We start from the raw sequence: 113,992 nt of genomic DNA on the forward strand, positions 1-113,992 counted from the left end.
TTGCCCTTCTCGCCGCCAATTACTGCCGCCAGATTTATGCGGATTTACTCCGCCGGCAACACTCGGCGACGACCTCCAGCAGGGCCACGTTGGGATCGTTGGCGTTCATGGCTGCAAGCGCTTTTCCAGCAGATCGATCGCCAGCGCGCGTTCGCGGGCGCTACCGCCGCGCACCGCATCGAAGAGCACCAGCAACTCGTACAGCGCCGGGTTGCGCCCGGCCGCATCCGGCACCCTCGGGTAAAGCGGATAAAAGGCCACGCCGCGCACGGTGCCGTCCTTGTGCGGCCACACCGGCAGCGGGTCGCCCCCCGGCACGATCAGGTCCTTCAGCGGCGCTGCCGCGTAGCCGGTTGGCATGCCCCGCGTCAGCCCGCCGCGGGTGGCTGGAAAGCAGTAGCGCGCGCCGTGCTGGACGAACAGCCGCAGCGCGGCAAGGATCACCGCTGCCTTGCCGCTCGTGCCCTTGTGGGCAAGCTGGGCGGCCACCGCCCGCTCCACCGCCCCATGCACCTCCGATGCCGTCATGCCCAGTTCGGCCGCCAGCGCCGCATAGGTCGGCGCCGGGCCGCGCTCCAGCGCCAGGCGCAGCAGCACCACCAGATCCTGCGGACGCAGCACGATTTGCGGATTGGACTTTGAGCCGGCCACCGAAAGCTTTCTGTATTCGCTATTCGCGAATAGCGAATATAGGCGCATGGCGCGTTGTTGGCAATGGCGACGGGGTGGCCGTGCCGAGCGGATGTCTACTAAAACACCAACAGATTAGTAGGAGTGTCACTGCCGCGGGGCGGCTTCAAGTCCCCGGCTCCAGCGCCCTCGCAGCGCCGCAGGGCGCGGCGGCCGGCGAAGCGGAAATCGCCCCGGAAAGCGAGTCGACCGCAACCCGCCCGGAGAGGAGGCGCGGAAGTAGCAGGTCGCGGGTGCGGCGGAGGTTCCGGACTGTGCGTTGTAGCGTATTCACCTGCTCGAACACGGCATCGACATTGAGAGTGAAGGCTGCGACCAAGTCGCGAGATGGTTTCGCTACCTGCATTCGGCGGAAGGTATCGACGACGATGGTGTCGAATGTCGCCCCGCCGGTATTGGTTTTCAAATACTCAACTTGTTGGAGCGTCATCAGAAATAGGAACCGTTGTGAAATCCCAGGCTTGCCGCGGAGCGCATAGCAGGATTGGTTCATCGCCATCGGCACCGACGGGAGAGCAACTTTTCCAACCGTTCCACGCGCTGTGATGAAGACAGTATCGGGTGGGTAGAGTTGGCTTGCGCACTTGGAAAGTCCGAGTTCCGAAACGTGCTTGTCAGCGTCCTCAACGTAGAAACAGTCTGGTGCGTCGCGTGGGGTGAAAAATGGGATTCCCCCGTCCCAGTATTCCTGGGTGCTGGTCTTGGGCGTACCTCCACTCAGCACGTTTGCGATTTCGGTAAAGCCGACGGCCTCCCACCCATGCGGAATCTCGCCGAGGGGGGAAGCGACGCGGGGGTGGTTTTCGTGGCCGGGGAAGCGGAAGTGGACGAACCACTCGCGGTAGAGGGCGCGGGCCATAGCCTCCAGAATCCTGATGCGCCGCTGGCTGTTCTCGATGAGTTCGTCGTACGCCGACAGGATGCCCGCGATGCGTTGCTGGACGGGGAGCGGGGGAACGGAGATCGGGAGCGATAGCAAGCGGTCAGTTTGAATGCGCGTAGTTCCGTGCCCGGCTTCGTCAACGCGACCAACGATTTCATACGTATTGGCGCGGAGCCATTGAAACAAGAACTCGTTGTCGATGAAGGGTGCAGGCTTTGCAGCCTTCAAATCCTGATTGAACGCGACGGGCGCTTGGTCATTGCCACCGGAAACTCGCGAGCCAAAATCATGCCGCGAACGACGAATGGAATCGTGTCCGCAGGAACAAGCCTCGTTCCATTTTTGGCGCCAAGTGGCGTCAGGTGGTCTTGGGCATCACGGATTATCTCGGTCTTCATGTCCTTGCAAGAAACCCAAGGAATATCACCACCCCAGAAATCATTTCTGGCCTTCGATGGTGTGCCGCCCGACAACAATGTTAAGCATTCGCCAAGATGATGCTGTTGCCATTTCATCATCCTCACGGCTCCAGGATCCCCGCCCCACTCGCGGCGATGGTCTGCTCCAGTTTCCGTACCTTCGCAACCTTCATTTCCCAATTCTTCCCGCCCAATAAGCCGGTCGGCGGCGCTGATGTGCGATGGCGAGGACAAGGATCTGCGCAGATTTCACCTGATAAATGACGTGAAACGGGAAACGCTTGAGCCCGGCTTTGCGGAGGTCGGAATCGCCGACCCTTGGGTAGAAGTCTGGCGTGGCGCAGACGCGCGCCATGGTCTTCTCGAATTCGGCAAGGTAATCCGCGCCCTAGGCCCGGAAGTCGGCTTTCATAAAACGCAACTTCATCCAGATGCTCGGCCAGAGCAGCCCGGTGGAAGCGATAATTCATCGCAACAGGGCTTGAGCAGCGGCGCGGGCGTCTTCGGCCGAAGCGGTATCGGTCTGCCCGCTGTCAATTTCTGCTGCGCGACGAGCCGCCTCGGTGTGCCATGCCTGCGCGATCTCTTCCTCGTTTTGCTCTTCGAGACTGAGCAACAACTTGTGCGCCAGTTCGGCGCGTTGATGCGTGGGCAAATGCAGTGCGGCTTGTTCTATGGTTTCGGTGTTCATGGGGCCTCCTTCATGACAGCAACGATGCGACATTTTGCGCGATACGGTCTTGCAACTCCAGTGCCTGGGCACTCAGCGATTCCAGTTCCTCGGTCAGGGTTTCGAGCTGCTCCTTGAAGTCTTCGTCGCTCACGTCCTCGCCCGGCGCGACGCCGACGTAGCGGCCGGGGTTGAGCGACCAGCCCTGGGCTTCGATCTCGACCAGCGTCGCCGCCTTGCACAGACCGGGCACGTCACGATAGGCCGGTCCGCCTTTTTCCTTCTCGCCAAAGACTTCCTTGAGCCTGGCCGCCGTCTCGTCACCGCCGACGGTGGTGTCGAGCGCCTCGCCGCGATAGAGGCGGACAAGGTTGGCGATGAAACCGATCTGCGCCGGTGTCCATTCGCGGTGGGCGCGATCCGCCTGCCGGTAGATGTGGCGGGCATCGATGAAGAGCACCGTGTCGGCGCGCTTTGTCTGGGCCTTGCCCTTGTCGAAGAACCACAGCGTGCAGGGCAGCGTGACGGTGTAGAACATGTTGGAGCCGACGGCGACCATCACATCCACCGCCCGCGCTTCGATCAGCTTCTGCCGCAGTTCCTGCTCGCTGGAGCGGGCATCGGAGGCCGAGTTGGCCATGACGAAGCCGGCGCGGCCGGTGGCGTTCAGCGCCGAGTAGAAGAGCTGAATCCACAGGTAGTTGGCGTTGTCGGTGCGCGGCAGGCCGAAGGGGAAGCGGCGAGGGTTTACCACGTGAATCATGGCCGACCATGTCCTTGAGCCGTTCCTTGTCCACCGCATTGACGTTGAAGGGCGGATTGGCGAGGACGAAGTCGAACGATCCAGTGGCGGCGTGCGGGTCGTCGTAGTAGCTGTTGATGTTGCCGCCGTGCTTGATGTCGCCTTCCAGCCCATGCACGGCGAGGTTGAGGCGGCACAGGCGGCCGGTTTCGTCGGTCTTTTCGACGCCGAAGATGGCAAGCTCAGCGGCGGGGTTCCTCCGGTGCTCGGCGACAAAGCGCGCCGACTGCACGAACATCCCGCCGGAGCCACAGGCGGGGTCGAGGATGCGGCCGTAAAAAGGTTCGATGACTTCGGCGAGCAGGCGGACGATGCCACTCGGCGTGTAGAACTCGCCGCCTTTCTGGCCTTCGGTGCGGGCGAATTCGCCGAGGAAGTATTCGTAGATGCGCCCGAAAGCGTCGTAGTCGGCCGTCGCCGGAATCTCGGAAACCTTCTTGAGCAGTTCCTTGAGCAGCGTGCTGGTGAACAGGTTGAAGGTCTTGGGCAGCACACCGGCGAGTTGTGGGTTGAGCTTCTCTATGTCGCGCATCGCCGCGTTGACCTTGGCGCCGATGTCGGCCACCTCGGGCAGCGTCAGCAAATAATCGAAGCGCGCCTCGGGGCTCAGATACAGAATGCTTTCGGCGTGATAGGCAACGGGTTCATCGACTCGGCTGCTTCGACGGGAAAATTCGCTTGATGACGCGCCGGCGGCTTTGAGCTTGCTGCGCTGAATGGCGAAGCGCACCTCGGCAAAGCGCAGGAAGAACAAGCCGAGGATCGGGCCGGGGTATTCCTGGGCCTTGAGACCGGAGTTGGCGCGGAACTGGTCGGCGGCATCCCACAGGCGCTTTTCGAGCGTGGCCGAGGCGGCGTCTTTTTCGGAGGGGGCGATCCATTGCACGGTCAATCAAGCTCGAGCAAGCAGCGAGAAGGTGAATCACCAGCCGTCAAGCAACACCTTCTCGGCCCAGAAAAGCCCGGTGATGGTTTTTGCATCGGTGATTTCGCCGCTTCTCACGGCAGCCACGGCCTCGGCGAGGGACAGACTGAGAACATCGAGGAACTCGCCACGGTCGAGGTTCGGCTCGGCTTCTCTACGCAGACCGCGGGCGAGAAGAATCTCGATCCGCTCATCGGAATAACCGACACAGGGATGCATCAGGCCGAGGTGACGCCACTCGGCTGCGCGGTAGCCGGTCTCTTCCAGCAACTCACGACTCGCCGTATCGAGGGCCTCCTCGCCGGGATCGATCTTGCCGGCCGGCAGCTCGAGGAAAGTACGATGCAGCGGATAGCGATGCTGCCGGACGAAGAGAATCCGGCCGTCGTCGAGTGACGCGATGATCACCGCCGCTCCCTGGTGGCGCACGTACTCCCGCAGGCACTCGTTGCCGTCCGGCAGGCGAACCCGATCACGGCGGACGTCGAGTAGCTTGCCGCGAAAAACCTGCGTGCTCTCGAGCTGCTCTTCGAGGAGATGTTCGTACGCTGGGGCTGCGTTTTCCATGGCGGTACTCCCAATCAAAACGCCCCGACTGGCGGGGCGTTTTGATCGATCGTTGGGTGGTCAGAGTGAGCGCAGAAGCGCGAAGGCGCAAATCGACATCAGCGCCTGCGGAAAGATCCCGAGCAAGGCGACCGCCAGTCCGTTTGCCGACATGAGAATTTTCATGTCCAACGGCGCTATGATCGGCAGGCTGTTCGTCGGCTGATCGAAATACATGATCTTGACCACCCGCAAGTAGTAGAAACAACCGATCAGCGAGAAGAATACGGCGACGAGGGCCAGCCACAGGTAGCCTGCTGCAACGACCGCCTGCAACACCGAGAACTTGGCGAAGAAGCCGACGAAGAACGGTATCCCGGCCATCGAGAACATCATCATCATCATCATCGCGGCAAACCACGGGCTGCGCTTGTTGAGTCCCTTCAGGTCTTCGAGTTCATCCGATTCAAGGCCACCACGGGCCAGCAGGAGGATCATGCCAAAGGTTCCGGCACTGGTCAGCACATAGGTGACGACATAGAACATCGACGAACTGTAGGCGTTGAGTGCGAAGCGCGCGTCGCCATTGGCGACGCCGGTGACCATGCCAAGAAGCATGAAGCCCATGTGCGAGATCGCCGAATAGGCGAGCATGCGCTTCAGGTTGGTCTGGGCGATCGCGGCAATATTGCCAATGGCCATCGACAGCACGGAGAGAAGGATGAGCATCATCTGCCAGTCCGGCGCCATGACGATCAGGCCGTTGACCAGCATGCGGACGACAATGGCGAAAGCCGCCAGCTTCGGCGCGGTGGCGATGAACAGGGTGACCGCCGTCGGAGCACCATGGTAGACGTCCGGAATCCACATGTGAAAGGGGACGACGCCGAGCTTGAAGGCGATACCCGAGACCAGGAAAACCAGGCCAAAAACGAGGATCCCCCGGTCGACCTGGCCCATGTACAGACGCTCGGCAACAGCGGTGATCTCGAGCGTGCCGGTCGCCCCGTAGATCATCGACATGCCGTACAGAAGAAGACCGGAAGCCAGCGCGCCAAGAACGAAGTACTTCATTGCCGCTTCGGTCGCCGGTACCGAATCACGATTCATGGCCACCATCGCGTAAAGCGAGAGCGACAACAGTTCCAGTCCCAGATAGACGGTCAGGAAATGGTTGGCCGAGATCATCACCATCATGCCCAGGGTGGCGAAGAGCGTCAGTGCGTAATACTCGCCCCTGGCCATCTGCGGCCGTTCGAGAATGTAGCCACGCGAATAGAACAACACCACGATCACCGTCAGGTACAGCAGTAGTTTCAGCACGTCACCGAGGAGGTCACCGACGTACATGTTGCTGAAGGTATAGCCAATGTCCCCGGAGGTCGTGGCGAAGGTGACCACCGCCGCGCCGACCAGCGTCAGTTGCGTGGCCACGAAAGTCACTGTCCGCTTCCGATCCTTGACGAAGAGATCGAGCATCAGGATCAGGCAAGCCATCACCAGCATGAAGATCTCCGCACTTGCGAGGCGGAGCTCAGGCGTCTGGAACTGCATTTCGGCAAGAGTCATAGCGGCTACCAATTATTGGATCTTGCTGAGGGCGACGTGACGCAACAGCTCATTCACCGAGCTGTGCATGACTTCAGTAAAGGGCTGGGGATAGAGACCCATGCCCAGCGCGCCAGCGGCGAAGAGGAGGAAAATGAAGAACTCGCGGCCAGTGATGTCGGTGAGTTCCGCCACGTGGTGATTGGCCACCGCCCCAAAAACGACGCGCTTGTACATCCACAGCGTATAGGCGGCGCCGACGATCATTGTCGAGGCGGCTGCGAAGGCCACCCAGAAGTTATACTCGACGGCAGCGAGGATGACCATGAACTCGCCGACGAAACCCGAAGTGGCCGGCAGTCCGGCGTTGGCCATGGCAAAGAGCATGAAGAAGGCGGCAAACTTGGGCATCGTGTTGACCACACCGCCGTAATCCGCGATCTGGCGTGAATGCGCCCGGTCATACATCACGCCGATCGAGAAGAACATGGCGCCGGAGACGAAACCGTGCGAAATCATCTGCACCAGCGCACCTTCGATTCCCAGCGCGCTGAAAACGAAGAAACCCAGCGTAACAAAGCCCATGTGCGCAATCGACGAATAGGCGACGAGCTTCTTCATGTCCTCCTGGGCCAGGGCGACAAAGCCGATGTAGATGATGGCGATCAGCGATAGTCCGATGACCAGGCCGCCAAGCTGATGTGCGGCATCCGGCGCAATCGGCAGCGAGAAACGCAGGAAGCCGTAGGCGCCGAGTTTCAGGGCGATGGCCGCCAGCACTATGGAGCCACCGGTCGGCGCCTCGACGTGCGCATCGGGCAACCAGGTATGCACCGGCCACATCGGCACCTTGACGGCAAAGGCGACCAGGAAGGCCAGAAAGAGCCAGGTCTGCGGCGCCATGCCCAGCGGCATCTGCTGCCAGTCGAGAATCGAGAAGCTGCCTCCTGACTGGACGAACAGGTAGAGCAGGGCGATCAGGAACAGCAACGAACCGAGCAGGGTGAAGAGAAAGAACTTGAACGCCGCGTAAACGCGCCTGGCCCCGCCCCAGATGCCGATGATCAGGTACAGCGGAATCAGCGAAGCCTCGAAGAAGACGTAGAAGAGCAGGCCATCGAGCGACGAAAAAATGCCGTTCAACAAACCCGACATGATCAGGAAACCGGCGTTGTACTGCGCCACCTTGCTGTCGATGACCTTCCAGCCGGCGAGAACCACGGTCACCGTGATGAAGCTGTTGAGGATCACGAAGAGCATCGAGATGCCGTCAACACCGAGATGGTAATTGACATTGAAACGCGGAATCCAGCTTTTCAGCTCGACGAACTGCATCGCCGGCGTGTGCAGGTCAAAACCGGTATAGAGCGGAATGGTCACCAACAGGCCGGCAAGCGCACCAATCAAGGACAGCATTCGTGCCAGTGGTGCATTGCGATCGGAGCCGGTCGCCAGGACAACAAAACCGGCGAGGATCGGAACCCAGATGGCAAGAGAGAGAAGCGGCGTGCCTGACATATCGTTCCCAGTCTTTCTCTAGCTCAGGCGCGCGTGACCCAAAGGGTCATCAAGACGAACACGCCGATAATCATCGTAAAAGCGTAGTGGTAGATGTGACCGCTCTGGAACAGGCGAGCCACGGCGGCAAACCAGCGGACGAGGCCGACGGAACCGTTGACGATGATGCCGTCGATCAGACCGGCGTCGCCACCCTTCCACAGACCCCGGCCAAGCAGGCGCGCACCACCGGCAAAGACCACGTCGTTGAACTTGTCGAAGTAGTACTTGTTTTCGAGCAGGGTATACAGCGGTCCGCAGCGGCTCTTGATCGCTGCCGGGATATCCGGACGTTTCATGTAGAAGAACCACGACAGCGCCACCCCGAGGAGCGCCAGCCAGAACACTGCTGTGGTGACGGCGTGCGTGGCCATCGCGAAAGCGCCGTGGAAGTGATGGGCCAATTCCTCCATCACCGGATGCGCCTCGGTATCGACGAAGATCGCGCCCTTGAAGAAGTCGCCGAACAGCATCGGCTCGATGCCGATATAGCCGATGATCACCGAGGGAATCGCCAGCATGACCAGCGGCAGCGTCACCACCCAGGGCGTCTCGTGCGGCTTCTGGCCGGGAGCGAGACCGTGATGCTCTTCGGCATGCGTGTCATCGGCATGGTGCGCGGCAGCATCGCCGTGCGCCGAATGATCATCGTGTGCGTCCGTCCTGGCGTGCGCTGCATGGGCGTCATGGTCTGCCGCCTTGCCGAAACGCTCTTCGCCATGGAAGACCAGGAAATACATGCGGAACGAATAGAATGCGGTGACGAAGACACCCGCCATGACGGAAAAGTAGGCAAAGCCGGCACCGGGCAGATGCGACAGCGCCACCGACTCGATGATCGAATCCTTGGAGTAGAAGCCCGAAAAGAAGGGCGTGCCGATCAGCGCCAGCGATCCGACCAGCGAGGTGATCCAGGTGATCGGCATGTACTTGCGCAGACCGCCCATGTTGCGGATGTCCTGGTCGTGGTGCATGCCGATGATCACCGAGCCAGCACCCAGGAAGAGCAGCGCCTTGAAGAAGGCATGCGTCATCAGGTGGAAGATGGCCACCGAGTATGCTGAAACACCCAGCGCGACGGTCATGTAGCCGAGCTGCGAGAGCGTTGAATAGGCCACCACGCGCTTGATGTCATTCTGGATGATGCCCAGGAAACCCATGAACAGCGCGGTGATCGAACCGATGACGATGACGAAGGAGAGCGCGGTGTTGGACAGTTCAAACAGCGGCGACATGCGTGCGACCATGAAGATACCGGCCGTGACCATCGTTGCCGCGTGGATCAGCGCCGAGATCGGCGTCGGGCCTTCCATCGAGTCGGGCAGCCACACGTGCAGCGGCACCTGCGCCGACTTGCCCATCGCACCGATGAAGAGGAGGATGCAGATGGCGGTCATCAGTGCGACGCCCTCGCCTTCGCCAAATAGCGCCAGGGTGGTATTGCCGGCCAGTTCTGGCGCCTTGGCAAAAACAGCCGCGTAATCAAGCGTTCCGAAGTGAGCGAGGACCAGTCCGATGCCGAGAATGAAACCGAAGTCTCCCACCCGGTTCACCAGGAAGGCTTTCAGGTTGGCAAAAATCGCCGTTGGCCGCGTGTACCAGAAACCGATCAACAGATAGGAAACCAGTCCCACGGCCTCCCAGCCAAAGAATAGTTGCATGAAGTTGTTGCTCATCACGAGCATCAACATGGAGAAGGTGAATAGCGAGATATAACTGAAAAAACGGTTGTAGCCGGGGTCATCCTGCATGTAGCCGATGGTGTAGATGTGCACCATCAGCGAGACCGAGGTGACCACAAGCATCATGGTCACCGTGAGTTGATCGATCAGGAAACCGACCTCGAAATGGTAGTCGCCGGAAGTAAGCCACTGGTATACGGGCCCGTTATACGTGTTCCCGGCCATCACATCCTTGAAGATCACATACGAGGCCAGACAGGCGACGGCGACCCCGGCGATGGTCACCGTGTGCGCCAGCCAGCGAGGAATCACGCGGCAGAAAAGGCCGGCAATGGCGGCGCCGACGAGCGGTGCCAGAGGAACCAGCAAGTAGAGCTTTTGCATTTCCATGTCAACCCTTCAGGCTGTCCAGATCATCCACGTGGATGGTCTTCAGGTTGCGGAACAGCACCACGAGAATCGCCAGCCCGATGGCCGATTCGGCGGCGGCGACGGTCAGGATGAAGAAGACGAAAACCTGTCCGGCAAGATCCTGCATGTAGTGGGAAAAGGCGATGAAATTCATGTTCACCGCCAGCAGCATCAACTCGATCGACATCAGTATGATGATCAGGTTTTTGCGGTTGAGGAAGATGCCAACGACGCTGATCGCGAATAGGATCGCGCCCAGGATCAAAAAGTGGGACAGTGTAAGCAAGGTGCCTCCCTGATTCCTTCTGCACAGGGGTGGAAGATTCTCTGCCACCCCATCTTGTTCTCGGTTTTGCGCGTGGGTCGCGCGGTCAATCTCGCTTCTCGGCGGGCATCTGCAGCACGCGGACACGGTCCCTGGCTTTGACGAAGACCTGCTGCGAGGGATTGACCGACTTGTTTTTTCTCTTCTCGCGCTGCGTCAGGGCCACGGCGGCGACAATCCCGACGAGAAGGATCACCGACGCCAATTCGAACGGGTAGACGTACTCGGTAAACATCAGGCGCCCGATTGCCTGGACATTGCTCTCGTCAGCGCCTGCCTGACGGACGCTGCTCTCGAACAGGCCAAGATAATTTCCGCCGAGGACCAGTCCCATTTCGCCGACCATGAGCAGCGCAATGATCGCACCCATCGGCAGGTAGCCCCAGAATCCTTCGCGCAGACGGTCGAGGTTGATGTCGAGCATCATGACCACGAACAGGAAGAGCACCATTACCGCGCCGACATAGACCAGAACCAGCGCCATGGCCAGAAACTCGGCCTGCAACAGCAGCCAGACGCCGCTCGCCGTAAAAAAGGCGAGGACCAGAAACAGCGCGGCGTGCACCGGATTGCGCGAGGTGATCACGCGCAGCGCGGCAAACACCAGGATCGCCGAGAGAAAATAGAAAACGAAGGTCTTGAATTCCATCGCGTCGGCCTGTCAGCGGTATTTCGAGTCGAGTTCGCGGTCTTCGGCGATCTGCGCTTCGTAGCGGTCACCATTGGCCAGCAGCATCGGCTTGGTGTAATAGAGGTCGCCACGCGTTTCCCCGTGGTACTCGTAAATCCGCGTTTCAACGATCGCATCGACCGGGCAGGCCTCTTCGCAGAAACCGCAGAAGATACATTTCGTCAGGTCGATGTCGTAGCGCGTCGTTCGCCGCGAACCGTCCTCGCGCTGATCGGATTCGATGGTGATCGCCATCGCCGGACAGACTGCCTCGCACAACTTGCAGGCAATGCATCGTTCCTCACCATTGGGATACCGTCGCAGCGCGTGCAGGCCACGAAAGCGGACGCTTTGTGGCGTTTTTTCTTCCGGGTACTGAACGGTGATCTTTCGCGCGAACATGTAGCGCCCGGTCACCGACATCCCCTTGAACAGCTCCCTGAGCAGCAGACTGTTGAAAATTTCCTTCATCGAACCCATGGCGAGCCTCTCACTTCCAGATGTTCAGCGGCGACATCATCCAGCAGCCGACGACGACCAGCCAGATCAGACACAAGGGAATGAACACTTTCCAGCCGAGACGCATGATCTGGTCGTAGCGATAGCGGGGGAAAGTGGCGCGAATCCAGAGGAAGAAGAAAAGAACCGCCGAGATCTTCACAAACAGCCACAGGATGCCATCCGGCAGAAATCCGACGGGCGACAACCAGCCGCCGAGGAAGAGGACTGAGGCCAGCGTCGACACCAGGATCATGTTGGCGTATTCGGCGAGGAAGAAGACCGCGAAGGCCATTCCCGAATATTCGACGTGGAAGCCGACGATCTCGGATTCACCTTCGGCCATGTCGAATGGCGCCCGGTTGGTCTCGGCGACGATCGACACCAGATAGACGACGAACATCGGCAGCAGTGGCAGCCAGTTCCACGACAGGATGCCGAGCCCCTTGTCAGCGAAATACCCTTGCCCCTGTCCCTGCACGATATCGCCCAGGTTGAGACTGTTCGAGACCATCAGCACGACAACCAACGCCAGGCCCATGGCCACTTCGTACGAGATCATCTGCGCTGCCGAGCGCATGCCGCCAAGGAAGGCGTATTTCGAGTTCGACGCCCATCCCGACAGGATGATTCCATAGACGCCGATCGACGTGATCGACATGATGTAGAGCAGGCTGGCATTGACGTTCGCCAGCACCAGCGTGTCGTTGAATGGAATCACCGCCCAGGCGGCAAGCGCCGGCGCAAAAGCAAACATCGGGGCGATCAGGAAGACAGCCTTGTCCGATCCGGTAGGGATCACGACTTCCTTCAACAACAGCTTCAAGCCGTCGGCGATCGGCTGGATCAACCCCCAGGGACCGACACGATTGGGCCCGATGCGTACCTGCATCCAGCCAATGACCTTGCGCTCCCAGAAAGTCAGGTAGGCCACTGCCAGCAGCAACGGCGCGATGATCAGGACGATCTTGAGCAGCGTCCACACCAGGGGGAACAGCGACCCGAAAAGACCCTGCAACAGTCCCTGCAGCGCATCAACCATCATGCACGCTCCACGTTGATCGCACCGAACATGGCGCCCAGCGCTGCCGTCGAAGGATGTCCGGCGGCGACGCGAACACAACGTGCGGGTACCGTTTCGTCAAACCTGGCAGTCAGAACGGCCTCGCCAGTGCCTTGCCTGACGCGCACCGGGACGCCGTCGGTAACCCCGATTGCCGCCAGCGTGTCGGCGTTCATGCGCGCCGTTGGCGCCACTGCGTCACGCGTTTTCTGCAGGGCCGGGGCACGACGAGCCAGCGGGTCGGAGAAGTAGATCGGTACATCGGTGACCCGCTGCAGGCCTTCACCGGCATCAGCCAGCAACCAGGCCCCTCGCTCAAGATCATTGCTCAGGCCGCCGACAAAGCCCTCACCCGCTGGCACGATTTCGGCGCGAACCTGTTCACTCGAGTCGTAATCGAAGCCGGGCAGCGCCAGCAGATTGCCGAGCACACGCAGCACCTTCCAGCCTGGACGGGCATCGCCCAGGGGACGGACGACACCATTGAAGCTCTGCACACGACCCTCGGCGTTCACGAAGGTACCCGAAGTCTCGGTAAAAGGCGTCGTCGGCAGCAGAACGTCCGCGTACTCGCGCGCCGCGCCATCGTTGAACGGCGTCAGCATGACCACCAGGGCGGCTTCCTTGAGGGCAGCCACGGCTTGCTGGGGGTTGTAGCAATCCAGCTCCGGTTCGACGCCGAGCAGGATGTAAGCCTTGCGCGGCTGGGCAAACATCTCGTCGGCGTTGAGCGCGGTCGGCAAGGCCTTGGCGACGTGACCACCGACACTGTTGGCTGCCTCGCCGATGAAGCCACAGGTAGCACCGGTCAGCCGCGCGAGTTCCAATGCCAGCGCATGCAACTGTGCCGCCTGAGGGCTCTGCTCGGCGGCGTTGCCGAGAAAGATCGCCCGCTTGTTTCGTTCGAGCAGGCTCCTGGCGATCGCCTGACTGGTCGCGTCAGCCTCGACGGAATCGAGGCCGGCGGGGATCGTTTCCCCTTGAAACTGTGCTGCGGCCTTGACCACTCGCGCCAGGGCCAGCGGCAGGTCAGCCGGCGAAACGGTCACCTGCGCGTGCAGATCGATCAGCGGATCGTCACCGCCAACCGACAGCATACTGACCTGGCCCCAATTCTTGGCGAGCTGCCGCAGACGCTGGGCAAACAGCGGGTGGTCCTTGCGCAGGAAGCTGCCGACGACCAGCGCCGCGTCGAGGTCCTTGATTTCAGAGAACCGCAGACCCAGCCAGGGAATTCCGCCGAGCTGGCCATCGTTCGAGAAATCGCGTCGCCGCGGACGGAAGTCGACGTTTCCCGAACCGAGACCGCGGGTCAGCTTCTGCAGCAAGTACAATTCTTCGAGCGTCGCCTGCGGTGACGAAAGAGCCGCAAACGATTCGCCGCCATGGGTAGCGACGATATCCTTCAGCGCGTGGGCGACGTAATCGAGCGCGCTATTCCAATCAACTTCGCGCAGGGTGCCATCGACGCGAACCATCGGTCTCGTCAGCCGCGCCGGGGAATTGAGTGCCTCGTAGGAGAAGCGCTCCTTGTCCGAAATCCAGCACTCGTTGACCTCTTCGTTCTCGCGCGGCAGAACGCGCAGGACGACGCCGTTCTTGACCTGAACCGTGAGGTTGGCGCCGATGCTGTCGTGCGGGCTGATCGACTTGCGCCGCCCCAGCTCCCAACTGCGCGCCGCATAGCGGAACGGTTTGGAAGTCAGCGCGCCGACCGGACACAGGTCGATCATGTTGCCCGACAGCTCGGAATCGATCGAGCGCCCGACAAAGGTCATGATCTCGGCGTGCATGTTCCGGTTGGCCATGCCCAGCTCCATGACCCCGGCAATTTCCTGGCCGAAGCGAACGCAACGCGTGCAGTGGATGCAACGCGCCATTTCCTGCATCGAGATCAGTGGGCCGACGTCCTTGTGGAAGACGACGCGCTTGTCTTCCTGAAAACGCGAGGCGCTGTTGCCGTAACCCACAGCCAGGTCCTGTAGCTGACACTCGCCGCCCTGATCGCAGATCGGGCAGTCGAGCGGGTGATTGATCAGCAGGAACTCCATCACGCCTTGCTGGGCCTTGACCGCCAGTTCAGAATGCGTGAACACCCTCATCCCGTTGGTCGCCGGCGTCGCGCAGGCAGGCAGGGGCTTGGGTGCCTTCTCGACCTGTACCAGACACATGCGACAGTTGGCAGCAATCGAGAGCTTCTTGTGATAGCAGAAATGCGGGATATAGGCGCCAACCTGCTGGGCAGCGTCCATGATGGTGCTGCCATCAGGCACCTGCGCCATCTTGCCGTCTATTTCGATTTCCATCGTGTCGGACCCTAAACCGTTGCCGTGAAGAAGCCACTGCCGGCACGCTGGACATCAACGGGCACCAGGCACTTCTTTTGTTCGATGTGGTACGCGAACTCGTCGCGATAATGCTTGATGAAGCTCTGTACAGGCATCGACGCCGCGTCACCGAGTGCGCAAATGGTGCGGCCCATGATGTTGCCGGTGACGCTGGCCAGCAGATCGAGATCATCTGGCCGGCCCTGTCCATGCTCGATGCGGTGCACGACCTTGTACAACCAACTGGTTCCTTCACGGCACGGCGTGCACTGACCACACGATTCTTCGTAATAGAAGAAGGAAAGACGTTCTAGCGCCTTGACCATGCAGGTCGTCTCGTCCATCACGATGACCGCTCCCGAACCGAGCATCGAGCCGGCCTTGGCTATCGAATCGTAGTCCATCGTGCAGTCCATCATCGCCGCTGCCGGTACTACCGGCGCTGACGAACCACCCGGAATGCAGCCCTTCAGCTTGCGTCCACCGCGAATTCCGCCAGCCATTTCGAGCAGCGTGGCGAAGGGCGTCCCGAGGGGGATTTCGTAGTTCCCCGGTCGGTTGACGTGACCCGAAACTGAAAAGAGCTTGGTGCCGCCGTTGTTCGCCTTCCCGGCTTCGAGATAGTGCTCGCCGCCCAGGTTGATGATGTACGGTACCGAAGCAAAGGTCTCGGTGTTGTTGATCGTCGTCGGTCTGCCGTAGAGGCCGAAGGAAGCCGGAAATGGCGGCTTGAAGCGCGGCTGCCCCTTCTTGCCTTCGATCGACTCGAGCAACGCGGTTTCCTCGCCGCAGATGTAGGCGCCGTAACCGTGATGGCCAAAGAGATCGAAGTTGAAACCCGAACCAAGAATATCGGCGCCGAGAAAACCCGCCGCCCGCGCCTCGTCGATCGCCTCTTCGAAGCGTTCGTAGATCTCCCATACTTCGCCATGGATGTAGTTATAGCCACGCACGGCGCCCATCGCAAAAGCCGCGATGGCCATTCCCTCGATTACCGAATGCGGGTTGTAACGCAGGATGTCGCGGTCCTTGAAGGTTCCTGGCTCTCCTTCGTCCGAGTTGCACACCACGTACTTGTCACCCGGAAACGAGCGCGGCATGAAACTCCATTTGAGTCCCGTCGGAAATCCGGCACCGCCGCGACCTCGCAGAACGGATTTCTTTACCTCATTGATGACGTATTCCTGCGGCAGCTTCTGTTCCAGAATCCGACGCAGGGCGACGTAACCGCCGCGCTTGACGTAGTCGGCGAGGCGCCAGGCGTTGTCGCCGTCCAGACCGACGCTGAGCATCGGGTTGATTGCACCGAGGATCGCCATTACTTGAGCTCCGCCAGCAGTTTGTCGATTTGCTCGGGGTTCATCCAGCTACACATGCGACGGTTATTGACGATCATCACTGGCGCATCGCCGCAGGCACCCATGCACTCGCCTTCCTTGAGGGTGATCAGGCCATCCGGGGTCGTCTCGTTATAGCCAATTCCGAGTTTCGTCTTGAGGTACTCGCCGGCATCGACACCTCCCGTGAGCATGCACGGCAGGTTGGTGCACACGGACACCTTGTACTTGCCCACCGGCTTCAGGTCGTACATGTTGTAGAAACTGGCCACTTCGTAGGCGGCAATCGGGGCCATGCCCAGATAGCCGGCAACGAACTCGATGGCGGCGCTGGAAAGCCAGCCCTGTTCTTCCTGCGCGATGGCGAGAGCGGCCATGACCGCCGACTGTTTCTGCTCAGCCGGGTACTTGGCAATCTCGCGATCGATTCTCTTGAGGGATTCTGAAGTGAGCATCAGCGGTCAATCTCGCCAAAAACGACGTCCTGGGAACCGATGATGGTCACCACATCGGCCAGCATGTGACCACAGACCATCTCGTTCATGGCCGACAGGTGTACGTAGCCCGGAGGGCGAATCTTCAAGCGGTAGGGCTTGTTCGCCCCGTCGGAAATCACGTAAATGCCGAACTCCCCTTTCGGGTGCTCAACCGCCGAATAGGCTTCCCCGGCGGGGACATGCATCCCTTCGGTGCACAGCTTGAAGTGGTGAATCAATTCTTCCATGTTCGACTTCATGGCTTCACGGCTCGGCGGCGCGACCTTGTGATTGTCGGAGATCACCGGGCCAGGATTGAGCCGCAGCCAGTCGATGCATTGCTTGACGATACGATTCGACTGGCGCATCTCTTCCATGCGCACCAGGTAACGATCATAGGAGTCGCCCGTCTTGCCCACCGGGATGTCGAAGTCGACCCGGTCGTACACTTCGTAGGGCTGCTTCTTGCGCAGATCCCAGGCAATGCCGGAACCGCGCAGCATCGGCCCCGTAAACCCGCGCTGCAGCGCGCGCTCAGGCGAAACGATACCGACGTCCACCAAGCGCTGCTTCCAGATCCGGTTGTCCGTCAGCAGCGTTTCGTACTCGTCGAGCAGCTTCGGAAAGCGGCTCACGAAATCATCGAGGAAATCGAGCAGGGAGCCGCTACGCGCGTCGTTGAAAGGCTTGATCTGCGCCGCACTCTTCCACTTCGATTCCTTGTACTGCCCCATATGATCGGGCAGATCACGATAAACGCCACCCGGCCGGTAGTAGGCTGCATGCATCCTGGCACCCGATACGGCTTCGTAGGCATCAACCAGATCCTCGCGCTCGCGAAAGGCGTAGAGCACCATGGTCATCGCACCGACGTCGAGGCCGTGACAGCCGATCCACAGCAGGTGATTGAGGATGCGGGTGATTTCATCGAACATCACGCGAATATACTGCGCGCGGATGGGCACCTCGATCTGCAACAAACGTTCGATCGCCATACAATATGCGTGCTCGTTGCACATCATCGACATGTAGTCGAGGCGGTCCATGTAGGGCACCGACTGAATCCAGGTCTTGGTTTCGGCCAGCTTTTCGGTCGCCCGATGCAAGAGGCCAATATGCGGATCGGCACGCATGACCACTTCGCCGTCAAGTTCGAGCACCATTCGCAGCACACCGTGGGCGGCCGGGTGCTGCGGCCCGAAATTCAGTGTGAAATTACGCAGTTCAGGCATTTTCGACGTTCCCGTAGGACGCTTCGCGAACGATCCGCGGCGTGACCTCGCGCGGCTCTATGGTCACCGGTTGATAAATCACCCGCTGCTGGTCCGGGTCGTAACGCATCTCGACATAGCCGGAAACCGGGAAATCCTTGCGGAATGGATGGCCGATGAATCCGTAGTCGGTCAGAATCCGACGCAGGTCAAGGTGACCGGGGAAGACAATACCGAAGAGGTCGAAAGCTTCGCGTTCGAACCAGTCGGCCACGTTCCATACCGCCGTCACCGACGGGACTGACGGAAAATCGTCATCGGGCGCGAAGCAGCGAACACGCAAGCGCCAGTTCCTGGCAATCGAGAGCAGGTGACTGACTGCGGCAAAGCGTTTGCCCTCTCGCGGCACATTGGCGTAGGCTGAGTAATCGACCCCGCAAAGGTCGATCAATTCTTCGAAGCACAACTCCGCCTCGTCGCGAAGCGTATTCATCACGGCAAGGTAATCGGCGACATCGACCTCGATGGTCACTTCACCGAGCGCAACTTTCAGCGACTGTACTCGATCACCGAGATGCTTCTGCAGGTTTTGGCAAAGCGCTTCCAGCGTGGCGGACATGGCTCACTCTCGGTTGGTTGTCAGCGGGCGATGGTGTTCGTGCGACGGATCTTGTTCTGCAACTGGATCAAACCATAGATCAGCGCCTCGGCAGTCGGCGGACACCCCGGCACGTAGATGTCAACGGGGACGATCCGGTCGCAGCCACGGACCACCGAATACGAATAATGGTAGTAACCACCGCCGTTGGCACACGAACCCATCGAGACCACCCAGCGCGGCTCGGCCATCTGATCGTAGACTTTGCGCATCGCCGGCGCCATCTTGTTGGTCAAGGTCCCGGCGACGACCATCACATCGGACTGCCGCGGACTGGGACGAAAGACGATGCCGAAGCGGTCGAGATCGTAGCGCGAGCAGCCGGCATGAATCATTTCGATGGCGCAACACGCGAGCCCGAAACTCATGGGCCACAGTGAACCGGTGCGGACGTAGTTGATCAGTTTGTCGGCCGTAGTGGTAACGAAGCCTTCTTGAAGAATTCCTTCAATGCCCATTACTCACTCCCAATCCAGAGCGCCCTTGGCCCAGGCGTACAAATAGCCGACGACCAGAATGGCAATAAAGACCATCATCTCGATGAAACCGAACCACCTGACTGAATCGGTGTTCGCGATCTCCTTGAAGATCGTCGCCCAGGGCAGGAGAAAGGCCACCTCGAGATCGAAGAGGATGAAGATGATGGCAATCAGGTAGTAGCGCACATCGAACTTCATGCGCGCATCTTCGAAAGCCTCGAAGCCACATTCGTAGGGAGAGAGTTTTTCGCTGTCGGGGCGATGCGGCGCCACAATCAGACCTGTCAGGACGGGCGCAAAACCAAACGCAATGCCGACCAGGATGAAGACAAAGACCGGGAAATAGCTTTCCAGCATGATCCGCCCCACAAGCCCTTCGATTCACACTACAGCCACCCGCAACGGGTGGCTCCCCTGGTGCCGACGATGAGAGTCGAACTCATACGACCGAAGTCACTACCCCCTCAAGATAGCGTGTATACCAATTTCACCACGTCGGCACTGCCCTCGTCAGCGAACGAGTCCATCGAGGAAATCTGCACTTCCCGTCGCTGCCGTCAAACCCAATTACTTTGGAATATCCCTCGCCTTCGAATCAGCATCTACGGGCACTGCAGGCTGGTCAACGCTGCCAGCCGGCGGGACTGGGACAGGGGCAGATTTTACTGCATCCTGCATCACACTGCCAGTCGTTTTTGGCTTGCTGGAGGCAAGGTAGGCCAGCGACAGGCTGGTGACAAAAAACACCGTGGCCAGCACGGCGGTGGCGCGGCTGAGAAAATTCGCTGAACCGGTGGCCCCGAAAAGGCTACCTGACGCGCCGCTACCGAAAGCGGCGCCCATGTCGGCACCTTTGCCGTGCTGCACAAGGACGAGACCTATCACACCGATGGCCGCCATGATGTGCACCACCAGAACCACAGAAAAAAGATAATCCATATCACCTCTCAGTCGACGTGGCGCCCCGCGGGAAGCCGCTCAGGAGCCCACTCACGCAACGGCGCAGCCAACGGCAACGCCCGCGCGAGGCAGCCGTGCCGAACAGACGCCAGACAGCGATGATCTGTGTCCACCGATCGCGGTCGCAGCGGCCGGCGCGCCAGAAAAACTCGTCGAGTATAGCTAGTTCGAGAGCTTCTGGTCAATTGACTTTGACCCCGAATGGCGTCGTTCGTGGTGGCACGGCGACGTGACCACAGGCTTCTCGGCCGGTAGCAAGGTTCCAGCGCGGGCTGAGTCTTGCTATAGTCCATTCTGCGCACCGCCAGCGGGTCAGCCTTCATCTTCCCGGCCGGCGGCTTTTGTTTTCCTGCTGCCGAAAGCCTTCTGATGAGCACCACCCCGAACGACACGCCGAGCGAAAGCCGGTTCCCACCCGAGATTCTGCGCGATATCGCGCAGCGGCGAACGTTTGCCATCATTTCGCACCCCGACGCAGGCAAGACCACGCTGACCGAAAAGCTCCTGCTGTTCGGAGGCGCCATCCAGCTCGCCGGGACGGTCAAAGGACGCAAGAGCGCTCGCCATGCCACTTCGGACTGGATGGAGGTCGAGAAGCAGCGTGGCATTTCGGTAACCAGCTCGGTCATGCAGTTTGAGTATCAGGGGCACACCATCAACCTCCTCGACACCCCTGGCCACGAGGATTTTTCGGAAGACACCTACCGCGTGCTGACCGCCGTCGACGCGGCGGTGATGGTCATCGATGCCGCCAAGGGAGTCGAGGCACAGACGATCAAACTGCTCAACGTCTGTCGGATGAGGCAGACGCCGATCATTACGTTTGTGAACAAGTTCGACCGCGAGGTGCGCGAACCCTTCGATCTGCTTGAGGAAATCGAGTCAGTACTGGGTATGGAATGTGCGCCGATTACCTGGCCGATCGGCATGGGAAAGACATTTCGCGGAGTGTATCACCTGCTCAATGACCGCCTGCTGCACTTTGCTGCCGGCGAGGAACGGCGGAGCGAATCGGCGCGGCTTGACGGTCTGGACAATGCACTTCTCGACGCCCAGTTTCCTGGAGAAATTGGCAAGCTGCGTGAAGATGTCGACCTCATTCAGAGCGCCAGCAGCCCGCTGGATCTGGTCGGTTTTCTCGCCGGACGGCAATCGCCGGTTTTTTTTGGCTCGGCGATCAATAACTTCGGCGTCCAGGAAATCCTTCAGGCCCTGCTCGACTGGGCGCCGCCACCGCAGGAACGCGACGGCGGCACTCGTGTGGTGCAGCCCGCCGAGGCGGCTTTCAGCGGTTTCGTCTTCAAGATTCAGGCCAACATGGACCCCCGGCATCGTGACCGGATCGCCTTCTTCCGCGTCTGCTCGGGCCGCTACACGCCGGGAATGAAGGTCAGGCACATCCGCCTGGATCGCGAGATGAAACTCGCCAACGTGCTGACCTTCATGGCCAATGAGCGTCTGCTGATGGACGACGCCGTCGCCGGCGATATTATTGGTATCCACAACCATGGCAATCTGCACATCGGCGACACCTTGAGCGAAGGTGAAACCCTTGCCTTCAAAGGGATTCCCTACTTCTCACCCGAACTGTTCCGGGTTGCGCGGCTACGCGATCCACTGAAGAGCAAGCAGTTGCTGAAAGGTCTTCAGGAACTCGGCGAAGAGGGGGCGATCCAGGTTTTCGAGAACCTTGCCAGCGGTGCACTTCTGCTCGGCGCGGTCGGCAACCTGCAGTTTGAAGTGGTCGCCCAGCGGCTGCAGACCGAGTACAAGGTCGATGCCATCTTCGAGTCGGCCGACATTTACACCGCGCGCTGGCTGACTTTCCCCGACGACGCGACAAGGCGCAATTTCGAGCGCGAGCAACTCCACCGCATGGCCAAGGATGTTGACGGCAATCCCGTTTACCTGGCCAGCACGCGCTACAACCTCGAAGTGACGAGCGAAAAGTGGTCCAGCGTCGTCTTCCTCGACTCGCGTGAGCATGGACAAGTACTCGGTTGAACGGTAGGGCCACATCGGCCAATCGGCGCAGAATGAACGGCCGCGCTGCCGAGCCTAGCAAGAAGAGATCAACAGGAACCCTGCTGAATGCCTGATAGCCAAGCGACACTGAGCTTTCTCGAAGCGCGCATCCTCGGCGTACTGATCGAGAAGGAAAGAACGACCCCTGACGCGTATCCACTGACGCTGAACAGCCTGAGCGCCGGCTGTAATCAGAAATCAGCCCGCGACCCGGTGATCAGCGCCACGGACAGCGAAGTGCAATCGGCGCTCGAGGCCCTGCGCAGCCGCGTCCTGGTGCTCGAAACCTATGGGGCATCCGGCCGCGTGCTGCGTTATGCCCAGAATTTCGGGAAGGTGTTCGGCGTACCGGCAGCGAGTGTCGCCTTGCTGGCCACCCTGATGCTGCGCGGTGCGCAAACGGTCAGCGAGCTGCGCGCCAATAGCGAACGGCTGTACCGCTTTGACGATGCCTCCTCCGTCGAAGCCTATCTCGAGGAACTGGCAGCGCGCAGTGGCGGCGCTTTGACGACCAGATTGTCCAGACAGCCGGGGTCACGCGAACATCGCTGGGCGCACCTGCTCTGCGGAACAGCCGCCCTGCCGCGAGAAGCCTCTGCTGGCGAGACCATCACTGAAAACGCGGCCTTGGCAGAAAGGGTGGCTTGCCTGGAACTCGAGGTCGCTGAACTCCGGGCAGCGATCAAGGCGCTCGCTGGCGAACCCGGCCAGTAGAAGTCCTCCAGCGGTCGTTTATTGCTTGAAGCGGCGCCCCGTCTGTGCCACATTCTGAATTTCCGCCCATCTATCTGCCCAACACCAGAAGTCAGAGGCTGTGAAAAAATTGACGCAGCCCCACCAAGCCGTCATTCCCGCCTTCGCGGGAATGACGAGACCCGGAATCGGGATTTGTTGATTTATCCACAGGCTCTCAGGAGACAACATGCAGCACGTGATCTGGATAATGTGGCCGGCATTCATCGCGGCCGGCATCGCGGAGACGATATTTTTTACGATGATTGATCCGCGGCAGTTGTACCTGTTCGGAAATCTGGTCGAATGGTCGCCGACGGCCACCTACTCGACGGGCTTTCTCCTCTTCTGGCTGGTCTGCATCGGATCAAGCCTGATGACCTATTTCATGATGCCGCGTGGTGTCAAGGATGTGCTCACCAAGGCGGCCGGCGAACGCGAGGACCTCGCCCGGCCCAAGCGCAGGGAACCGGCCGGCGGCGGCCGCTAGAGCAGGGACAACCCGGTTTGAAGGTCGTTCTGCAGGTCGATGACCGCCTCCAGACCGACGGCAATACGCAGCAATGCTTCGGTGATTCCCGCTGCTGCCCGCTGCTCCGGTGTAATGCGTCCATGCGTCGTCGAGGCAGGATGCGTCAGGGTGGTCTTGGTATCGCCAAGATTGGCGGTAATCGACAGCAGACGACAGTGGTCCACCACCTTCCAGGCTTCGGCGCGCCCTCCCTTGACGGTAAACGAGACGATTGCACCACCGCTTCTTTGCTGCCGTCTGGCGAGATCGAACTGCGGATGCGAGGGCAGGCCGGGATAGTAGACGCGCGCCACACTCGGATGCTTCTCCAGCCACGTGGCCAGTTGCAGTGCCTTGGCTGACTGCGCTTCAAGGCGGATCTGGAGAGTCTCCAGCCCTTTCAGCAACACCCAGGCGTTGAAGGCAGACAGTGTCGGCCCGGCCGTACGCAGAAACTTGAATACTTCATCGGTCAAGACTTTCCGTCCAGCGACGGCGCCTCCCAGTACCCGCCCCTGACCATCGAGGAACTTGGTCGCCGAATGGACGACCAGATCAGCTCCGAGGTCGAGCGGTCGCTGCAAAATCGGCGTACAAAAGCAGTTGTCGACCGCGACCAGGACACCCTGCCTGTGCGCGAGAGAGACCAGTGCTGCGATGTCGGCGATTTCGGTCAGCGGGTTCGACGGTGTTTCAAGAAAGAACAGCTTCGTTTCCGGCCGCATGGCAGCCTCCCAAGCGGCGACATCCGTCTGCGCGACAAAGGTGGTCTGGATGCCGAAACGCGGCATCATGGTGGCGAGCATCTGCTGCGTCGCGCCGAACAAGCCCGTCGAGCCAACGATGTGGTCGCCGCTGCTGCACAGCGCCATGACCAGCGAAAGGATGGCCGACATTCCCGATGCGGTGGCAATGCACGCCTCAGCGCCTTCGAGAGCCGCCAGGCGATCCTGAAAAGCGGCTACGGTCGGGTTGGTGAAGCGCGAGTACACATTGCCCGCTTCCTCACCTGAAAACCGTGCCGCAGCCTGCGCCGCGTTGTCGAAAACGAAACTCGAGGTCAGGTACAGCGCTTCGCTGTGCTCATTGAACTGACTACGTTCCTGGCCCGCGCGCACCGCCAGAGTTTCGAGGGAATAAGGGTAATCATGATCCATTGACTTCAGCCTTCAGACATCAGGTTCAGTTGCAACTGCTTTGCTGCCCAACGATCGTCCTTGCTCAAGGCGTGGTGACCTTCGCGGGCCAGTTCGATGGCATTCAGATAGTCGAGGCTGACATCGCCGGTGACGTAGGTGCCATCAAAGCACGACGTATCAAACGACGAGAGCGTCGGCTTCAATTCGCGAATCGAAGTCTTTAGCGCGTCCAGATCCTGATAGACCAGGGCATCGGCACCAATCTCGCACGCGATCTCCTCGCCGGTTCGTCCGGTGGCGATCAGTTCGTGGCGCGACGGCATGTCGATACCATAGACATTGGGATAACGCACGGGCGGCGACGCGGAAGCGAAGTACACCTTCAACGCACCAGCAGCCCGCGCCATCTCGACGATCTCGCGGCTCGTCGTGCCTCGGACGATCGAATCATCGACCAGCAGGACGCGCTTGCCCTTGAACTCCTGGGCCACGGTATTGAGCTTCTGGCGGACAGACCGGGTGCGCGTCGCCTGACCGGGCATGATGAACGTGCGGCCGATATAGCGATTCTTGACGAAACCTTCGCGATACGGAACACCGATGCGCTGCGCCAACTGCATGGCCGAAGGACGGCTCGAATCGGGAATCGGGATGACGACGTCGATCTGGTCGACCGGAATATACTTGACCAGTTTGTCGGCCAGATGCTCACCCATGCGCAAACGTGCTTCATAAACCGATACCCCGTCGATCACCGAGTCCGGTCGGGCCAGGTAGACGAATTCGAAAATGCAGGGTGAGAGCACCGATTTGGTGGCGCATTGACGATGGTGCAAGCGGTGCTCGAGGTCGACGAAGATCGCCTCGCCCGGATCGACATCGCGTAGGACCCGGAAACCCAGGGTATCGAGCGCCACCGACTCGGAAGAAAACAGGTACTCGATGCCCTCAGGCGTCTCATGCGTCCCAAAGACCAGCGGCCTGATTCCGAAGGGGTCGCGGAAAGCGAGCAGGCCGTAACCAGCGATCATCGCGACCACCGCATAGGCTCCGCGGCAGCGGCGATGAACGGCGGCCACCGCGGCAAAGATGGTGTCGAGATCCAGGCGACAGCCTTTGGCTGTCGCCTGCAGTTCATGGGCCAGAGCGTTGAGCAACACCTCTGAATCCGAACTGGTGTTGATGTGTCGCAGATCCTGACGGAACATCTCTTCCTTCAGTTGTTCGGTATTGGTCAGGTTGCCATTGTGTCCGAGGACGATGCCGAAGGGCGAGTTGACGTAGAAGGGCTGGGAGAGGGCAGCATCGAATGCCGAGCCGGCGGTCGGGTAGCGGCAGTGGGCAATCCCCATGTTGCCTGGCAAGGCCCGCATGTTGCGCGTGCGGAAAACATCGCGCACCAGCCCCGACCCCTTGTGCATGTGAAATGCATCATGCTCGGCGGTCGCGATACCGGCCGCGTCCTGTCCTCGATGCTGCAGGACCATCAATCCATCATAGAGCAACTGGTTTACGGCTGTTGTTGCAACGACCCCGAGAATCCCGCACATAGTCTTTTCCTACCCGAACCTGATTCGTTTAGCCACTTCCGATGGCAGCCAAGGCTTGCTGGCCAGAACTGCCGTTTCGAGCGGAGCAGCGAAATACGCCTCACTCCACCACTTTTCTCTCGGCAGGGAAGTCATGCCGCCCACAGCAACGAGGACCAGGACGATCAGCAGACCCCGAGCCACCCCGAAGATGACGCCGAGCAGACGATCGGTCAAAGTCATGCCAAGTGCCTTGAGCAGGCCACGTACGGCCAGGCGAAGAATCGCCATCGCGACCAGGACGAGAACGAATACCGTCACCCAACCAGCCGCCACGCGCAAGGCCGGATCGGCAATCGCCGCGTACCCCTGGGCAAGCCATGACCCCCATCCCTTCGCCGCAAGAAAAGCGAGCACCCAGGCGACCAAGGCGATGATCTCGCCGACCACGCCGCGCCACATGCCGAGCAAGAGAGACGCCGCGACGACCAGTATTACAAAGGAATCAAAGATGGTCATTGCCTGCCGGCGACGACTCCATTGACGCCACTTCGTTGCAGCTTCTCGAGAGCCTTCTCAGCGGCCTCGCGAGTTGGGAAAGGGCCGGCGCGCACACGCGTCTTCGTGCCGTCCGGCGAACTGAGGACCTCGGTATAGGTATTCACCCCCAGTCCACCGATCTTGCTCTGTAACTGCTTGGCGTTGTCGGGATTGGCAAAAGCCCCGATCACGATGACATGCTGCCCCCTGCCCCCTTTGGGCGGCGCTGCGGCGGCCACTGGCTTGCCGGCAGGGTGCGCATTCGTGCGCGGTGGATCATCCGCGGCCGGCTTGCCAGTCTCCTCAGCCGGTTTCTCGGCCGCCTGAGGAGTCGGCGTCTCGACCGGTTTGTCGGCCTGCTTGTCAACCGCTTTTTCGGCTGGCTTCTCGGCCGGCTGGTCAGCCTTCTTCACCGGGGCTTTATCCGGAGACTTTTCCGCGGGCTTTTCAACCTTCTTCGCCACCGGCTTCTCGGGCGCCTTTTCGACCGGCTTTTCAACCTTCTTCGCCGCCGGCTTTTCGGGCGCCTTGTCGGCGGCTTTTTCAACCTTCCTTGCCACCGGCTTCTCGGGCACCTTGTCGGCGGGCTGGGTCGGTTTCGCTTCGGCAGCTTTTTCCGGCAACTTCTCGACGGGCTTGACGATTTTCTTGTCAACAGCTTTCTCCGGCACCTTCTCGGCCGGCTTTACAAGCTTCCGTTCAGCAGTCTGGTCACCCGCTTTCTCCGTCGGCCTGGCCGCCGTGCCAACTGCCGGCTTGGCCACTGGCACGACTGCCGGCGGCTTTTGCGGAGCATCGCTCGACACGATCGCCTCCGGCGGCGGTTCGACGCTGGCCACGGGCGCAACAGGCGCGCTTGACGGCGACTTGGCGGCCAGATCCCTGGCCTTCAGCGGCGGGGGATCCTGACCCGGAATCCGTATCAGGACTTCCTGCACCGTGGGTTTCGGCTCCTCGTCCATGGCCATCGGTAGAATCACAGCCGCCAACCCGGCAAGAGCCACTGCGCCAACCAGGCGGCGCCGTGCCCTTTTCTTGAGCTGAAGTTGCGGATCGGAGGATTCAGTCATCGGTATCGTGCAGTCAACGCGCTTCGCTCAGCGGCCATTCTTTAAGCTGCGCAAGACGGCAGCGACCGTGTAGAACGATCCAAAAACGACGATTCTATCATTTTCCCTGGCCAGCTTGGCAGAACGGTCGAAGGCCAGCGCCGGGGAAGCAAGGCACTCGACCTGACCGCCGAGACCACCGGCGGTCACGGCATGGGCCAGGGTAGCAGCCGTCGCGCCCCGTGGCACGTCGAGATTGGCTACCAACCACACGTCGACCTTGCCCGCCAGCGGCGCCAGCGACCCGGCGATATCCTTGTCGGCAAGCATGCCAACAACGACGATCGTTCTGGCGAAGAAACCCATCTCACCGAGGTTGTCGACCAGGTTACCGACGGCCTCCGGATTGTGCGCCACGTCAAGGACGATTGCTGGCCTCCCTGGGAGCACCTGAAAGCGTCCGGAGAGTTCCGGTTCGATGAGTCCGCGCCGCACCGCCTGCATCGAAACCGGCAGTCTGGGCCTGAGCAACTCGACGGCAGCAAGCGCGGCGCTGGCATTGCGCAATTGACCGCGGCCACGCAGGGCGGGATTGGCCAGGCCGCCGCGGCGCAGGCCATCGCGGCCCCAGAAGGTCCACTGCAGCTGGTCTCCGAAATAGCCGAAATCACGCCCGAGCAGGTGCAGGTCGGCACCAATCGCCAAGGCGTGCTCGATCAGTGACTGCGGCGGGTCGGGATCGGCACAAAGCGCCGGTCTGCCTGCACGGTAGATGCCGGCCTTCTCGAAACCCACCGCCGCGCGCGTCGACCCCAGCCAGTCTGTGTGATCGAGGGCAATGCTGGTCACCACGGCGCAATCCGGATGGTAGGCATTGACCGCATCCAGCCGGCCACCCAAGCCGACTTCGAGAATCATCACGTCGACCTGACGGACGCGAAAGACCTCCAGTGCGGCCAGCGTACCGAACTCGAAATAGGTCAGCGCTACGTCGCCGGCCTCCTGCCTTGCCGCCTCGACCTTCGCGAAAGCCTCACCCAGCTCGGCGTCGCCCACCGGCAGCCGATCAATGCGCACTCGCTCGTTGTACTCGAGCAAATGCGGCGAAGTGTAGCAACCGACGCGGTAACCGGCGAAGGCGTAAATAGCTTCGAGATAGGCGCAGGTCGAACCCTTGCCGTTGGTCCCGGCGACGGTAAGCAGCGGACACTGCGGTTGCTGACCCAACGCATCCTTGACCAGGACAACGCGCTCCAGGCCCAGTTCGATTCCGGCCTGCCCAAGTGGATGGAGGCGTTCTAGGTGCGCCAGCCACAACGCCAGTGAGGAGGATTCCGGGGGAGCACCGGTCGTTGCCGCAGGCTGCCCCCCACCCTGCTCAGCGATCACGCCGCTCCTCACTGCAATGCAGGCCGCTTCTGCAACAGGGCCAACAGTCCGGCCACCCGGTGCTTCATTTCACGGCGGTCGACGATCATGTCGATCGCCCCCTTGTCGAGGAGGAACTCGGAGCGCTGAAAACCGTCGGGCAAGGTCTCGCGCACGGTTTGTTCGATGACCCGCGGGCCGGCAAAACCGATCAGCGCCCCCGGTTCGGCAATCACCACATCGCCGATGAAGGCAAAGGAGGCGGACACGCCGCCCATCGTCGGGTCGGTCAGGATCGAGATGAAGGGTAATCCGACTTGCGACAGTCGCGTCAATACTGCCGTCGTCTTGGCCATCTGCATCAGCGAGAACAAGCCTTCCTGCATACGCGCGCCCCCCGAAGCGGTGACGCAGACAAACGGCACATCGTGCTCGACTGCCGCCAGCACGCCCCACGCGAAGCGCTCACCAAGGACCGAGCCCATCGAACCACCCATGAAGTCGAACTCAAAAACGGCGAGAACCACTGGCACTGACGCGATCGCTCCGCGCATGACCACCAGTGCGTCAGTCTCGCCAGTGGTCGCTGTGGCGTCCTGCAGGCGCTCGGGATAAGCGCGGCTATCCTTGAAAGCGAGCGAATCGACCGGCAGCACCTCGGCACCGATTTCGCGACGTCCCTCGACATCGAGCAGCAGATCGATACGCGCCCGGGCGTCCAGGCGCTTGTGATGACCACACCTGGGGCAGACGTGGCAGTTGTTCGCCAGATCGGTGGCGTAGAGCACGGCTTCGCACGCCACGCACTTGCTCCACAAGCCTTCGGGCAGCGACGACCTGCGCGCCACACCGCTGTCGTTGCGCTTGATTTTCGGCGGCAGCGCCTTGCTCAACCAGCTCATGGCTGTTCGCGCAAAGCGCTGCTGGTGGCATCGATCCCCCGACGAAGGCCAGCAACCAGGGCCCTCACGTTCTCACACGCTTTGTCGGGTGATGACTGCTCGATTTCTTCGATGATCCGGCTGCCGATGACGACCGCGTCAGCCAGTTCGGCTACGGCAGCGGCAGTTGCAGCATCGCGGATACCGAAACCGACGCCGACCGGGACACCCGTGCGGGCCCGAATTTCCGGGATGCGAGCGGCTACGGCAGCGACGTCGAGGGTGGCCGAGCCGGTCACGCCCTTCAGGGAGACGTAATAGATGTAGCCGCTCGCTAGTGCCCCGACCTGCTCCATACGCGCCTCGCTCGACGTCGGCGCGACCAGAAAGATCGGATCGAGCGCGTGCCGGTGCAAGGTCCGGGCAAACTCGACCGCTTCCTCGGGTGGGTAGTCAACCACCAGGACGCCGTCGACGCCGGCATCGAAGGAAGCGGCGGCAAAGGCATCGAGACCCATTGACTCGATCGGATTGGCGTAGCCCATGAGGACGATCGGCGTCTCGTTGTCGTCGGCACGAAAGTTGGCCACCATGCCGAGCACCTGCCGCAGGTTGACACCCTGCGCCAGCGCTCGCTCGGAAGCCCGCTGGATGGTTGGCCCGTCGGCCATCGGATCGGAGAAAGGCACACCAAGCTCGATGATGTCGGCCCCCGCCTGGACCAACGTATGCAGAAGCGGAACGGTCAGTTCCGGATGGGGGTCACCAGCGGTGATGAACGGGATCAGCGCCTTGCGCCCTTGCGCCTGCAGGCGCTCGAATACAGCCTGTATTTTCGACATGGTCAGAATGTGATTCCCGATTTTTCGGCAACGGTGTGCATATCCTTGTCACCACGACCGGAGAGGTTGACCAACAGGATCTTGTCTTTCGGCAGGGTCGGTGCCAGCTTGCTGGCGTAAGCGAGGGCATGGCTTGATTCGAGCGCCGGAATGATGCCTTCGAGGCGGCACAGATCGTGAAACGCCTGCAGCGCCTCGGCATCGCTGACGCTGACGTATTCGGCGCGACCGCAGTCCATGAGCCAGGCATGCTCGGGGCCGACGCCCGGATAGTCGAGGCCGGCCGAGATAGAGTGCGTCTCGATGATCTGGCCATTCTCATCCTGCAGCAGATAGGTCCGGTTACCGTGCAGCACGCCTGGCCGACCAGCCGTCAAGGAGGCGGCGTGGCGCCCCGTGGCGATGCCTTCACCGGCTGCTTCGACGCCAATTAGACGCACCGCCGCGACCGGAATGTAGGGATGAAAAATGCCCATCGCGTTCGAGCCACCACCGACACAGGCGATCACGGCGTCCGGCTGGCGCCCGCACTGTTCCTGCATCTGGGCGATCGACTCGCGACCGATGACCGACTGAAAATCGCGCACCATCATCGGATAGGGGTGCGGACCGGCCACCGTCCCGATGATGTAGAAGGTGTTGGAGACATTCGTCACCCAGTCGCGCATCGCTTCATTCAAGGCGTCCTTGAGCGTTCGTGAACCACTCTCGACCGGAACGACGGTGGCGCCGAGCAACTTCATGCGGTAGACGTTGGCGGCCTGCCGCCTGATGTCTTCGGAACCCATGTAGACGACACACTCCATGCCATAGCGCGCGGCAACGGTCGCCGTGGCGACGCCATGCTGGCCGGCACCGGTCTCGGCGATGACGCGCGGCTTGCCCATGCGCCGGGCGAGCATCGACTGACCGATGCAATTGTTGATCTTATGCGCACCGGTGTGGTTCAGGTCTTCGCGTTTCAGGTAAATCTGCGCCCCGCCAAGCCCTTCCGACCAGCGTCTGGCGTGATAGAGCGGACTCGGCCGACCGACGTAATGCCTCAGGTCGTAGTCGAACTCGGCAATGAACTGCGGATCACGCTGAGCGGCGGCGTAGGCTTCCTTCAGTTCATCGAGCGCGCCGATCAGGGTTTCGGCGACGAAGACACCACCATACTGGCCGAAATGGCCACTGGCGTCGGGTAGATCGTAGTCTTGCGCATGCTGGGTCATCAACACTGTCCTTGTCGCCATCAATCGCTGTTCATCAATCGAGCAGCCCACACTGCGGCGACAAAGGCACGCATCTTGTCGGCATCCTTGATTCCCTTGCCCGCCTCGACTCCCGACGAGACATCGACCGCCGCCGGTCGCAGGCGACGTACCGCTTCGCCGACATTGTCGGCGTCCAGACCACCGGAGACGATCAGCGGTCTGTCCAGCGCCGCAGGTACCAGCGACCAGTCGAAGACCTTGCCGCCACCACCGTACCCGTCCACAAAAGCATCGAGCAGGATCGCCTGGGCCGACGGGAAGGCAGCCGCGTATTGTACCAAATCCATTCCCGGCCTGACGCGCGCTGCCTTGATGTAAGGCCGATCGAACTGCCGGCAATACGCTTCGTCTTCGTCGCCGTGCAGTTGCAACACATGGATCGGCACGGCGGCCAGCGTTGCCCGCACCACCGCCGGATCAGCATTGACGAACAAGCCGACGATACTGACGAAAGGCGGAACGGCGCGCGCCAGTCGAGCCGCCGTCTGCAGATCGACGAAGCGCGGACTCGGCGGGTAGAAGACCAGGCCGAGCGCGTCGGCGCCGGCGTGCACAGCGTGCAGCAGATCGTCGATGCGGGTCAGCCCGCAGATTTTGATACGTGTCATCAGTAAAACATCCTAAAGTGCCGAACATCGCATCGCCCGACTGATACCTGATTGCGGTCGACTCTGGCATCCGGTACGTGGTGCAATGCGCTTCGCTTATTGCACCCTACGCATTGACGCTCGTTTCAGCTATTACCATGACGGCACGAAGGGCAGAAATGGCGTCGCGTCGGCAATCGGCAAACCACTATCCGCGGGGTAGCTGACCGCGACGAGATAAAGCCCTGCGGCCGAAAAGGTCGGCGCTGCCAGACGGCGATCGCCGGCGAGCAGCAGTTCTGCGATCCATTCCGGCGGACGCTTGCCCTGCCCCACGTGCACCAGACTGCCGACCAGATTGCGCACCATATGGTGAAGGAAGGCAGACGCCTCGAAGTCGAAGACCAGCAGATCCCCGCAACGTCGTATGTCGGCCTGACGCATGAGCTTCACCGGCGAACGTGCCTGACAAGCCGCCGCTCGGAACGCGGAAAAATCGTGCTCACCGAGCAGTAACTCAGCGGCTACCTGCATCGCTTCGACATCGAGCGGATGATGGTACCAGCCGACCTTGCCGTGGCAAGCCCCCGTTCGATGCGGCCGATTGAGCAGCAGATAACGGTATCGCCGGGCGTACGCCGAAAACCGGGCATGAAAATCGTCAGCCACCACTCGCGCCCAGCGGATGGCCACCGCCGGTGGCAGAAAGGTGTTGGTACCGCGCACCCAGGAGAACAGCGAACGTTCAATCAGGGTATCGAAGTGAACGACTTGCCCCGTCGCATGCACACCGGCGTCCGTACGCCCGGCACAGACCACCTGGAGCGGCACTCCGGCGAACTTCTGCAAGGCGTCTTGCAGGGCGTCCTGCACGGTACCGCCATGCGCTTGCTTCTGCCAGCCGCGAAAGCCACTCCCATCGTACTCGACAGCCAGGGCGATTCTCATTCCTCACGCCTGCCGAAGACAGAACAGCGCCACGCAGCCGGCCACGACCACGAACACGGCGACCACATAGTCCACCCAGGAGAATTGGCAATCAGCAATTTCAAAGACTTCGTTTGTGCTGCTGGTGGGCACATCGAGCAACAGGCGCCAGTCGCGGGGACGCGGCATCGTTTCGAGGTGGCGCAGGACCAACAACAGGCGAACCAGGGCATGATCAGGGTCTAGCCCCAAGCGTCGCAGTGGTCCCAGCAAGCGGCGCGTGGCGGTCAACAAATCGGGCAGCGCCATTCGCTCGCGGAGAACCGCCACCGCCATCAACACCAGCAGCAAGCGTCCGACATGGGTCAAGGCATCAACCAGTCCCTCACCAGCAGGTGCCAGGGGGCCGCTCCAGACAGGCTCACCGGCTCCTCCCCAGGCGAGAATGACAAACAGCGACAGGAAGAACCAACGCGCGCCCGAGACCAGCCGTCCCCAGCGCCGCAGCGTCGGTCCGCCGACCAGAGGCAGCATCAGCACCACGGTCGCCAGCAGGGTGCCGTCAAGGGACTGGAGCGCGACCAGCATGAAGAGCCAGACGACCAGTCGGGTGGTGGGATGCACAGCGCGCTTGGCTGCTCTGGAGTCAAGGCATCGGCGTGGCCCGCGCGACACCGCAGGCCAACAGCCGCTAGTCGCCCTGGCTTGTCCTACTCGCGCAGGCCGGCAAGAATCGCCAGCGCCGCTTCCCGTTGCGCGGCATCACCGTCCTTGAGGACCTCCTGCAAGAGTTCGCGCGCACCTTCCAGATCACCCATTTCCTCATAGGCCTTGGCCAGGTCTAGCTTGGTGGCCAACTCTTCGCTGGAGCTGATCTCGGGTTCCGCCACCAGGTCCATGTCACCCATGTCAGAGCGGAGCGCTGCGTTCAGTTCGGCGTCTGTCTGTTCTGCGGGAAAGCCGGGATTGACCAGCGTATCCTCCTGCTCGGCATCGAAGGAGAGATCGGGCGAATCGCCCGTCACCCGTGCCGCCGCAGGACTGAGTCCATCGACATCCGCCAGATCCAGGCTGATCGACGACATATCGTATGAGGGATGCTGCATCGACTCACCCAGGATGGTCGACTCGGTCAGTGTGACGTCGAACTCCAGGGCATCGCCAGCCGCTGAACCGACGTCCACCAGTTCGTCCGGTTCGGTAGGCGCAGGTGCCCGAGCCTCCGCTGTCTCCCGCTTCTCCACTTCCGGATCGGTTGGCCACTCGGCCCCCAAGTCAAACTCGAAATCAAGCCCTGTATCATCTGACAAGGCACCTGGCAGCGAGCCGGGTGCAACGAGGATGGTGATCTCCGGCGCTTCGATGTCGCCCCTAGGTGGGAGATCATCCAGATCGTCTGCTGGCGGCACTGGCCGAATCGGCGGCGCCGACGGCAGCGGCAAAGAAGCAGCCAGGTCGAAATCCAGAGTTTCTCCGGGAGCCGGACTGGGGAACGACAGGGTCGTTTCCAGGTAGGCATCCTCAGCAGCGGCGCGTGCCACTGGCTCGGCATGGCCCAGGCCAAGATCGAAATCCAGGCCCGCCAGCTCGATCGGCTCTGCTGCTGCTGCCGCTGCCACTCGACCCTCCTCGGAAGGCCCGGAAAGAACGTTCGCCACGGCCGCGGCAGCAGCCATCTGTGACAGTTGCCCCGGCTTGCTGACCGTATCCTGCAGCGAGGCAGCGGACTCCTTGGGGACGATGATGGTCGCTTCGACATCAGGAGACGACGGCGTAATGATCTCGGTCGCGCCATACAGCCGGCTCCTCGGGTCCATCTGCAAACCCATGGCAGCCGCTTTCTCCCAATCGGCACCGACCCCGCCGGTGGCCGCAAAGAGCTCTGTAGCCAGCGTGTCAAATGGTCTGGCATCGCGGCGGCTCAAATAGATCTCGAGCAGCTTCAGATGAATGGCATAGCGTTGCGGTTCCTTCTGCTTGGCTTCGAGCAGAATCTCTTCCGCCTGTGCGTCGCGCCCGTAGGCCATATAGACGTCTGCTTCGGCCACGGGATCCACGTCATCAGTGTCGATGCTCCCCGGGCCCGCCTGGCTGAAATCGGTCTGTGCCATCGAGTGAGAGGTATCGACACTCTGCCCGCCGGTGCTGCGGAATACCGAATTGGCCACGAGCACGCTTTCACCCTGAGGCGCAAGCGTGCTGGTTGACTCAAGCGACCTCTCGCTCTCACTCCGATGGCGACGTCTGGAAAACCAGTACGCAGCAAGCAGCGCGAGGATGCCGGCAGCGCCGAGCAAGACGGGCGTTCTGGTCAGCAACTCCTCAAGGAAACCGGGTTCTTCCGGCGCCGGCGGAGGCACCACAATCTTGGCTTTTGGCACTTCGGCTGGCTTCGGAGCTTCCTCCTTGACCTCTGGCTTGGGCTCTTCCGGCTTGGGCTCGGGCTTGGCTTCGGCAGGCTTGACCTCAGGAGCCTGTTCGGCCGGCTTCTCAACAGGCGTCGCGGCGGGCAGCGGTACAGCAGGCGGCGAAGCTTCGCTTCGACCAGGCGGAGCCGCTGGCGTGGACACTGGCGCCACGATCGGCGCGACGGGCGGCGTCCGTGTGTCCTCGACCGATTTCTTTGCTTCGACGGCCGGCACACCCTTGGCAGCCGACTGTTTCTCCAGATCGGCCAGGCTCTGGCTCTTCAGCTCAACCAGCCTCTGCAACTCGGCGACATTCCGCTCAAGGCTCGCCAAGCGTTCGTTGGCATCCTTGAGCGCCTTCTCCTTGGCGATCAGGTCCTCGTCAGTGCGCTTGGCCGTGGCCACCACCGGCTTGCCACCGGGAAGCTCGGTCTTCGAGACCTTCAGTTGATCCTTGGGCTCGACCGAAGGGCTCGCCTTGTCCGCCACTCTGGCCGTGATCTTGCCGCCAGCCTGCTGCCTTGCTGCCTCGTCGACTACCGGGGCGTCGGCGGCGACGGCAGCCAGTTTTCGGCGATAGCCACCCCAGTCCGACGACTGCGCGATCACCATTCTGCTGGCTTCGTCCCGCGGAATTGCCCCCAGCGAGGCCTTGTCCGGTACCGCAAGAATTCGTCCAGCCTTCAGCCGGTTCATGTTGCCCCGGTCGAATGCGTCCTGGTTGGCCTGGAACAAACCAACCAGCATTTGGTCGAGCGATACCCCATCGGGGCGGAGCTCACTGGCAATCTTGCCCAGCGTTTCACCGCGTCTGACCTCGTAGGTGCCGCCACCATCCGCCGTTTGCGGCGCCTGTTCGCTGCCCCTGGACTTGTTGTAACGTTCCACCCTGACCGGTCTATCGCCAGCGCGCGCTTCGCCAGACGCCGGCAGCGCCGCCACTGGTCTGGCAACGGCGGGCGCCGTGGCAGCAGCGGTCTTGGCGGCAAACTCGACAGGATCGAGCAGGAAGGTGTACTCCCGAACCACGCGACCTGTTGCCCAGTTGAGTTCCAGCAGCAGATCGATGAATGGATCGTTGATCGGCTTGTCCGAACTCAGCCTGAGGATGGTCTGACCATTTGGGCGCTTGCCGACGGTGAAAGCAATGCCCAGCAAGGTCGGCGCGTACTCCACACCCGCCTGCCTGAAGGCATCCTGAGAGGCGAGTTGCGCCTTCATTCCCGCGAGTTCTTCGCGGGACGCAAAGACTTCGACCTCAGCGCGCAAGGGTTGGCCAAGAGCAGACAGGACAGTGACCTTGCCCAACCCGGCGGCATCAGCGGCCAATGGCAAAGCTGCGACCACCAGAGCCGACGCGACCGCCCAGGCAGAGGTCCGCAGTCTCGGATTTTTCGTTGTGTGATGTATTTTCTTGGCCACAGCGCCGCCCTGCGCGTCGAAATCGGAATTATTAAAGTAACATCATGAAGTTAGCCATGCAAGCTAAACTTGCCTCTGATTCGAAAGCCGCGTGCACACCAAAACCGGCAACCGGCTGCCAACACCCGGTTCTTTTTTGTCATTAAATTAGTTATCAAGCAAAATACGAAGCATACGACGGAGTGGCTCGGCGGCCCCCCACAGCAACTGGTCGCCTACCGTAAAAGCCGCAAGATATTCCGGCCCCATCGCCAGCTTGTGCAGACGGCCAACCGGGACGGTCAGAGTACCCGTGACCGCTGCGGGGGTCAGCTCCCGCTCACTGCTCTCGCGTTTATTCTCCACCACCTTCACCCAGGGGTTGGCCTGCGCGATGATGTCGTTGACCTCATCCAGCGGGACATCCCGCTTCAGCTTGATGGTCAAGCCCTGCGCATGGCAACGCATGGCACCGACGCGCACGCACAGCCCGTCGACCGGAATGCTGCCCGGCGAGCGAAAAGCGGGGCGACCGAGAATCTTGTTGCACTCGGCGCCACCCTTCCACTCTTCCTTCGACTGGCCGCCATCGACCGGGACGTCGATCCAGGGGATCAGGCTTCCCGCCAGCGCCGTAGCGCGGAAGTTGGTCGTCGGGAAACTCGGCGAGCGCATGGTTTGGGCGACCTTGCGATCGATCTCGAGGATCGCCGATGCCGGATCGGCCAGTTCGACCTTCACCGCGTCGTGCAGAGCGCCCATTTGTAGCAGCAACTCACGCATGTTCTGCGCTCCGGCACCGGAGGCCGCCTGGTAGGTCATGGCGCTGACCCACTCGACCAGGTCGTGCCGGAACAGCCCACCCACACCCATCAGCATCAGCGAAACGGTGCAGTTGCCGCCAATCCAGTTGCGGCCGCCATTCGCCAGTGCCTCCTTGATGACCGCGAGGTTCACCGGATCAAGGATGATCACCGCGTCAGCGTGCATGCGCAGCGTTGAAGCCGCGTCGATCCAGTGGCCTTGCCAACCGGTAGCGCGCAGCCTGGGGAAGACTTCCTTCGTGTAATCGCCACCTTGACACGTCATGACGATGTCCATCTGGCTGAGCGCCTCGATCGACATCGCATCCTGAAGCGTGCCGGCTTCCTTGCCGGCAAACACCGGCGCCTTGGCGCCCACGGCGGAGGTCGAAAAATAGAGCGGCTCGATGTGCTCGAAATCCTGCTCGTCGATCATCCGCTGCATCAGGACCGAGCCTACCATGCCACGCCAACCCACCAGACCAACCTTCAGCATCGCTTCACCTCGACCAGTAATCCGAATCACAACGCCGCCAGAACCGCATCACCCATCGCTCGGGTACCGACCTTCCGAGTACCCTCCTCGTAAATGTCGGCGGTGCGGTAGCCCTGCGCCAGAACCTGTTTGACCGCGCGTTCGACGCGTAGAGCGACCGCCTCCTGAGCAAACGTGTAGCGTAGCATCATCGCCACCGAAAGGATCGTCGCCAATGGATTGGCCACGCCCTGGCCAGCGATATCGGGTGCCGAACCGTGACAAGGCTCATACAGGCCCTTGTTGTTCGCATCGAGAGAGGCCGAAGGCAACATGCCGATCGAGCCAGTGAGCATCGAAGCCTCATCCGACAGAATGTCGCCGAACATGTTGCCGGTTACCATCACGTCGAACTGTTTCGGATTGCGCACCAACTGCATGGCTGCGTTATCGACCAGCATGTGGCTGAGCGCGACATCGGGGTACTCGGCGGCTGTCTCGCTGGCCACGTCGCGCCACAACTGGGTCGTTTCGAGGACGTTCATCTTGTCCACCGAACACAACTTCCGGTTCCGCCGACGCGCTGCCTCGAAAGCAACCCGCAGGATCCGGCGAATCTCGCTTTCGCTGTAGTGCATGGTATTGAAACCGAAGCGCTCCTGGCGACCATCGATAGCGCGCGTTTCGATCCCGCGCGGCTGACCGAAATAGATGTCGCCGGTCAGCTCGCGCACGATCAGGATGTCCAGACCGGCCACCACTTCGGGCTTGAGTGTCGACGCGTTGGCAAGTTCCGGGTACAGAATCGCCGGACGCAGGTTGGCGAACAGGCCGAGCTGCTTGCGAATCCCGAGCAGACCGCGCTCCGGACGCTGGGTCCGCGGAAGCTGGTCCCACTGCGGACCGCCGACCGCACCGAGCAGGACCGCATCGGCTTCCTGAGCCAGGCGTTGCGTGGCCTCCGGATAGGGGTCGCCGGTGGCATCGACCGCGCAGCCTCCGAGCAGAGCTTCCGCCAGCTCGCAATCGAGGTCGAGGGCCTGCAGGACGCGCACTGCTTCAGCCATGATTTCCGGGCCAATACCGTCGCCGGGGAGAACACAAATCTTCATCTTCTGTCTTTCAAACGAACCACCCGAGTGTCGCGACCCCAGGCTTCTCGGCGAGGGCCTCGAACCGTTGGGACATCGAATGGCGGATTATGTCACAGCGCTGTCGTCGCTGTCAGCGAAGAGTTGACCATCTGACCGCCCGCTGGTCTGCGGTGGCTGCAAGGCAGGAGCAGGCACGCGCAGAGTGGCTTTCTGACCGGCATCATCGAGGTCTGCCCTGTTCACCCATAACGCGACGAAGATCAGGCCGACGAGCGCAAAAGCAGAACTCAAGGAAAAGGTCAGCGCCGCACCCAGGTGCTCCCACGTCCACCCACTGAGCAGACCGCCGACCAGACCCCCGGCGCCAAACGACACGCTTGAATACAATGCCTGTCCGCGCGCCTGGCAGCGACCCGGGAACCAGCGATTGACGGCGGCAATCGCTGCCGCATGGTAGGCACCGAAGGTCAGCCCGTGCAGCAGTTGGGCCAGGACGATCACCGGCAGCCACTCGACACCCCAGCCGATCATCAGAAAACGCACCGCCGCAGCAGCAAAGCTGACCAGCAGAATCGTCCGCAGACCGAACCGGTGCAGCAGGCCGACCATGAAGAAGAAGACAACGATCTCGGCAAGCACACCAAGGGACCACAGGCAGCCGACCAGCAGTTTGCTGTAGTGATGATCCGACAGGTGGATCGAGTAGAAGACGTACAACGCCCCGTGTGCCGCCGACATCGCAAAACACGCGGCAAACAGTGCCTTGACGTGCACCTGACGGATAACCGTGGCGACCGGCACGGGCTCCTCTGCATAACCGTGCATTGGCGCCTCGGGAATGGCCAGCGCGTAGATCAGAATGCCAGCCAGCGTGCCGACGATCACCCACAGCAGGCTGGGCAGTGGCAGCTCATCGAGCAGCGCCCCGGTGGCCATCACGGCGAGGATGAAGCCGATCGAACCCCACAGCCGTATACGGCTGTAACGCCCCGACTGATCACGCAGATGATCGAAAGTCACCGTTTCGACCAGCGGGAGGGCAGCACTCCAGAAGAAGGCCAGCAGGGCCATGGCGAGCAGCACGGGGACGAAGCCCTGCACGGCGAAAAAGCCTGCAAAACCGATCAGGCTCAACAGGGCTGCCAGACGAACGACGGCCATCCGTTGGGCGAGATGATCCGCGAGCGCACCCCACAAAAAGGGCGCGCAGAGACGCATCAACTGCATCTGCGACATCAACAGACCAATATCCCAGGCTGAAAACGACAGCGACTGGAGATAAAGCCCAAAATAGGGCGAAAACGCGCCGACAAAGGCGAAATAGAAGAAGTAGTAGCCGGAGAGGCGCCAATACGGCAACGCATGCATCCGGCAATTATACCGGATGCATCAGATCAGAGAAGATCGGATCAGTCGCCGTTCTTGTGTGCGACCAGCATTCGGTACATCTGGTCCTTGAGTCGCACGCGGTGCTTCTTCATGGTCTCGATCGCGAAATCATCGACCGGTAGATCTTCCTCTTCCAGACGTTCGACCTCACTGGTCAGGTGCTGGTATTCATCATACAGCGTGCCGAATGGCTCACTGGCGGCTTTCAGCGCGTGAATCACATCCAGATACTCAGGGAACTCATGGTGAAGGTCGTGGTGCTCAACTTGCATGATCATAGCCTCTCACTGATCGATCCTGGTCCGCCCCATGCGCGACCGGGCCTGGCCATTATAACCATTGGCGCGCCTGCCCGTCACCCCACAGCGCGGCCTGCGATGCGCGGTGTGGCGCACACCACGTCGCCGCACTGGGCGCGATGGCGCAGCGCCTGATCGATCAACACCAGCGCCAGCATAGCCTCGGCAATCGGCGTTGCCCGGATGCCGACGCAGGGATCGTGGCGACCGTGCGTTTCGACCCGCATGGCCTGGCCCGACAGGTCCACCGAACGGCGCGGCAACCGGATGCTCGAGGTCGGCTTGATGGCCAGGTTGACCCGTAGATCCTGTCCGCTAGAGATGCCGCCGAGTACGCCACCAGCGTGGTTGGAGAGAAAGCCCTGCGGCGTCATCTCGTCGCCGTGCTCACTTCCCTTCTGGGCAATGCTGGCAAAGCCGGCGCCGATCTCGACACCCTTGACGGCATTGATGCCCATCATGGCATAGGCGATCTCGGCATCGAGACGGCCATAGACCGGCTCGCCCCAGCCTGGCGGCACGCCGGTGGCGGTCACGGTGATCTTCGCGCCGACAGAATCGCCGGACTTGCGCAATTGATCCATGTACATCTCGAGCTGCGGCACCAGTGCTGCATTCGGGGCGAAGAAAGCGTTGCCGGCGATATCGGCCGCGTCGACAAAGGGAATCTCGATCGGTCCGAGTTGGCTCATCCAGCCCAGAATCGCCACGCCGTAGCGTTCTGCCAGCCACTTGCGGGCGATTGCCCCGGCGGCCACGCGCACCGCCGTCTCGCGTGCCGAAGAGCGGCCACCGCCGCGGTAGTCGCGAAAGCCGTACTTCTGCGTGTAGACGTAATCCGCATGGCCGGGACGAAAGGTCTCGGCGATGTTGCCGTAGTCCTTGCTGCGCTGGTCCTGATTGCGGATCAAGAGGGCGATCGGCGCACCTGTCGTCCGGTCTTCGAATACTCCGGACAGGATCTCGACGGCGTCAGGCTCGCGCCGCTGCGTCACATGGCGTGAAGTGCCCGGCTTGCGGCGGTCGAGTTCAGCCTGGATGTCGGCTTCGCTGATCGCCACTCCCGGCGGACAACCGTCAACCACGCAGCCGATCGCCGGCCCGTGCGATTCGCCAAACGAAGTCACGGTAAACAGGGTACCGATGGTGTTGCCGGACATGGATTCCTCTGGCGGGTTAGAATGGCAGTAAAGTCTAGCACAGTGCCGCTGCCCACCTGGACTGACCCCGATGAGCATCAAGCCGATACGCCCCCACAAACCGCCGGCAAGACCCGGTCCAGGCCTTGCCAAGCAGCGTCATTCAGCGCCCGACGACCATGCGCAGCGTCAGCCGGATCGCCGCTGGCAGCGGACGGTTCGCTATGGCTGGGACAAGGGTGGCAGCAGAGGCGGCCGCTAGCCACAGACAGCCCGTCAGGCGCTGCCGATTTGCCCGTTGTCGACACCGCGCGCTCGGTCCTGAAGCGCGCCACCTGTGGTGATGGATGTTCCTGAGCAGTGCCGCGTCTTTCGCACAGACCCCGAAAAGCGCAAGAATCGGGTGGCCAGCAAAGCCCATCGGTACGACAATCCGATCACACCACGACTTTGACGAAGGCCTTCATGGACGCCGCCAGCATCGCCAGACTGTTCTTGCTCGCCGCCATCTGGGGAGCTTCGTTCCTCTTCATGCGCGTCAGTGTTCCCGCCTTCGGCCCGGTCGCGTTTATCCTCTTCCGCGTCGCCATTGCAGCCGGGTTCCTCTGGCTGGCGAGCCGCTGGCTGAAGCAGAAGCTGGAACTGGGCCACCATTGGCGATATTTCCTGATTCTTGGCGTGTTGAACTCGGCCTTGCCCTTCATCCTTTTTGCCTATGCCGCTCAATCGCTGCCCGCCTCGCTGCTATCAATTCGCACGGCAGCATGTGGATGGCCAGCCTGGCCGTTCTGCCGCTGTTCCTGCTCGCGCCGATCCGCCAGACACCGGACGCCGGCGACTGGGCTGCCGTCTCGCTGCTCGGTATCGTCTGTACCGGGGCAGCGTATCTGCTCTACTTTCGGCTGATCGCCGACGTGGGTCCCACACGTGCACTCTCGGTGACTTTTCTGATCCCGGTATTTGGCGTTCTCTGGGGTGCCATGTTCCTCGGCGAAGCCATCGGCTGGCATACCCTGTTCGGGGGCACGCTGGTCCTGGCCGGCATCGCACTGACTAGCGGGCTGCTCAAACTACGGAGAGAACAGGCATGAATGACGCCAGCGAACGCTGCCGGGCGTACGCCACGGTCGCCAGGGCGATCCGTTTCGTACGCCAGAACACCGCCTCGCAGCCCGACCTGCAGCAGGTCGCCGACCACGTCGGCATGAGCCCGTTTCACCTGCAGCGCACCTTCACCCTGTGGGCCGGGATTTCACCCAAGCGCTTTCTGCAATACCTGACCAAGGAGCATGCGCGGACACTCCTGCGCGCGCAGCACGACGTTCTCACGACCGCACACGCCGCCGGCCTGTCAGGGCCTGGACGACTGCACGAGTTGATGGTCACCTGCGACGCCGTCACGCCGGGAGAGGTCCGCGCGCTGGGCGATGGGCTGGCCATCACTTACGGTTTCGGCCCGACGCCATTCGGATGGGTGATCGTCGGCACGACCGAGCGCGGCCTTTGCCATTTGCATTTCACCGCGTCGGATAACGACCTTGAGGCGATCACACAACTGCAGTCCGACTGGCCACGAGCGACGCTGATGCGCGACGACGATACCCTGGCCGAGACCATCGAACGGGTTTTTCGGCTTGCCGACGGGCAGCAAGGGCTGCACCTCTTGCTCCGCGGGAGCAATTTCCAGATCAAAGTCTGGGAGGCCCTGCTCAGCATTGCGCCCGGTGATGTCGTCTCGTACCAAACGCTGGCGGCTGGCATCGGTAATTCGCGTGCTCAGCGCGCCGTCGGCTCCGCGCTGGCACGCAATCGAATCGCGTGGCTGATCCCCTGCCATCGCGTCATTTGCGAGAGCGGTGATGTCGGAGGTTATCGGTGGGGCAGCGAGCTCAAGCTCGCTCTGCTGGGATTCGAAGCGGCCTACGCTGCGAGTAGCAAATAGCGAATAGCCAGGGCCGGCGCCAGAAACTGAAAAAGCCTGGGAGCTTTTGACTCCCAGGCCTTCTGGCGGTTCAAGCCAGCCCAACGACCGCTCAGTGACCGGATGCCGAAGACGAGCCGACGCCCGTTTCTGAACGCACCTTCTGCGCCGGGTAGAGCGAACGCTCAAGTTGCGCCTGCTTGCTGTTGTCCATCTTGGAAACCAGATAGATCACCAGGAAGGCGGCCGACATCGAGAACAGGCCCGGTGAGGAGTAGGGGAACAGCGCGCTGCCTTTCGGGTTGTGCAACACGTGCTCCCACACCGAGGCCGAGAGAATGGTCAGCACCACCGAAGAAATCAGCCCAACGACACCGCCGGCAACCGCCCCCTTGGTCGTGCAGTCTTTCCAGAGGACCGACATGAAGAGCACGGGGAAGTTGGCCGAACACGCGATGGCAAAGGCCAGCATCACCATGTAGGCGACGTTCTCCTTCTCGAAGGCGATGCCGAGGAACACCGCGAGGATGCCGAGACAGATCGTGGTGATCTTGGAAACACGCAGTTCCGACGCCGAGTCGGCATTGCCATGCTTGAACACCGTCGCGTACAGGTCGTGCGACACGGCCGAAGCGCCCGACAGCGTCAGGCCCGCAACCACCGCCAGGATCGTCGCGAAGGCCACCGCCGAGATGAAACCGAGGAAGACGTTGCCGCCGACCGCGTTCGCCAAGTGGATGGCGGCCATGTTGCCCCCGCCCTTCAGGCCCTTGGCCAGGTCCCCATCGACGTAATAGAGCTCGGGGGCCTCGATCAGCAAAACCACCGCGCCGAAACCAATGATAAAGGTGAGGATATAGAAGTAGCCAATCCAGGTGGTCGCCCAACCGACGGACTTGCGTGCTTCCTTGGCGCTCGGCACAGTGAAGAAGCGCATCAGGATGTGCGGCAGACCCGCGGTCCCGAACATCAGCGTCATGCCAACCGAGATCGCGGAGATCGGGTCCTTGATCAGCGCCCCAGGGCTCATGATCGCGTCGTGCTTGCTGTGCACCTCAACCGCCTTGGCAAACAGCGCTTCCGGGTTGAAGCCGAACTTCCAGAGCACGGCCAGGGCCATGAAAGTGGCACCGGTGAGCAGCATCATGGCCTTGATGATCTGCACCCAGGTGGTCGCCGTCATGCCGCCAAACAGCACGTAGCACATCATCAGTACACCGACGATGACCACCGCGTAGGTGTACTCGAGACCGAATAACACCTTGATCAACTGACCGGCACCGACCATCTGGGCGATCATGTAGAAGGCCACGACGACCAGCGAACCGGTCGCCGCAAAGGTGCGCATAGGCGTCTGCGAGAAGCGATAGGCAGCGACATCGGCAAAAGTGAACTTGCCGAGGTTGCGCAGACGTTCAGCCATCAGGAAGGTGATCACCGGCCAGCCGACCAACCAGCCGATCGAGAAGATCAGCCCGTCAAAACCGTTGTTGAACACCAGACCTGAAATACCCAGGAAGGACGCCGCCGACATGTAGTCGCCGGCGATCGCCAGACCATTCTGGAAGCCGGTAATGCCGCCACCGGCCGTGTAGAAGTCGGCAGCGGACTTCGTTTTCGCCGCGGCCCACTTGGTGATCCCCAGGGTAATGGCGACGAAAATGGCGAACATCGCAATCGCCACCCAGTTGGTCGCCTGCTTTGTCGTGTTGCCGAGGTCGGCACCCGCGGCAACAGCGCCCGTGGCGGCCAGGAGGCCGAGCGTCAGGCCGATAATGTTGCGAGTCGATTTACTGATCATTTCCTGTTCGCCTCCTTGATGATCTCGGCGTTCAGTTCGTCGAACTCCGTGTTGGCGCGCCGAACATAAATGTTGGTCAGGATGATCGTGAATATGATCACGCCGACACCGAGCGGGATGCCGATCGACGTAACCATGCCGGCGCCGAGTTTGGTCGCCAGCCATTCCTTGTTGAAGGCGATCAACAGGATGTAGCCGTAGTACACAATGATCATCAGGATCGACAGGGTGATGCCGAATGAATTGCGCTTGTGCACCAGCTCGTGATACTTCGGATTGGCCTCAATCCGTGCAACGATGTCGTCGTTCACTTCGCTTTTCCTCCTCCAAAATGGACTTGTGTCTGGACTTGTGTCTGGACTTGTGTCGAGTCACTTAGCGTGACTAGCGACAAATCATAATAACCATTGCTTACTTCGGGCTTACGGTATGAAAAAAACCATAGGTACAGCAACGCTTTGCTGCGCCTGCTTGATGTTCCGCTTCAGGTCGTCCAGGGCATGGGCCAAACGCCAGGAAGGCAGCCGTGCATCGCGCGAACGTTGAGGAACAATTTAACGGTCACCACTCCTGTTTTCGTTAGAATCGGGAGAATCCGTTTCCACCACATCCCCCGAATGGCGCCGAAGAAATGACCGATGCAAACCTGCTGCACGATCTGATCACCCGCTCTGCAACTCACGACCCGGGCGCCATCGCGCTCACCTATGGCCAGCAGTCGATGAACTACGGCGTCCTGCAGCAGTCGATCGCGGGTTTTGTCAGTGGCCTTGTCAGCCTCGGGCTGCAACGTGGTGAGCGGGTTGGCATCTACCTCGAGAAGCGCCTCGAAACGGTCGTCGCCAGTTTTGGCAGCGCGGCCGCCGGCTGCGTCTTCGTGCCACTCAATCCCCTGCTCAAAGCTGATCAGGTGGCCTACATCCTGCGCGACTGCAATGTGCGGGCGCTGGTCACCTCCAGCGAACGCCTGTCGCTGCTCGCATCGGTTCTGCCTGCCTGCCATGATCTGCGGCACGTGCTGCTGGTCAATGCCGACCGGCATGCAGCCAGTGACGGTCCGCTCGCCTACCTGGGCTGGGCCGATCTGCTGCAGATGGGCGGGCAGACCGGCCACCGAGTGATCGATACCGACATGGCGGCGATTCTCTATACGTCGGGCAGTACCGGCAAACCAAAGGGCGTTGTTCTCTCGCACCGCAACATGGTCGCCGGCGCAAAAAGTGTCGCCGGCTACCTCGAAAACACCGCTGGCGATACTCTGCTGGCGGCTCTGCCGCTCTCTTTCGATGCTGGATTCAGCCAGTTGACCACAGCTTTCCACGTTGGAGCACGCGTGGTGCTGCTCAACTACCTGTTGCCTCAGGACGTGCTCAAGGCGCTGGCGCGCGAGAGTGTCACCGGGCTGACGGCGGTGCCACCGCTCTATATACAGCTCGCGGAACTCGAATGGCCGCTAGCCATTGGCGAGCGTCTGCGCTACTTTGCCAATACCGGCGGGCGCATGCCGCGCGAGACCCTGACCGCCTTGCGCGCCCGCCTGCCGAAGAGCCAACCGTTTCTGATGTACGGCTTGACGGAGGCCTTCCGCTCGACCTACCTGCCACCGGCGGAGGTCGACCAGCGACCCGATTCGATCGGCAAGGCCATCCCGAACGCCGAAATCCTGGTCCTGCGTGACGATGGCTCGCCCTGCGCAGCCAACGAAGCTGGCGAACTCGTCCATCGTGGCGCACTGGTCGGCATGGGCTACTGGAATGACCCCGAAAAGACCGCCGAACGCTACAAGCCACTTCCCGCCAACACACCTGGTCGCGATGCCGGACTGGTGCTGCCCGAAATCGCCGTCTTTTCCGGCGATACGGTGCGCATGGACGAACAGGGATTCCTTTATTTCATCGGTCGCCGCGACGAAATGATCAAGACCTCTGGCTATCGGGTGAGCCCCACCGAGGTCGAGGAGGTGGTCTACGCCACTCGGCTGGTCGGCGAGTGCGTCGCCTTCGGAAGTGATCACCCCAAACTCGGCCAAGCCATCCAGGTGATTGCCACGCCACCCGCCGGAGCTGGTCTGGACACCGCCGCCTTGCTCGCCGAATGTCGCCGCCGGATGCCCGCCTACATGGTGCCGGCGGATGTCGTCGTGCGACCAGGCCCTTTGCCACGCAACCCTAATGGCAAGATAGACCGCAAAGCGCTGGCCAGCGAATTCCTTGCCGACGCGTCACCCGAAAACACCGGCCTGCATGCACATGCTGACCGCAAAGAAAGCTACAAATGAGCACCCCCGAACGTACTCTTCCGCTCCATGCGCCAATGAGCCAGTTTCAGGTGAAAAACGGAGAACTCGCCGTCGGCGGCATACCCTTGTCCCGCCTCGCGGCGCGCGTTGGGCAGACGCCTTTCTACGCCTGTGACCGCCAATTGCTGACCCGCCGGGTTGCCGAATTGCGCGCCGCGTTCCCAGCTTCGCTAAAGCTGCACTTTGCGATGAAAGCGAACCCGATGCCGGCAGTGGTGTGTCACCTGGCCAAGCTGGTCGATGGCATCGACGTGGCGTCGGGCGGCGAACTGAAGGTCGCTCTCGACGCCGGCGCTGATCCGCAGGCGATCAGTTTTGCCGGCCCCGGCAAGCGACGCAGCGAGTTGGAACAGGCGGTCGCTGCCGGCATTCTGATCAACATCGAGTCCTTTCGCGAAGTCGCCGAACTGGCGGCGATCAGCCGCGAAACCGGTTGTCAGGCACGCGTGGCCGTACGGGTCAACCCCGATTTCGAACTGAAGAGCGCGGGAATGAAAATGGGCGGCGGTGCCAAGCAGTTTGGCGTGGACGCAGAGCAGGTCCCCGAACTGCTGGCTGAAATTGGCCGATCGGGATTGGCATTTGAAGGTTTCCACCTCTTTGCCGGCTCGCAGAACCTCAAGCCCGAGGCGATCGTCGAAGCACAGAACAAGAGTTTCGACCTCGCCTTGCGCCTCGCGCAGTCGGCGCCGTCTCCGGTTCGTTTCCTCAATCTCGGCGGCGGCTTCGGCATCCCCTACTTCCCGGGCGAAAAGCACCTCGATCTGACGGCCATCGGCACCAACCTCGCGCTCATCGTGAAACGTGCCGCGCGAGACTTGCCCGAAGCTGAAGTGGTCATCGAACTCGGACGCTACCTGGTCGGCGAAGCCGGCATCTACGTCACGCGCGTCGTCGATCGCAAGATCTCGCGTGGCCAAACCTTTCTGGTCACTGATGGCGGTCTGCACCACCACCTGTCGGCGTCGGGCAACTTCGGGCAAGTGATCCGCAAGAACTATCCGGTCGCCATCGGCAACAGGATGACTCCGGCCAAACGTGAGACCGTCTCGGTGGTAGGAGCTCTGTGCACGCCACTCGACCTTCTCGCTGACCGCATGGAACTGGCCACGGCTGAACCGGGCGACCTGGTGGTCATCTTCCAATCGGGGGCGTATGGCCTGACGGCAAGCCCACAAGCCTTCCTCGGCCATCCGGCCTGCCTTGAAGTGATCGTCTGAGCGGGACGCCGAGTCGGCACCACCCGGTCAGGGCCATTACCGGCCTCGTGGAGCTGCGGCGGCCCTCTCCCCTTCCGACAGCCTAGCTGTTGCCGCTATCCAGGAAGCTGCGCAACTTGTCGGAACGTGACGGGTGGCGAAGTTTGCGCAGGGCCTTGGCTTCGATCTGCCGAATACGTTCGCGAGTGACATCGAACTGCTTGCCGACTTCCTCCAGCGTGTGATCGGTATTCATTTCAATACCGAAGCGCATGCGCAGGACCTTGGCCTCGCGCGGTGTCAGCGTATCGAGAACATCCTTGGTGATGAAGCGCAGGCTTGAATAGAGAGCGGCTTCGGTCGGCGCGAGCGTCGCGTGATCCTCGATAAAGTCCCCCAGATGAGAATCATCGTCGTCGCCGATCGGCGTCTCCATCGAGATCGGTTCCTTGCTGATCTTCAGAATCTTGCGGATCTTCTCTTCCGGCATTTCCATTTTCTTGGCCAGCGTCGCGGGATCGGCTTCGAGGCCGGTCTCCTGCAATATCTGCCGGGAGATGCGGTTCATCTTGTTGATCGTCTCGATCATGTGCACCGGAATACGGATCGTCCGCGCCTGATCGGCGATCGAGCGCGTGATGGCCTGACGGATCCACCAGGTGGCATAGGTTGAAAATTTGTAGCCACGCCGGTATTCGAACTTGTCGACGGCTTTCATCAGGCCGATATTGCCCTCCTGGATCAGATCCAGGAATTGCAGACCACGGTTGGTGTACTTCTTGGCAATCGAGATCACCAGGCGCAGATTGGCCTCCGTCATTTCCCGCTTGGCGCGACGGGCCTTGGCCTCACCGGTGGACATCTGCTTGTTGATGTCCTTGAGCTCTTTCAGCGGGATGCCGATGCGGTCCTGCAGGGCAAGCAGTTTCTTCTGCTCTTCCTTGATGTTCGGCGCGTTGCGCGACAGAATCGCGCCGAAGGTCTTGCCGGCGGCAGTAATCTCGGTATCGACCCAGTCGATGTTGAGCTCGTTGCCGGGAAACACCTTGATGAAATGGACGCGCGGCATGCGCACCGTGTCGACGCAGATGCGCTGAATTTTCCGCTCGCAGGCGCGCGCCTCCTCGACCATCGCGCGCACTGAGTCACACAGCCGTTCGATGGTTTTCGAGGTGAAACGCATGCCCATCATCGCTTCCGAGATCTCCTGCTGGATCTGGAGGTAGCCGTTGTCCTGGGAGCACTTCCGAGGCAACAGGGCATGCGCTTTGGCGTACGATGTCCTGATCAGCTCCAGCCGTTCGAGGCCCTCGGTCTTGAGCTTGAGCAGCGAGGCGGCCACCGCCGCACCTTCCACCGCTTCAGCGCTTTCCTCTTCTTCGTCGCCCTCCTCCGCCTCCTCAGCCGCAACCTCCTCAGCAAGCTCCTCCAGCGAGCCGCTTGTCTCGGGGTCGATCAGTCCGTCGATCAGCTCATCGATACGCATTTCATCGCGTGCAATGCGGTCGGCACAACTGAGGATCTCGACAATGGTCGTCGGGCAGGCGGAGATCGCCTGGATCATGTGCTTGAGGCCGTCCTCGATGCGCTTGGCGATCTCGATTTCGCCTTCGCGAGTCAACAATTCAACCGAACCCATTTCGCGCATGTACATCCGCACCGGGTCAGTCGTCCTGCCGAATTCGGAGTCCACCGTCGACAGCGCCTGTTCGGCCTGCTCTTCGACATCGGCATCGTCAGCACCGGCCGCCGGTGCGGCATCCGACATGAGCAGCGTTTCAGCATCGGGCGCCTCGTCATAGACCTGGATTCCCATGTCGTTGAAGGTGCTGATGATGCTTTCGATCTGCTCGGCATCGACGACGTCATCCGGCAGATGGTCGTTGATTTCAGCGTAGGTAAGAAAGCCCCGTTCCTTGCCGAGCTTGATCAGCGTCTTGAGGCGCATCTTGCGCGTCTCGTCGTCCACCGGTACCGGTTGCGTGCCGACCTGCGCCAACAGATCTGCCGCTGCCTTGGCTTTCGCCGCCTTCGTAGTTACCGCCTTTTCCCTTGCCATGAGCATTTCCCGGATAGCGTTGAACTGGAAAACTCTAAATTATAGCACACCTTAGGTCACCTGCCGGCCTCGCCCGCGAGCGCTGAGAGCCTGCAGGTACTGGTGCTTTTCTTCACTTGACAGGCCGCTCACGCCAAGTTTTTGAATCTTGTCCTGCAGAACATTGAAAGCACGCTTGTGCTCGCCTTCGAGCAGTCGCTTGACCGCACCGTCAAATTCCGCATCGATCTCGTCTTCGGCAAAGGGCTGTTGCATTAGTTCAGCCGCCGCGGAGTGCAGCATGCTCTCGTGCTCGCTCCCTCTGAGCCTTTCAAGCAAAGCCGGATAGGCCAGCATCCGATCGCCGCCGGCAGCAATGGTTTCGCATAACAGGTGGATGGCTTGGGCTTCCGCCGAGTTGTCAGACAACAGGTCGAGCGGCAGGCTCGTGGCCAATTGCGGTTTCTGGAGCAGCAAGCACAATAATCGCTGCCGCAACAGCGATGAAGGCGCCGGTCGCGGTACGCGCGCGGGTGCCGCGCGGGCAATCGGCCGCAGCTCGCACAGCCGCTCCACCTCGACCTGCGAAAAGCCGCTGGCCCGGGCCAGGCGCTTGACCAGTTGCAAGCGCAACAGAGGCGCCTGCAGGCGGCCGAGCAGCGGTTTGGCATCGGCCACGAGTCGGGATCTCCCTTCGGCAGTGGTCAGGTCGCAATGCCCGGCCAGTTCGCGCAGCAGGAAGTCCGACAATGGCAGCGCCTCGACAATCCGCCGCTGAAATTCCGCGCAGCCCTGTTGGCGTACGAAGCTATCCGGGTCGTCGCCCTCGGGCAGAAAGGCAAAGCCAATGGTCTTCTGCTCGGGGAGTATCTCGATACTGTTCTCCAGCGCGCGCCACGCGGCCTTGCGCCCGGCGTTATCGCCGTCGAAGCAGAAAACCACGCGGTCAGCCTGGCGCAGCAACTTCTGCACATGCGTGGGCGTAGTCGCGGTGCCGAGCGTGGCGACCGCGTTGCCAACGCCATGCTGAGCCAGAGCGACGACATCCATGTAACCCTCGACGACGATGGCCGTCTCGTTCTCGCGGATGGCCGCGCGCGCCTGCGGCAGGCCAAACAATTCACGGCCTTTTTCGAACAACGGCGTCTCTGGCGAATTCAGATATTTCGGCTCGCCGTGGCCCAGTACGCGGCCACCGAAGGCGATTACGTCGCCTTTCTGGTTGACGATCGGAAACATCACCCGGTCGCGAAAGCGGTCGTAGAGACGCCCTTGCTCGTTGCTGATGACCAGCCCGGCGAGCTGCAGTTCAGGGCTGCCGTAATCGTCGAAAGCGATGCCGAGGCCCTGCCATTCTTCCGGCGCATAGCCAAGACCGAAGCGACGGGCGACTTCACCGCTGACCCCGCGTGCCTTGAGATAGGACACAGCCTTTTCCGAAACCTTGAGTTGCTCGTAGTAGAACCTGGCCGCGCGCCTCATGATCTCGGTGAGCGCCTTCGCTTTCGGGCCTGGTGGCAGCCCTTGCCCCGGGCCATCGGGAACCTGCAGGCCGACGCGGGCTGCCAGTTCCCTGAGGGCATCGACGAAGCCAAGGCCGGAGTACTCCATCAGGAAGCCGATCGCCGTGCCGTGCGCGCCGCAGCCGAAACAGTGGTAAAACTGCTTGCTCGGACTGACCGTAAACGACGGCGACTTCTCGCTGTGGAACGGGCAACACGCAGTGAAATTGGCGCCCGCCTTCTTCAGTGGGACGCAACCATCAATGAGGTCCACCACGTCGACGCGATGCAGCAGTTCCTGAATGAACGAATCCGGGATCATCTAGAGCGCCGTTTTTGGGTCATCCCCAGGATCCTTCCCGATCTGCGGCCCAGGCAACGCCGTACTCCGCACGCCACCAAGGCGGCAATTCCATAAAACGCCAACAGCCGCCTATCTGAAGACAGGCGGCTGTCCAGACGCGGGCAGTGCTAGTACAACTTGGGCGGCAGGGTCTGGCTGCGCATCCGCTTGTGGTGACGCTTGACCGCGGCGGCCAGCTTGCGCTTGCGCTCCGCGGTGGGCTTCTCGTAGAACTCGCGAGCCCTCAGCTCGGTCAGCAAACCGGTTTTCTCAACAGTACGTTTGAAACGACGAATCGCAACTTCGAACGGCTCATTTTCCTTCACACGAATTGCAGGCATCGACTCATCCCAAGGTCAAAAAAATAATCTTACAGTTTAGCCGCGCATTATAAACACAGTTTCGGCACAACTCCAAGAGTCAATTGCCGAGCAGAGGAATCGCCGAATCACGCCAGCGACGAAGCGAAGCGCACGCCGAGACGTCGGAGCGTCCTTTCTGCCGCCAGCACGCCGCGATACTGCGCCTCTTCGAACAACGAAAAACCGCTGACGTCGGCATGGGCAAAGCGCAAGCGTTCGCCATCGACGGCGAAGCGCTGCCGGGCCGCGCCCCAGATCAGGCCGGGGACTGGCCGGGCCATGGCATGCCCATTGCGAAAGACGTCCAGGCGAGTCGTCAGTTTCCTGATCTCGGGGTGTGGCCGCTCCAGTTCGGCGAGGATCTGTTCGGCCCAGACCTCGCGTGGCGTGTCCTGCAGCGCGTTCCTGCCTTGTTGCGGACTGCGGTCGTCGAACGCCCGGTAGTAGGTGAGCACCGTTGCTCCCGACCATAAGCGCATCCGTTGGTGCGTGGCCACCACGTAGCCGAGGCCGGTACTGCCGTAGAGCACGTTGTCCCAGGCCAGGGGCGCGCCGGGGCGGTGGTCGGGAACACCCGACAAGGTCAGGTTGGCAACCAGCCAGGGCGCGTAGCTGTAGTCGCGGGCAGCCTCCTTCAGCGCTTCGTGACCGACGAAGACGTGTGGAACGAGGAACAGCGGTGCCGCCCAGATCAGTTGCTCGGCCAGCAGGCGTAGCGTCCGGCCCTCGCCCGGCAACCACAGGTCGACCTCGATCTTGTGGCCGGGCGAGGCGCAGTCTGGAACAGCGACGCGAAAGGCGACAGCGTCGCCGAGCAGCCGATCGCCGGCGCGTGCGCTGATCGAGCGCAGCATTCCACGGGTCAACCAGGCGTTGCCCTCCGGCGCGGTGAGCACGGTTTCACTGCCGGCGTTCTGCGCCTCGCCGTCGCGGCAGGCAAAATAGTGGATTCCGGCCCACGCCGAGACAGCCGCGCTGCCCGTGCCATAGTCGTCGCGACAGGCATAATCGACGTACCAATGCAGATGTGGTGAATCGAGGCCCTGCGCGAGCAGCCAGTCGTGCATGCTGATTCGGTCGAGCGCGAGCAGATCGGGAGAGTCGCTCGATAGCGCCATCGGCAAGGCGAAAGCTCGTCGCCCCAGGCCATCCCAACGGCGCCTGAAGGCTGCCATGAGATCGGCAAAGTACTGGTACTGCCGGCGCTCGACAGGACCGACACCGACTTGAGGCAATATCCCTTCCTGCCAGCGGCCGTCGCGAAAAAGGCGCTCCTGCGGCGTGGCGCACAGGTAGCGCTCGTCATAGATCGGTTTGACTGCCCGCGGATCACCCTGCAGCACCTCCAGTTCGGCGAGCAACTCACGTACAGCCGTCGCCTCGCGCGTTGGCAGCGGCAGGTAATGCGCACCCCACGGATAGGCACAGACGGTATTGCTGCCGGCACGTGAATTGCCTCCTGCTTCGCGCTCAAGCTCGACCAGCAGGAACTCGGCGAAGCCCGACTTGGCAAGCTTCCAGCCGGCCGCCAGACCACCGACGCCGGCACCGACAATGACTACCGGCACCTGCCGCGTTTCACCTGGCGGCGGGAAGCGCGGGTCGCGCAGCCGATGACCAAGGTCGAGTGAAGCGCCGAGCAATTCACCGGGCGGCAAGGGAGTTCGCGCGCCGTGGCAGCCGGCCAGCGAAGCCGCCCCGGTGGCGGCGAGGGAAGACGCGAAACTGCGCAGGAACTGACGCCGATCCATCACCTTAGCGTATCACCTGTCGCCATTCACGTTCGAAGTAGCGGACCAGTACCTGACTATTGAGGCGATTGACCTCGGCGCCAACGCGCGCCATGTCTTTCGGAAACAGGAACAGCGCCGGCGTGGTTTCTGCAGTCAGGAAGCGGGTGTCGACCGCGTAAGACGTCGGCGCCTTGTAGGCCCGCCGACCAGCCAGCACGAAACCCCATTCGCCGAAGGATGGTACCAGCGCGTGGTAGGGAGTGGTCACCAGGCCGACGCTCTCCAGCGTCGTGACGACGCACCAGAAGGACTGCCGCGCATAGAGCGGCGAGGTCGACTGGATGACGGCCAGCGCTTCGCCCGTCAGGTGCTTGTTTAGCAGGCGGTAGAAAGCCGAGCTGTAAAGCTTGCCAATGGCAAAATTCGATGGATCGGGGAAATCGACGACCACGAAGTCGAACAGATCGTCATTGTCTTCCAGCCACTGCAGCGCGTCGGCATTGACCACCCTGACCTTGGGCGAAAGGAGCGCGTCCTGATTGAGTTTGCGCAAAGGCGGCGCGGTGGCAAAGAGTCGGGTCATCGCCGGATCAAGGTCGACCAGTGTCACCGACTCGATCTGTGGGTACTTTAGAATCTCGCGCAAGGCCAGCCCGTCGCCCCCGCCAAGCACCAGCACCTGCCGTGCTGCCGGCAGCGTGGATAGCCCCGGATGGACGAGCGCCTCGTGGTAGCGGTACTCATCGCGTGAACTGAACTGCAGGTTGTTGTTCAGATGCAGGCGCAGGTCATCTTTCCAGCGGGTGACGACAATCCGCTGGTAGGGTGTGTTCTCGGCATGGACGATCTCGTCGGCGTAGAGATGCGCCTCGGCCAGCGAGGTCAACTCGCCGGCAGCGGCGAAAGCGACCACCAGTACGAGCATGGCTATGCCACCCTGCACGCGCAGCCAGGCAAAGTTCTGCAACTGCTCGCGAAACAGCCCCCAGGCCCACAGCGCGACAATGACGTTGAGCAGGCCGAAGAGCAGGCCGCTGCGCATCAGTCCCAGATGCGGCACGAGCAGGACGGGAAAGAGGATCGAGACGGCCAGCGCGCCGAGATAATCGAAGGTCAGCACCTGCGAAACGAGATCCTTGAACACCAGATCTCGCTTTAGAATCCGCATGATCAACGGAATTTCAAGCCCGACCAGCACACCGATGCCGGCTACCACCAGGTAGAGCGCCAGTTTGAACGGCGCTGGCGACCAGGCGAAAACGAAAAACAGCGCCGCAGCCGAGAAACCGCCGAGGACGCCGACCATCAACTCGACCTGAATAAAGCGTGCCACCAGATGGCGTTCGACGTAGCGCGACAGCCACGAGCCGATTCCCATGGCGAACAGGTAGGTGCCGATGACCGTCGAAAACTGGGTCACCGAATCACCAAGTAGATAGCTGGCCAGCGCCCCGGCAATCAGTTCGTAGGCCAGCCCACAGGAGGCAACAATGAAAACCGAGAACAATAGCGCGTGCTTCATTTCATTCTTGACGGTAGACAAGCCAAGCATCATACGTTCCCGTCGCTGAATTGCGCTACCATGCACGCAAAAAGGGAGCCATTGTGCCCCGGCGAACCGACTATTTTGGATGGATGACGACACGTCGATGAACATGACACCGCCCGAACTGACCCGCCCCACGCTGGCAGTCCTTTTCCTCTGCGCGTTGATCGCCGCTTCGACCTGGATCCTGAGCCCGTTTCTGCCGGCGCTGATCTGGGCCACGACAGTGGTCATCGCTACCTGGCCGGTCATGCTGCGGGTGCAGCAGCGTCTCGGCAATCGGCGTGCTCCGGCGGTGCTCATCATGACGCTGCTGGTCCTGCTGGTTCTTGTCGTCCCCTTGTCTCTGGCCATCGCCACCCTGGTTGACAATGCCGACCGGATTGCCGACGCGGCGAGATATGTCGCTGCCTTCGAGGTGCCGTCGCCACCCGCATGGGTCAGTGACCTGCCTCTGCTCGGAAACCGGGTCGAGCACGCCTGGGCGCACCTGGCCAGCATCGGAACGGCCGAACTCGCCGCCAAGGCGGCTCCCTACGCCGGTAACCTGACGAAATGGTTCGTCAGGGAAGTGGGCAGTTTCGGACTGGTCTTCGTCCAGTTCCTGCTCACCGTCGCCCTGTCGGCGATTCTCTATTCGGCGGGCGAGAAAGCTGCCGTGGCCGTGCGGCGTTTCGGCTATCGCCTGGCGGGCGAACGCGGCGATAACGCCGTTGTGCTGGCCAGCCAGGCCGTTCGTGCCGTTGCCCTCGGCGTCGGCATTACCGCGCTCGCGCAGTCGATCCTTGGCGGTATCGGCCTGGCCATCGCCGGCGTCCCGTTTGTCCCCGTCCTGACTGCCCTGATGCTCATGTTCTGCATCGCCCAACTCGGGCCAGGACTCGTGCTGGTGCCTGCCGTCATCTGGCTCTACTGGAGTGACAGCACCGGCTGGGGCACTTTTCTCCTGGTCTGGACCGTCATCGTCGGCACGATGGATAACTTTCTGCGTCCGCTTCTGATTAGAAAAGGCGCTGACCTTCCCCTGCTGCTGATCCTCGCTGGCGTCATCGGCGGACTGCTGGCCTTTGGGCTGGTCGGCATCTTCGTCGGCCCGGTCGTGCTCGCCGTTGCGTATACGCTGCTACAAGCCTGGATCGACGACGTTCCGGCCTACCCAGCCGCGACTCCGGCGGTAGTCAGCCGATCACCCAACGCCACGATACGCGGTGCGGCTCCCGCTGCTCAGACAGCTTCTCATCTCCCCTCCGATTGATTTGCGCCATGTTCTCGGGAATCATCGCCGCTCTCGGCCGGATCACCAAAATATCCCCACGTCATGACGGCGCCGCGACCCTGCGCCTGACGATCGATGCCCATCAGCTCGGGCTGGACGACGTCGGTCTTGGCGATTCGATCGCCTGTAACGGCGTCTGCCTTACCGTGGTCGGCAAACAGGAACGCTGTTTCTTCGTAGATGTTTCACCGGAATCCCTGGCGTGCACCGTCGGCCTGGCAGCGCCGGGACCGGTCAATCTCGAAAAGGCGCTTCGCCTGGCTGACCGCCTTGGCGGGCACCTCGTCTCCGGTCATGTGGACGGCGTCGGCGAAGTGCTGCGTTTCGACCCGATCGGCGATAATCGCCTGCTCGCAATCCGTGCGCCGGAAGATCTCGCCCGGTACATCGCGCGCAAGGGCTCGATCACCGTCGATGGAGTCAGCCTGACGACCAACTCGGTCGATGGCGCAACGTTCACCATCAACCTGATTCCTCATACGCTGGCAGTCACCACGCTCGGGCGCCTTCAACCCGGCAGCCGGGTCAATCTCGAAATCGACCTGATCGCACGCTATTGTGAACGCCTCCTTGGTGTGTCCGATACCGTCAAATAGGCATGCAGCATGTCCTGCAAATCCTTAGCACCGACGAACGCCGACAGGCCGCTCAACTCAAGGAATTGGCACACCACCCGGACCCCGGCACCGCCCCGCAGGGTGATGGCGAAGTGCGCCGCCAAGCGCGAGGTGGCCCCGCCCCAAGCTGCTCCGCCCGCTCCAGGCGCGAGCAGCGCCTCACGACCAACCGACCATCGACAACCGCGAAGGACGCGGTGACACCGGCCTCGTGTATGGGCTATAGTCGATCCCGGCAGGACCTTCGAGCATCTTCCTTCTCCCTCGATTCCCTTTCTGTTCAGCTCCGCCTGTCCTTTAATTGTGGCGAATTCGCCATGCTTTGATCGCCCTGCCGGCGCCGGCAAAGCGATGTCGTCATCACAGCAGCTCCAATTCGTCGATCAGGCTGTCTCGCCGGGCCTGAATCTTGAGTTGTCCGAATTGGGCGCGGAAGCTATCCAGATCACCGAATACGCGCTGGTCAACAAAGCTGACCAGCCCGTACAGTTCCAGCAAGGAATTCTGGAGCGGCGTTGCCGTCAGCAAGACCTTGTGCGGCAGCCGCAGCGCATCGCGCAGGATGCGGGCTGTCTTGTTCTCTGGCTTATAGACGTTGCGCAGGCGGTGCGCTTCGTCGACGACCACCAAGTCCCACGGCACCGACTGCACGTCCTTGGCTTTGCCTGCCGCGAATTGGTAGGAGCAGATGAGTACGGTGGCGCTATTGCCTGCAACGTCGAACGGGTTGGTGGCACCATCCTTGATGGCTTGGCGGTAGGACTTGGCTTCAAGCAGACTGCTGGCGATAGCGAACTTGTCGGCCAGTTCCTGATGCCACTGCTTGCGCAAGTTAGCCGGGGTGGTGACCAGAATGCGGCGTTTGCGCCCGGCCCATTTCTGCGTGATCAGCAAGCCGGCCTCGATGGTTTTGCCGAGGCCGACCTCGTCGGCAAGGATGGCACCCTTGGACAGCGGGTTGCTCGTCGCGAACAGCGCCGCGTCGATCTGGTGCGGGTTCAAGTCGACTTGAGCATCCAGCAGCGCGCCGGCCATGCGGTCCATGGAATTGGACGCGGCACGGCGGGTCAATTGATGCGCGAAATACGCTAACGAGGCTCCGCCTCAGACCGACAAGTGGTATTGGGGAGTTGCCGGTCTGAGGCGGAGCCTCGTTTGATAGTGGCGAGTTGTCGGACGATAGGTATGAAGTGGCCCCGGTCGAGCCGGCTGGGAGTAACCCAGATGAGTCGGAGGTCAAAGCCTCAATGGGTCAGAAGACCCGTGGACGACCGGAGCCGAAGATGAAACTACCACAAAGTGTGGGCGAAGTTCTACGGGAACATGTGGTGCTTGAGAACGAGAGCATCGACCGGATGTACCTGAACGTCTATGTTCCACAATTGCAGCGGATCGGTGGCGTGGTGTGGTATCTGCGGGGGCATTTGGGGCAGCGCTTTGCCTCGACGGTTGCTATAGCGCCAAAGACCGAACAGTTCGTGGCGGCGATCGAAAAGTTTGCGAAACGCCGTGGCGTCGACGTCGTGAGTTTCAGGAAAGATCAACGCAAAGACGACGTCACGCAGGAGTATCTGGCGAAGTTCGAGGCCGATGAAGGAGTGCTGTACATCGGGCGGGCGCAAGAGAAGGCGCGCGTGGTGCGCACCGAGAAGCGGCACAGCACGATCACGGGAGGCACCTACCCATGGGTGGTGGATGGCAGCGCGTTCGTCAATTACTACTACTTTTACTGTGTGGACGAAGACTTTGGTCCCTTCTTCCTGAAGTTCTGCTCGTACTTTCCGTACAACGCCAAGCTCTGCCTCAACGGGAACGAGTACGCCAAGTGCCAATTGCGCAAACAGGGCATCGCCTTCCAGGCGCTGGACAATGGCATCTTGTCGTGCGCGGACCCCAAAGCGCTCCAACGCATCTGCGATGAACTGGACGCCACGAAGATCGACGGCCTGCTGCGCAAATGGCTGGACCGTTTGCCGCATCCGTTCGACGACAAAGATCGCGCCGCCGGTTATCGCTACGAACTGTCGATCCTGCAAGCCGAGTTTGCCTTGACCCAAGTCCTTGATCATCCGGTGACCGGCCGGGTGTTCTTCGAGCAGGTCATCCGCGAAAATCTGGATATTGGCCGTCCGGATCAAGTGCAACTGATCTTCAATCGCCGTGTAACCCGGCGGACGCCTGGGAGGTTTCGTACCCGGGTGATCACCGAAGGGGTCACCCCTTCGTTGCATGTGGACTACAAGCGTTCACGGATCAAACAGTATCACAAGGAAAGTCAGGCCTTGCGCACCGAAACCACCATCAACGACACCCGCGACTTCGGCATTGGTCGCCTCCTGCATAACCTGCCCGCACTGCGTCGCGTGGGCTTCGCCGCCAACCGGCGGTTATTGGAAGTGGAGCGGGTCAGCCATGATTGCGCATTGGGCGAGGAGGCTTTCCAGGACTTGCAACATCCTCGCCAGATAGCAGGCCAGCGGGTGCCGGCACTGCGCTTCGCCGATCCACAGGTGCAAGCTCTCCTGCATGCTCTGTTGATGTTCGTCTTTCTCCCTCAGGGGTTCACTAACAAGGAACTCCGCCAAGTATTCGCTGTGCTTCTCGGGAAATGTTCCGGTGAGATCAAGCCCGGTCGCATGAGCTATGAGCTTCGCCGCTTGCGCTTGCACGGCTTGATCGAGAGGATACCGAAATCACATCGCTATCGACTCACCGAACATGGACTGCGAACAGCCATGTTCTACACCCGCGTGTACGCGCGCGTCCTGCGTCCGGGTCTCGCCATTCTGAGTGCACACGACGACAAGACATCACCATCCCCTCTGCATCGCACTTTCCAGGCCGCCGAGAAAGCCGTCCATTCATGGTGCGACAACGCCAAAATCGCCGCATAACACAATCTTGACTCAACACAATTTGACTCAACCGCTTCAAGATTTCTCACCCAAGGAATCTAGCTGGTGCGGACTGTAATTCATCGTTCGTCACTTCTTCCCTGTATGACAAATAGTACTATGGCGTTGGCCTATCGTCCCCAATGGCCTTCAAAGTCGAAGGAAAGTTGCCGCTGATGGCGGATGGCGAGGAGGTAAATCGTTCCGCCAGTCAGCGCGTAGAGCAGCAGGTAGTCCTTGAGGACGTATTCGCGCAATGCGTCCATGTCCTGCGTCAGCGCCGATAACTTTGCGCTGAGCGTTGCCAGTGCATTGATGGTCTCGACCGAGCGCGGTTGGCGGGCCAAAAATGGCCGCCCCATTTCGGGGAAGCGCTCAAGGTTGGGAGTCACCGTTTCAAGCAGTTCATCCAACAAGCCGTCGAAGGCTTGCGGTGCTTCCTCTTCGGTCAGGAAAAGTTCAATGTCTTCGAGGTTACGCTCGAAATTCGCGGTGAATTTGACGGCAGGTTTTTTCGCCATGCTTAATGTCGTCCCTCGTCGGCATCCCACGTTGTTCGGTAAGCATAGACGTGGGACGCCGTCGCTACTGGGTCAATGTCCCAATAGTGGCGACACAGCCGACGGTAGAGGTCGAGCGCAGGCTCAAAGCAGCAAAAGCTGAGCAGGTCATCGAGGGTTTGGTCGATCTGCCGCGTGTCCTGGCTGCGGGTGCGCAAGATCCCTTCAACGAGGGGCGTGTACTCGTTCACCGCCTGTTGATGGATGACGTCGATTTCGGCGGCAAGCTGGGCGATGCTATTGACGTGCGGATCAACTCGCACGGCAACAGCCCCTGAATACGGTTCTGAGAACCCGGCGATCTCGACCAATTACGCACTACGCCGACGCTTGAGGGCGGTAATGGCGCTGCGGGCATCCTTCACTTTGCCAGCGACAATGTCGTCGAGTCCCTTGGCAGCCTCGTCGATCAGCAGCAGGTGAATTCGCTCGCGCTCCAACTGGTGGTAGTAATCCAGACGCCTGGCGTCGATCAGGGCGATGTAACTCTCGCCGTTTCTGGTGATGATTTTCTCGGCGCCGCCCCTGACCTCTTCAGCCAGTTCGGAGAAATTCGCTCGGGCGTTCGAGAGGGGAATAACGTCGCTTGCGCAAATACCCATGATGGCCTCCTGTGCCGCACAAGGTGTGCAGTATGTTGTACATAATACGCTTTGGCGGTCAGAGGTGAAAGCAGAACCTGCGCGGCTCTTCGGAGTGTTTGTCCGTGAAATGATTGAATGCAGACTGCCCGCGATAGGGCGGTCCAGCCCGGCGAAGACAACAATCAGCGGCGTGTCGTCACTGTTGCGGTTGGGTGCGGCTATTGTGAGCCACGGTTTGTGTATAGTGGTCACCAGATGTGGGAAAATACAAAACTAGCCATTAGGTTTAAGCGCGTCTTTCACCCGAAAAGTGCTGGGCGGTTTCGGCAATAGTCGATGACGGTAAGCGGTCATCAAAAAGTCTTCCGTGCTTCCGTTCCCGGTTTTCAAAGGCCTGGAGCCTTCTGAAGATCGGAGGACTTATCCGAGAGCGCTTTAAGAGGCAAAGGCTTTCCGCAATGCCATGGCGCGCCACCCCCAACCCCTGACCATGTTCCCGACCGAATTCGCACTTACCCTGCTTCGCCATCCCGCAACGCCCGCTCCGGTTGTGCGGCTGATTGAAGTCCACGCCGCACGCACCGCGGACGGTCATCTTGAGTTGGCTTACTGTCTGCGCGGCGACATGGCCCGCTTGTTGATCCCTGAGCCAGAAACAAGGGGCGATGCAGACGAGCTTTGGCAACACACTTGCTTCGAGGCATTTGTCGGTATTGCTGGCCAAGCCTCCTACCGCGAGTTCAACTTCTCGCCGGCCGGACAGTGGGCAGCCTATGCGTTCGCCGACTACCGCCAGAGGGACGCGACACTGGAGCGGGTCACCGCGCCGCGGATCAGGGCCCGGCTGACCGCAGGCCGACTCGAGCTGGAGGCGGTCATTGCTCCCTCGGCCTTGCCGCCGATGGCGACTGGGACAACGCTGCAGATCGGTATCGCAGCCGTTGTTGAAGCCACCGACACGATCGACGGTAGCCATAGCTACTGGGCGCTGCACCACCCGGCCGCGCTGCCGGATTTCCACCATCGTGACGGCTTTGCGCTCGAACTGGCGCCGCCACCAGCGCCTGCATACGAGAACGCCCGATGACCGCCCTCGAGTTCGGCCTCGACCGCCTGCTGACCGACCCCGATCTGCGCCGGCCATTGCGGGGCCGCCGTCTCGCGCTGGTCGCCCACCCGGCTTCCGTCAGCGCCGACCTGAGGCACGCCCTCGACGCCCTGAGCGCCAGACCCGACCTCCGGCCGACTGCTGCCTTTGGCCCACAGCATGGCTTGCGCGGCGACAAGCAGGACAACATGATCGAGTCGCACGACTTCGTCGATCCCGTGCACCACATCCCTGTGTTCAGTCTGTACGGCACGGTGCGTCGTCCGACGCCGGCAATGATGGCTACCTTCGACGTGTTGCTGATCGACCTGCAGGACCTCGGTTGCCGGATCTACACCTTCATCACCACGCTGCGCTACCTGCTCGAAGCCGCCGCCGAGCACGGCAAGGCCGTTTGGGTCCTCGACCGCCCGAACCCGGCCGGACGCCCAGTCGAGGGTTTGCTGCTGCATCCCGGCTGGGAGAGCTTCGTCGGCGCCGGCCCGCTACCGATGCGCCATGGCCTGACCATGGGCGAACTGGCGCGCTGGTTCATCCACACCCTCGCCCTGGACGTCGACTGTACGGTGATCGAGATGCGTGGCTGGGCACCGGATCTGGCGCCCGGCTACGGCTGGCCAGTCGGCCAGCGTAGCTGGATCAACCCGAGCCCTAACGCCGCCAACGTCTCGATGACGCGCTGCTACGCCGGCACAGTCATGCTTGAGGGAACGACGCTCTCTGAAGGCCGCGGCACGACCCGCCCGCTGGAGCTTTTCGGCGCGCCGGACATCGACGCCGGCCAGTTGATCGCCAGAATGCACGTCATCGCCCCGGACTGGCTGCTCGGCTGCCGACTGCGCGAATGCTGGTTCGAGCCGACCTTCCACAAGCACGCCGGCAAGCTGTGCAGTGGCCTTCAGATTCATGTCGACGACGTCCATTACCTGCACTCGGCATTCCGCCCGTGGCGCCTGCAGAGTCTCGCTTTCAAGGCCCTGCGTCAACTCCGTCCGGATTACCCCCTGTGGCGCGATTTCGCCTACGAATACGAAACCGATCGGCTGGCGATCGACCTGATCAATGGCTCGCCGCTCTTACGCGAGTGGGTCGATGACCCGGCAGCAACGCCCAGCGACCTTGAGGCGATCTGCCGGACAGACGAGAAGGCCTGGGAACTTGAGCGCAAGGAATTCCTGCTGTACTGAGGCAAGAAGCCGCAGCCGAGAAGCTTCTCCGGCCGCGGCTTGTTGTTGAAGAGCGCTTACAGATTGGCCGAACGCCACCAACTGTTGTGATCGCGGCGCAAAACCTCATGCGAAGGCATCCGGTAGAACACCAGATCAGAGCCGTTACCCGTATAGAAACCACTCTTGATCATCCGATACGGGAATTCGAGTGAATGCACCCGGTGCACCAACTTGCTCTGCTTGCCGGTTGGGTCCACTTCCAGCAAGGCCTCACGCAGGTGGTGCATGAACGAGTACGGGAGATCGCCGACAGCGCCATTGACGGGATCCGTCGCCAGCGCACCCAGACCCAACTCGACAAAGCACAGACCAGGAAAGCGGATGAACTTGGCCGGCTGGCTAGTGATACTGTCATAATACGTCTGCGGCTCCTGCGCGCTCACGACCAGACTGTTGATTGGCGTCAGGTCCTGGTACATGTGCAAGCCCGCATCCTTCTCCGGCAACGAGTCGGCCTGGCTCAAGCCGAGTGTCTGGCCGTAGGCGGTGCTCAGGTACAGTTTGCCCAAGGCGCTCACCGGAATGTGCTCGAGTACGCGATAGACCGAAATATAGACCGAGTTCTTCGGCGTGCCGTCCGGATGCGGAGTACAACGCTCGAACCCCTCGTCAATATTGAAGAATTCATGGCGGAAGTTGGGATCGACCTCGAAGAAGATCGCTTGCCCCTTGGACTTGTACCGGTGGCCGGTCGAGTAGTATTGCCCGAACTCCTCCGGGCCCAGCATGGAGGCGATCAACGCCTCGGGGATCAGCGAGAAGTAAAGATGTATCGTCATGGTTGCGTGCTTTCTCCAAGATGAGATTGTCGGGAAACGTACCCTCGTCGAAAAATTTGTAGGGTTCCGGTGGAGCAAAACGGCTTTTTCGGTTGCGGTCTGGATTCTATCGTTTTCGTTATGCGAGGTGTGGTTTAGTGAAGCCTGGACGTTGCGATAGCGCGCCACAGACTGCGCCGCGTTAATGAACGCATCCGGCGCAAGGCCGACATGGTCATGGGCACGACAATTGCTTTGTAGCACCCTTGACACGGATGATGCGGGCGGACTGGGCCCACTGGCGCGCGATCCGGAGAACAGCCAGGCGGGCGATCTACCATATTCGTTCCTGCAGCACCTGCGGGAAGCCTTGCTGGAACTCAGGCCAGGGTCGAAGCAGAACAAGCTCGTCCACCGCGTGCACTCGCTCGAGTTCCTCTATCGGATGGTCGAGACCGGCTTCTACCTGGGCATTGGTGGCCAACTGGTCCATTACCCGATGCTCTCGCAGGCCGTGCTGAGGAGGGATCACAGCAATTGGTGGCGCTAGGCCAATCTGTAGAACCATCGCCAACCCGTTGGGAACTCGCCCAGCCGCCCGCCCGGTCAAGGCCCGGCGGCGTGGATGGCAGCAAAGCCGGTAGCCACTGCCACCTGGGCGAGCTACCCCGACGCGCTTGTCAGCACCGCTTTGCCCTCCCAGCAGTGACGCTTTCTACCTTTCCCCTGGGCGATCGCTGCCGCGGCGACTGTGGCGGCTGTCAACCGATGACGGAAGCGAGCGTTACCTTCTCCATGTGTCGCAAACGTACTTCGACAGGAGAATAAAATGGGTAGCCTGAGCACCGAGTCATTTGACCAGTTCCTGGATTCACTTAAGCAGGCTGGTGTTGAAATCAGTAATGAGTGTGAACTGCGTGAGCGACTGGCCGAAGCTCAGCGCTGGCGCTTCGCTTTCGCCACGCTGGCGGCCAATGGGCGTCCGCTGGGAATTCGCTTCCAGGACAGCCGTAGTGGCGCGAACGAGGCCGACATCCATCTCGCCTTTACCCGCTTCCAGTTTCCTGCCAGCCTTGAATCGGCGTTTGCTGCCAGTCTGCGGGCCTCGCACTAAACACAAGGTTACCCATCGCGACTCTGGTGTATGTTCATGGCTGTTGAACGACCCCCATGGTGTGAGTCATAATGTCGCCATGAACGACTCTCCCCCCCTGGATCCGCGTCGCCGGCTCCGCGAACTTCTCACCATCCCTGAGCGTGATCGCACCGACGAGCAATGGGATGAAATCATCGAGCTTGAAATTACCCTCGCTCCGGGCAACCGTGAGTCCGAGCGTCCGTCGGACAGGCAGCCCGAACGGCAAGCAGAGAAGCGCCCTGGTACGCCTGGTATTGGCCGTCGCCCTGACCAACGCAAGACCGGACCAAGGCCAGCCCCCAGGCCCGACCCGCGGCCGCCTGCGGCCAGACCTGAAACGACGTCCGACGCGCAGCCTGATGTGCGCACTGCAAAAAGACATGTCCGTCGGCCACGGCGTCCGCCAGAGACCGGCGGAGAAGGTTGACCAGCCGCAGCCTCCAGGTTGAGGCCTGCTTCGCCGTGCCGTCAGCACCCACATCCCAGGCGATAAGGTCGCCATCCGGGATGTGCATCGCAGCGAGAACGTCCTGCGAGATGGTCGTCTGGCCCTTGGAGTTGCTATGGGAGGTAACATGCTCGGTGAGCCAGAATTCGTTACAACTGTGATCAGCAACCGGTCTCGGCTTGCAGCCACAGGCACTTGCCCTTGCTGACGTCCTCGATGGCGGTCAGCACCTGCTGGTGCTGCGCCAGCTCTTCCGGGCTGGCGCGCCTGACCTGCTGCGCTCGGCGCGGGCCTGTAGACGATACGGTTCCGGCCACATCGAGGCGCCCGCCGCTGTCGTCACCGAGGTCGATGATCAGACTTTCCTGACCGCGCGTCATCGCCAGATAGACTTCGGCGAGAATCTCCGCGTCGAGCAAGGCCCCATGCAAAGTGCGGTGCGAGTTGTCCACCCCGTAGCGCTCGCATAGCGCATTGAGGTTGTTCTTCTTGCCTGGATGCAAGTCCTTGGCCATGCGCAGCGTGTCGAGAACCCCGGGACAGACGGTGTCCATAGGCGCCATGTCGAGCAGCGCAAGTTCAGCGTTCAGGAAGCCAACGTCGAAGGCCGCGTTGTGGATCACCAGTTCGGCGCCACGGACAAACTCTAGAAACTCGGCGGCGATTTCAGCGAAGCGTGGCTTGTCGAGCAGGAACTCGCGGCTGATGCCGTGGACCGAAAGGGCACCGGCATCTATCTCCCGCTCCGGGTTCAGGTAGCGGTGGAAATGTCGGTGGGTCAAACGCCGGTTGCGCATCTCGACGCCAGCAATTTCGATGATGCGATGGCCGAATTTGTGCTCCAGGCCGGTTGTTTCAGTATCGAGAAAGATCTGGCGCACGCGCGTTTTCCCCTGGTTGAGGTTGATCCGGGCTGCGCTCAGCCCGGCTGGCTGCATCACGCACCGCTGCCCGCCAGCGCTCGCTCGCTGCGCTTGCGCTGCAGTTCGTCCATGCCACGATTGGCCAGGCCATCGGCGCGCTCGTTGCCGCTATGCCCGGCATGCCCCTTGACCCAGCACCACTTGATCTGGTGCTGCCCAGCAAGCTCATCCAGACGCTGCCAGAGGTCGGCGTTCTTCACCGGTCGCTTGTCCGAGGTGCGCCAGCCATTGCGTTTCCATTTGTGAATCCACTCGCTGATGCCTTTTTGCACGTACTGCGAATCGGTGTGCAGATGAACCGTCGCCGGCTTCTTGAGCGCCTCCAGCGCACGGATGGCGGCCGTCAGTTCCATCCTGTTGTTGGTGGTGTCGGCTTCGCCGCCCCACAGTTCCTTCTCATGCGCACCGGCCCGAAGAACAACGCCCCAGCCTCCGGGCCCGGGATTGCCACGACAGCCGCCGTCGGCATAGATGTTGACGATCGCTTCATCGTTCATGATCTTCCATTTCCTTCTGGCTGACGACTGACAAGGCCTTGCGGCGAGACGTTTGCTGCTTCCAGTTAGGCAGGATCAGGCGCATGCTATGCACCCGCTTGATCGCTCGCACCAGGTAAACGCCGCCGGCAAAGCTCCACCAGCGATCGCCAGAGGCTTCCATGAAACGCCAACGCTTCAGCCAGCGCTCATGACGGCAGGGCGGTGCGTAACAGCCGAAGCTGACGCGATCGACCTCGAAACCGAGCAGTTGCAACCAGTCCTTGAGACGGAGAAGCGACAGGTAGTGGCCGTTCCAGGGAAAGTCGCGAGGACAGTTGGGCAGGCGGCGGCGCAGGCCCCAGATCGAGAGCGGGTTGAAGCCGGTAATCAGCACTTCGCCTTCGGGAATCAAGACGCGCTCGACCTCGCGCAGGATCTGGTGCGGCTCGGCATGGAATTCAAGCACGTGCGCCATGACCACAACATCGATGCTGTGGGCCGCGAAGGGGATCTGACGCAGATCGCAGATGACATCCACATTGCCCGAATCATGCGCCACCTGGCGCAGAGGGATGCGGTTCTGGGCGAGCAGATCGCATTGCGGCAGACCAAGCTGGATCGCGTTGTAGCCGAACAGGTCGGCGACCGCGGCGTCGATCCTGGCCTGCTCCCAAGCCATGACGTAGCGCCCTTGCGGGGTTTGAAGCCAGGCGTCGAGGCCAGGGATTGACATTTTCCGCAGTTCTTCCACAATTCAACGATGTTCGACGTCATCCGGATTCCAGCCTTCAAGGATAACTACATCTGGTTGTTGCGCAAAGGCGCCACAGCCACTGTCGTTGATCCAGGCGATGCGTCTCCGGTACTCGAGGTGCTAGAACGCGAAGGCCTGTCGCTGACCGCCATTCTCATCACCCACCACCATGCCGATCATCAGGGTGGAGTGGCGAGTCTGCTGGCGCGCCATCCGGCCGAGGTGTTCGGCCCTGCGGCCGAGTCCATCACCGGCATCAGCCAGCCCTTGCGCGACGGAGCGACGGTCCGCATCACGTCCTGCGACGTCGAGTTTCAGGTGATCGAGGTTCCCGGCCACACCCGGGGACACATCGCGTATTATGGCTCAGGCTGCCTGTTCTGTGGCGATACCCTGTTCAGCGGCGGCTGTGGCCGTCTGTTCGAGGGGACCGCCGCCCAAATGGCCGCTTCGCTGGCCCGGCTGAGCGAGTTGCCGGATGAAACCGCCGTCTATTGTGCCCATGAATACACCGCGGCTAATTTGCGCTTTGCCCTGGCGGTCGAGCCTGGAAACCGCCGTCTGCAGGATCGGGTAAACGCGGTAGCGGCGGCTCGCGCCAAGGGCTGGGCGACGGTGCCGTCGACGATAGAACTCGAAAAGGCAAGCAACCCGTTCTTACGCTGTGATCAGCCGGAAGTGGCGGCGGCGGCCCGCCGCAGAGCGCCTGATGCGCGCGACGAAGTAGCCGTTTTTGCCGTGCTGCGGGAGTGGAAGAACAGCTTCTGACCCTGCGTTCAGGCCGCGTTCAGGCCTTTTCCCAGTTGTTCCGATGATGCACCCAGCGATCACCCAAGGCGGGAAGGGCATTGTCGTGCGATGTTCGTGCTAAATTCCGCCCTCCATCAGTCAGTTTGCGACCCGCTGCCATGAATGAAGCATCCGATCCTGCCAAGATCACAGCCTCCATGACGATCAGAAGACTCGCGCTTGGCGCCATACTCTTCGTGCTGGTCATCGGCGCATTCGGATTCTTTGCGCTGCCACAGATCGTCAAATCGACGCTGATTGACACGCTCTCCGAGGCTCTGCACCGGCCGGTGAGCGTCGAAAGCATCAGTATCAATCCCTACACACTATCGGCGCAGGTTGCCGGGCTCGCGATCCAGGAAAGAGGTCCTGGCGAGACAGGTGGTGGCGAGACGGTAGCCGGCTTTGACAGCCTCTTTTTTAATATCGAGTTGAGTTCGCTGTTCCATGGCGGGCCGGTGATCAGCGAACTGAAACTCGTCGGCCCGTCGTTCAGGATCGTCCGCCTGGCCGACGGGCGCTTCAACTTCTCTGATCTGATCGACGAATTCATGGCCAAGCCGGCTTCGGACGATCCGACACCGCCGTTTGCGCTCAACAACATCCAGATCAGCGGCGGCAAGATCGAATTCGACGATCGGGTGCTTGGCGAAAAACACCTCATCAGCGAGCTCAACATCGCGCTCCCGTTTGTCTCAAGCTTGCCCTCAGCAACCGAGATCTTCGTCGAGCCAGCGTTTTCAGCGTCGATCGACGGGTCGCCGCTGGTGATCAAGGGCAAGAGCAAGCCTTTCGCGAATTCACGAGAAAGCGAACTGGCATTTGATCTTCGTGATGTCCACCTGGGCAAATACCTCGACTACGCGCCGATGCGCTTGCCGGTCGAGGTGATTTCGGGCGCACTCGACACTGACTTGAAGTTAAGCTTTGGCCGGCACGAGAATCACGAGTCGGCGCTCAGTCTGTCGGGACGCGTCACGATCAGGGATCTCATGGTCAAGGACACCTCGGGCGCCCCCCTGCTCTCTTGGAAGCGCCTGGAGGTGCTTGTCGATACTCTCGATCCGCTCAGGCAAAAGGTCGTGATCGACCGGGTTGCCGTCGATTCGCCCGAGATTCATGCTCGCGTAAGCCGGCAGGGAACGATCAACTGGGTCGATTTCTTCAGCCGGGAAGCAGCTACCCGTGAGCCGTCAGCCACCGAAGTGAAAGCGAAGCCGGCGCCCGTTGATTGGTCTCTGGGCGAAGCGAAAATCAGTGGCGGTATCGTACGCTGGCTCGACGAGTCGCATGGCAAACCGTTCAATGCCAGCGTCGAAGGCATTGATCTCGATCTGAAAAAGCTTGACGGCAAGAGCGCTATTCCCGCCAAGTTCGAGGTGGCATGGCACCTGCAGGCGGGCGAATGGGCCAAGGTGGACGCTGTCTCGATCAAGGGAGGACGCCTCGACCTGGCCAGGCGCGAAGTCGCCATCGAACAGCTCACTGCACGTGCTGCGAAGCTCTTGCTCAGACGGGCTGCCAGCGGCGGCATCGAGTTTGTCGAGCCACCTGCGCTACGGATCGTCAAGGCCTCGCAGAAGGATTCTTCGCAACCCTGGAAGCTGACGGTCGCCAAATACCGTGCCGACGATGTGGGAATTCGCTTCGAGGATCACGCCGTATCACCGGCGGTGACGCACACGATTGAAGCCATGAGCGTTGAGGCGGACAATCTGTCCACTGAGCCCGGCCAGACGGCCAGGGTGTCGACTCGCTTCAGGCTCAATCGCACGGCCGACGTCGAGGTGGGAGGGAGCGTCAAGGTCTCGCCACTCGAGACCGACCTCAAGGTCGCCATCAAGTCTCTGGAGTTGCTGCCGCTGCAGCCTTACTTTACCGAGCGCCTGAACATCGAGGTGACCCGCGGGCAGCTTACGCTGAACGGCGGCGTCCAGTTGCGTCAGACGAGGCCCGGTGGCAGCGACGCCGACAAGCTGAGCGGGGGATTCTCCGGGCAAGTCACGCTTGGCGATTTTTATGCGGTCGACAAGATCAATTCTGCCGACTTCCTGAAGTGGAAATCTCTCTACCTTGGCCACCTCGACCTGCGCCTGAATCCGAATTCGGTGGCCATTGGCGAAATAGCTCTGACCGACTTCTTTGCCCGCGTGATCCTCAGTCGCGAGGGCAAGTTGAACCTGCTTCAGATTGTTCGTCAGGCCAACGCGGCGCCGGTGGCCGTGGTGCCGGCGGCCGTGGCAGCGAAGGCTCCCGAGCTGGCGGCTGTTGCCGGTGACGGCAAGTCTGTGGCACCGGTGCCTGCGGTCAGCAATCCGCTGCTGCCGGTAAACATCGGCAAGATCACCCTGCAGGGCGGCGACATCAGGTTCACGGACAACTTCGTCAAGCCGAACTATTCGGCGAATCTGAAGAAGGTCGGCGGAACCATCAGCGGGCTCTCGTCTGCGGCCGACAGCGTCGCCAGTCTTGAGCTACGCGGAAGTTACGACAACATAGCGCCGCTGAGCATCAAGGCCAGGCTTAACCCGCTGGCAGCCTCGCCCTTTCTGGACCTGGAGGCCGACATCAAGGGCATTGAATTGACTTCGCTGTCGCCGTACTCGGGCAAGTACGCCGGTTATGCAATCGAGAAAGGCAAGCTGTCGCTTTTCGTCAAGTACAAGATCGAGAACCACCAACTGACCGCCGAAAATCGAATTTTCCTCGATCAACTGACCTTTGGCGATCCGGTTGACAGCCCGGACGCCACCAAGCTGCCGGTGACCCTGGCCGTTGCCCTGCTCAGGAACCGCAATGGCGAGATCGACATCAACCTGCCGATCGCCGGTTCGCTCGACGATCCGGACTTCAGCGTCGGCGGGCTGGTCGTCAAGATGATCGTCAACCTGCTGGCCAAGGCAGTTACCGCACCCTTCGCCTTGCTGGGGTCGATGTTCGGCGGCGGCGAGGAACTGTCGAACATCGATTTCGACTTCGGGCAGGCGGTAATCACCCCGCCGGCGCAGCCGCGGCTGGAGAAGCTGGCCAAGGCCTTGCTTGACCGACCGGCGCTCAGACTCGAGATCGAGGGGCGTGCCGACCCCGAGGTCGACGCCGAGGGACTCAAGCGCGACCGCCTGGAGAGCAAGGTGCGGGCGCTGAAACGAGGGGATCTGACAAAGAAGGGCGTCGAAAACGGTGCGCTGGATGGCGAGCCCGTCGAGGTCAGCGCGAAGGAGTATCCGTCCCTGCTTGAGCGCGTCTATCGCGCCGAGAAGTTCCCGAAACCGCGCAACCTGGTGGGCATGGTCAAGGGGCTACCAGTCGAGGAAATGGAGAAACTGATCCTCGCCAATTCGGCGGTCGATGAAGAAGACCTGCGCGATCTGGCCGAGCGCCGGGGGAGAGGCGTGCGTGACTGGCTCGTCGCGCACGAGGTCCCGGGCGAGCGCCTGTTCATCCTGCCAGTGAAAGTCGGCAAGGCGGACGGCAAGTCGGAGCAGACCGAGCAGGCGAAGGGAAACCGGGTGCTTTTCTCTCTGAAATAGCGGCACCAGCCACCCGGCCGCCAGTCGGGCGGCCGTTTCCTGAAAGCAGCCACGCATGAATGAAGGCTTGTTGTACCTGCTGACCGTGCTCGGCCTGGTGACGGTGATCCTCCAGGTCGTCCTGCTCCTGCGCTCGGCGTTGGCGCGGGAGGTGGTGAGTGCGCGTTTCCGTGACCTGCAAGGCGGCATCGAGCGGCTCGAACGCGAGTTGCGTCAGGAACTGGCCTCGGGACGGCAGGAGGCGGCAAATGCTGCGCGCGGCGACCGCGACGAGCAATCGCTGTCCCTGAGCCGCCTGTCGCAGGCACTCGCTGCCCAGTTGGCCCAGCTCGGCAAGGTTCAGGCGCAGCAGCTCGAATCGTTTGCCCAACAACTGGCACGACTGACGAACAGCAATGAACAACGCTTCGAGCAGTTGCGCCTGGCACTCGAAGCACGGCTTGCTGCGATGCAGGCCGACAATGCGGCCAAGCTGGAAGAGATGCGCCGGACGGTCGATGAAAAACTGCACGCCACGCTAGAGCAGCGCCTTGGCGAGTCGTTCAAGCTGGTCAGTGACCGTCTCGAACAGGTGCATCGCGGTCTTGGCGAGATGCAGACGCTGGCCACCGGTGTCGGCGATCTGAAGAGGGTCCTGAGCAACGTCAAGATACGTGGCACCTGGGGCGAGGTCCAGTTGGCGACACTGCTCGATCAATTGCTGACCGCCGAGCAATACGCCAAGAACGTGGTGACACGGCCGAACGGGATCGAGCGCGTCGAGTTTGCCGTTCGTCTGCCCGGCCGCGAGATGGGCGACGCTGAACAGCGTCCGGTCTGGTTGCCAATTGACGCCAAGTTCCCGCTCGAAGACTATCAGCGCCTGCTCGAAGCGCAGGAACGAGCCGATCCGGCGGCGCTCGAACTGGCGGTCAAGGCGCTTGAGGGAAGGCTGCGCGATGAGGCGAGAAAGATTCACGACAAGTACGTCGAACCTCCCTACACGACAGACTTCGCGATCCTCTACCTGCCGACCGAAGGACTGTACGCCGAAGCCTTGCGTCGACCGGGGCTGGCCGACGCCTTGCAACGCGATTTCCGGATCTGCATCGCTGGACCGACGACGCTGTCAGCCCTGCTCAACAGTCTGCAGATGGGCTTCCGAACGCTGGCCATCGAGCGTCGATCGTCGGAAGTCTGGCTCGTTCTCGGCGCCATCAAGACCGAGTTCGGCAAGTTCGGTGAGGTTCTCGAGGCGACGCGCAGGAAGCTCGAGCAGGCCAGCCGGAGTATCGAATCGGCGGCCGTTCGAACGCGCCAGATCGAGCGCAAGCTGAAAAGCGTCGAAGCCCTGCCGGCGATCGAAGCCACTCGGCAACTGGGTGATCTCGGCGAGATCGCGCCGGCTGATGAGGAGGCATGAAGCACACGGCACTGGCAGACACGCTTAGAATGTTCCTTTCTGCGGGAGTAACGAAGTACGGTGAACAAACGTATTGGACGTTTCGAGATCATTCGCGAACTGGGTCGAGGGGCCCAGAGTGTCGTTTATCTCGCGCGAGATCCCCATTTGCAGAGGCAAGTGGCGATCAAGACGCTTCACTTCTCGCGACCTGACCCGCAACAGGATCGACGCTTGCTCGAAGAAGCGCGTCTGGTCAGCCAGTTGCGCCACCCGAGCATCGTGCCGATCTTCGAGGCCGGCGACGAGCAGGGCGATCTGTATCTCGTTTTCCAGTACGTGCCGGGCAAGAACCTTGCCGAATACCTGCAGCAGAGTGGTGCACTGACGCCGGCGAAAGCGATCGGCATCATGCAGCCGATCCTCGAAGCCATTTCGCACGCTCACGCCGCCGGAATCATTCATCGCGACCTCAAGCCGAGCAACATCCTGATCGACGACGATGGCGTCCCACGGGTGATGGATTTCGGCATCGCTACCCGCGCCGAGGGGGTGAGCAACGATGGCGGGCAACTGGTCGGCACGCCAGCGTACATGGCGCCGGAGTATATCTCGCAGCGCACGAGCAGCGAAAGCTCGGACGTTTTCTCCGCCGGCCTGGTTCTTTACGAGTTGCTGATCGGCCAGCGCGCGGTGCCCGGCAGTGACATCCAGCAGGTCATGCGGACGATCGCCGACGAGGACATCAGGCTGCCGCCAGAGGCCAGCCATACGCTCGACGAAAAGCTGGCTCATCTGCTCTACCAGGCGCTGGCCCGGGATCCGCAGAACCGCTACGCGTCAGCGGCGCAGATGCGCCAGGCCCTCGACGATTATCTGCAACCGGAAAGCCTGACCGCGCCCGCCGATGCGCGGCAAAGCACGATCGAGTTTCTGCTCCGGCGCATGCGGCACAAAAGCGATTTTCCGGCCCTGTCGGAGTCAGTAGGGGCGATCAACCGGATCACGGCCTCGGAGAATCAGAGTATTGCAGACGTGTCAAATACGATCCTCAAGGATTTTTCGCTGACCAACAAGATCCTGCGTATGGTCAATTCGGTTCACTACCGTCAGGCCGGTGGCGGGACCATCAGCACCGTATCGCGAGCAGTCGTGGTTCTTGGCCTCGACGCGGTGCGTAGTATTGCCATCACGGTGATGCTCTTCGAGCACCTGCAGAACAAGGACAATGCCAATCAGCTCAAGGACGAATTCCTGCGAGCCAATCTCGCCGGGGTGCTGGCCAGGGAGATCAGCAGCAAGGGCGCTACACGCGGGGACCTGGAGCAGGTGTTCATCTGTTCCATGTTTCACAATCTGGGTCGGCTGCTGAGCCAGTATTACTTCCCCGAAGAAAGCGCCGAGATCAGGCGCGTCGTGCTGCAGAAAGAATGCTCCGAAGAAGCTGCCGCGCTGCAGGTGCTTGGTCTTTCGTTCGAGGATCTGGGCATCGGCATTGCCGAGACCTGGGGTTTTCCGAAGCTGCTCGTCAATAGCATGCACAAACTGCCGGCGGGCAGTATCCGCCGCCCAGCCACTGCAGAAGATCGCCTGCGCATGGTCGCCTCGCTGTCCAACGAGCTGTGCACGGTGATCGTCGATAGCGCACCCGAACAGCAGCAGAAGGAACTGCAGCGCATCGTGACGCGTTTCGGCGACGTCATCCAGCTCGACGAGCAGGAACTGCGCAGAACCGTGGCGAGGTCGTTCGAGCAAGTGACGCAACTGGCCGGCACCATGCACATCAACCTGCAGCAGACGCGTCTCGGCAAGCAGATCAGGGTCTGGCGGGGCACGGCGACGGTCGGCGGCCCGGCCAGTGAGGCGAGAACGACGAAAGACGAGGCAGAGAACGGACTGGCAGGAACGGTCCTCTCCGATATCGCACCAGAGGCGGCAGCATGCGAACGTATCGCGGAAGGAGGCTATATCAGTCCGGTAGACGCTGAGGCAGCCAGCGAAGCGATCCTGATGGCCGGCATTCAGGACGTCAGCAATGCCCTGGTCAGTGAGTTCAAGGTCAATGACGTGCTGCGCATCATTGTGGAAACCATTTACCGCGCCAAAGGGTTCAAGCGCGTCATCCTGTGCATCCGTGACGGGCGCAGCAATACGATGCTGGGGCGTTTCGGCTTTGGTCCCGACGCCGCCGAGATCGCCAGGAGATTCAAGTTCTCACTGGTCTTCACGCCGGACATCTTTCATGCCGCCCTGACCAATGGCGTCGATATCCTGATCAGCGATACCAATGATCCAAAAATCACGACACGTATCCCGTTGTGGTTTCGCAAGGCGGTGACTGCGCAAACGTTCGTGGTCTTCCCACTGTGCATCAAGGGCAGCCCGCTGGCCATGATCTATGCCGACCGTGAACAGGCAGGCGAGATCGTGATTTCCGAAAAGGAGTTGTCGTTGCTGCGAACCTTGCGCAACCAGGCCGTACTGGCGGTCAAGCAGTCGATCTGACCGACCGCGCCAGCGGCACTGGCAGACGGCGAGTACGCCTGCCCGAGGTGGTTGTGGTCTGGACAGGCCGGGGAGCTGGTGCGCCAGGCGCTTACCAGAGCTTCCACCACGGTTCCTTGCGATCGAGTCCGCGAACGTAGTATTCACTGTCGGGATAATTCTTGCGCATGACGCGCTCGGCGTCGTCGCGCAGGTCGTCCAGGCCGAGCGCGTCGTAGGCCTTGACCATGATGAACAGAGCTTCTTCGGTCGCCGGCGCATTGGGATAGTTCTTCACCGCGTACTGGGCGCGGTTCGCTGCCGCCAGGTAGGCACCACGTTTCATGTAGTAGCGAGCGACGTGCAGTTCGAGCGAGGCCAGTGCATTGACCAGATACTTCATGCGCAGGATTGCATCGGGCGTGTATTTGCTGTTCGGGAAGCGCGTCACCAGTTCCTTGAACGAGTCAAACGATTCGCGCGCTCCCTTCGGGTCGCGTTCAGTCATGTCCTGGTTGCTGACGATGCCCATCAGCCCCAGATCCTCATTGAAGTTGATCAGCCCGCGCAGGTAATAGACGTAGTCCACATTCGGGTGGTTCGGGTGCAGCTTGATGAAGCGATCGCAGGCGGCGATTGCCGAGGCGGGCTCCAGATCCTTCCAGTAGGCATAGGCAATCTCTATCTGTGCCTGCTGGGCATAGCGGCCATAGGGATAGCGCGACTCTAGCTTCTCGAAGTACTTGATTGCCCTGGTGTAGGAGCCGTCGTTGAGAGCATCCTTGGCCTCGGCGTAGAGTTTGTTCGCCGACCAGCCGGCGGTTTCATCCTTTGCATCGGGTAAAAGGCCGCAGCCAGCGACGAGAGAGGCGACGATAAAGGCTGCGATAACCGCTAAACTACGCATGATGGAAAACCCACAGAAAAAGAAAGCACCGGCGGACGCGTCCATCGAGGACATCGGGCGCGTCGATTATAGCGCAAACCCCCGAATTGCCCTGAGCGTGCCCACCGATTGCGGCGGTCAACGTCTGGACCAGGTCCTCGCCCGCCTGCTGGAGCAGCATTCGCGTAGCCGTTTGCAGCACTGGATACGCGAGGGACGGGTGGCCGTCGAGGGTGCGATCACCGTTGAGCCACGCAGCAAGCTCTGGGGCGGCGAGACTATCGAAGTCGCCGAAGCACCCGATGAGCGGGCCGAATCGTCGGCTCCGGAAAACATCCCCTTGCAGGTCGTCTACGAGGATGACAGCCTGATCGTCATCGACAAGCCGGCCGGGCTGGTCGTCCATCCCGGTAGCGGCAACTGGCACGGGACCTTGCTCAATGCCCTCTTGTACCACGCACCACACCTCGACCGGGTGCCGCGTGCGGGAATTGTGCACCGACTCGACAAGGATACCAGCGGCCTGATGGTCGTCGCCAAGACGCTAGAGGCGCAGACCAATCTCGTGCGGCAGTTGCAGGCGCGCACCGTCAAGCGCTGTTATCAGGCGGTGGTACGGGGCATCATCGAGCGTGCGGGAACCGTCGATGCGCCGGTCGGCCGGCATCCCACCGTGCGCACCAGGATGGCCGTGGTGAACACCGGCAAACCGGCGCGCACGCACTATCGTGTGCTCGAGCATTTCGTCGCCTGCACGCTGATCGAATGCGCGCTGGAAACCGGCCGCACGCACCAGATTCGCGTGCATATGGCCTCGATCGACCATCCGCTGGTCGGCGACCCGACCTACGGTGCCGGCGTCAGCCGCGTGCCGCAGGGAGCACACTTCCCTCGCCAGGCGCTGCATGCCTGCCGCCTGGCGCTGGTACACCCGGTGACGGGTCGACCGTTGCTGTGGCGATCGGGCCTACCCGCTGACATGGCGGTGCTGATCACGACGCTGCGTGGCGAAGCCATGGCAGCGCGCTGCACTGAGGAAGAAGGCCGCAGCGAAGACGAAGACGATGACGATTGGGACGACGATCAGGAAGGTGGTCCGGAAATCATCTACGTCAGTGGCGACGATCCTGAGGATGACGATCTCGGTGAGCAGTAAGGACTGGATCAGACCCGACTGGCCCGCACCGCCAGGTGTCCGCAGCCTGATCACCACCCGTCACGGCGGCGTCAGTGGCGCGCCCTACGCCAGCCTCAATCTCGGCCTTCACGTCGGCGATGATCCGCTGGCGGTCGCCGAGAATCGTGCGCGGCTCAGGGCGCACCTGCCAGCGACGCCGCGCTGGCTGAATCAGGTGCACGGCACGACGGTGATCGATGCTGGCGATGCAGGCTTGCCACCGATCCCGGCCGCTGATGCTGCGTTTGCCAGCGGCCCCGGGGTCGTCTGTGCGGTGATGACGGCAGACTGCCTGCCGGTGCTTTTCTGCGACCGTTCGGGCAGCGTCGTCGCCGCCGCGCACGCCGGCTGGCGCGGCCTGCAGGCCGGCGTTCTCGAACGAACGGTCACCACCCTCGGTGTTCCCGGCCGAGAGGTGCTCGCCTATCTGGGGCCGGCCATCGGCGCGCAGGCCTTCGAGGTTGGCGACGACGTGCGAACGGCGTTCGTCGGCGCGCACGCGGCAGCGACAGCCGCTTTCAAACCCTTGCCCGATCCGGTACGGCCCGCCGGCCAGGACCGCCCCAACCGTCAGAGTCAGCGATCGGCGGACGGCTTCGGGAGGCCTTCGCGCAAGTGGCTGGCCGACATCACCCTGCTGGCACGGCAAGCGCTGGCCAGTGTCGGTGTTGATGCGATTTACGGCGGCGGATACTGCACGCTGCGGCAGGGGAGCCGTTTTTTCTCCTACCGCCGTGATGGGGTGACCGGACGAATGGCGTCGCTGATCTGGTTGTCGGCCGAGTAGTCAGTGGTCGGGCTTGTCCTCATCGCCAGCGACACTCGACTGCGCGGACTTGCGGGCAGCGCGACGACGGCGTCCCGGTCCGCCGAAGAGCCACAGGAGCAGCGAAATGGGCAGCAGGCCGTAGAAAAACAGGCTCAATAGCCCGGCGACGACGCTGGTCTCGGTCAGTGCCATCAACACGGTGACGTACAGCCAGGCGATGGCGACGATGTACATCAAGTAGCGAGAAGGGCGGGTCGCCAGCGAAACGCCGCTGGCGACCCGCCCCTCTCGAAGCGATTCGTTAGGTCGAGCAATCGTGGTTCCACCCCGTTTTTGGTCTTTTGCGTCTTGCTGTGATTAGCCGTATACCAACTGGCCGTACTGCCGGGTAGGCCTAGCCAATCGCGCCAACATTTTAGCCGATGTCCGGGTCACCACTCAACCCAATAAAATTGGCGTGGTTCACACCGTTGTCCGGCAGCGTTCGGGGCAGCCGCCAGCCAGTCAAATCAACGTCGCGCACGCGTGGTTGCGCTCATTCCGCGCGCAGCCACGGGGCCACACCACAGGTTTCTGCGTCGACGGGCTCGGAGGAGACACCACGGACGACGAACTTGAGATCTCGCATTTTTCTGTTGCGCTGGCGCTCAATGATTTCGCCGGCAAGGCAATTCGGTGGCGACCGCCCTCTTCCGGTGCGCACGATCGACCCTCGGCCCGCCTGTCACACACTTTTACATTGACAGCGCAGATGCTGCAATGCAGAATCGCGAGTCGGCGTGCTCAGCAAATGTTGAGATGTTGTAATCGTGGCGGTGCATGGCCGCCAAATTGTTTCAATCGTCAACGGGGAAAGGAAAGATCTATGACACAACGTGTTGCTCTGGTTACAGGTGCTATGGGTGGGATCGGTACCGCCATTTGCCAGGAACTGGCCAAGGCCGGTCACAAGGTAATTGCTGCCTACCATCCGGAGTTCGACAAACCGGACGAGTGGACAAAAGCGATGGCAGAAGCGGGTTTCAACGACTTCGTCTGTGTTGCCGGCGACGTTTCCGACTACGATGCCTGCGTCGCCCTCGTCGCAGAAGCCGAAGCCAAGACCGGTCCGATCGATATTCTGGTCAACAACGCCGGCATCACCCGTGACAAGATGTTCGGACGGATGGAACTGGCGCAGTGGAATGCCGTGATTTCAACCAACCTGGGCAGCCTTTTCAACATGACCAAGCAAGTCTCGGCGAAGATGGCCGAGCGCGGCTGGGGCCGGATCATCAACATCTCGTCGGTCAATGGCCTCAGGGGTCAGGCTGGCCAGACCAACTACTCGGCCGCCAAGGCGGGGGTCATTGGTTTCACCAAGGCTCTAGCCGCCGAACTGGCCGCCAAGAACGTGACAGTCAACGCCATCTGCCCCGGCTATGTCGCTACGCCGATGGTCATGGCGATCAAGCCGGAAATCCTGCAGGGCATCGTGGACACCGTCCCGATGAAGCGTCTGGCCAAGCCCGAAGAGATCGGTGGTGCCTGCGTGTATCTCGCTTCGGACATTGCCGGCTTCATGACCGGTTCGACGATGAACATCTGCGGTGGCCTGTACTATCAATAAGCGTATTTTTCGTTTCAGGGCAGTCCGGACAGGCTCCAGTAGGGGCCTGTTTTTTTTTGCTGGAGTATAATTGTGCTGCACCGCACCAATCAACACCAAAGAGATCTCGTCGAGTCATCCGTAAATGGAGGAATGGTCGTCATGCCCGAGCCGCTGCGACTGATCAAGAAATACCCGAATCGTCGTCTTTACGACACCAAGACCAGCGCCTACATCACCCTGAGCGATGTCAAGGATCTCGTCCTTGCGCGCGAAAACTTCAACGTGCTGGACGCCAAGACCGGCGAGGACATCACCCGCGCGATCCTTTTGCAGATCATCCTCGAGGAGGAAGCGGCCGGCGTGCCGCTGTTTACCACCGACCTGCTGGCGCAGATGATCCGCTTCTATGGTCACGCCATGCAAGGAATGCTCGGGAAGTATCTGGAGACCAACATCAAGTCGTTTGTCGACTTCCAGAAGAAGTTGCAGGATCAGTCGCAACTGCTCTACGGAGAAAGCAGCAGTCAGGCGCAGAACGACATGTGGTCCCAGTTCATGAATTTCCAGGGACCGGCGATGCAGACAATGATGAGCACCTATATGGAGCACAGCAAGAAGATGCTGCACCAGATGCAGGACCAACTGAAAACACAGACCCGCACCTTGTTCACCACCATCCAGATCCCCGGCTTTCCCACCGATCCGGTCAAGCCGCCCAAAGATGCCGAGAAGTAGGGGGGGCCACACGTAGCCCCCCCTCCGGGGCTAGCGGAGCAGCGCTATAAAAGTGGCCGCAATGATCGCCGAGGTGATCACACCACTGATGTTGGCCCCCAGCGCCTGTGGCAGGATGATCGCTCCGGCATTGGCCTCGCTGGCGATCTTCTGGACGACCTTGGCAGTGGTCGGTACGCAACTGACCCCCGCGATGCCGATCATCGGATTGTATTTGCCACCGGTCCAGAAATAGAGAATGTAACCTCCCAATATACCGCCCAAGGCAGAAATCGTCAGGGCCAGCATTCCCAGCAGGAGCAGCTTCAATACCGTCGGATCGAGCAAGGTATTGGCTTCGCAGAGAATGCCCAGCGTCAGCCCGAGAAAGAAGGTGGCGGCATAGAGGAAGACGTCGCCAAGAAGTTTGGTAAAGGCGTCGATGCCACTTTCACGCACCGCAACACCGAGAAAGAGCGAGAAGAACAGCGGGGCAGCGACCGGAAAGAGCAGGCACAGCAGCGTACAGGCGACCACCGCGAAAGTGAGCTTCTGCGATCGGCTGATCTTCGGGCCGCGATCGGCGATCATGCTGATCCCGCGAATATGTTTGGGTATCAGCCATTTGATTAGATAGGGATAAGCCCCATAGGTCAGGCCGAGATAGAGATAGCCGACGACGGTGATCGGCACGAACAGATCCCTGGCCAGCACCAACGAGGTAAACAGCACCATCGGCCCGTCAGCGCCGCCGATGGTGGCGACCGCGGCAGCCTGGCCCGGATTGAAATCCAGCCAGATGGCGATCGGGAAAACGGCGATGGTCCCCAGTTCGGCAAACAGCGCGATGAACATGCTCTGAAAGGGTCGCGCCATTACGTAACCCACGTCGAGCAGGACGCCGATGCCCATGAACACCAGACAGGCGATCAAACCGTTACTGAAGGTCAGCGTGTAGATCGGTTGCAGCCAGTCGATCTGCATGATGTTCATCAGCGCGATCGGATCGGAGATCAAGGGATCGACGAACAGCGTCCCCATCTTCTTGCCGTCGAGGAACATCACGCCGGCGTTGACCGACGACATGCCCAGCCCCATGGGGATCATCAGCAAGGGTTCAAGGACGTTCTTGGAGCCCAGATAAATCAGTAGGAAACCGAGCAACATCAGGAAGATGCGCCCGAACATGATCTTCGGCTCCGAGGCCACCAGCGTGGCGATACCCTGGAACAGATCGAGAAAATGAATGCCTTCCATACGCTTCAGTCCTCGCGCCAGGCGAGCATGTTCATTCGCCGGCGCATCGAATTGCAGACGACAGGAGCAAGCTCCCGCCTGTTGGCCCAGCTCAAGCGATGGTCACCAGTGGCTGACCACCCTCGACCGGATCTCCAGGGGCCACCAGCACACGCGTCACCTGGCCGGCGCGAGTGGCCATGACCGGGCTTTTCATCTTCATGGCTTCGAGGACCAGGAGGCGATCGCCGACCGCTACCGCCTGGCCGACCTTGACGCACACCTCGACGACGACGCCACCCATCCCGGCAAGCTCGTCACCGGCTCCGGCCGCCGCCGCAGCGGCGGGTCGCGGTGCAGCGGCGGCTGCCGCCGGGGCGGCACTGGTCGCGCTACCCGCGCTAGCCACCGCCATGGCCGCAGTGGGGGTGGGGAATTGCGCCGCCTGTCCGGCCGTGAGTTCGAGAACGCTGACGTCGTACTCGCGTCCGTTCACTGTAACCTTGAATTGTCTGGGCATCTGTTGCTCCTTTTATCTGGGGCCTCGGCCCGTGGGCCCCGGCGTATGGGAATGCTGGGAGGCGCGAGCGCCGGCTGCCCAGCCATGACTGGTTGGTGCAATGTGCAGGATGTGGTGCGCCCCGATGGCGGCGTAAATCGCCGCCGACAGCGCGGCAACGTCCTCATCGGGAACTCCGGGGCCAATCGGGCAGACCGTTCCGGTCGGCATATCGAGCGGTTTAGTCTTCTCCATCCGGCCGGTCGCCGAGACCATCACCTTGATCAGCACAGCGACCAGCACCGAGATGACGATGGCAATGCCGTAGACTTTCAGCGACATGAAAATGGCGTCAGTCACCATGGGATATGTTCCTTCCGTTGCTGATTACATGGGGATGTTGCCGTGCTTCTTCGCCGGCCTGAGCTCACGCTTGTCGAGGACCTTGCGCAGCGCGAGGGCGACCGTCCAGCGCGTGTCCTGCGGTTCGATGACGTCGGTAATGTAGAAATTGCTCGCCGACACATAAGGCGACGCGAACTCGTCACGATACTTCTGCGCCAGTTCCGCGGCCTTGGCCTGGCGATCCTCGGCCTGTTCGAGTTCCTTGCGATAGAGGATCTTGACGGCAGCCTCGGCGCCCATGACCGCGATTTCGGCGGTTGGCCAGGCGTAGACCATGTCGGCGCCCATTTCCTGGCTGCACATGGCGAGATACGAGCCACCATAGGCCTTGCGCAGGATGACTGTGATCTTCGGTGCGGTGCACGAGCCGTAAGCAAAGAGCATTTTCGCGCCATGGCGAATGATGCCGCTGCGTTCCTGCTCGACCCCGGGCAGGAAACCCGGCACATCGACCAGAGTGACCACCGGGACGTTGAAGATATTGCACGTCCGTACGAAGCGGGCCACCTTGTCGGCTGCATTGAGGTCGAGCGCGCCAGCCATCACCATCGGCTGGTTGGCGACGATGCCGACGACGACACCGCTGATGCGGGCAAAGCCGACGATTACGTTGCGCGCAAAGCCGGCATGTACCTCAAGCAGTTCGCCATGGTCTACCAGCCGACGAATGACGGCGTACATGTCGAGCGGCTCGGATGGGCTGTCGGGAATACAGTCGTTGATTCCCGGGTCTTCCATTTCCTCGATCGGGACGGCGAGATTGTGCGGCGGATCCTCGGTATTGTTGGCCGGCAGATAAGACAGGAGTTGCTTGACCAGCCCAATCGCTTGCTGGTCATCTTCGGCCACGAAGTGCGCGTTGCCGCTGACCGTCGAATGCATCTCGGCACCGCCGACTTCCGCCATCGTCGTCGCGCGACCGGTCACCGCCTTGATTACCTCCGGGCCGGTCAGGAACATGTGCGCGTTATGGCGCGTCATGATCACGAAGTCCATCAGCGCCGGCGAGTAGGCAGCACCGCCCGCACAGGGACCACAGATCACGGCGATCTGCGGGACCACACCCGAGAGCAGGACATTAGCGTAGAAGACGTCGCCGTAGCCGGAGAGCGCGTCGACTCCTTCCTGAATGCGCGCGCCACCCGAATCCTTGAAGGCCACCAGCGGTACGCCGATCTTGAGCGCGTGGCGCATGATCCGCGCGATCTTCCGAGCCTGCATCTTGCCCAGCGTGCCGGCGAGAACGCTGAAATCCTGGCTGAAAGAGGCCACCTGAGTGTTTCCCACGTAGCCATTGCCGACGATCACGCCGTCAGCGGGCAGCGAGCGCCCGGCCATGCCGAACGAGGTCGCACTGTGTGAGGCATGCAGCCCGAGCTCCTGAAAGGTACCCTCCTCGAACAGCGTGTCGAGTCGCTCTCGAGCCGACAACAGGCCCTTGGCGTGCAGCGCCTCCAGCTTCTCTGGACTGACGTTTTCAGTCAGCTTCGCGCGCTTGGCGCGCAGCTTGTCGATCAATTCCGGTCGTATCGTCATCTGGATTCCTGACAGGTGGCTTTGGTTGAACTAATTCTCATTATCGTCGCAGCGGGCGGCTGGCGACCTTCCGGCAGCGTAGTATCCATATTTTCTGGGGTGTTGGCTACTCCGTTGAGAAATTTATTTGGCAGCGCTGTAGGCGTACAATGCGCGCTTATCGGGCTTCGCCGACGCAGATTTGGGGCGCGCCGACTTGCGCATACTGAGTGAGCACGTGCCATGCACAAAAAGAAAAAGCCCTCAAGGATGAGGGCTTATCTTGGCGCTTGTTTTTATCTGGTGCCCAAGAGAGGAATCGAACCTCCACGGTGTTGCCACCACTAGGACCTGAACCTAGCGCGTCTACCAATTTCGCCACCTGGGCATTTCCAGCGAAGGCCGAATTCTATAGGAACATGAAGAAATGTCAATAAATAAGCTATCGGCCGTCAGACGCCGCGACCCCTGTCTTGAGCGTGAATTGAAGAGATACGAACAGCCGCTGCCGTCGCGCGAATACATCCTGCAAACCCTGGAGGAGCAGGGCAAGCCGGTCAGCTTCGACGCCCTGGCTAGCCTGCTGGACATCCAGAAGCCCGAGTTGGACGCTTTTCAGCGCCGCCTGCGGGCAATGGAACGTGAAGCCCAGTTGCTGCGCACGCGCAAAGACTCGTACATTCTGCCCGAACGCGCCAGCCTGATTGCCGGGCGGGTCGAGGGGCACCCCGATGGCTATGGCTTCCTGGTAGCCGATGACGGCAGCGACGATCTGTTTCTCGAAGCCCGGCAGATGTCCAAGGTCCTGCATCGTGACCGTGCCCTGGTACGCGTCGTCGGAATCGACCGCCGGGGGCGTCGTGAGGCGGTCATCGTCGAAGTTCTCGAACGGGCCAACAGCAGGGTCGTCGGCCGCGTCCTGGTCGAACATGGCATTACCCTGGTCGTACCCGAGAACCGGCGCATCAATCAGGATATCCTGGTGGCCCCGGACGGCACCAGCCATGCCAGGTCAGGTGAGGTGGTGATGGTCGAGATCATCGAGCAGCCGGACCGGCATGCGAAGCCGATCGGCCGCATCGTCGAGGTGCTCGGCAATTACGCTGACCCCGGCATGGAAATCGAGATCGCGCTGCGCAAGCACGAACTGCCTTTCGAGTTCTCGTCCGCCGCGCTGGCCGAAGCCGCAGCGCTGCCCGACACGCTGGCGCCGTCCGAATGGGAAGGCCGCACCGACTTGCGGGGCCTGCCACTGGTGACCATCGACGGCGAAACGGCGAGAGACTTCGATGACGCGGTTTTCGCCGAGAAAAAGGGGCGTGGCTGGCGACTGGTGGTGGCGATTGCCGACGTCAGTCACTATGTGCAGCCGGGAAGCGCACTCGATCGCGAGGCAGGCGAGCGCGGCAACTCGATCTATTTCCCGCGCCGGGTCATTCCCATGTTGCCGGAAAAGCTCTCCAACGGCCTGTGTTCGCTGAATCCCGACGTCGATCGCCTGGCCATGGTCTGCGACATGGACATCGATCAGAGCGGCGAAGTCACCGATTACCGTTTCTATCAGGCGGTCTTCCGCTCGCAGGCGCGTCTGACCTACGATCAGGTCTGGAACTGGCTCGCCGGCACGGCGCAGCCGGACAATGATCGGGACCTCCGCCTGCAGCCGCACCTGAAGACGCTCTACGCCCTCTTTCAGGTCTTGAGCCAGGCGCGCGACAAGCGCGGCGCCATCGATTTCGAAACGATCGAGACGATGATGGTGTTCAACGAACAGGGCAAGATCGAGAAGATCGTCCCCACCTACCGCAACGACGCGCACCGCCTGATCGAGGAGTGCATGCTGGCCGCCAATGTGTGCGCCTCGGCGTTTCTCCAGGCGAATCGGCAGCCGTGCCTGTTCCGGATTCACGAAGGCCCGACGCTGGAGAAGCTCGATGCCCTGCGCAACTTCCTCAAGGAGTTCGGCCTGGGCATGGGCGGCGGTGACGACCCGACGGCGAGCGACTATGCCGCTTTGCTGGACAGCATCAAGGACCGCCCGGATGCCCAGTTGCTGCAGACGGTGATGCTTCGCTCACTGCGCCAGGCGGTGTACAGCCCGGATAACGTCGGCCATTTCGGACTCTCGTATGAACATTACACGCACTTCACCTCGCCAATACGACGCTACCCCGACCTCCTGGTCCATCGCTCGATCAAGGCGCTGCTGACCGCGAGCCGCTACTCGCCAGGCCAATGGGACGATATCGGCCTGCACTGCTCGATGACCGAACGACGTGCCGACGAGGCGACGCGCGACGTGACCAACTGGCTGAAGTGTTACTACATGCGCGACCGAATCGGCGAGGAGTTTGCCGGCACGATTGCGGCAGTGGTCCCCTTTGGCGTCTTTGTCGCGCTCGACGACGTCTATGTCGAGGGTCTGGTGCATGTCTCGGAACTCGGCGAAGACTATTTCAAGTACGACGGCGTCAAGCACCAGATGCTGGGCGAGCGGAGCGCCAAACGCTTCCGCCTCGGCGACCGCCTGAACGTGAAACTGGTCAAGGCGGATCTCGAAACCGGACGAATCGACTTCGTCCCCGCCGAATCGACGTAAACCGGGACGCGGCTGCACGTCGAGCAGTCGCGCCGGTCAAGCGATGCGTTACGCCACAGTGACTTTCCTCTGGTAAGCTTCGGCACTCACGACCGACACCCTCCACACTCCGCAATTGGCGGAGCAACCAGAATGCACAATGCATCATGAGTGATCATCGCTATACGTCGGCGGACATTGCCGTTATCGAGCGGGTGATCCGCGAGCGGCGCGATATTCGGCACTTCGTTCCCGGACAACTGCCCGCCGGCCTGCTTGGCCGCCTGCTCGACGCGGCCCATCTCGGCCCGTCGGTGGGCTACATGCAGCCGTGGCGCTTCATACGCGTCGTCAGCAGCGAAACGCGCGAGTCCTTGTGGCGTCTCGTCGATAGTGAGCGGGAGGCAACCGCCGCCAGCCTGCCAACACGCGCGGCAGACTTCCTCAAACTGAAGATCGACGGCATTCGCGAGGCCGCCGAAGTGCTGGTGGTGGCGCTGATGCCGGGCCGCGAAGCGCACATCTTCGGCCGCCGGACGCTGCCTGAAATGGATCTGGCGTCAACCGCCTGCGCGATCCAGAATATGTGGCTGCTGGCCCGCGCCGAGGGCATTGGTCTCGGCTGGGTGTCGTTCTTCGACCCCGATGCGGTCGGCGTCTTGCTGGAGATGCCGCCTGGCAGCCGCGCAATAGCCATTCTCTGCCTCGGTCCGGTCGCCGAGTTTCCGGCCGCTCCGGTCCTCGAATCGCAGGGCTGGGGCCATCGCTTGCCGATGCACGAAGTTCTCTTCGAGGATCGCTGGCGGGCGGGCGCCGTGGGGACGCCAACCGCTTACTGACCTCGGCGGCGAAAGAACCTTGGTATGATGACAGGAGAGGCGAGGCAGGCAGCAGGCGAGGAAACCTCGCCGGAAGTCGCGGTAAGATTGCTGCGGGTGGTCACGGCAATGGTCGAGGAGACCCGGCCGGGACGCGCGGGTCGGGTGAGCCTGGCCAGCCATCTCGAGCGGGATCTGAGCCTGGACAGCCTGGCACGCGTCGAACTCCTGCTGCGTGTGGGCAGCGAGTTTGGTACTTCGCTGCCCAACGCCGCGCTCGCCGAGGCCGAAACGCCGCGCGACCTGCTGCGTTTCATCGCCCAGGCTGCCGGGCTGGAGGATTTCCCGGCGGCGCCCGTCGAGTTGGCTTCTCCCGCCGTGCTGACCAGCTTTCCTAGCCAGGCGGCGACGCTCGTCGAAGTCCTCGAATGGCATGCCGAACACCATGCCCAGCGCACGCACGTGCTGCTCTACGGCAATGCGGGCGGCGAGCAGGGCGCGTTTCGGGCCGTGGCGATCACCTACGCCGACTTGCTCGCACGGTCGCGCCGCGTCGCCACGGGACTGGTGGCGCGTGGCCTGCGACCGCGGCAAGCGGTCGCCCTGATGCTGCCCACCGGGAGCGACTATCTGACCAGCTTTTTCGGCGTGATGCTCGCTGGCGGCATTCCCGTGCCGATCTATCCGCCCGCCCGACTGGCGCAACTCGAAGACCACTTGCGCCGGCACGCGCGCATCCTGGCCAACGCCGAAGCGGTGTTCATCATCACCGTGCCGCAAGCGAAAGGAGTTGCCGCCTTGCTGCGTGCCGAGGCACCGGCGCTGAGCGATGTCGTCACCCCGGAAGAGCTCGATGGCGAAGCGATGACCCTGCTCTACCGAGCAGCCGCCGACGACATCGCTTTCCTGCAATACACCTCAGGCAGCACCGGCGACCCGAAGGGCGTGGTGCTCAGCCACGCCAATCTGCTCGCCAACCTGCGCGCCATGGGCGAGGCCATCGAGGTGACCAGCGACGATGTCTTCGTCTCATGGCTGCCGCTCTATCACGACATGGGACTGATCGGCGCCTGGTTCGGGTCGCTTTACTTCGGCATGCGACTAGTGCTGATGTCGCCGCTTGACTTTCTCGCGCGACCGGCGCGCTGGCTGCGCGCCATCTCGCATCATCGCGGCACGCTCTCGCCGGCGCCCAACTTCGCCTATGACCTGTGCGCCAGGAAGCTCGCCGACGCCGACCTGCAGGGGCTCGACCTGTCTTCCTGGCGCCTGGCGCTGAACGGCGCCGAACCGGTGAGTCCGGCAACGCTGCAAGCCTTCGCCGAGCGCTTCGCGCCCTACGGCCTGCACACCGAGGCGATGACGCCGGTCTATGGCCTGGCCGAGTGCTCGGTCGGCCTGGCCTTCCCGCCACTTCGGCGTGGCCCGCGCATCGACCGCATCCAGAGGGCAGCCCTGGTTGACCGCAAATGCGCGCTGCCCGCTGCCGGCGATGAAGCGGATGCGGTGTCCGTTCCCGCCTGCGGTCGCGTCTTGCCGCGGCACGAGATTCGCCTGGTTGATGAGCAGGGCTGCGAAGTGCCGGACCGACGCGTCGGGCGCCTGCAGTTTCGCGGCCCCTCGGCCACCGCAGGTTACTACCACAACCCGGTAGCAACACAGGCCCTGTTTCAGGAGGGATGGCTGGACTCGGGCGATTTCGCCTATACCGTCGCCGGTGAGATCTATCTGACCGGCCGCGTCAAGGATCTGATCATCCGCGGCGGGCGTAACCTCTATCCTTACGAACTCGAACAGGCGGTCGGCCAGATTCCCGGCGTACGCCGCGGCTGCGTCGCCGTGTTCGCCAGCCGCGACCCGGTCAAGGCCACCGAGCGGCTGGTGGTGATGGCCGAAACGCGCGTGGAAAACGAGGACCAGCGGGAGGCTCTGCGACAGCAGATCAACGCCGCCGCCGTCGAGGCCGTCGGCATGCCGGCCGACGAGATCGTTCTGGCACCGCTCAATTCGGTGCTCAAGACTTCCAGCGGCAAGATCCGTCGCAATGCCACGCGCAACGCTTTCGAGCGCGGTCTGATCGGCGCACGCGCGCTGCCTGCCCGGCAGCAGATGCTGCGCCTGGCCGCCGCCGCGCTGCGCGCGCGCCTGACCGAGGCGGCGCAACGGGTCGCCAGACGAATCTACGGCACCTGGTGCTGGGCCGTTTTCCTGCTCGTCAGCGTGCCGGTTGCCGGACTGGTCGTCCTGCTGCGCGCGCCAGCGATCGGCCGCTGCGTCGTCCATCACGCGGCGCGAATCTTCCTGGCACTGACCGGCATGCGCCTCTGCCCCACTCCCCTGACGGCTCTGCCGACGACGCCGCACCTGCTGCTGGTCAACCACTGCAGCTACCTCGATACTCTGGCTCTGTGCGCCACGCTCCCGCCAACGCAGGCCTACTGCTTTGTCGCCAAACGCGAGTTCGTCGCGCAGCCGGTGATGCACGCCATCCTGCGCGCGCTCGGCACGCTGTTCGTCGAACGCTTCGAGGCATCGAGAAGCGCCGAAGACGTGGACGAAATCGTCGCCGCGCTCGGGCAAGGTCAACGCGTGGCCATTTTCCCCGAGGGCACCTTCTCGCGAGAAGCCGGCCTCAAACCCTTCCGGATGGGCGCTTTCGTCGCCGCAGCGCGCGCCGGAGTGCCAATCCAGGTCGGCGGTCTGCGCGGGACGCGCAGCGTTCTGCGCGACAAGACCTGGCTGCCGAGACACGGGCACTTGGCTTTCGAACTCGGGGCAGTACTGGTCCCGGAGGGTGACGACTGGGCTGCGGCGGTCCGGCTACGTGATGCCACCCGCCGGGAGATGCTGCAACTCTGCGGGGAACACGATCTGGAACGGTGACGGCGATCAGGCGGCGCTGAGGCCTGTTTCGAGGCACTACTCCTGGTCGCTGGCACAGGTGGCGATCTGTGTGGTCAGCATAGGCTTGGCGCTGGTCAAGGTAATCTCGACCGCTATGCTGTGTTCAGTTCTTCGCGCAGCACTTTGCGCAGCGTCGCCACCGTAATTGGCTTGTCCTCGGCTTCCTTGCTCGCCGCATCGTCCACCACAGCACGTAGTGCCGTGTTGATCATTGTCTGGTATCCCGCACCCAGCGCCTCTGCCCGCGCTCGAAAGAACTCGATGACTTCGTCGTCAAGCATGATCGTGATGCGGGTCTTCCCCGTTGAGGGGATGACCGCACCCCGCTTGCCATTGCTGAAATCATATTCCTTACGCATCGTATTGCTCCGCTTCGCCTTTGCTGGCCTTACGCGCAGAGATCAGCCGGGTTCGGCTCTCGCGCGGTGAATGGACGACGACCAGGACCCGTCCGAGTGCGTCCATGCCCAGCGTTACGAAGCGCTGCTCTCCCTCTGCGTCAGGATCTTCGATGGTGACAGCCATCGGGTCACGCAGTGCTTGCTCGGCATGGGCGAAGCTGACCTTGTGTTTGGCCAGATTGGACTTGGCCTTGGCTGGGTCGAACTCAATGTCCATCGGCGTATTATGCGTATATTATGCATATAGTCAATCGCGACGAACTGCTGAATCGGTTACTGGGCTGATCGGATCGGAGGTAACCGAAGTCGCCGGCCGCTGTCCCTTCGTTGTTCGAGTTCAGACCGGATCCGTGGCACGGCCGCGGCCAATCCAGTAGGGGCGCAGCATGCTGCGCCCCTGCAAGCCTACGCGATCGTCAGCGTCCGCACGCTGCCAGTGACGGTACCGTTGCCATTGCGCACGCGGGTCCTGAGCTTCACGCTCTGCCCGACCGAGAAAGGCCCGATCGCGTTGCCGCTGGGGTCGGCGGCGATGCTGTGGGTTCGCGTCCCTCACCCCAACGAGCTTTAGCCCTCGCCTTTAGCCCTACGCAGGTGACCACCTCGCCTTTGCGGGTCATCAAGGGAACTGCAAGGGCTGCCAGTCGTATGATATGCTCGCAAGGTATCCAACAACAACGAGGAGGGATCATGTCCACGTCACACGCTACGCCCTTTCGACGCACCTTGCCCACAGGGGTACTTTGCATCAGCGCTCTACTAAGCGCATGCGCCACACCCTATAGCGAGGCGCCACTGGCGACCAACTTCGCGACCACCAAACAGCCCAAGCTACAGGCAGGGGCGCACTGGAACGTCATCGCAGGCAGCGCTGCAGAGACGCTGATCGCCTCGCTCAAGACTGGCCGTGGATGCCTCGCGCCAGCCCCCGAGTGCACACGGGTTTACGTGCAACCGCCGGCTGATCAGTCCGCTTTTGCGCAGGCCTTCCGCACCGCTTTCGTGACTGCACTGGTCAATGCCGGCATGCCTGTCGCCCGCAATCCCGCCGGCGCGACCCAGATCGATACTGACATCCAGGTGGTGAAATTCTCGCCGAAACGCCCGGACGGGCAGTTTGCCAGCGCAACCGTGCTCTACGCAGGCCTCTGGGGCCTGTCCGGTGTGTGGGAGAATGCCTCTCCCGGCGCTGCCGGCGCACTGGCTTTTGGCGTCTTGGACACCTGGCGCTGGATGACTTCCGAATTCGCGTCCGGACCCACGCCGCAGCTTGAAGTGATCGTTACCGTCTCCGCCAGCGCCGGCGGCCAATACCTCGGCCGCGCGACAAACGTCTATTACGTCGCCGATGGAGACGCTCTGCTGTACGTCCAGCCTCAGCCGCCGGCGCTCTACAGCATCGCGGTCACCGGAGGTCAATGATGATCAAGCCTTTGCTGCTTGCTGGTGCCCTGTCTATCGGTCTCCTGTCCGGCTGTGCGACCGACGCCAATCGTGTGCCGGAGATCACCTACGAAGCCGCGGCCAACAGTCCCTTTGTTGCTACCAATTACCGGGCGGCAGATGCGCTGATCAGCCAATTCCGGGCATCTCCCGATGGTGGCCCGCTGATCGTCGCTACCGTGGTCAATATCGACGCGCTCGACCAGTCGTCAACGCTCGGGCGCCTAATCTCCGAGCAAGTCTCGGCGCGATTTTCCCAGCGTGGCTGGGCGATGGTCGAGATGAAATTCCGCAGTGCCGTTTACATGAAGCGAGGTGAAGGCGAACTCATCCTGACCCGCGAAATAGGTGAGGTTGCCCGACTGAACAAAGCTCAGGCGGTCATCCTTGGAAGCTATGGTGTCAGCGGCACGGTGGTTTTCATCAACATGAAGATCGTCCAGCCCGGCAGCAACATCGTCGTTGCCGCCTACGATTACGTTCTGCCCTACAACAACGAGATACGCAGCATGCTCGTGCGTAGCACCAGGTAGCCTCCCGACCACACCAAACCTCGATTTGCAACAAGCCGCCTTCGGGCGGCTTTTTTCCGCACCCGGGGTCACAAACACACGGGGTCTTGAATCATGCATTAGGCATCGCGTTTCAGCGATCTCCGTGACGGGACGGTGTATTTCGGCGATCGTCGCATACAGATCGAGTGGCGCGCTGAGGTAGAAGAGGCAGTTGCGGGGAATTCGAAGATGACGACGAGGTGGTCCTGAGTCATGGGCGGAAGGAAATCAAAGGGCGCACCGGCCCCGAAATGGATGGACCAGAGTGCGCCCGGATCAGCAAACTCTCAGCGGGGCAAGCGCCAAACGGTCATGACTTCTCAAGACACGCCAAATCATGAAAGTCATGACCGTTTCCCTCCATTGCAGGGCGCATTCCGGCTTGCACGCCGGAATCGCTCGATGGGCGCGGAGCATGCTCCGCGAATTCCCCATCTCGCGCGACTTCCTTAGCGCGGCCGTTGGCCACAACCAAAAATGACGAAATCATTCACGCAGATGTGTCAATTCCTGCGGGGGAATTTCATAGTAGCTTCTTGGACAATCCTGTGGGAGGCGCCGGTTCAGTCAGAATTCCCGCAGGCGCGCGTCGTCGCTTGCCGGCACTCCCCGCTCGACCCTGACCGGGAGAATACCGATCGTGCGGCCGTCCTGGGTCGCGACGATGAAGCGCCAGTCGCCGGGTTGAGGATCGAGCACCCATGAATAGCCGCGAAAGCCGCGATCACGGCCGCCCGTGCTCTGAAAAGGCCTCCGGTACACCTGCCGCCAGCCGTTGGCTTCGTGGACTTCCCAGCGGTGTTCGAGGAGCGCGGTCACCCCCAGCGGCGCAAAGACCGCCGACACCCCGTACAGCCGCCCGCGGGCGGGCACGTGCACGGTGGCCGCCTGATCCCGCCAGAACTGCCACCAGGGGGCCGCCTCTACCTGCAGCGCATACTGGCCAGCCTGCTGCACGAAATTCTGTCCTGCCGCCAGGTCGCGCTTGACCAGGGGCACCGGGGCGATCATGTCGAGAAGCCAGGCCAGTATCAACACCGCCGCCAGACCCCAGGCAGGCAGAATGCGCCCCGGGCTACCCGGTGCAAGCCAGCGCAGGCCGTGCGTCAGCGTGACGCCGGCGGCGGTGGAGACATAGAACCACAGCGGCGACAGGCTTCCCAGGGCATGTGGCAGGACGAAGTTGAACAGGAGGATCGCATTGAGCGCAAACAATGCCCATGTCAGGGTGAAACGTCGGCCGTAGCGATCGCCGACAAACTCGTTGGCGACCAGGAGCGCACCCAGAAACGCCGCCATCAGCCAGGTGCCGATGTGGCCGGAGCTCTTGAAGTAGAGAATGAAGAGCGCCGAAAAGATGCCGCCGAAGAAGAACTGCAGTAGCAGATAGGGCGCTTGCCAGGCCAGCCCTACGACGCGTCCGCGCAGGGACTCGTCGACCGCCGGCGGCGCCACGGCCAGCTCCTCCCGCCGGGCCAGCCAGAGGGTCAGTATCGCGGCGCCGAACAGGAAAGCTCCCAGGCGCCAGAAGTCGATGACCCTGATTCGCTCGCCAAGCGTCAACGCATCCCAGGCGAACCCGCCGAGAAAGGCGAGCACCGGATAGAGGCGCCGCAGGACGGCCCAGATGGGCATGGTGATCAAGAAAGCAGGCGCCTGACGCGGTGGCAATACCGAAGGGTGCGTGAGGTCGGGAGTGTAATCGAATCGTCGGTCATGCGGCGGGCTTGGCCGGGCCGACGGCTGCATTTCTACGCCTGACACGCACCCTACGCCAGCGAGCAAGGCGGGAGCAGATGATCGGCGGCCTGCCCCACTAGGCGATCAAAGGCCCGGTCACCCCCCGGACCTTGTTTCTACCGTCGGTCAGCCGGCAAGAAGCCTGGTACGACACCCGGCTTTGCTCGCCAGGGATACCTACTCAGCGGCCAAGCAACGGCGCCATGTCGGTGGCGTGTTTCTCGGCTTGCTTGGCCGACTTCTTTTCCTTCGGGGTCAGCAGCGGTTGCTTCTTCTGTTCCTTGTTGCCTTGCCTGATCTTGCCCATGACCGTACTCCTGGTGAGCACCTGCAAACGCAGATGTAATTCGAGTATAGGCCGATCAGGAAGTGGAAACCGCTTGCCGGAAAATAAAAACCAGGTGCCTGGGTAATGTCCCTGGCAACGATGCTGAGCATGCCGGCACGAAGCGCGCTGGCGCAACGAACTCCGGCGTCCGTGGACAAGTCGGAAAAAAGTACGCAACGAGAAGCGCTATGTATTCCAGCCAACAGTGTTGGCGCGATGTTGTGCCTAAGCTGTCGTCTGGAATTCAAGGTGGGTGATTGCCTGAACCGTGCTTCCACGGTTGGCATGCCCGTACCGCTGAACTCCTGTTTTCAATTTCAAGAGGAGCAACACCGTGCTTGCTGTAAGCCCAGAACTGATCAACTCTACCGAGATCAACACCCATGCCTTCATGACGCTGTCGAAAATAGCATTTTCCAGCATCCAACGCCTGGCCGCCCTGAACCTGAATGCGACTCGCGTTGCGTTGGAGGACGGCACCACCGCCTTCGGCCACCTGGTGCAGCGCAAAGACGTGCAGAAAGGGCAGCAACTGCCGGGCGGTACAAGCGGGACAGCGAGCAATAACGCGCTCGCTTATCTCAAGGGCGTGCAGGACATTGCCGCCGAAACCCAGGAAGAAGTCACCAAGCTCGTCAGTTCCTACTTCACCCCGCACGGCGACGACTCCAAGCCCAGCGCCGGCTGGCTCAAAGGCTTCGAACAGTTCAAGAGCTTTGCGCAGCAGATTACCGACATGACAGCAGCCAACATTAAAGTAGTCGGCGACGCAACAGCTCGAATCGCAACCGAGGCGGTCTCACAGTCGAAGAATATTGGGATTGCATCACCGCTCAGAACCTAGTTCTAACCCAGGGTCCCCGCCAGACGGGGGTCTTTCGAGGTTTTTGTGGTATTTTGCGAAACGCCGTCAGGCCACGGACGGGCCAGAGAAACGACGACAGAAGAGCTTGCCCATGACGCGCCAGGAATGAAGCAGCCGCTCAGCGCCTTCATCCTCAAGAACGATGCTGACCTCTTCTACTTGCTCTGCAAACGACTTTTCGCGACGAGTCCGGTGCCGGCGTGCGACCTGCGGCTGGTAAAACATGGTAAGACATGACGGAACGCCATTCCGGGCACACCGGTCGGCCAGCGCTGCGCAGTGCGCCGATGACCAGCCGAGCGTGTACACTGTTCTGGTCGATGTCACTGAACGTACACAAGCTGAAACTGAACTCAGGCGCCACCGTGACCACCTCGAAGAACTCCTCGAAGCTGGACGGTTTCCAGGCGACTCGAATCATCCGCAAGCTGCCCAAGAACGAACAGCTACCGCTTGTGGCATTGACCGCCTACGCATTTGACGACGACAGTCGCTACTCACTCACCAGAAAAGGAACCTGCCATGAGCACCGCCTGCACCTCTTGCCAACGCCGCCGCCTGGCTGCCGCGTTCAGTTGCCGACTGGTCGCCGCACTGGCGCTCGCTGGCGCGATAACGTCGGCGTTCGCTGAGGGACTCGTGCCGCCGAGCAAGGGGCAGACGGTATACGTGCCGATCTACTCCGAGATTCGGCACGGCAATGTCGGCTCATCGGGCAGGTCCGAGAGCACGCTGATGGCGGTGATGGTCAGCGTCCGCAATACCGACGCGACCAACTCGATCCGGGTCGTTGCCGCACCCTACTACAACACCGACGGCGTCCTGATCCGGAACTCGGTGCCGATACCGAGAGTCATTCCGCCCTTCGGCACCTTCGAACTGTTTGTCGAACTGCGCGAGAACGCCGGTGGTTCCGGCGCGAATTATGCGATCAAGTGGGACGCCGCGACGCTGGTCTCGCCGCCGACCATCGAGGCGCTGCATTCGAAGTTTCAGGCCGGCTATTCAGTCGCCTTCATTTCGCGTAGCCGCGCCATTTCGGAACCCTGACTCGGCGCCAACCCTGATGCCCGTTACCAACCGCGTGATCAGGCTGACGACGACTCCCGAGGACCACCGTATCGCGCAGCTTGCCGCGGCGGCGATCGGCCTCTCACTGATCGACGCGGCAATCCCACTGCCCTTGCCCGGAGTCAAACCCGGACTGGCCAACATCGTGACGCTGATTGTCCTGGCGCGCCACGGCTGGGTCGCCGCCGCCTGGGTGTGCGGCCTGCGGGTCTTTGCCGGCGGCCTGCTACTGGGCTACTTTCTCGCGCCGGGTTTCTTCATGAGCCTCATCGGCGCGCTATTCAGCCTGCTCACACTCGCCGTCGCCTGTCGACTACCCGGCCGCTGGTTCGGGCCGGTGAGCTGGAGCATTCTGGCCGCCTTTGCCCATATCGGCGGGCAACTCTTGCTGGCGCGACTGTGGCTGATCCCGCATAACGGCCTTTTTCTGCTGGTGCCGTTCTTCGCGGCGGCGGCGCTTGTTTTCGGTATCATCAATGGTCTGCTCGCCGCGCGCCTGCTCGAAGAACTACCTGCCCAGGACCACAAGATCGCTAATGCCAAGGTCGAAAACGCCTGAAACCATCTGTCTGGCCTTCACCGGCGCTTCCGGTATGCCCTACGGCATCCGCTTGCTCGAATGCCTGCTGGCCGCCGGCTGCCGGGTTCAGCTCCTATACTCGCAGGTGGCGCAGGTCGTCGCCCGGCAGGAGATGGGGCTCGATCTGCCGGCACGCGCCAGCGAGGCGCAGGCCATCCTGCACCAGCGCTACCTCGCCCTGCCCGGCCGGCTGGAGGTCTACGGCCGCGAGGAATGGTTCGCACCAGTCGCCAGCGGCTCCAACCCGCCGGACGCGATGGTCGTCTGCCCCTGCTCGATGGGAACCCTGGCGGCGATTGCGCAGGGACTGGCCAGCAAGCTGATCGAGCGTGCCGCCGACGTCGTCCTCAAGGAAGGCCGCAAGCTGATCGTCGTGCCGCGCGAGACGCCACTGTCGACGATCCATCTCGAGAACATGTTGCGTCTGGCGCGGGCAGGAGCCGTGATTCTGCCGCCCAATCCAGGCTTTTATCACCATCCGCAGTGCGTCGACGACCTGGTTGACTTCATCGTGGCCCGTATACTCGATCAACTGGACATCCCCCATACGCTGATGCAGCGCTGGGGAGATCAGGACGCTGCCAGTTGAGCTGGCTTGCAACGGGGATTCCCGGCGCGCCGCTCGCGACCCGCTGGACACGTCTACCGCGGCGCAAGCCGATCGTCTCGTCGCAACGATGAGCGCCGCGCGCTCCTGGCCAATGCTGCTGGCTGTCTTCTGTAGCGCAGAAGCGGCTTCGATGGCCGGTTTTGCGCTGGTGCCGTCGCTCCTCCCCCGACTGACGCAACAATGGTCCTTGTCGGCGACCCAGGGCGGCTGGCTGAGCGGCATTTTTTTTCTCGGCTACATCGTCGCCGTGCCGGTCCTGGTCAGCCTGACCGATCACCTCGATGCGCGGCGCGTCTATCTCGCCTGCGCTGCCTTGAGCGGCCTCGCCATGGCCGGCTTTGCCAGCTTCGCCGACAGTTTCGCGGCCGCCCTGTGCTGGTGGTGGCTAGCCGGGCTGGCGCTCGCCGGCACCTACATGCCGGGCCTGAAGGCGCTAACCGATCGGCTGCCGGTGGCTGCTCAATCACGGAGCACCGCCTTCTACACCGCCACTTTCGGGGTCGGCGCCGGCCTGTCGTATCTGTGGATCGAGTGCGTCAAAGACCTCGTGCAATGGCCCCTGCTATTCGCCATTGCCGCAGCGTGTGCCGCGCTGGCGGTCCTGCTCGTCTGGTGCGCCGTCCCGCCAGGCAAGGCCCCGGAGCCAGCCAGCGCCAGGGTCGGCGATTGGCGCAGCGATTGGCAAAGCGTCTTGCGCGACCGCCGCATCCTGGCCTTCTGCGGCGGCTATTTCGGACACAACTGGGAGCTCTTCGGTTTCCGCGCCTGGCTGGTCGCTTATCTGACCTGGACGCAGACCACTGCGCCGGACCTATGGACGACCATGCCGGGACTGATTGCCGCACTGGCGACCTTCCTCGCGGTACCCGCCAGCATCCTCGGCAACGAGGGCGCGCATCGTTGGGGACGGAGCCGCTGGTTGCAAGGGGTGATGCCTTTTTCCTGCCTTCTGGGACTCGCCGTTGCCTTGTCGGGTGGCCAGTCGAGCCGCTTGCTGGTGCCCTTGCTGCTGGTTTACGCAGCGAGCATGAATCTCGATTCGGCGGCGCTGACCGCCGGACTGCTGATTGGCACCTCGACCGGAATGCGTGGCACGGCGCTCGCCTTGTACTCGTCGATCGGCTTCGCCGGTGCTTTCGTCGGTCCGGTGGCTTTTGGCATGGCGCTCGATGCCTTCGGTCGCGGCAGTCACGCCGGCTGGGCGGCGGGCTTCGTGACGCTGGCCTGCGGGGTGGCGTTCGGACGCTGGGCGATCGGCAGGATCGGCACATTGCCGTCCGAAAGCAGTTCGCCATGAGCAAACTTCCGTGTTTCGTGGGCGTCGCAAGCTTTCAAGGAGTCGTGCGGAGTGAGAGCAGAAGCTTCTTGATCGGCGCCGGCAAGGCCGCCGAGGCCACATTTTCGAACGGCAACCATTCCCACACCGCTTCCATGGCGGACGGGCCGATGATTTCGACATCGGCGTGCAGCACGTCGATGGTCAGGCGGAAATGGGTAAACGTGTGGCTGACTGGCAGCAGGGTTTCCGTCCTCAGCAGACGACAGCCGTGCTGGCGGGCGAACCCTTCAGCAGACTCACCGACCAGTGCTGGCAAGCTCAGCAGCCCACCCCAGATGCCCAGCGGTGGCCTTCGTTCGAGCAGCACGCGCCGGCCGTCGCTGAGCAACAACACCCTGCTGGCACGTTCCGGCAGCGCTTTTCTTGCCTGCTGCAGCGGCAATTCGGCCTGCCGGCCATCGCGACAGGCAACACAAATCGGCTGCAGCGGACAAGCGTCACACACCGGCCGGTGGCGCGTGCAAACGGTCGCTCCGAGATCCATCATCCCTTGCGTATAACTTTCGATGTCGCTTTCGGGCAACAGCGCTTCGGCCAAAGCCCACAGATCGCGTTCGCTCTGCGCGTTGGCAGCGCTGCTTTGAACAGCGAAGCAGCGCGCCAGCACGCGTTTGACATTGCCGTCGAGGATCGCCGCCCGGCAGCCAAAGGCGAAGACGCTGATCGCGGCGGCGGTCGATCGACCGATCCCCGGCAATGTCGCGTTATTTCCGGGATCGGCAGAAAACCTGCCTGAACGCTCGCCGACGATGGTCTGCGCACAGCGATGCAGGTTGCGCGCCCGGGCATAGTAACCGAGGCCAGACCAGAGTTCGAGGACGCTTCCCAGCGGTGCCGCGGCCAGCGCGGCGAGCGTCGGGAAACGGGCGAGAAAGCGAACGTAGTAGGGAATCACGGTCGCCACCTGTGTTTGCTGGAGCATGATTTCGGACAGCCAGATCCGGTACGCGTCGCGCGTCTGCTGCCAAGGCAGGTCGTGGCGGCCATTGGCCTTCTGCCAGGCGATCACGCGATCGGCGAATTGCGCGTGCCGCTGTGGATCATCTGGGGGCATTGTGCGAGGCAAACGTTCGAGGATCAAGAGGCTGGGCGCCGCAGTCTACTAGAATCGGCTCGACACGGAAACGCTGGCCGGCGATAATCAAGAGTCAATTCCCTGCCGACCACGGATCTCACCATGCCTGATCAAAGCCTCCTCAGCGCCTGATGCACCTACCTCTGTCCCCTCAGGAATACCTGCATACCCCGTCAGCCGCGTCAGATATGGCCGATCTGCGTTGCGCGAATGATGACCTCGGCGCCGTGCCGGCGACCAGCGAGGTCGTCTTTCGCCATTTCCGCGATGCCCTGAGCCGCTTTCCCACAGGGGTCACGGTGATTACCGCGCTGACGCCCGACGGCACGGCGATCGGCGTGACGATCAGCTCCTTCAACTCCGTTTCACTCGAGCCACCGCTGATTCTCTGGAGCCTGTCGTCGACCTCGCCCAACCTTGCTGCCTTCGCCCAAGTGAGCCATTATGCGGTCAACATCCTGGCGGCCGATCAACGCTGGATTTCGGAATGCTTCGCCGCCCGCGAAGAGGATCGCTTCACCGGGGTACGGGTACGCCAGGGGCTTGGTGGTGTGCCGCTGGTCGAGGGATGCTCGGCCTGGTTTGAGTGCAGCCACGAGGCGCAATACCCCGGCGGCGACCATCTCATTCTGGTTGGCCGCGTCCACCGCTTCACGCTGGGAGAGGTCAGTGAGCCACTGATCTTCCATGGCGGCCGCTATCGCGAATTAGGCGCTGAGGCCGACAGATGACGAAAAAAAACCCGCCGGAGGCGGGTCCCTGTTGCACTCCCGAAAAATTCAGGCGCGCGAGATATTCGATGCTTGCTTGCCCTTTGGGCCCTGCGTCACGTCGAAGGAAACTTTTTCGCCCTCTTTGAGGGTCTTGAATCCACCCATGGTGATCGCGGAGAAATGAGCGAAGAGATCCTCGCTACCATCATCCGGAGTAATGAAGCCGAAACCCTTGGCGTCATTGAACCACTTCACTGTACCAGTTGCCATAGTGCCACTTCCTTGAAAAAAGACAAAATCCGGGCGTCGCCCGACTTGCATGCTTCCGAATCCACCCCTGGTGCTACGAGATCCCAGACATAAAGAACCTCCGTCCAGCGGCGTGACTCAAAACATTCGGCCTTTTTACGCTAAGTCAGGCACACGCGTCAAGCCCTTTTGCTGATTCCTCTTCGCCACGCGGCATCGGACGCGAAAATTAGCCTTGGCCGGTATTGCGCATCCAGCAAGACTGGTTAGAATTGAGGAATGGCGACAAAGCATCAGGACAGTTCCTTACTCGAAGCAAGACGTGCGCAGATCAAGCAGCCTCCATTTTACAAGGTCCTGTTGCTGAACGACGATTTCACACCTATGGATTTCGTGATCGTCGTTCTGCAAAGGTTTTTTGGCATGGATCGAGAACAGGCGACGCGAATCATGCTCAAAGTTCATACAGAGGGGCGAGGCGTCTGCGGAGTTTTCGCGCGTGACGTTGCGGCCACGAAAGTAGACCAGGTCACAACCTTCGCACGGAGCAACCAGCACCCCCTGGCGTGCGTCATGGAGGAAAACTGAATGATTGCGCAGGAACTGGAAGTTAGCTTGCACATGGCTTTTGTCGAGGCTCGACAAAAGCGCCATGAATTCATCACCGTCGAACACCTTCTGCTCGCCCTGCTTGACAACCCGTCGGCTGCCGACGCCCTGCGCGCCTGCGGCGCAAGCATCGAACCACTGCGCAAGGATTTGGCCCGGTTCATTGGTGAACACACGCCAACGGTCGCCGGTGATGATGAAATCGACACGCAACCGACGCTGGGGTTCCAGCGGGTGATCCAGCGCGCCATCCTGCACGTCCAGTCTTCCGGCAGAAAGGAAGTCAACGGCGCCAACGTCCTCGTCGCGATTTTTGGCGAGAAGGATTCGCACGCTGTCTACTACCTGCAAAAACAGGGAGTCACCCGCCTCGACGTGGTCAATTTCATCGCCCACGGCATTAGCAAGGTGCCGCAGAACGCGCCGCGCAACGACCAGGAGGTGGAGACGGAAAGCGACCCGCAAGGTGCCAGCGGCCCGCTCGAGAGCTACACCATCAACCTCAACGCCTTGGCCTTGCAGGGCAAGATCGATCCTCTGATTGGCCGTGATCAGGAACTTGAGCGGGTCATCCAGACGCTCTGCCGTCGGCGGAAGAACAACCCCCTGCTGGTGGGCGAAGCGGGCGTCGGAAAGACGGCGATCGCTGAAGGGCTGGCGCGGCGGATCGTCGAATGTGACATCCCCGAGATCCTGGCCAAGGCCAACGTCTATTGCCTCGACATGGGCTCTTTGCTCGCCGGCACCAAGTATCGCGGTGACTTCGAACAGCGCCTGAAGGGTGTTCTCAAGCAATTGGGGGAAAACCCGCAGGCGATCCTGTTCATCGACGAAATCCACACCCTGATTGGCGCCGGATCGGCTTCGGGCGGTACGCTCGACGCGTCCAACCTGCTCAAGCCTGCGCTGTCCACCGGTCAGTTGAAGTGCATAGGCGCGACGACCTACACCGAATATCGCGGCATCTTCGAAAAGGACCACGCACTGTCACGGCGATTCCAGAAGATTGACGTGAACGAACCGTCGAGCGCCGAAGCGGTGGAAATCCTCAAGGGGCTCAAGTCACGCTTCGAGTCGCACCACGGAATCAAATACTCGGCGGCGGCATTGACCACCGCCGTCGAGTTGTCGGTACGCTTCATTACCGACCGCCACCTGCCCGACAAAGCGATTGATGTCATCGACGAGGCAGGAGCCGCGCAGCGGATCCTGCCCAAATCCCGGCAGAAAAAATTGATTGGCAAGATCGACATCGAGGAAATCGTCGCCAAAATCGCTCGCATTCCTTCGACACATGTGTCATCGGACGACCGCACCAGTCTCAGGAATCTCGATCGTGACCTGAGAGCGGTAGTTTTTGGCCAGGACGTAGCGATCGACGCGTTGGTCAGGGCGATCAAGATGGCACGTTCGGGTCTGGGTAACCCGACCAGGCCGATTGGCAGCTTCCTTTTCTCGGGCCCGACCGGCGTCGGCAAAACCGAGGTGGCCAGGCAACTGGCGTACTGCCTGGGTAACGAGCTGATTCGTTTCGACATGTCGGAATACATGGAACGACACGCCGTGTCGCGCCTGATCGGTGCTCCACCGGGCTACGTGGGCTTCGACCAGGGCGGCTTGCTGACCGAGGCAGTCACCAAGAAGCCGTACAGCGTCCTGCTGCTCGACGAGATTGAAAAGGCGCATCCCGACATCTACAACATCCTGCTCCAGGTCATGGATCACGGCACGCTGACCGACAACAACGGACGCAAAGCGGACTTCCGCAACGTGGTCATCATCATGACCACCAACGCCGGACAGGAAGCGATCCAGAAGTCGACGATGGGCTTCACGCAGACGCGGCAGTCCGGTGATGAAATGGTCGAGATCAAGCGGATCTTCACTCCCGAGTTCCGTAATCGGCTCGACGCCACCATCTCCTTCAAGGCGCTCGACCACGAGGTCATCCTGCGGGTGGTGGACAAGTTCCTGATGCAACTCGAGGCGCAACTGCACGAGAAGAAGGTGGACGCCATCTTTACCTCGTCACTGAAGGCTCATCTCGCTGCCCGCGGCTTCGACCCACTGCTGGGCGCCCGACCCATGGCCCGACTGATTCAGGACACGATTCGCTCGTCGCTGGCCGACGAACTGCTTTTCGGCCGACTGGCCAGTGGCGGCCACGTCACCGTCGACATCGACGATGACAAGAAGGTCAAGCTGGTCTTCGCGGACGAGCCAGAGACCGTCGCTTGAGGACAGCCACCAACCGTTGCCTTGCACTCACGCCGCAGGAATTTTTTTGTTCCGTTCACCTCCCACAAGTTGAGCACACGAGGCAAGCGTTATGAATTTCAAGACCCCCGACCTCCTCGACAGTCACGAAGACAGGATTGGCGATGGCCGTATGCGCGTCGTTGCGCCCATGTTCCAGCGCTACGGTGGACGGCCATCGTTCAGCGGTCAGATCGTCACACTGAAGATCTTCGAGGACAACTCTCTGGTCCGCGAAGCGCTCGCCCAGGAGGGCAAGGACAAGGTACTGGTCGTCGATGGCGGTGGCTCGATGCGCTGCGCCCTGGTCGGCGACCAGTTGGCCATCCTGGCGCACAAGAGCGGCTGGGAGGGCATCGTCGTTTACGGCTGCATCCGCGATTCAGAGGACATCGGCCACATTGACCTTGGCCTGCGCGCGCTCAATACGCATCCCATGAAGAGCGTCAAGAAAGGAATCGGTGACCGCGATCTGGCCGTAACCTTCGGCGGCGTGACTTTCCGGCCGGGTGAGTGGATCTACGTTGACTGTGACGGCGTCGTCGTCAGCGACCAACCGTTGAGCTGACATTGTGAACTCCTCCATTGACCTGCTCAAAGCGATCCGGACAGGCCGCCTTCAGGACGTCCGGGAAGTCCTGGATGCCGGCGCTCCCGTGGAACTCCATGACGGCCGCGGCGAACCGGGCCTGCCGCTTGGTGTGGCCTGCTTCATGGGGTTTGCCGACATCGTCCGTGAACTGGTCAGCCGTGGCGCCAAGTCCAATCTACCCGACAACGCACAGTCCACGTCCCCCTTGTCGATGGCCATTCGCGGTCGCCGAACCGAAGTCGTGAAGGTGCTCATCGAAATGGGTGCCGTCGTTCCGCCGGGCATGAAGACGGGACTGACCGAGCAGGAGATGATGATCGCGCGCTGGAAGGGGCAGCACTACGCGAGCGCTGCGCAGGTTGCCGAGCATGGTGCCGAGTCGCCCGTTGTCGAAGAAATCGAAATGACCCGCTGCTACGGGACAGATACGGCCGTTCTCGACGCGGACATGATCCGAGCGGCACGAGACATGGACAAAAAGTAGGGCCAGGTCAGCAGCCCCTTATAATCCAGCGTTCCGCCATGAGAAGCACAAGCCAGTGAATCCCCACCTAAGCAAATTGCAGCCCTATCCCTTCGAGAGGTTACGGCAACTCTTTGCCGGCGTCACGCCGAACCGGCAGTTGCGTGAGATCAGACTTTCGATTGGCGAGCCGCAGCACGCCACACCGGCTTTCATCACGGACGCGCTGAGCGCCAACCTCGCCGGCCTGGCCAGTTATCCCAGCACGCTCGGCAGTAGCGAATTGCGCGGCGCCATTGCCGCCTGGCTGAAACGTCGCTATGGCTTGAGCGACATCGACGCTGAAACGCAGATCATCCCGGTCAACGGGTCGCGCGAAGCCTTGTTCGCCTTTGCCCAGGCGGTCATCGACCCGTCGCGGGGCGGCACGCCGCTGGTCGTCAGCCCCAACCCCTTCTATCAGATCTACGAGGGGGCGGCCTTTCTCGCCGGCGCCGATCCGCGCTTTCTCAACACCCTGCCGAGCAACGATTACGCGTTTGACTTCGACGCACTGAGCGAGGCCGAATGGCAACGCGTGCAGCTCTTCTATGTCTGCTCGCCGGGCAACCCGACCGGCAAGGTGCTGCGCCTCGATGACTGGCGACGGCTGTTCGCGCTCGCCGACAGGTATGGCTTCGTCATTGCCTCGGACGAGTGCTACTCGGAGATCTTTTTCGACGAGGCAAAACCGCCCCTCGGCGCCTTGCAGGCCGCCCGCTTGCTCGGTCGCGGCTGCGAACGACTGGTCATGTTCTCCAGCCTGTCCAAGCGATCCAATGTTCCCGGCATGCGCTCGGGCTTCGTCGCCGGCGACGCGGCGACGCTTCAGTCATTCCTGCTCTACCGCACCTATCACGGCAGCGCGATGAGTCCGGCGGTGCAGGCGGCCAGTGTCGCGGCCTGGAGCGACGAGTCGCACGTGGTCGGTAACCGCCGCCAATACACGCAGAAATTCGCCGCGGTGACACCACGCCTGGCCGAGGTCCTGGAAACCGCGCTGCCCGATGCAGGCTTCTACCTGTGGGCGAGAACGCCGATCGACGACGGTGACTTCGCCCGCCGGCTACTCGCCGACTATAATGTGCTTGTTCTGCCGGGGAGCTTGCTGGCGCGCACTGCCCAGGGGGTCAATCCGGGCGCCGGCTTCGTCCGCATCGCGCTCGTCGCGCCACTCGCGGACTGCGTCGAAGCTGCCGAACGTATCGCTTCATTCACTTCAAAACTCTAGGAAAAGCAGCCATGCAGGCAATTCAGCGGGTCATCGAGATCATCGAAGGGGCGTGGGACAACCGGACCTCACTGCAGCCGGGCAGCGCACCAGACGCCATCCGCGAAGCCGTCGCCGAGGTCCTTGGCCGGCTCGACGAAGGCACCCTGCGCGTCGCCGAAAAGCTTGACGGCGAATGGGTCACACACCAGTGGATCAAGAAGGCCGTACTCCTGTCGTTCCGGCTGCAGGACAACACCCTGATCGATGGCGGACCGCTGCGCTATTTCGACAAGGTACCGAGCAAATTCGCCGATTACGACAGCGAGAAGTTCGCGCGTGGCGGCTTCCGCGTCGTTCCGCCGGCAACCGCCCGACGCGGCGCCTTCATTGGCCGGAACGTCGTGCTCATGCCCTCCTACGTCAACATCGGCGCCTATGTCGATGAAGGCACGATGGTCGACACCTGGGCGACGGTCGGCTCCTGTGCACAGATCGGCAAGAACGTGCACCTCTCCGGCGGCGTCGGAATCGGCGGAGTGCTCGAACCGCTGCAGGCAAACCCGACGATCATCGAGGACAACTGCTTCATTGGCGCTCGCTCTGAGGTGGTGGAAGGGGTCATCATCGGCGAAGGTTCGGTCATTTCGATGGGTGTCTATCTCGGCCAGTCCACCCGGATCTTCGACCGTGAAACGGGTACCGTGAGCTATGGCAGAATACCGCCGGGATCGGTCGTGGTGTCCGGAAACCTGCCCGCCAAGGACGGTAGCTACAGCCTCTACTGCGCGGTCATCGTCAAGAAGGTCGACGCCGGAACGCGCGCCAAGACCAGCATCAACGACCTGCTGCGCGGCGACTGACCGCTTGCCGATCGAATCCTGAACCGGCGAAGAACGAATGATCCTTGAAAAGCTCTTCCAGGTGATGGCCGACCGCCAGGCGTCGGACATCTTCATCAGTGCCGGCGCGCCGATCCACATCAAGATTCAGGGCAACACGGTCCCCGTCAATCAGCAGGTGATGGAACCGGCGATGGTCGACAAGATCGCCGCTGAACTGATGACTCCCCAGCAGCAGGACACCTTCGCAGCGACGAAGGAAATGAACCTCTCGCTGGGCGTCCCCAAGCTGGGCAATTTTCGCATCAACCTGTTCCGTCAGCGCTCGTCGATCTCGATCGTCGTCCGTTACATCCTCGGCAACATCCCGCTGCTCGATTCCCTGCAGCTGCCATCGATACTGGCTCAACTGGTCATGGAGAGGCGCGGCCTGGTGCTCATCGTCGGCTCGACGGGTGCGGGGAAATCGACCACCATCGCGTCGATGCTCGATCATCGCAACATCCATTGTGCGGGGCACATCCTGACCATCGAGGACCCGATCGAGTACTTGTTCAGGCACAAGAAGTCGATCGTCAACCAGCGCGAGATCGGCATGGATACCCTCGGCTGGAACAACGCCTTGAAGAACGCCATGCGGCAGGCGCCCGACTGCATCCTGATCGGCGAAATACGTGATCAGGAAACCATGCAGGCCGCCATCGCCTACGCCCAGACGGGGCACCTCTGTCTCGGCACGATGCACGCCAACAACAGCTACCACGCGCTCAACCGAATGATCAACTTCTTCCCGATCGACACCCGGGCTTCGCTGTATATGGACCTCTCGGTGAGCCTGAAGGCCATCGTTTCGCAGCGTCTGGTCAAGGGCAAGGACGGCAAGCAGGTGCCGGCGGCCGAAGTCCTGCTCAACAGTACACACGTGCAGGAACTCGTCGAACGCGGCGACATCCCGGCCCTCAAGGAGGCGATGGAACAGAGTCTCGCCCCCGGATCGCAGACCTTCGAGCAGGACCTCGTCCGGCTCTATCGCTCGGACGTCATCACGCTGGAGGAAGCACTCAGCAATGCCGACTCGCCAACCAACCTGTCCTGGTTGATCAACAACAGCGAAACGACCGCACACCCGAAGACGGAAGAAAAGCACAGCGAAACGGCCTCCGACTTCCTGGGTCCCGACCCTGGCGCGCCCTCCTACAAGGAGTTTACCTTGAGTCTCTATGACGACGACGGCACGTAAGCAAAAGCCCGCAGATGCCCATTGACAGAAAGCACGCGGCGACCTCGGACGCCACGCTTGAACTGGCCGAGCAACTGATCGCCTGTCGCTCGGTGACGCCGGTGGACGCCGGTTGCCTGGCGATCATCGCCAGCCGTCTCGAAGGGATCGGCTTTTGCTGCGAGTTCATGAATCGCGGCGCGGTCACCAACCTCTGGGCGCGCCGTGGCGAGCTTCACCCACTCGTCTGTCTGGCCGGCCACACCGACGTAGTCCCCAGTGGTCCGGCCGAGCAGTGGCACAGCGACCCGTTTCAGCCCGTGCAGAAGAACGGCGTGCTGTACGGACGAGGCGCGGCCGACATGAAGAGCTCCCTGGCTGCCTTCGTGACCGCCGTCGAAGGCTTCGTCGCCGCCCGACCCGAACATCGCGGCTCGATCGCTTTCCTGCTTACCTCGGATGAGGAAGGCGACGCCGTCGACGGCACCGTCGTCGTCACCGACGCCTTGCAACAACGTGGCGAGCTGATCGACTACTGCATCATCGGCGAACCGACCGCGGTCAACGCCCTCGGCGACATGGTCAAGAACGGCCGCCGCGGCTCGCTCTCGGCGAGGTTGACAGTGAAGGGAATTCAGGGCCACGTCGCCTACCCGCAGCAAGCGAGAAACCCCATTCATCTGGCCGCACCGGCGCTGGCCGAGCTGGCCCAGACGGTCTGGGATCAAGGTAACGCGTTCTTCCCGCCGACCACCTGGCAAGTCTCGAACATTCACGGTGGCACCGGGGCCGGCAACGTCATCCCGGGCAGCGTCGACATCGATTTCAATTTCCGCTTCGCGACGGCCAGCACGCCGGAACAGTTGAAGGCTCGGGTGAGCACGCTGCTCGACCGACACGGTCTGGACTACGACCTCGTCTGGAACCTCGCGGCCAGCCCCTTCCTGACCGGCGACGGCGCCTTGATCGACGCCTCTCTCGCCGCCATCCGCGCCGAGACGGGCCTCGAAGCCGAGCTATCGACGACCGGCGGCACCTCGGATGGTCGCTTCATCGCTGAAGTCTGCCCACAACTGATCGAGATCGGCCCGGTCAATGCCAGCATCCACAAAGTCAACGAATGCATCGAGGTGGCCGCCTTGCCGCAGTTGGCGGCCATCTATCGCCGGATTCTCGAACAATTGCTGCCCGCCCATGTTTGACCAGGCGGAGACCGAACTGTCGACGCTGCGCGACCTGCTGCGCTTTGCCGTCAGCCACTACAACGAAGCGCAACTATTCTTCGGTCACGGCGCCGACAACGCCTGGGACGAAGCCGCTTATCTGCTGTTGCACACCCTGCACCTGCCGCTCGACAGACTGGAACCTTTCCTCGACGCACGGCTGACGCGCGACGAACGCGCTGCCGTGCTGCACGTCGTCGAACGCCGGATTACCGAACGACTGCCGGTAGCCTATCTGACCCACGAAGCGTGGCTGGGTGAGTACCGTTTCTACGTAGACGAACGGGTGATCGTCCCGCGCTCGTTCATCGCCGAATTGCTACGCGAGCAACTGGCTCCCTGGATCGACGATCCCGGTGAAATCACCGCCGTGCTCGACCTCTGTACCGGGTCGGCCTGCCTGGCCATCGTCGCGGCGCACGCCTTCCCTGCCGCCACGATAGACGCCGTCGACCTCTCGCCGGAAGCACTCGCGGTGGCCCGACGTAACGTCGCCGACTACGACCTCGGTGAGCGCATTCGACTCGTCGAGGGAGATCTGTACGCCGGTCTGGAGGGCCAACGCTACGACCTGATCATCGCCAATCCACCCTACGTCAATTCCTCATCGATGGCCACCCTGCCCGCCGAGTACCGACGCGAACCCCAACTGGCGCTGGCCAGCGGAGAAGATGGCCTCGACCTGACGCGCGCGATCCTCACCGCGGCGCGCCAGCATCTCAGGCCACACGGCGTGCTGATCGTCGAGATCGGCCACAACCGCGTGCAACTCGAAGCAGCCTTCCCGACTACGCCCTTCACCTGGCTCGACACGACAGCCGGCGATCAGTATGTCTTCATGCTGCAGCGCGCAGATCTGCCGTAAGCCGGGGAAACTGGAGCCACTGATGAAGACCGAAACCCCGCAGATCGTCAATCGCCAGGATTACACGCCGCCGCCCTACCTGGTTGACAGTGTGGAACTGGACGTCCGCTTCCACACTGGCGAAGTCCTGGTCAACAGCCACCTCCGCCTGCGGCGCAACCCGGCCGCGGCGCCCGGCCAGGCGCTGCAACTCGACGGCCACGAACTGGAGACGATGGCCATGGCCATCGATGGCACAGCACTCGCTGAAGACCGCTACACGCGCACCGACTCGACACTGACCATCGCCAGGCTCCCGGACGCGCTGACGCTGAGCACGCAAACGCGCATCGACCCCGACCACAACACCAGCCTGGCGGGGCTCTATCGCTCGAAAGACGGCTATTT

The 113,992-nt window shown here is 61.7% G+C and carries 105 protein-coding genes, 2 tRNA genes and 4 pseudogenes (1 of these 111 cut by a window edge); 44 read left to right on the forward strand and 67 right to left on the reverse strand.

The window, feature by feature from the left end:
• Positions 1-105: 105 nt before the first annotated feature.
• The 23 genes and pseudogenes from ACCAA_RS10610 to secG all read right to left on the reverse strand — a co-directional run bounded on the left by ACCAA_RS10610 (position 106) and on the right by secG (position 20,116).
• Positions 106-699: a hypothetical protein gene (locus tag ACCAA_RS10610; RefSeq protein WP_245754539.1), complete on the reverse strand. Its 594-nt coding sequence runs from the start codon at positions 697-699 to the stop codon at positions 106-108.
• A gap of 97 nt (positions 700-796) precedes the next feature.
• Positions 797-1,801, reverse strand: a complete 1,005-nt coding sequence (locus ACCAA_RS10615; protein ID WP_186407224.1) for a restriction endonuclease subunit S — start codon at positions 1,799-1,801, stop codon at positions 797-799.
• Positions 1,798-2,091 (reverse strand): restriction endonuclease subunit S domain-containing protein, encoded by a 294-nt coding sequence (locus ACCAA_RS10620; protein ID WP_186407225.1) that lies wholly within the window; start codon positions 2,089-2,091, stop codon positions 1,798-1,800. Before ACCAA_RS10620 ends, ACCAA_RS10615 begins: the two co-directional genes overlap by 4 nt.
• 70 nt (positions 2,092-2,161) lie before the next feature.
• Positions 2,162-2,359 (reverse strand): annotated as a pseudogene (locus tag ACCAA_RS10625) (type II toxin-antitoxin system RelE/ParE family toxin); the annotation flags it as partial.
• 99 nt (positions 2,360-2,458) lie between these two features.
• Complete coding sequence (locus ACCAA_RS10630; RefSeq protein WP_186407227.1) at positions 2,459-2,683, reverse strand: addiction module protein; 225 nt, start codon at positions 2,681-2,683, stop codon at positions 2,459-2,461.
• A 10-nt stretch (positions 2,684-2,693) separates the two neighbouring features.
• Positions 2,694-4,350, reverse strand: a pseudogene (locus tag ACCAA_RS10635) (N-6 DNA methylase).
• Between the two features lie 36 nt (positions 4,351-4,386).
• On the reverse strand, positions 4,387-4,956 hold the full coding sequence (locus ACCAA_RS10640) for an NUDIX domain-containing protein (RefSeq protein WP_186407228.1): 570 nt from the start codon (positions 4,954-4,956) through the stop codon (positions 4,387-4,389).
• A 60-nt stretch (positions 4,957-5,016) separates the two neighbouring features.
• Positions 5,017-6,489: an NADH-quinone oxidoreductase subunit NuoN gene (gene nuoN / locus ACCAA_RS10645; protein ID WP_186407352.1), complete on the reverse strand. Its 1,473-nt coding sequence runs from the start codon at positions 6,487-6,489 to the stop codon at positions 5,017-5,019.
• A 27-nt stretch (positions 6,490-6,516) separates the two neighbouring features.
• A complete protein-coding gene (locus ACCAA_RS10650; protein WP_186407229.1) occupies positions 6,517-8,001 on the reverse strand; it encodes an NADH-quinone oxidoreductase subunit M in 1,485 nt (494 codons plus the stop codon).
• A 23-nt stretch (positions 8,002-8,024) separates the two neighbouring features.
• A complete protein-coding gene (gene nuoL, locus ACCAA_RS10655) occupies positions 8,025-10,112 on the reverse strand; it encodes an NADH-quinone oxidoreductase subunit L (protein WP_186407230.1) in 2,088 nt (695 codons plus the stop codon).
• A 1-nt stretch (position 10,113) separates the two neighbouring features.
• On the reverse strand, positions 10,114-10,419 hold the full coding sequence (gene nuoK, locus ACCAA_RS10660) for an NADH-quinone oxidoreductase subunit NuoK (protein WP_186407231.1): 306 nt from the start codon (positions 10,417-10,419) through the stop codon (positions 10,114-10,116).
• An 85-nt stretch (positions 10,420-10,504) separates the two neighbouring features.
• Positions 10,505-11,107, reverse strand: coding sequence for an NADH-quinone oxidoreductase subunit J (locus tag ACCAA_RS10665; protein ID WP_186407232.1), 603 nt, complete (start codon positions 11,105-11,107; stop codon positions 10,505-10,507).
• 12 nt (positions 11,108-11,119) lie between these two features.
• Positions 11,120-11,608, reverse strand: a complete 489-nt coding sequence (nuoI, locus tag ACCAA_RS10670) for an NADH-quinone oxidoreductase subunit NuoI (protein ID WP_186407233.1) — start codon at positions 11,606-11,608, stop codon at positions 11,120-11,122.
• Between the two features lie 10 nt (positions 11,609-11,618).
• Entirely contained in the window at positions 11,619-12,671 is a 1,053-nt protein-coding gene (gene nuoH / locus ACCAA_RS10675; RefSeq protein WP_186407234.1) for an NADH-quinone oxidoreductase subunit NuoH, read from the reverse strand.
• Positions 12,668-14,995 carry an NADH-quinone oxidoreductase subunit NuoG gene (nuoG, locus tag ACCAA_RS10680; protein ID WP_186407235.1) on the reverse strand — a complete coding sequence of 776 codons (2,328 nt, stop codon included), beginning with the start codon at positions 14,993-14,995 and terminating at the stop codon, positions 12,668-12,670. The genes nuoH and nuoG overlap by 4 nt, the downstream gene beginning before the upstream one ends.
• Before the next feature lie 11 nt (positions 14,996-15,006).
• Complete coding sequence (gene nuoF, locus ACCAA_RS10685; RefSeq protein ID WP_186407353.1) at positions 15,007-16,308, reverse strand: NADH-quinone oxidoreductase subunit NuoF; 1,302 nt, start codon at positions 16,306-16,308, stop codon at positions 15,007-15,009.
• Between the two features lie 26 nt (positions 16,309-16,334).
• Positions 16,335-16,808 (reverse strand): NADH-quinone oxidoreductase subunit NuoE, encoded by a 474-nt coding sequence (nuoE, locus tag ACCAA_RS10690; protein WP_186407236.1) that lies wholly within the window; start codon positions 16,806-16,808, stop codon positions 16,335-16,337.
• The gene (locus ACCAA_RS10695; RefSeq protein ID WP_186407237.1) at positions 16,808-18,061 is read right to left on the reverse strand and encodes an NADH-quinone oxidoreductase subunit D; all 1,254 of its coding nucleotides are present in this window, start codon (positions 18,059-18,061) and stop codon (positions 16,808-16,810) included. Before ACCAA_RS10695 ends, nuoE begins: the two co-directional genes overlap by 1 nt.
• Positions 18,054-18,659: an NADH-quinone oxidoreductase subunit C gene (locus tag ACCAA_RS10700; protein WP_186407238.1), complete on the reverse strand. Its 606-nt coding sequence runs from the start codon at positions 18,657-18,659 to the stop codon at positions 18,054-18,056. The genes ACCAA_RS10695 and ACCAA_RS10700 overlap by 8 nt, the downstream gene beginning before the upstream one ends.
• 20 nt (positions 18,660-18,679) lie before the next feature.
• Positions 18,680-19,156, reverse strand: a complete 477-nt coding sequence (locus ACCAA_RS10705) for a NuoB/complex I 20 kDa subunit family protein (RefSeq protein WP_186407239.1) — start codon at positions 19,154-19,156, stop codon at positions 18,680-18,682.
• A 3-nt stretch (positions 19,157-19,159) separates the two neighbouring features.
• A complete protein-coding gene (locus tag ACCAA_RS10710; RefSeq protein WP_186407240.1) occupies positions 19,160-19,534 on the reverse strand; it encodes an NADH-quinone oxidoreductase subunit A in 375 nt (124 codons plus the stop codon).
• Between the two features lie 58 nt (positions 19,535-19,592).
• Positions 19,593-19,677: transfer RNA gene (locus ACCAA_RS10715), tRNA-Leu, on the reverse strand.
• A 67-nt stretch (positions 19,678-19,744) separates the two neighbouring features.
• Positions 19,745-20,116, reverse strand: coding sequence for a preprotein translocase subunit SecG (secG, locus tag ACCAA_RS10720; RefSeq protein WP_186407241.1), 372 nt, complete (start codon positions 20,114-20,116; stop codon positions 19,745-19,747).
• Between the two features lie 390 nt (positions 20,117-20,506).
• Between secG and ACCAA_RS10725 the strand changes: the two genes are divergently transcribed.
• The 3 genes from ACCAA_RS10725 to ACCAA_RS10735 all read left to right on the forward strand — a co-directional run bounded on the left by ACCAA_RS10725 (position 20,507) and on the right by ACCAA_RS10735 (position 23,384).
• A complete protein-coding gene (locus ACCAA_RS10725; RefSeq protein ID WP_186407242.1) occupies positions 20,507-22,141 on the forward strand; it encodes a peptide chain release factor 3 in 1,635 nt (544 codons plus the stop codon).
• An 87-nt stretch (positions 22,142-22,228) separates the two neighbouring features.
• Complete coding sequence (locus ACCAA_RS10730; RefSeq protein ID WP_186407243.1) at positions 22,229-22,876, forward strand: YceH family protein; 648 nt, start codon at positions 22,229-22,231, stop codon at positions 22,874-22,876.
• 208 nt (positions 22,877-23,084) lie between these two features.
• Positions 23,085-23,384 (forward strand): hypothetical protein, encoded by a 300-nt coding sequence (locus ACCAA_RS10735; protein WP_186407244.1) that lies wholly within the window; start codon positions 23,085-23,087, stop codon positions 23,382-23,384.
• Here ACCAA_RS10735 and ACCAA_RS10740 read toward each other — a convergent pair.
• The 17 genes from ACCAA_RS10740 to aroC all read right to left on the reverse strand — a co-directional run bounded on the left by ACCAA_RS10740 (position 23,381) and on the right by aroC (position 42,552).
• On the reverse strand, positions 23,381-24,562 hold the full coding sequence (locus ACCAA_RS10740) for an O-succinylhomoserine sulfhydrylase (RefSeq protein ID WP_186407245.1): 1,182 nt from the start codon (positions 24,560-24,562) through the stop codon (positions 23,381-23,383). The two genes, ACCAA_RS10735 and ACCAA_RS10740, sit on opposite strands and share 4 nt — an antisense overlap.
• Before the next feature lie 5 nt (positions 24,563-24,567).
• Positions 24,568-26,094 carry an amidophosphoribosyltransferase gene (purF, locus tag ACCAA_RS10745; protein WP_186407246.1) on the reverse strand — a complete coding sequence of 509 codons (1,527 nt, stop codon included), beginning with the start codon at positions 26,092-26,094 and terminating at the stop codon, positions 24,568-24,570.
• 9 nt (positions 26,095-26,103) lie between these two features.
• A complete protein-coding gene (locus ACCAA_RS10750) occupies positions 26,104-26,592 on the reverse strand; it encodes a CvpA family protein (RefSeq protein ID WP_186407247.1) in 489 nt (162 codons plus the stop codon).
• Entirely contained in the window at positions 26,589-27,683 is a 1,095-nt protein-coding gene (locus ACCAA_RS10755) for an SPOR domain-containing protein (RefSeq protein WP_186407248.1), read from the reverse strand. Before ACCAA_RS10755 ends, ACCAA_RS10750 begins: the two co-directional genes overlap by 4 nt.
• A 27-nt stretch (positions 27,684-27,710) precedes the next feature.
• Complete coding sequence (gene folC / locus ACCAA_RS10760; RefSeq protein ID WP_186407249.1) at positions 27,711-29,051, reverse strand: bifunctional tetrahydrofolate synthase/dihydrofolate synthase; 1,341 nt, start codon at positions 29,049-29,051, stop codon at positions 27,711-27,713.
• Positions 29,052-29,059: 8 nt separating this feature from the next.
• Positions 29,060-29,932, reverse strand: a complete 873-nt coding sequence (gene accD / locus ACCAA_RS10765; RefSeq protein ID WP_186407250.1) for an acetyl-CoA carboxylase, carboxyltransferase subunit beta — start codon at positions 29,930-29,932, stop codon at positions 29,060-29,062.
• Entirely contained in the window at positions 29,929-30,753 is an 825-nt protein-coding gene (gene trpA / locus ACCAA_RS10770; RefSeq protein WP_186407251.1) for a tryptophan synthase subunit alpha, read from the reverse strand. The genes accD and trpA overlap by 4 nt, the downstream gene beginning before the upstream one ends.
• A 2-nt stretch (positions 30,754-30,755) precedes the next feature.
• Positions 30,756-31,967: a tryptophan synthase subunit beta gene (gene trpB / locus ACCAA_RS10775; RefSeq protein WP_186407252.1), complete on the reverse strand. Its 1,212-nt coding sequence runs from the start codon at positions 31,965-31,967 to the stop codon at positions 30,756-30,758.
• Between the two features lie 20 nt (positions 31,968-31,987).
• Positions 31,988-32,617: a phosphoribosylanthranilate isomerase gene (locus tag ACCAA_RS10780; RefSeq protein ID WP_186407253.1), complete on the reverse strand. Its 630-nt coding sequence runs from the start codon at positions 32,615-32,617 to the stop codon at positions 31,988-31,990.
• A gap of 132 nt (positions 32,618-32,749) precedes the next feature.
• Entirely contained in the window at positions 32,750-33,544 is a 795-nt protein-coding gene (truA, locus tag ACCAA_RS10785; RefSeq protein WP_186407254.1) for a tRNA pseudouridine(38-40) synthase TruA, read from the reverse strand.
• A gap of 3 nt (positions 33,545-33,547) precedes the next feature.
• Entirely contained in the window at positions 33,548-34,147 is a 600-nt protein-coding gene (locus ACCAA_RS10790; protein ID WP_186407255.1) for an energy-coupling factor transporter transmembrane component T family protein, read from the reverse strand.
• A gap of 86 nt (positions 34,148-34,233) precedes the next feature.
• On the reverse strand, positions 34,234-37,260 hold the full coding sequence (locus ACCAA_RS10795; RefSeq protein WP_186407256.1) for a motility hub landmark protein FimV: 3,027 nt from the start codon (positions 37,258-37,260) through the stop codon (positions 34,234-34,236).
• A gap of 240 nt (positions 37,261-37,500) precedes the next feature.
• Positions 37,501-38,631, reverse strand: a complete 1,131-nt coding sequence (asd, locus tag ACCAA_RS10800) for an aspartate-semialdehyde dehydrogenase (RefSeq protein WP_186407257.1) — start codon at positions 38,629-38,631, stop codon at positions 37,501-37,503.
• A 26-nt stretch (positions 38,632-38,657) separates the two neighbouring features.
• Positions 38,658-39,722, reverse strand: a complete 1,065-nt coding sequence (leuB, locus tag ACCAA_RS10805; RefSeq protein WP_186407258.1) for a 3-isopropylmalate dehydrogenase — start codon at positions 39,720-39,722, stop codon at positions 38,658-38,660.
• Positions 39,723-39,809: 87 nt separating this feature from the next.
• Positions 39,810-41,072, reverse strand: a complete 1,263-nt coding sequence (locus ACCAA_RS10810; RefSeq protein ID WP_186407259.1) for an MFS transporter — start codon at positions 41,070-41,072, stop codon at positions 39,810-39,812.
• Between the two features lie 41 nt (positions 41,073-41,113).
• Entirely contained in the window at positions 41,114-41,365 is a 252-nt protein-coding gene (locus ACCAA_RS10815; RefSeq protein ID WP_186407260.1) for an HP1242/YdcH family protein, read from the reverse strand.
• Between the two features lie 83 nt (positions 41,366-41,448).
• Positions 41,449-42,552, reverse strand: coding sequence for a chorismate synthase (gene aroC / locus ACCAA_RS10820; protein WP_186407261.1), 1,104 nt, complete (start codon positions 42,550-42,552; stop codon positions 41,449-41,451).
• 444 nt (positions 42,553-42,996) lie between these two features.
• On the opposite strand from aroC, the pseudogene ACCAA_RS10825 reads away from it, so the two are divergent.
• Positions 42,997-43,622 (forward strand): annotated as a pseudogene (locus tag ACCAA_RS10825) (DMT family transporter).
• Positions 43,619-44,473 carry a methylated-DNA--[protein]-cysteine S-methyltransferase gene (locus tag ACCAA_RS10830; protein WP_186407262.1) on the forward strand — a complete coding sequence of 285 codons (855 nt, stop codon included), beginning with the start codon at positions 43,619-43,621 and terminating at the stop codon, positions 44,471-44,473. The pseudogene ACCAA_RS10825 and the gene ACCAA_RS10830 overlap by 4 nt, the downstream one beginning before the upstream one ends.
• 91 nt (positions 44,474-44,564) lie before the next feature.
• On the opposite strand, the gene ACCAA_RS10835 is transcribed toward ACCAA_RS10830, so the two are convergent.
• Together ACCAA_RS10835 and ACCAA_RS10840 are read right to left on the reverse strand one after the other, a co-directional pair.
• The gene (locus ACCAA_RS10835) at positions 44,565-46,253 is read right to left on the reverse strand and encodes a cation acetate symporter (protein ID WP_186407263.1); all 1,689 of its coding nucleotides are present in this window, start codon (positions 46,251-46,253) and stop codon (positions 44,565-44,567) included.
• On the reverse strand, positions 46,250-46,564 hold the full coding sequence (locus ACCAA_RS10840; protein ID WP_186407264.1) for a DUF485 domain-containing protein: 315 nt from the start codon (positions 46,562-46,564) through the stop codon (positions 46,250-46,252). The genes ACCAA_RS10835 and ACCAA_RS10840 overlap by 4 nt, the downstream gene beginning before the upstream one ends.
• Before the next feature lie 320 nt (positions 46,565-46,884).
• Between ACCAA_RS10840 and ACCAA_RS10845 the strand changes: the two genes are divergently transcribed.
• Both ACCAA_RS10845 and ACCAA_RS10850 read left to right on the forward strand, forming a co-directional pair.
• Positions 46,885-48,531, forward strand: coding sequence for an acyl-CoA ligase (AMP-forming), exosortase A system-associated (locus tag ACCAA_RS10845; RefSeq protein WP_186407265.1), 1,647 nt, complete (start codon positions 46,885-46,887; stop codon positions 48,529-48,531).
• The gene (locus ACCAA_RS10850; protein WP_186407266.1) at positions 48,528-49,772 is read left to right on the forward strand and encodes a pyridoxal-dependent decarboxylase, exosortase A system-associated; all 1,245 of its coding nucleotides are present in this window, start codon (positions 48,528-48,530) and stop codon (positions 49,770-49,772) included. Before ACCAA_RS10845 ends, ACCAA_RS10850 begins: the two co-directional genes overlap by 4 nt.
• Positions 49,773-49,854: 82 nt before the next feature.
• Here the strand turns inward: ACCAA_RS10850 and rpoD are convergent, their stop codons facing one another.
• The 5 genes from rpoD to ACCAA_RS10875 form a co-directional block, all read right to left on the reverse strand.
• Positions 49,855-51,810 (reverse strand): RNA polymerase sigma factor RpoD, encoded by a 1,956-nt coding sequence (gene rpoD / locus ACCAA_RS10855; RefSeq protein ID WP_186407267.1) that lies wholly within the window; start codon positions 51,808-51,810, stop codon positions 49,855-49,857.
• Positions 51,811-51,861: 51 nt separating this feature from the next.
• Positions 51,862-53,613, reverse strand: a complete 1,752-nt coding sequence (gene dnaG, locus ACCAA_RS10860) for a DNA primase (protein ID WP_186407268.1) — start codon at positions 53,611-53,613, stop codon at positions 51,862-51,864.
• 149 nt (positions 53,614-53,762) lie between these two features.
• Entirely contained in the window at positions 53,763-53,975 is a 213-nt protein-coding gene (rpsU, locus tag ACCAA_RS10865) for a 30S ribosomal protein S21 (protein WP_012807257.1), read from the reverse strand.
• Positions 53,976-54,082: 107 nt separating this feature from the next.
• Positions 54,083-55,747, reverse strand: coding sequence for an NAD(P)-binding protein (locus ACCAA_RS10870; protein ID WP_186407354.1), 1,665 nt, complete (start codon positions 55,745-55,747; stop codon positions 54,083-54,085).
• A gap of 4 nt (positions 55,748-55,751) precedes the next feature.
• Positions 55,752-57,281 carry a polyamine aminopropyltransferase gene (locus ACCAA_RS10875; RefSeq protein ID WP_425394481.1) on the reverse strand — a complete coding sequence of 510 codons (1,530 nt, stop codon included), beginning with the start codon at positions 57,279-57,281 and terminating at the stop codon, positions 55,752-55,754.
• Positions 57,282-57,378: 97 nt separating this feature from the next.
• Here ACCAA_RS10875 and ydiK point away from each other — a divergent pair, with 97 nt between their 5' ends.
• Together ydiK and ACCAA_RS10885 are read left to right on the forward strand one after the other, a co-directional pair.
• Complete coding sequence (gene ydiK, locus ACCAA_RS10880) at positions 57,379-58,530, forward strand: AI-2E family transporter YdiK (RefSeq protein ID WP_342674050.1); 1,152 nt, start codon at positions 57,379-57,381, stop codon at positions 58,528-58,530.
• 8 nt (positions 58,531-58,538) lie between these two features.
• Positions 58,539-59,147, forward strand: a complete 609-nt coding sequence (locus tag ACCAA_RS10885; protein ID WP_186407269.1) for a riboflavin synthase — start codon at positions 58,539-58,541, stop codon at positions 59,145-59,147.
• Between the two features lie 405 nt (positions 59,148-59,552).
• On the opposite strand, the pseudogene ACCAA_RS10890 reads toward ACCAA_RS10885, so the two are convergent.
• Positions 59,553-60,239: pseudogene (locus ACCAA_RS10890) on the reverse strand (SNF2-related protein); the annotation flags it as partial.
• A 212-nt stretch (positions 60,240-60,451) separates the two neighbouring features.
• On the opposite strand from ACCAA_RS10890, the gene ACCAA_RS10895 reads away from it, so the two are divergent.
• A complete protein-coding gene (locus ACCAA_RS10895) occupies positions 60,452-62,062 on the forward strand; it encodes a hypothetical protein (RefSeq protein ID WP_186407271.1) in 1,611 nt (536 codons plus the stop codon).
• Between the two features lie 131 nt (positions 62,063-62,193).
• Here the strand turns inward: ACCAA_RS10895 and ACCAA_RS10900 are convergent, their stop codons facing one another.
• Entirely contained in the window at positions 62,194-62,583 is a 390-nt protein-coding gene (locus ACCAA_RS10900) for a type II toxin-antitoxin system RelE/ParE family toxin (RefSeq protein WP_186407272.1), read from the reverse strand.
• An 86-nt stretch (positions 62,584-62,669) separates the two neighbouring features.
• Here ACCAA_RS10900 and ACCAA_RS10905 point away from each other — a divergent pair, with 86 nt between their 5' ends.
• On the forward strand, positions 62,670-62,900 hold the full coding sequence (locus tag ACCAA_RS10905; protein ID WP_186407273.1) for a hypothetical protein: 231 nt from the start codon (positions 62,670-62,672) through the stop codon (positions 62,898-62,900).
• A gap of 33 nt (positions 62,901-62,933) precedes the next feature.
• On the opposite strand, the gene ACCAA_RS10910 is transcribed toward ACCAA_RS10905, so the two are convergent.
• The gene (locus ACCAA_RS10910; RefSeq protein WP_186407274.1) at positions 62,934-63,224 is read right to left on the reverse strand and encodes a type II toxin-antitoxin system Phd/YefM family antitoxin; all 291 of its coding nucleotides are present in this window, start codon (positions 63,222-63,224) and stop codon (positions 62,934-62,936) included.
• Positions 63,225-63,669: 445 nt separating this feature from the next.
• On the opposite strand from ACCAA_RS10910, the gene ACCAA_RS10915 reads away from it, so the two are divergent.
• Positions 63,670-64,293, forward strand: coding sequence for a DOMON-like domain-containing protein (locus tag ACCAA_RS10915; RefSeq protein ID WP_245754540.1), 624 nt, complete (start codon positions 63,670-63,672; stop codon positions 64,291-64,293).
• Positions 64,290-65,501 (forward strand): exo-beta-N-acetylmuramidase NamZ family protein, encoded by a 1,212-nt coding sequence (locus tag ACCAA_RS10920; RefSeq protein WP_186407275.1) that lies wholly within the window; start codon positions 64,290-64,292, stop codon positions 65,499-65,501. Before ACCAA_RS10915 ends, ACCAA_RS10920 begins: the two co-directional genes overlap by 4 nt.
• A 56-nt stretch (positions 65,502-65,557) precedes the next feature.
• On the opposite strand, the gene ACCAA_RS10925 is transcribed toward ACCAA_RS10920, so the two are convergent.
• The gene (locus tag ACCAA_RS10925) at positions 65,558-66,322 is read right to left on the reverse strand and encodes a hypothetical protein (protein WP_186407276.1); all 765 of its coding nucleotides are present in this window, start codon (positions 66,320-66,322) and stop codon (positions 65,558-65,560) included.
• Between the two features lie 229 nt (positions 66,323-66,551).
• Here ACCAA_RS10925 and ACCAA_RS10930 point away from each other — a divergent pair, with 229 nt between their 5' ends.
• Positions 66,552-66,851, forward strand: coding sequence for a hypothetical protein (locus tag ACCAA_RS10930; RefSeq protein WP_186407277.1), 300 nt, complete (start codon positions 66,552-66,554; stop codon positions 66,849-66,851).
• 279 nt (positions 66,852-67,130) lie between these two features.
• Positions 67,131-67,415, forward strand: a complete 285-nt coding sequence (locus tag ACCAA_RS10935) for a hypothetical protein (protein ID WP_186407278.1) — start codon at positions 67,131-67,133, stop codon at positions 67,413-67,415.
• Positions 67,416-68,048: 633 nt separating this feature from the next.
• Here ACCAA_RS10935 and dnaQ read toward each other — a convergent pair.
• From dnaQ to ACCAA_RS10950, 3 genes are read right to left on the reverse strand one after another with little or no spacing between them, the layout of a single operon-like run.
• Positions 68,049-68,768 (reverse strand): DNA polymerase III subunit epsilon, encoded by a 720-nt coding sequence (gene dnaQ, locus ACCAA_RS10940; RefSeq protein ID WP_186407358.1) that lies wholly within the window; start codon positions 68,766-68,768, stop codon positions 68,049-68,051.
• A 56-nt stretch (positions 68,769-68,824) separates the two neighbouring features.
• Entirely contained in the window at positions 68,825-69,307 is a 483-nt protein-coding gene (gene rnhA, locus ACCAA_RS10945) for a ribonuclease HI (RefSeq protein ID WP_186407279.1), read from the reverse strand.
• Positions 69,297-70,022 (reverse strand): class I SAM-dependent methyltransferase, encoded by a 726-nt coding sequence (locus ACCAA_RS10950; RefSeq protein ID WP_186407280.1) that lies wholly within the window; start codon positions 70,020-70,022, stop codon positions 69,297-69,299. The genes rnhA and ACCAA_RS10950 overlap by 11 nt, the downstream gene beginning before the upstream one ends.
• Positions 70,023-70,049: 27 nt before the next feature.
• On the opposite strand from ACCAA_RS10950, the gene gloB reads away from it, so the two are divergent.
• From gloB to ACCAA_RS10970, 4 genes are all read left to right on the forward strand, one after another.
• Entirely contained in the window at positions 70,050-70,811 is a 762-nt protein-coding gene (gloB, locus tag ACCAA_RS10955; protein ID WP_186407281.1) for a hydroxyacylglutathione hydrolase, read from the forward strand.
• A 140-nt stretch (positions 70,812-70,951) separates the two neighbouring features.
• Complete coding sequence (locus ACCAA_RS10960; RefSeq protein WP_483771141.1) at positions 70,952-74,362, forward strand: DUF748 domain-containing protein; 3,411 nt, start codon at positions 70,952-70,954, stop codon at positions 74,360-74,362.
• A 55-nt stretch (positions 74,363-74,417) separates the two neighbouring features.
• On the forward strand, positions 74,418-75,764 hold the full coding sequence (locus tag ACCAA_RS10965; protein ID WP_186407283.1) for a DNA recombination protein RmuC: 1,347 nt from the start codon (positions 74,418-74,420) through the stop codon (positions 75,762-75,764).
• A 60-nt stretch (positions 75,765-75,824) separates the two neighbouring features.
• The gene (locus ACCAA_RS10970) at positions 75,825-78,248 is read left to right on the forward strand and encodes a serine/threonine protein kinase (protein WP_186407284.1); all 2,424 of its coding nucleotides are present in this window, start codon (positions 75,825-75,827) and stop codon (positions 78,246-78,248) included.
• Between the two features lie 91 nt (positions 78,249-78,339).
• Here the strand turns inward: ACCAA_RS10970 and ACCAA_RS10975 are convergent, their stop codons facing one another.
• The gene (locus tag ACCAA_RS10975; RefSeq protein ID WP_186407285.1) at positions 78,340-79,134 is read right to left on the reverse strand and encodes an outer membrane protein assembly factor BamD; all 795 of its coding nucleotides are present in this window, start codon (positions 79,132-79,134) and stop codon (positions 78,340-78,342) included.
• 1 nt (position 79,135) lies between these two features.
• Here ACCAA_RS10975 and rluD point away from each other — a divergent pair, with 1 nt between their 5' ends.
• Positions 79,136-80,269: a 23S rRNA pseudouridine(1911/1915/1917) synthase RluD gene (gene rluD, locus ACCAA_RS10980; RefSeq protein ID WP_186407359.1), complete on the forward strand. Its 1,134-nt coding sequence runs from the start codon at positions 79,136-79,138 to the stop codon at positions 80,267-80,269.
• On the forward strand, positions 80,247-81,077 hold the full coding sequence (gene pgeF / locus ACCAA_RS10985; RefSeq protein ID WP_186407286.1) for a peptidoglycan editing factor PgeF: 831 nt from the start codon (positions 80,247-80,249) through the stop codon (positions 81,075-81,077). Before rluD ends, pgeF begins: the two co-directional genes overlap by 23 nt.
• On the opposite strand, the gene ACCAA_RS10990 is transcribed toward pgeF, so the two are convergent.
• Positions 81,078-81,293 (reverse strand): hypothetical protein, encoded by a 216-nt coding sequence (locus tag ACCAA_RS10990; RefSeq protein ID WP_186407287.1) that lies wholly within the window; start codon positions 81,291-81,293, stop codon positions 81,078-81,080.
• A 631-nt stretch (positions 81,294-81,924) separates the two neighbouring features.
• On the opposite strand from ACCAA_RS10990, the gene phbB reads away from it, so the two are divergent.
• On the forward strand, positions 81,925-82,668 hold the full coding sequence (gene phbB / locus ACCAA_RS10995; protein WP_186407288.1) for an acetoacetyl-CoA reductase: 744 nt from the start codon (positions 81,925-81,927) through the stop codon (positions 82,666-82,668).
• A 141-nt stretch (positions 82,669-82,809) separates the two neighbouring features.
• Positions 82,810-83,385 carry a polyhydroxyalkanoate synthesis repressor PhaR gene (phaR, locus tag ACCAA_RS11000; RefSeq protein ID WP_186407289.1) on the forward strand — a complete coding sequence of 192 codons (576 nt, stop codon included), beginning with the start codon at positions 82,810-82,812 and terminating at the stop codon, positions 83,383-83,385.
• Positions 83,386-83,415: 30 nt separating this feature from the next.
• Here the strand turns inward: phaR and ACCAA_RS11005 are convergent, their stop codons facing one another.
• The 5 genes from ACCAA_RS11005 to ACCAA_RS11025 all read right to left on the reverse strand — a co-directional run bounded on the left by ACCAA_RS11005 (position 83,416) and on the right by ACCAA_RS11025 (position 87,407).
• Complete coding sequence (locus tag ACCAA_RS11005; RefSeq protein ID WP_186407290.1) at positions 83,416-84,621, reverse strand: sodium ion-translocating decarboxylase subunit beta; 1,206 nt, start codon at positions 84,619-84,621, stop codon at positions 83,416-83,418.
• Positions 84,622-84,712: 91 nt separating this feature from the next.
• Positions 84,713-85,120 (reverse strand): acyl-CoA carboxylase biotin carboxyl carrier protein subunit, encoded by a 408-nt coding sequence (locus tag ACCAA_RS11010; RefSeq protein WP_186407291.1) that lies wholly within the window; start codon positions 85,118-85,120, stop codon positions 84,713-84,715.
• Positions 85,121-85,132: 12 nt separating this feature from the next.
• A complete protein-coding gene (locus ACCAA_RS11015; RefSeq protein ID WP_186407292.1) occupies positions 85,133-85,462 on the reverse strand; it encodes a hypothetical protein in 330 nt (109 codons plus the stop codon).
• Positions 85,463-85,486: 24 nt separating this feature from the next.
• A complete protein-coding gene (locus tag ACCAA_RS11020) occupies positions 85,487-87,040 on the reverse strand; it encodes an acyl-CoA carboxylase subunit beta (RefSeq protein ID WP_186407293.1) in 1,554 nt (517 codons plus the stop codon).
• Positions 87,041-87,320: 280 nt separating this feature from the next.
• Positions 87,321-87,407 (reverse strand) — tRNA-Leu (locus tag ACCAA_RS11025).
• A gap of 39 nt (positions 87,408-87,446) precedes the next feature.
• Here ACCAA_RS11025 and rnr point away from each other — a divergent pair.
• The 3 genes from rnr (at position 87,447) to ACCAA_RS11040 (ending at position 93,298) form a co-directional block, all read left to right on the forward strand.
• Complete coding sequence (gene rnr / locus ACCAA_RS11030) at positions 87,447-89,618, forward strand: ribonuclease R (protein WP_186407294.1); 2,172 nt, start codon at positions 87,447-87,449, stop codon at positions 89,616-89,618.
• A 146-nt stretch (positions 89,619-89,764) separates the two neighbouring features.
• Positions 89,765-90,436 carry a 5,6-dimethylbenzimidazole synthase gene (gene bluB / locus ACCAA_RS11035; protein WP_186407295.1) on the forward strand — a complete coding sequence of 224 codons (672 nt, stop codon included), beginning with the start codon at positions 89,765-89,767 and terminating at the stop codon, positions 90,434-90,436.
• Positions 90,437-90,460: 24 nt separating this feature from the next.
• A complete protein-coding gene (locus tag ACCAA_RS11040) occupies positions 90,461-93,298 on the forward strand; it encodes an AMP-binding protein (RefSeq protein WP_186407296.1) in 2,838 nt (945 codons plus the stop codon).
• Between the two features lie 113 nt (positions 93,299-93,411).
• Here the strand turns inward: ACCAA_RS11040 and ACCAA_RS11045 are convergent, their stop codons facing one another.
• Together ACCAA_RS11045 and ACCAA_RS11050 are read right to left on the reverse strand one after the other, a co-directional pair.
• On the reverse strand, positions 93,412-93,678 hold the full coding sequence (locus tag ACCAA_RS11045; protein WP_186407297.1) for a BrnA antitoxin family protein: 267 nt from the start codon (positions 93,676-93,678) through the stop codon (positions 93,412-93,414).
• The gene (locus ACCAA_RS11050) at positions 93,671-93,937 is read right to left on the reverse strand and encodes a BrnT family toxin (protein WP_186407298.1); all 267 of its coding nucleotides are present in this window, start codon (positions 93,935-93,937) and stop codon (positions 93,671-93,673) included. The genes ACCAA_RS11045 and ACCAA_RS11050 overlap by 8 nt, the downstream gene beginning before the upstream one ends.
• Before the next feature lie 473 nt (positions 93,938-94,410).
• Between ACCAA_RS11050 and ACCAA_RS11055 the strand changes: the two genes are divergently transcribed.
• A complete protein-coding gene (locus ACCAA_RS11055) occupies positions 94,411-95,142 on the forward strand; it encodes a hypothetical protein (RefSeq protein ID WP_186407299.1) in 732 nt (243 codons plus the stop codon).
• The gene (locus ACCAA_RS11060; RefSeq protein ID WP_342674052.1) at positions 95,139-95,696 is read left to right on the forward strand and encodes a FlgO family outer membrane protein; all 558 of its coding nucleotides are present in this window, start codon (positions 95,139-95,141) and stop codon (positions 95,694-95,696) included. Before ACCAA_RS11055 ends, ACCAA_RS11060 begins: the two co-directional genes overlap by 4 nt.
• 588 nt (positions 95,697-96,284) lie before the next feature.
• Here ACCAA_RS11060 and ACCAA_RS11065 read toward each other — a convergent pair.
• Together ACCAA_RS11065 and ACCAA_RS22475 are read right to left on the reverse strand one after the other, a co-directional pair.
• Positions 96,285-97,361, reverse strand: coding sequence for an MFS transporter (locus ACCAA_RS11065; RefSeq protein ID WP_186407300.1), 1,077 nt, complete (start codon positions 97,359-97,361; stop codon positions 96,285-96,287).
• 277 nt (positions 97,362-97,638) lie between these two features.
• Complete coding sequence (locus ACCAA_RS22475; protein ID WP_281193189.1) at positions 97,639-97,764, reverse strand: hypothetical protein; 126 nt, start codon at positions 97,762-97,764, stop codon at positions 97,639-97,641.
• 355 nt (positions 97,765-98,119) lie between these two features.
• On the opposite strand from ACCAA_RS22475, the gene ACCAA_RS11070 reads away from it, so the two are divergent.
• The 5 genes from ACCAA_RS11070 to ACCAA_RS11090 all read left to right on the forward strand — a co-directional run bounded on the left by ACCAA_RS11070 (position 98,120) and on the right by ACCAA_RS11090 (position 102,208).
• The gene (locus tag ACCAA_RS11070) at positions 98,120-98,629 is read left to right on the forward strand and encodes a phasin family protein (protein ID WP_186407301.1); all 510 of its coding nucleotides are present in this window, start codon (positions 98,120-98,122) and stop codon (positions 98,627-98,629) included.
• A 543-nt stretch (positions 98,630-99,172) separates the two neighbouring features.
• The gene (locus tag ACCAA_RS11075) at positions 99,173-99,700 is read left to right on the forward strand and encodes a DUF3124 domain-containing protein (RefSeq protein WP_186407302.1); all 528 of its coding nucleotides are present in this window, start codon (positions 99,173-99,175) and stop codon (positions 99,698-99,700) included.
• Between the two features lie 16 nt (positions 99,701-99,716).
• Positions 99,717-100,280 (forward strand): Gx transporter family protein, encoded by a 564-nt coding sequence (locus tag ACCAA_RS11080; RefSeq protein WP_186407303.1) that lies wholly within the window; start codon positions 99,717-99,719, stop codon positions 100,278-100,280.
• Entirely contained in the window at positions 100,258-100,890 is a 633-nt protein-coding gene (locus ACCAA_RS11085) for a flavin prenyltransferase UbiX (RefSeq protein WP_186407304.1), read from the forward strand. Before ACCAA_RS11080 ends, ACCAA_RS11085 begins: the two co-directional genes overlap by 23 nt.
• A 151-nt stretch (positions 100,891-101,041) precedes the next feature.
• Positions 101,042-102,208: an MFS transporter gene (locus tag ACCAA_RS11090; protein ID WP_245754541.1), complete on the forward strand. Its 1,167-nt coding sequence runs from the start codon at positions 101,042-101,044 to the stop codon at positions 102,206-102,208.
• A gap of 34 nt (positions 102,209-102,242) precedes the next feature.
• Here the strand turns inward: ACCAA_RS11090 and mutY are convergent, their stop codons facing one another.
• Entirely contained in the window at positions 102,243-103,304 is a 1,062-nt protein-coding gene (mutY, locus tag ACCAA_RS11095) for an A/G-specific adenine glycosylase (RefSeq protein WP_186407306.1), read from the reverse strand.
• Positions 103,305-103,513: 209 nt separating this feature from the next.
• Here mutY and ACCAA_RS11100 point away from each other — a divergent pair, with 209 nt between their 5' ends.
• Entirely contained in the window at positions 103,514-104,056 is a 543-nt protein-coding gene (locus ACCAA_RS11100) for a flavin reductase family protein (RefSeq protein ID WP_245754542.1), read from the forward strand.
• Between the two features lie 48 nt (positions 104,057-104,104).
• Here the strand turns inward: ACCAA_RS11100 and ACCAA_RS11105 are convergent, their stop codons facing one another.
• The gene (locus ACCAA_RS11105; protein WP_015768464.1) at positions 104,105-104,308 is read right to left on the reverse strand and encodes a cold-shock protein; all 204 of its coding nucleotides are present in this window, start codon (positions 104,306-104,308) and stop codon (positions 104,105-104,107) included.
• A gap of 258 nt (positions 104,309-104,566) precedes the next feature.
• Here ACCAA_RS11105 and clpS point away from each other — a divergent pair, with 258 nt between their 5' ends.
• From clpS to pepN, 10 genes are all read left to right on the forward strand, one after another.
• Entirely contained in the window at positions 104,567-104,875 is a 309-nt protein-coding gene (gene clpS, locus ACCAA_RS11110) for an ATP-dependent Clp protease adapter ClpS (protein ID WP_186407308.1), read from the forward strand.
• Positions 104,876-107,134 carry an ATP-dependent Clp protease ATP-binding subunit ClpA gene (clpA, locus tag ACCAA_RS11115; protein ID WP_186407309.1) on the forward strand — a complete coding sequence of 753 codons (2,259 nt, stop codon included), beginning with the start codon at positions 104,876-104,878 and terminating at the stop codon, positions 107,132-107,134.
• A gap of 91 nt (positions 107,135-107,225) precedes the next feature.
• A complete protein-coding gene (rraA, locus tag ACCAA_RS11120; RefSeq protein WP_186407310.1) occupies positions 107,226-107,720 on the forward strand; it encodes a ribonuclease E activity regulator RraA in 495 nt (164 codons plus the stop codon).
• 4 nt (positions 107,721-107,724) lie between these two features.
• Positions 107,725-108,228 (forward strand): ankyrin repeat domain-containing protein, encoded by a 504-nt coding sequence (locus tag ACCAA_RS11125; protein WP_186407311.1) that lies wholly within the window; start codon positions 107,725-107,727, stop codon positions 108,226-108,228.
• Positions 108,229-108,283: 55 nt separating this feature from the next.
• The gene (dapC, locus tag ACCAA_RS11130) at positions 108,284-109,477 is read left to right on the forward strand and encodes a succinyldiaminopimelate transaminase (RefSeq protein WP_186407312.1); all 1,194 of its coding nucleotides are present in this window, start codon (positions 108,284-108,286) and stop codon (positions 109,475-109,477) included.
• 11 nt (positions 109,478-109,488) lie between these two features.
• Positions 109,489-110,319 carry a 2,3,4,5-tetrahydropyridine-2,6-dicarboxylate N-succinyltransferase gene (gene dapD, locus ACCAA_RS11135; protein ID WP_425394480.1) on the forward strand — a complete coding sequence of 277 codons (831 nt, stop codon included), beginning with the start codon at positions 109,489-109,491 and terminating at the stop codon, positions 110,317-110,319.
• Positions 110,320-110,356: 37 nt separating this feature from the next.
• Positions 110,357-111,538 carry a PilT/PilU family type 4a pilus ATPase gene (locus ACCAA_RS11140; RefSeq protein WP_186407313.1) on the forward strand — a complete coding sequence of 394 codons (1,182 nt, stop codon included), beginning with the start codon at positions 110,357-110,359 and terminating at the stop codon, positions 111,536-111,538.
• Positions 111,539-111,552: 14 nt separating this feature from the next.
• Positions 111,553-112,719: a succinyl-diaminopimelate desuccinylase gene (dapE, locus tag ACCAA_RS11145; protein ID WP_186407314.1), complete on the forward strand. Its 1,167-nt coding sequence runs from the start codon at positions 111,553-111,555 to the stop codon at positions 112,717-112,719.
• Positions 112,712-113,605 carry a 50S ribosomal protein L3 N(5)-glutamine methyltransferase gene (gene prmB, locus ACCAA_RS11150; RefSeq protein WP_186407315.1) on the forward strand — a complete coding sequence of 298 codons (894 nt, stop codon included), beginning with the start codon at positions 112,712-112,714 and terminating at the stop codon, positions 113,603-113,605. The genes dapE and prmB overlap by 8 nt, the downstream gene beginning before the upstream one ends.
• A 22-nt stretch (positions 113,606-113,627) precedes the next feature.
• Positions 113,628-113,992, forward strand: partial view of an aminopeptidase N gene (gene pepN, locus ACCAA_RS11155; protein ID WP_186407316.1) — the beginning only. The gene runs 2,293 nt beyond the window's last position; the window shows 365 of its 2,658 coding nt (coding positions 1-365); the start codon lies at positions 113,628-113,630; the stop codon falls past the right edge of the window.

The organism is Candidatus Accumulibacter aalborgensis (assembly GCF_900089955.1).
Classification (GTDB): Bacteria; Pseudomonadota; Gammaproteobacteria; order Burkholderiales; family Rhodocyclaceae; genus Accumulibacter; species Accumulibacter aalborgensis.

Excerpts from the sequence above, each read along its gene's own strand:
- ACCAA_RS10610 (WP_245754539.1), bottom strand. The coding sequence starts at position 699 with ATGCGCCTATATTCGCTATTCGCGAATAGCGAATACAGAAAGCTTTCG.
- ACCAA_RS10620 (WP_186407225.1), bottom strand. The coding sequence starts at position 2,091 with ATGATGAAATGGCAACAGCATCATCTTGGCGAATGCTTAACATTGTTG.
- ACCAA_RS10630 (WP_186407227.1), bottom strand. The coding sequence starts at position 2,683 with ATGAACACCGAAACCATAGAACAAGCCGCACTGCATTTGCCCACGCAT.
- ACCAA_RS10640 (WP_186407228.1), bottom strand. The coding sequence starts at position 4,956 with ATGGAAAACGCAGCCCCAGCGTACGAACATCTCCTCGAAGAGCAGCTC.
- nuoN (WP_186407352.1), bottom strand. The coding sequence starts at position 6,489 with ATGCAGTTCCAGACGCCTGAGCTCCGCCTCGCAAGTGCGGAGATCTTC.
- ACCAA_RS10650 (WP_186407229.1), bottom strand. The coding sequence starts at position 8,001 with ATGTCAGGCACGCCGCTTCTCTCTCTTGCCATCTGGGTTCCGATCCTC.
- nuoL (WP_186407230.1), bottom strand. The coding sequence starts at position 10,112 with ATGGAAATGCAAAAGCTCTACTTGCTGGTTCCTCTGGCACCGCTCGTC.
- ACCAA_RS10665 (WP_186407232.1), bottom strand. The coding sequence starts at position 11,107 with ATGGAATTCAAGACCTTCGTTTTCTATTTTCTCTCGGCGATCCTGGTG.
- nuoI (WP_186407233.1), bottom strand. The coding sequence starts at position 11,608 with ATGGGTTCGATGAAGGAAATTTTCAACAGTCTGCTGCTCAGGGAGCTG.
- nuoH (WP_186407234.1), bottom strand. The coding sequence starts at position 12,671 with ATGATGGTTGATGCGCTGCAGGGACTGTTGCAGGGTCTTTTCGGGTCG.
- nuoG (WP_186407235.1), bottom strand. The coding sequence starts at position 14,995 with ATGGAAATCGAAATAGACGGCAAGATGGCGCAGGTGCCTGATGGCAGC.
- nuoF (WP_186407353.1), bottom strand. The coding sequence starts at position 16,308 with ATGCTCAGCGTCGGTCTGGACGGCGACAACGCCTGGCGCCTCGCCGAC.
- nuoE (WP_186407236.1), bottom strand. The coding sequence starts at position 16,808 with ATGCTCACTTCAGAATCCCTCAAGAGAATCGATCGCGAGATTGCCAAG.
- ACCAA_RS10695 (WP_186407237.1), bottom strand. The coding sequence starts at position 18,061 with ATGCCTGAACTGCGTAATTTCACACTGAATTTCGGGCCGCAGCACCCG.
- ACCAA_RS10700 (WP_186407238.1), bottom strand. The coding sequence starts at position 18,659 with ATGTCCGCCACGCTGGAAGCGCTTTGCCAAAACCTGCAGAAGCATCTC.
- ACCAA_RS10705 (WP_186407239.1), bottom strand. The coding sequence starts at position 19,156 with ATGGGCATTGAAGGAATTCTTCAAGAAGGCTTCGTTACCACTACGGCC.
- ACCAA_RS10710 (WP_186407240.1), bottom strand. The coding sequence starts at position 19,534 with ATGCTGGAAAGCTATTTCCCGGTCTTTGTCTTCATCCTGGTCGGCATT.
- secG (WP_186407241.1), bottom strand. The coding sequence starts at position 20,116 with ATGGATTATCTTTTTTCTGTGGTTCTGGTGGTGCACATCATGGCGGCC.
- ACCAA_RS10725 (WP_186407242.1), top strand. The coding sequence starts at position 20,507 with ATGAGCACCACCCCGAACGACACGCCGAGCGAAAGCCGGTTCCCACCC.
- ACCAA_RS10730 (WP_186407243.1), top strand. The coding sequence starts at position 22,229 with ATGCCTGATAGCCAAGCGACACTGAGCTTTCTCGAAGCGCGCATCCTC.
- ACCAA_RS10735 (WP_186407244.1), top strand. The coding sequence starts at position 23,085 with ATGCAGCACGTGATCTGGATAATGTGGCCGGCATTCATCGCGGCCGGC.
- ACCAA_RS10740 (WP_186407245.1), bottom strand. The coding sequence starts at position 24,562 with ATGGATCATGATTACCCTTATTCCCTCGAAACTCTGGCGGTGCGCGCG.
- purF (WP_186407246.1), bottom strand. The coding sequence starts at position 26,094 with ATGTGCGGGATTCTCGGGGTCGTTGCAACAACAGCCGTAAACCAGTTG.
- ACCAA_RS10750 (WP_186407247.1), bottom strand. The coding sequence starts at position 26,592 with ATGACCATCTTTGATTCCTTTGTAATACTGGTCGTCGCGGCGTCTCTC.
- ACCAA_RS10755 (WP_186407248.1), bottom strand. The coding sequence starts at position 27,683 with ATGACTGAATCCTCCGATCCGCAACTTCAGCTCAAGAAAAGGGCACGG.
- accD (WP_186407250.1), bottom strand. The coding sequence starts at position 29,932 with ATGAGCTGGTTGAGCAAGGCGCTGCCGCCGAAAATCAAGCGCAACGAC.
- trpA (WP_186407251.1), bottom strand. The coding sequence starts at position 30,753 with ATGTCGAAAATACAGGCTGTATTCGAGCGCCTGCAGGCGCAAGGGCGC.
- trpB (WP_186407252.1), bottom strand. The coding sequence starts at position 31,967 with ATGACCCAGCATGCGCAAGACTACGATCTACCCGACGCCAGTGGCCAT.
- ACCAA_RS10780 (WP_186407253.1), bottom strand. The coding sequence starts at position 32,617 with ATGACACGTATCAAAATCTGCGGGCTGACCCGCATCGACGATCTGCTG.
- truA (WP_186407254.1), bottom strand. The coding sequence starts at position 33,544 with ATGAGAATCGCCCTGGCTGTCGAGTACGATGGGAGTGGCTTTCGCGGC.
- asd (WP_186407257.1), bottom strand. The coding sequence starts at position 38,631 with ATGCTGAAGGTTGGTCTGGTGGGTTGGCGTGGCATGGTAGGCTCGGTC.
- leuB (WP_186407258.1), bottom strand. The coding sequence starts at position 39,722 with ATGAAGATTTGTGTTCTCCCCGGCGACGGTATTGGCCCGGAAATCATG.
- ACCAA_RS10810 (WP_186407259.1), bottom strand. The coding sequence starts at position 41,072 with ATGCATGCGTTGCCGTATTGGCGCCTCTCCGGCTACTACTTCTTCTAT.
- ACCAA_RS10815 (WP_186407260.1), bottom strand. The coding sequence starts at position 41,365 with ATGCAAGTTGAGCACCACGACCTTCACCATGAGTTCCCTGAGTATCTG.
- aroC (WP_186407261.1), bottom strand. The coding sequence starts at position 42,552 with ATGTCCGGCAACACCATCGGTACCCTGTTTACCGTGACTTCGTTTGGC.
- ACCAA_RS10830 (WP_186407262.1), top strand. The coding sequence starts at position 43,619 with ATGAATGACGCCAGCGAACGCTGCCGGGCGTACGCCACGGTCGCCAGG.
- ACCAA_RS10835 (WP_186407263.1), bottom strand. The coding sequence starts at position 46,253 with ATGATCAGTAAATCGACTCGCAACATTATCGGCCTGACGCTCGGCCTC.
- ACCAA_RS10845 (WP_186407265.1), top strand. The coding sequence starts at position 46,885 with ATGACCGATGCAAACCTGCTGCACGATCTGATCACCCGCTCTGCAACT.
- ACCAA_RS10850 (WP_186407266.1), top strand. The coding sequence starts at position 48,528 with ATGAGCACCCCCGAACGTACTCTTCCGCTCCATGCGCCAATGAGCCAG.
- rpoD (WP_186407267.1), bottom strand. The coding sequence starts at position 51,810 with ATGGCAAGGGAAAAGGCGGTAACTACGAAGGCGGCGAAAGCCAAGGCA.
- dnaG (WP_186407268.1), bottom strand. The coding sequence starts at position 53,613 with ATGATCCCGGATTCGTTCATTCAGGAACTGCTGCATCGCGTCGACGTG.
- rpsU (WP_012807257.1), bottom strand. The coding sequence starts at position 53,975 with ATGCCTGCAATTCGTGTGAAGGAAAATGAGCCGTTCGAAGTTGCGATT.
- ACCAA_RS10870 (WP_186407354.1), bottom strand. The coding sequence starts at position 55,747 with ATGGATCGGCGTCAGTTCCTGCGCAGTTTCGCGTCTTCCCTCGCCGCC.
- ACCAA_RS10875 (WP_425394481.1), bottom strand. The coding sequence starts at position 57,281 with ATGCTTGGCTTGTCTACCGTCAAGAATGAAATGAAGCACGCGCTATTG.
- ydiK (WP_342674050.1), top strand. The coding sequence starts at position 57,379 with ATGAACATGACACCGCCCGAACTGACCCGCCCCACGCTGGCAGTCCTT.
- ACCAA_RS10885 (WP_186407269.1), top strand. The coding sequence starts at position 58,539 with ATGTTCTCGGGAATCATCGCCGCTCTCGGCCGGATCACCAAAATATCC.
- ACCAA_RS10895 (WP_186407271.1), top strand. The coding sequence starts at position 60,452 with ATGAAACTACCACAAAGTGTGGGCGAAGTTCTACGGGAACATGTGGTG.
- ACCAA_RS10900 (WP_186407272.1), bottom strand. The coding sequence starts at position 62,583 with ATGGCGAAAAAACCTGCCGTCAAATTCACCGCGAATTTCGAGCGTAAC.
- ACCAA_RS10910 (WP_186407274.1), bottom strand. The coding sequence starts at position 63,224 with ATGGGTATTTGCGCAAGCGACGTTATTCCCCTCTCGAACGCCCGAGCG.
- ACCAA_RS10915 (WP_245754540.1), top strand. The coding sequence starts at position 63,670 with ATGGCGCGCCACCCCCAACCCCTGACCATGTTCCCGACCGAATTCGCA.
- ACCAA_RS10920 (WP_186407275.1), top strand. The coding sequence starts at position 64,290 with ATGACCGCCCTCGAGTTCGGCCTCGACCGCCTGCTGACCGACCCCGAT.
- ACCAA_RS10925 (WP_186407276.1), bottom strand. The coding sequence starts at position 66,322 with ATGACGATACATCTTTACTTCTCGCTGATCCCCGAGGCGTTGATCGCC.
- ACCAA_RS10935 (WP_186407278.1), top strand. The coding sequence starts at position 67,131 with ATGGGTAGCCTGAGCACCGAGTCATTTGACCAGTTCCTGGATTCACTT.
- rnhA (WP_186407279.1), bottom strand. The coding sequence starts at position 69,307 with ATGAACGATGAAGCGATCGTCAACATCTATGCCGACGGCGGCTGTCGT.
- ACCAA_RS10950 (WP_186407280.1), bottom strand. The coding sequence starts at position 70,022 with ATGTCAATCCCTGGCCTCGACGCCTGGCTTCAAACCCCGCAAGGGCGC.
- gloB (WP_186407281.1), top strand. The coding sequence starts at position 70,050 with ATGTTCGACGTCATCCGGATTCCAGCCTTCAAGGATAACTACATCTGG.
- ACCAA_RS10960 (WP_483771141.1), top strand. The coding sequence starts at position 70,952 with ATGAATGAAGCATCCGATCCTGCCAAGATCACAGCCTCCATGACGATC.
- ACCAA_RS10965 (WP_186407283.1), top strand. The coding sequence starts at position 74,418 with ATGAATGAAGGCTTGTTGTACCTGCTGACCGTGCTCGGCCTGGTGACG.
- ACCAA_RS10975 (WP_186407285.1), bottom strand. The coding sequence starts at position 79,134 with ATGCGTAGTTTAGCGGTTATCGCAGCCTTTATCGTCGCCTCTCTCGTC.
- rluD (WP_186407359.1), top strand. The coding sequence starts at position 79,136 with ATGGAAAACCCACAGAAAAAGAAAGCACCGGCGGACGCGTCCATCGAG.
- pgeF (WP_186407286.1), top strand. The coding sequence starts at position 80,247 with ATGACGATCTCGGTGAGCAGTAAGGACTGGATCAGACCCGACTGGCCC.
- ACCAA_RS10990 (WP_186407287.1), bottom strand. The coding sequence starts at position 81,293 with ATGTACATCGTCGCCATCGCCTGGCTGTACGTCACCGTGTTGATGGCA.
- phbB (WP_186407288.1), top strand. The coding sequence starts at position 81,925 with ATGACACAACGTGTTGCTCTGGTTACAGGTGCTATGGGTGGGATCGGT.
- phaR (WP_186407289.1), top strand. The coding sequence starts at position 82,810 with ATGCCCGAGCCGCTGCGACTGATCAAGAAATACCCGAATCGTCGTCTT.
- ACCAA_RS11005 (WP_186407290.1), bottom strand. The coding sequence starts at position 84,621 with ATGGAAGGCATTCATTTTCTCGATCTGTTCCAGGGTATCGCCACGCTG.
- ACCAA_RS11010 (WP_186407291.1), bottom strand. The coding sequence starts at position 85,120 with ATGCCCAGACAATTCAAGGTTACAGTGAACGGACGCGAGTACGACGTC.
- ACCAA_RS11015 (WP_186407292.1), bottom strand. The coding sequence starts at position 85,462 with ATGGTGACTGACGCCATTTTCATGTCGCTGAAAGTCTACGGCATTGCC.
- ACCAA_RS11020 (WP_186407293.1), bottom strand. The coding sequence starts at position 87,040 with ATGACGATACGACCGGAATTGATCGACAAGCTGCGCGCCAAGCGCGCG.
- rnr (WP_186407294.1), top strand. The coding sequence starts at position 87,447 with ATGTCAATAAATAAGCTATCGGCCGTCAGACGCCGCGACCCCTGTCTT.
- bluB (WP_186407295.1), top strand. The coding sequence starts at position 89,765 with ATGAGTGATCATCGCTATACGTCGGCGGACATTGCCGTTATCGAGCGG.
- ACCAA_RS11040 (WP_186407296.1), top strand. The coding sequence starts at position 90,461 with ATGATGACAGGAGAGGCGAGGCAGGCAGCAGGCGAGGAAACCTCGCCG.
- ACCAA_RS11045 (WP_186407297.1), bottom strand. The coding sequence starts at position 93,678 with ATGCGTAAGGAATATGATTTCAGCAATGGCAAGCGGGGTGCGGTCATC.
- ACCAA_RS11050 (WP_186407298.1), bottom strand. The coding sequence starts at position 93,937 with ATGGACATTGAGTTCGACCCAGCCAAGGCCAAGTCCAATCTGGCCAAA.
- ACCAA_RS11055 (WP_186407299.1), top strand. The coding sequence starts at position 94,411 with ATGTCCACGTCACACGCTACGCCCTTTCGACGCACCTTGCCCACAGGG.
- ACCAA_RS11060 (WP_342674052.1), top strand. The coding sequence starts at position 95,139 with ATGATGATCAAGCCTTTGCTGCTTGCTGGTGCCCTGTCTATCGGTCTC.
- ACCAA_RS22475 (WP_281193189.1), bottom strand. The coding sequence starts at position 97,764 with ATGGGCAAGATCAGGCAAGGCAACAAGGAACAGAAGAAGCAACCGCTG.
- ACCAA_RS11075 (WP_186407302.1), top strand. The coding sequence starts at position 99,173 with ATGAGCACCGCCTGCACCTCTTGCCAACGCCGCCGCCTGGCTGCCGCG.
- ACCAA_RS11080 (WP_186407303.1), top strand. The coding sequence starts at position 99,717 with ATGCCCGTTACCAACCGCGTGATCAGGCTGACGACGACTCCCGAGGAC.
- ACCAA_RS11085 (WP_186407304.1), top strand. The coding sequence starts at position 100,258 with ATGCCAAGGTCGAAAACGCCTGAAACCATCTGTCTGGCCTTCACCGGC.
- ACCAA_RS11090 (WP_245754541.1), top strand. The coding sequence starts at position 101,042 with ATGGCCGGTTTTGCGCTGGTGCCGTCGCTCCTCCCCCGACTGACGCAA.
- mutY (WP_186407306.1), bottom strand. The coding sequence starts at position 103,304 with ATGCCCCCAGATGATCCACAGCGGCACGCGCAATTCGCCGATCGCGTG.
- ACCAA_RS11100 (WP_245754542.1), top strand. The coding sequence starts at position 103,514 with ATGGCCGATCTGCGTTGCGCGAATGATGACCTCGGCGCCGTGCCGGCG.
- ACCAA_RS11105 (WP_015768464.1), bottom strand. The coding sequence starts at position 104,308 with ATGGCAACTGGTACAGTGAAGTGGTTCAATGACGCCAAGGGTTTCGGC.
- clpS (WP_186407308.1), top strand. The coding sequence starts at position 104,567 with ATGGCGACAAAGCATCAGGACAGTTCCTTACTCGAAGCAAGACGTGCG.
- clpA (WP_186407309.1), top strand. The coding sequence starts at position 104,876 with ATGATTGCGCAGGAACTGGAAGTTAGCTTGCACATGGCTTTTGTCGAG.
- rraA (WP_186407310.1), top strand. The coding sequence starts at position 107,226 with ATGAATTTCAAGACCCCCGACCTCCTCGACAGTCACGAAGACAGGATT.
- dapD (WP_425394480.1), top strand. The coding sequence starts at position 109,489 with ATGCAGGCAATTCAGCGGGTCATCGAGATCATCGAAGGGGCGTGGGAC.
- ACCAA_RS11140 (WP_186407313.1), top strand. The coding sequence starts at position 110,357 with ATGATCCTTGAAAAGCTCTTCCAGGTGATGGCCGACCGCCAGGCGTCG.
- dapE (WP_186407314.1), top strand. The coding sequence starts at position 111,553 with ATGCCCATTGACAGAAAGCACGCGGCGACCTCGGACGCCACGCTTGAA.
- prmB (WP_186407315.1), top strand. The coding sequence starts at position 112,712 with ATGTTTGACCAGGCGGAGACCGAACTGTCGACGCTGCGCGACCTGCTG.